Origin of the sequence: Luteolibacter sp. (assembly GCF_039920825.1) — a bacterium.
Classification (GTDB): domain Bacteria; phylum Verrucomicrobiota; class Verrucomicrobiia; order Verrucomicrobiales; family Akkermansiaceae; genus Luteolibacter.
In genome coordinates, this window is record NZ_JBDSCX010000070.1 from 114,535 (window position 1) to 205,907 (window position 91,373).

Here is a 91,373-nt window from a genome sequence, read left to right on the forward strand (position 1 = left end):
AGGAGATTGCCGATCAACAGGAGCTCGGCATGAAGATGATGGGGGCAACCCCGGAGGAACAGAAGACTCTGGCCGAAGAGCTGAAAAAACGCGGAGAGGATAACGAGGCCGAGATCAAGAAATTCCTCAACAGTGACGAGGACTTCAAATCGTTCACCGATTACAAGAACCACCTTCCGGAACGGCAGCAACTCGACGGGATTCGCGACGTAATGAGCACCAAGGGCGCGCCGCTCGATGCGGACACCGAAGCGAAACTGGTCGACGCCATGTATCGCGCGCGGACCGAATCCAAGGCACCGGATCTGTCAGGACCCAACGCGATGGATGAATTGGCCAAGGGCAATATCGTGGAAACCTACGAGAAAAGCTGGGAGGTCCAGCAGGAGGCCCTGCGTGCGGAAACCAGCAAGATTCTCAATCCTACCCAGATGGAAGCCTTCCAGGACTATCAGAAACAGGCGAAGGAGATGCAGTTGATGGGCCTCAAGATGGCGGAGCAGATGATGTCCGGGAAAAAGAAGGCGGCGAAGTGAGGCGCTGGAGACCTTGGACCCCTGGTGTTTGATTGTTTGTTAATTGGATGAGCTATGGGTGGCTCATATTTGAGACGCCGTTGATTGAGAAAGCTCATGCAGAGGATCTGAGGCCCGAAAAAGGGGGCAACACTGGCCGTGCAGCGTTCAATGCACTCGCAAATCGCCCCCGCTGGACGCCTAGGGACAGACGTTCCTGCCTGCTAAGGCACAACGTATCTCTTCAGGCTGGGATCTCAATATCGCCTCCACTTGCAGGCCTACCTCACGAACGGCGACGCTATTTTGATAGAGAATGGATTGACATTGCCGCATGCCTTAACCACATACCCACTTCGGTATCAAAATTTATCCATTTTACCATGAAATTGATTAGGCGTTCCTGGGAAAAATCCACCAGTCCAGAATACTCGCGGGTTTTCCTCGCTGCCATCGCAGCGTGTTGCGTGCTGTTGGTTCTTGCATCCAGACGTGAGATTCAGCGGGTGGATCACGCTGCCTCGGAACGAGATTCAGCCTCCAAGGTTGACGAATTTAAAACCTGTCCGAGGGCCGAGGCAGATCCCCTTATTGCGCTTCAGGCCCCATTGCAGAATGCCGAAGGCAATTCGCCATCCCGCACCGCTCCCCCAGCACCGGAAAAACGGCAGGGAGCACCATCTCAAGTGGAAATTTCCCAGCTCCTCCATCAGGCCAGGCACAAGGTCATGCCGGTCAATGGAGCTGCGACGGAACTTGAAATCAATCGTGGGGCCAGCCATTTCATGCAAAACAGCGAGCAGTCCCTTACCGCCAGATTTGGAGAAGGCGGTGTGCGGCTGGGCTCCTCGAGGGGGGAGTCCTGGCAGGTAGCGCTCCGCTATAGCGGTGCCAGCGCGTCCAGTACCATGCGCCCGGAAGCTTCCCGAATGAATATCCAGCACCCCGATGGAGTCGTGGAATGGTATGAAAACTCTGCAAAAGGCATCGAGCACGGCTTCATCCTCGGGACCCGCACCACGGACACGGGGACCCGCGATATCCGCGTCTTCATGGACGGCATGGTGCCGTCTCAATCTGGAAATGACCTGATCTGGAGTCTCCGCAATGGCGCGAATGCCCTCGCCTACAGCGGATTGCAGGTGAAGGACGCCACTGGCGCCAGGATTGAGGCGCAAATGCAGGCCGCAGGAGACAGCCTCGTCATTCAGCTTCAGGATTCCCACGCAGTCTATCCGGTGTATGTGGACCCACTCATCACGCGAGTCACGGCGAAACTCGTTCCTATCAATCTGGGCGATGGCAATGCGGGAGACTACTTCGGAAATGCCATCTCCACCGACGGCCAGACGCTTGTGGTGGGGGCAATGCAGGATAATGAAGCAAGAGGCAGCGTCTACATCTTCACCCGCAGCGCTGGCGAATGGATCTTCAAAAGCAAGCTGAACCCCTCCGACACTGCCTCGCGCTCGAAGTTCGGCACCTCTGTAGCCTTTCAGGGAAACATCCTCGTCGTGGGATCACCCGGAGATGGCTACTCCAGTGCAGGTTATATTTACGAAAAAGCAGCAGGGGAATGGACGCTCAGCGCAAAGGTTTCCCCGCCCCCGGGCCTTGAGGGCGTTTCTATCGGTTGCTCCGTGGCCGTGGATGATGGCGTCGTGATGGTGGGCGCGGATGGTTACACAGGCGGGTCGCCCGCCGTGATTGGAAAGGGTTACGTCTATGTCTTCGAGAAAGTAGCGGGCGTCTGGACCCTGCAGCTTCGCTTGGAAGATCCCGCCGGTACCACCAATGATGAATACGGTGCTGCTATCGCCATCAAAAGCGGTTACGCTTACATCGGGAAGCCTGGGAAAAAAGCCGGGGAAGTGATGATTTATAAAAAGGGCGGCTCGTCATGGACCTACGTCACCCGCGTCTACGGAGTCAGCAAAGGGGATCGCTTCGGGGAGTCTCTTGCCACGGATGGTAGCGCGCTCGCGGTGGGCGCTCCTTTTGATAACACCGCCGTGGGAGCTGACGCCGGCAGTGTGACGGTTTTCAGAAAGTCCGCGGAAGTATGGACTTCGGAAGCTACCCTTACCGCGACGGATGCCGTCTCGCACGACTATTTCGGCAGTTCCGTTGCCATTCAGGGCAACCGCCTCCTCATAGGTGCCCTTCTTGGCTACAACAGCTACGGATGTGCCTACATCTTTGAAAAAACCACCAAATGGAGTCAGAAGACGCGTCTCATCCCTTACAATACCTCGCCCGATGGCAGATCCGGCCACTGCGTCGCCCTGGTGGGAAATACCGTGTTGGTCGGCGCCTACCAATCAGACACCTACGCCCACTGGTATGCAGGCATCGTGAATGAGTACCGTCTGAAGTCCGGTGTCTGGAAAAATACGGACCTCATCACCGCTGGAGACAGTGGATTCTATATGAACTTCGGTTCCGCGCTGGATATGGATGGGCAGAGGATCGTGGTAGGGGTGCCACGAGATAGCAGTCCCTATGGAGAATCAACAGGCAGTGTCTACGTTTTCCTTAAAATCAATGGTGAGTGGCAGATCGAGACAGTCCTCATGGACGATTCCCCCACGACCGTTGAATACTTCGGCAGCGCAGTGGATATTGAGGGGGGCTGCCTGATGGTTGGCAATCCACAGGATGTGAAGATGTCCGCCACGCCGGGGGATGGCACACTTTACCGCTACGGCTCTGTTACCTGTTTCCGGAAGGGGGCCAAAGGCTGGGCTGCCGAGGCAAAAATGCGGCCCAAAATTTCTTCGGCATCTGATAATGATCGATTCGGCAGTTCCATCTCACTCAGAGGAAATACCATTTTAATTGGAGCGCCCGTGTATTCCACTACCCCCTTCAATAGTCCGGGAGCGGGTTTTCTGTTCAGCAAGGTCAACGGCACCTGGGTCCAGCAGGCCCGCCTGATCGTAGCGGGCTCCACCAGCTATTGGAAGGTCGGGGCCTCGGTCGCCCTCGGGGACGGGCAGCTGTTCCTGAGTGCGCCCGGGCACTCTGATGCCAGCTATCACTATGGCCGCGTCTTCGAATTCACGGGCAGTGGCACCAAGTGGAAGGCAGGAAGCGGCATCGGCCCCTCCGTCTGGGAAGGGTATGGAACCTTTGGCTCATCCATCGCTCTGGATGGAGACTCCCTGCTGGTGGGATCATGGGCCGATAACGCGGGTGCCGGCCAGAAAGCCCGCGTCTTCCGCCGATCCGGCAGCACTTGGCAAGAGGAAGCCGCCCTCGTATCCCCTGATGCAGGGGATACGAGGTCACACACATTTGGTGCCTACGTGGCTCTCAAGGGAGATCTCGCCCTCGTCTCGGATACCAGTGACTACATGCTCGGGCAGCCGTTGGCCGGCAGCGTCCATGTCTTCAGAAAGCAGGGCGGCACATGGTCGCGCACCCAGAAACTCATTGCTCCGGACGCCAGCTCATACGCCTATTTTGGCACCCCGATTGTTACCGATGGCATTTCCGTTCTTACCGCGGCAACCAATGAAACGATCGCCAATCCGCTCACCGGAGACATCACCGATTATCGTGGCAGCGTTTATCTCTTCGAGTTGGGAGAGGCCTACAGGACACTGGAAGTCATCGGGCAGGACAATTTCTCGGGTCAGTCCGCCCTCCTCCCACGCACCGGTCACTTGCTCAGTTTCCCATGGACTGTAGTGGGTGGGTCCAACCTTTCTGAACAACTCATCCTTAGAAACAATGGCGTCATTCCCATTTCCGGGATTTCCATCGCCATCGAGGGCAAGGATGCTAGCCAGTTCCGCCTTGCCCATCCTTATTCGGACAGTATACCGACCACCTTAGCGACCTCTCTGGCACCCGGTGCGGAAGTCAACGTCTACCTCTACTTCTCACCCATCGTCAGCGGGGTGAATAAATCCGCGAGCCTCCGCATCACCAGCGATGACGGGGCAGGGGATTATCAGATTGGCATTAGCGGCCTCGCCAATACCAAGCCTCAAAATACTGGCGGCACCTATATCTGTTTCGCTGGGCAACCCATCGTCATCTTCGCCAAGGATCTCGCCATGGACCCGGACGGACATTCCTTCGTCTTGAACTCTGGCAGCACCCCGTCGCCGGGAGGAACCATGACTGCCTCCGGAAATAAACTTACCTTTGTCCCGAATGCCGGCTTCACCGGAAATATCGTTTTCTGGTACTACATCACCGATGAATACGGAGCCTACAACCAAATCGTCAATACGATGACCGTAGTAGCGGCTCCCGCCGCGGGCGATGCGTTCGCCGCCGCCCAGCCCATCAAGCGCCTGGATGCAAATAGCCTCGAGGTTCTCCTAAAGGGCGAGAGCGGCGTCAGCTATCAGATCCAGCGTTCCTACGATCTCCAGGCTTGGGAAACCCTCGGCAGCGCAGCGCCCGTTTCGTCAGGAGATCTGAGGTTCATGGACTATCAGAACGCCAGTCCCAACGCCTACTATCGCCTCCTGAAATAATTCTGTAGCAGGGATCTCCGTTCAAGGGGCCGTTGGATGCGGCCCGTGATTCCACCCAATCCCGCCGACCCGTCTTTCTAGCATGTTCGGCGGTACCAGAAGGGTGCGACGTGCCTGCACTGTGTGGCGGTCGTTTTCAAACCAATCTCACCGCGTGCTTTTTCGAGAGCTTGAGGACATCGCCCGCTGCCGGTGAGATGGCGGAGTTGGGGTCAGTGAGCTTTTCGCCGTTGAGCTGGACGGAGCCGGTGGTGATGAATTGTTTTTTCAACTCGCCGTTGGATTTCTCCACACCGAAGGCGGTTTGAAATGCGAACGCGCTGAGGGAAAGCACGGTGAGCTCGGCGGGAAGATCCGCTAGGGAAATTTCCGGAAGCTCGGCGGCGGCGAGGTCTTTTTTCGAGAAACGCGTGTCCCAATCGGCGCGGGCGGCGGGGCCTGCCTCTTCGCCGTGGTAGCGGCTGGTGAGTTTCTCGGCGAGGGACTTCTTTGCATCCATCGGGTGGCCGGACGGATCGCGGGCTTCGCCTAGCAGGAGGAGGTAGTAGCGGTCCATCAGCTCGTCGGAGACGCTCATGAGCTTGCCGAACATTTCCTGAGGCGCGTCGGACACGCCGACGTAGTTGCCATAGGACTTGGACATTTTTCTAACGCCATCGAGGCCTTCGAGCAGCGGCATGACCATGACAACCTGCTGCGGCTGGCCTTCTTCCTTCTGGAGATCGCGGCCGACGAGGATATTGAAGAGCTGGTCGGTGCCGCCGATCTCGACATCGGCGCGGATTTCCACGGAGTCCCAGCCCTGCATGATCGGGTATTGGAGTTCGTGGAGGCGGATTTCCTGCCCGGCATCGAGACGGGTGCGGAAGTCCTCGCGCTGGAGCATCTGTTGGAGGGTGACGCGGGAGTTGAGCTTGAGGATTTCCTCGTAAGTCATTTTACGGAACCAGTCACCATTGTACACGATCTCGGTTTTCGACTTGTCGAGGATCTTAAACGCCTGGTCCGTGTAGGTCGCGGCGTTCACCAAGACCTCGTCGCGGGTGAGCGGCGGGCGGGTGGCGGAGCGGCCGGAAGGATCGCCGATGGTGGCGGTGAAGTCGCCGATGAGCAGGACGGCCTGATGCCCGAGAAGCTGGAACTGGCGGAGTTTTTCCAACGCGACGGTGTGTCCGAGGTGGATGTCCGGTGCGGTGGGATCGACGCCGAGCTTGATCCGCAGCGGACGGCCGAGGCGGAGTTTTTCCAGAAGTTCCTTTTCGGAAAGGACCTTGGCGGTGCCGGCGGTGAGTTGGGCAAGTTGTTGTTCGGGCGACATGGAAGAGAGGAAAACGGACAGGAAGGAATTTCCCGGAGGATGCCTTGGGAAACGGGCATGCCAAGTCTGGATTGAGGAACGCCTGCGGCACCGGGTTCCGGGCGGGAGGGTGTGTGGCAAACCGTTGACTTAGAATTCGTAGCCGAAACGGCGAATCTCGTCGGAGAAAAGTTCCTCGATCCTTGCCTTTTCGGTGTCCCCGTAAATTTCCTGATAACCGGCTTCGTTTTTCCTGAAGCGCGATTTTGCCCGCGGAAGTTCGAGCTTCTCGGGGAGGCTCAAACGAAGACGGATGGCCTCCAAATCTTCGGCGAGATTTTCAAATCGGCAGATGCTGTCCACAACGACGGCATCATCGATCGTATAAACGCCCCAACCGTTTTTCCTGAGAATCACCGGAGCGTTGGAATCGATGTATTCGGAAAACGGCGCACGCGGCTCCGCACGGTTTTTCCAATAGTAAAAGGAGACGGCCCGGTCCCACGGATTTCTCTCCACGCAGAATTTGAAGTAGCTCTCCCAGATCTCTTTCCCGATGCGCGCGCGGACTTCGGCGGCGGGGATATGATTGTAGTATAACGGCTTCTTGCGCTTTTTGCGGATCAAGGTGATGAAGTCTTTAATCCCATATTTCCACCATGGCGCGAGATAGTTCTGGGGACCCGGATAGCCGAGGTTGCGTCGTATTTTTTCATCCTCTTGGGTGATCGGCGTGATGATGTCATCGGGTCCGCAGAACTTCGACAGGGCGATCTCGATGGAGGTTCCGGCCGTCTTGGTCGTCTTGAGAAAGATGAATTTGTGCCGATGCGAGATGATCACGGACGAGGGAAGATGATGGTGTTCGCCGGGATGAGCGGAGTTCCCAGACGACGGCGAGGATCGTGAAATCCCACATGGTCTGGCAATCACTTTGTCGTGAAAACCCGTGACGCGGATAGCGCGAAATTCTCCGGATCATACATCGACTCGACCTTGGCGGGCGGAGCGGTGGCTTGGCCGGCGAGAGTGCAGCGGGCGAGGTAGGTCACGGTGTAGGTTCCTTTGCGCCAGACTTCATCGAGGAAAAACGAGGCCCGGTTGCTGCGGAGTTCGGAGTGGCTGACATTCCAATCGTTCTCACTAGTGCTGACTCCGATAGCGGCGCGCTGGGATTTGAAATCGGTGTTTACGGTTTCAAATACGCAGGGCAACGGGTCCTCAATGACGAGATAGCGGGTGTCGTCCTTCGGAAGGGTGACGCGGAGCGAAACGCGGATCAGATCGCCGATCTGTGGATCTGCTAGAATGGTGGTGGTGCCGTCTGCGTTGACGCGTTCGTAGATGCGGTCGATCGAAAGTCCGTTGGTGGCGACGGGTTGGGTCGGAGTGACCTTCGGTTTCGCCGCGACATTGATGCGGACGAACGCCTCGCGATCGGCGGATACGGAGAGCTTGAGATCGGGCGTCAATCTGAACGAACGCGATGCGGCGGGCTGGTCTTCCGTTAGGAGAATGGCTTGCTTGCCGCTGCTGGTCTCGAAGGCGAGGTTGATGCTCTCGCCGTTGACGTCATGCTTTTCGGCATACTGGGCCAGTGCCATCAGGCTCCAGCCGTTCACCCATGTCGTCCGCCAGTGGCCGTAGGGATTGCGATCGCGAAGCATGCGGTCAAGCACCTTGGTGGCTTCGGTTCCTTCCGGATCGACGAGCTGCCAGGCGATGAGATTGTAGGCTTCGTCGGCGGACCATGGCATCCAGTTGTCGTTGCGGGATTTGAATGGGGTTTTCGAAGTGAGAACGGATTTGGCTCTCGCCAGGTTTGCTTCGTTGCCTTCGTCCTCCATGGCGATGGCGGAGGCAAGCAGGCAGCGGGCACCCGGTGTGAGTTCGGCGATGCGATCGACCAGCACATTCTGATAGGCGGGCTGCGGCGATCCGGCCAAGGCCAGGACGAACAAGCTTCGGGCGTGGATTTCGAGGGCGGATGCGGATTTTTCCTGATCAAGGCCGTGCAGGCTTTCGATCAGGTTTTTCGTGAGCGATTCCAATGCGGATGGTGGGACGTTCGCACCCTTTTCCGCGGCCATCATCAATCCGAGTCCGGCATAGGAGGTGGCCCACGGCACGGATTCGGTGCCGCCGGGCCAGTAGGCGAAGGAGCCGTCGGGGAGCTGCATGGAAAGCAGGCGGTCCGCTCCGGCCTGGATGGCGGTGGTGACTTTCTCTTCTGAAATGCTGGCGAAACTCGGGATGACGGAGCTCAAGGATTCCACGGTCAGCCAGGGGATCAACGAAGACGTCGTCTGTTCGACGCAGCCGTAGGGATAGTGGAGCAGGAAATCGATCGAACCTGCGGCCTCGACGAGAGGCGAGCGGGCGAAAGCGAGATCGATGTCACCGCTGCCTTCTAACAATCGTGGGTCAAGCTGTCCGAGCAGGTTGAGTTTCGCGCCGCTTTTCCCGAGGCTGACGAGTTTCGTCTGGCGGAGGAGTGGCATCGGGTATTCCACTTGGAACCGGGTTTCCACGGCATCGGATAGAGCGCGGGTCAGTTCGGGAGTCAGGTTTTCGTTTTTGAGGGAAACGGGGGTGGCTTGGAATTGGAGCACGGCTTCACCGGTATTGTCGTCACGGCTTGGGAAAATCACGGTCGTGGATGCTCCCGCAGCGAGAGTGATCTTCTCGGTGGTGGAACCGACGGCGACCACGCACGGTGTTTCCTTGCTAGTGGTGGTGTTGTACTTGATCTCCCAGGTGCCGCTGTGAGTGGAGGCGTTCTGGACGAGGACTTGGGGAGTGAAGGTATCCATTTGGTTGGCAAAGCGCGGCGCCTTCGGTTCCAACATGAGATCCTTTTTCACGACGATCGCTGACTCCGCCTGGCCGAATCGAGCTGCGTCGTGGTGGGCGACGGCGATGAGACGGTAACGCGTGAGCGTGTCGGGAACTTTGAAGGTGTGGCTGAATTTCCCGGAAGCATCGGCGACAAGCGCGGGAGCCCACGTGGCGCAGGGATCGAAATTTTTCCGCATGAGATCGGCGAGTTTGCTCAGGTCACCACCGCCGCCGATGAAGAATCCCTTGTTGCTGAAGTCCTGCATTTCGGGGTCTTCGGAAATGAAGGTTTCGAACGAGGTTCCGGCCTTCACGTCGAGATTCCGCGGCTTGTAGAAGTAGTCCATCGGTCTTGGAGTTTCATAGCCCATGACGGCGAGCGTGCCTTCGTCTTCGGCATACAGGGTGACTTCGGCGCCGGCGGCGGGTTTGCCGTCGGCGAGAGTGACGGCTCCGATTAGGGTGATTTCATCGCCGGGGCGGCACGAAGAAGGTGTTTCGAGGCTAACAGCGAGTTGGTCACGGAGATTTTCAACGATGAGTTCGCAGTAACCGAGGCGGAGTTGCGGTTCCTTGTGATCGCGGGCGGATTCCTTCGCGCCTTTGATGATGAGAATGGAGACGTAGGCATTGGGCGCATCGTCGGCGGACAAGGGGATTTCGACGACCGGCTTGTCTGCCTTGAGCTGCACTTGGAACGAACGCAGGACTTTTTCGCGTTCGACGGTGACCAGCGCGGTGCCTTCGATGGGTGATAGAACCAGCACCCGCGCGGTTTCGCCGGGTTTATAGGATTTCTTCTCGGCGACGAGCTTCACGCGCATGCCGTCTTCATAGAGCCATGGATATTCATTGGTTCCGTAGGCGTTGAAATAAGTGACGGTGGCGAACGCGCGGCCGTCGGGATCGGTGCCGCGGACAGTTAGGAAATGACGGCCTGTGGATTTCGGCGTCACGATGAAGTCGTTGCCCTGGCCGGCGGATTTCGCGGGATCGAGGGTGAGTTCGGTCGTGCTAACGGTTTCTTCGGCGACATCGTTGCGGGTGGTGGTCGCACCCGAATCGGTGCGGGATTTCACGGTGGAATTCACCTCGCGGGTGAGAGTGGCGGTGACCTTGACGGCTCCTGGAAAAGGTTCTCCGTTGGTGTCCGTGGCGACGATTTTCAATGGCAACGCGTCACCGGCGCGGACGAGGCTATCGTTGCGGGAGATGCCGATGTAAACGGACGCGGGATGGACCGAAGTGGTGGAGGTGGACGTCAGGGTTTGGTTGTTGGCGTCGGTGACTTCCGAGGAAATGGCGACCTCGCGGGTGGTGGGGAATTTCGCCTGCGGGATTTCCACAGGGAGCGTGGCTTTGCCATCGGCGGACAACACGGCCTCGCCTTGGTTTTGCGAAACCTGGCTTCCTGAATCTTCTTCATCGTCCGAGCGGTAGCCGAAGTAGTGATACCAGTAAGTCCAATCGTCAGTGCGGTGGTTTCCGAAAAGATAGTCGCGGAAACGTTCCGGGTAGGGATTTCGCGCGGTGACGCGGCTGAAGTATTTCACCTTGCCGGCGGCGACGGGTTGGCCCTGATAATAGGTGGCTGATAGATCCGCCGAAAGCGTAGTGGCTCCCGTGGCGGGAGCGGCGACGGATTGTAAGACCTCGAATGAGTTGCGGCGGAATTCCTCAACGCGCAACGGGATTTCAAAGCGGCCGCTTTCATTGAGGGCTTCCTGTTTTTCCCAATCGTCTTCGAGTGCCTCTGCCTGAGCAAGTTCTTCGGGGTATTCGAGACGGATCATGTGGGTGCCGGTTTTTCCGGCAGGCAGGGTGAAGGTGAAATCGAACGAGCCGGACTCGGAAATCGTGACCGGACTGGAGTGGATTTCGTTTTCCGCAGGATCGATGATCACGATGCGGGCCGGGCTTGCTTTCGCTGCCTCGACGGTATTGCCGCGCAGGCTGCGGACGATGCCTTTCATTCTAACTTTTTCGCCGGGGCGATACAGCGAACGATCGGTGAAAAGGAATGCCTTGCGGCTCGATTCGACCGGTTCATTCCACGAATAGCGGATCGGGAAATGCCAGAGGCCGACAGTGTCCATGGTGGAATCGAAAGCAGTTAGATAGCTGTCTGCCCCGAGCGTGGCGTGAAGATGACGTGCTGTGTCCGGCCGAGGCACGGAGGCAAGGCCGGAGGCGTCGGTGGTGGCGGAATGAAGGGCGGCCGCGTCCTCGCCGAAGAGTTCGAGTTTCACTCCGGGAAGCGGCACCCCGGTATCACAGGAGAAAGCGTAGATGAAAGCATCCTTACTCGTGAGTTTCCAGGCCAGTCCGATGTCGGTGAGCTGGAGCAGGGCTTGGGCATTGCGGCGGCCCTCCTTGCCGCTGTCTTTGTTAGGTGTGCCGGTGATGTCGATGAAGAGAGCGGCGTTTTTGAGGTTCGCAGGCAGGATTTCATCCCAGCGAAGGGTGATTTCCTTTGAGGTGTCCACGGGATTTTCGAGCGCGATCTCCTTGTCGAAAATCGTTTCCCCGGCGACGAGCGAGTAGGGGAGTGGGGATGTCGGTTGGACGGTTTCTCCATCGTGGCCGCTGCCGGTGTATTGGCGGTAACCCTGATAGGCGCGGACGAGATCGGTGCCGGCGAGCTTCTTGATGCGGACGTGAAGGCTGGTGATATTGATGGTTTGCACCCGATAGATGCGGCTGCCGTTGGCAAGCTGGGCCTCGTTGTTCGATGGCAGGACGAGTTCCGGGTCGAGATGCTCGAAGGTGATTTCCTTGGTGGACGGCGAGGCGAGGTCGAGGCCCGCCTTGGAGGTGAACGGTGGTCGCATGGTGACCGTGTATTTTTCGGCATCGGCGAGGTTTCCTGATAGGTAAAGCTCGCGGCCTTCGAAGCGCGCGCTGAGGTTTTCAGGACGCGGGGTGATATCGAGGCATTTTGTTAGGAAATCCACCGGCAGGAACTCCGAAACGGGATGGTTGAATTCGATCACAATCTGGCGCGGCTCATCCGCTGTGACGTAGGCGTTGATATTGGCGACTTGGAACGGCTTGATGTCGCCGACGTCATAGCTGCCCAATTCGGAAACCTGCGCGGTCGTTGATCGGTTAGGAAGCCCTTTGAAAACCGAAAGCACCCAGCCATCGGCGGCGGGAAGCGGAGTCGCCGGGGTCACCGATAGAATGAACGGGACCGGGCTGTCAGGTGCCGGCTCGCCCGCCTTTGTCCCGGGAAATCGATCCGTCCATGGCTTGTAGTTGCTCGCATAGTATCCGGCTCGTTCGTAGGTGGGATGCTCGACGCGGGCGGCGACCCGCAGTCCTGATTTCGAACTGAAGGAAATGAAATTCGCCGCGACTGCCGGATCCACAGCATCATTGAAAACGATCAGCCACTCGCCGGTGGATGGTGAATAATCCGATGACCAGCGGTTCGGCGCATTCGACGCCATCACGCGGAACGGCTCGCTGGCGAGTGTGGCGAATTTTCCCGCAGGAACCGCGGACCCGTCGAGATACGCGTGATTTCCCGAAATGGAAAACGTGTAGTTCGCACCGATCACCGGGGCGGAATCCGGAATCAACTGGGCGATGTTCGGTGCCTTCCAAAACAGTTTGCCGGGCATCGCGGGTTGAACTTCCACCCACTTGTTTTCGACGGTTTTTCCCAATTCCGTCGCCGCGACGGCCGGAGAATCCAACACGATGTCGATCTGCGATTCGGGAACCAGCGAAGGAGTCGAAACGACCAACCGCGGAGCCGCGGAGGCGGAGATGGAAACAGCCAAAGTGGCAGTAATTGCAGACAGGAGATTCTTCATGGGGAGGTGAATTGACAATTCGCTATAACATACGAGTCGGCTCTGTTGGAAATTCATTTTCTCCGGGATGTTTCTTAAAATTCCTCTCAAGGCTCAGGCATTGCTCTTTTCTCAAATCCTGCGAACTTACCCGCGTGACCCAACCGTCAGTTTCAAGAATCATCCGCGGGTGTGCCTGCATCGCGGCACTTGTGCTGACCACGTGCGCGCCGAAATACACGCTGGTGAACCACGTCAATGAGGCGAGCGCCAAGTCGGACTCGTTCGGCTACCGCAAGTGGATTTCTGAAACTGTCGATCCGGACGTGGTCATCATAGGAATCCACGGTTTCTGTGGTGCATCCATCGATTACGCGAACCTTGGCAACCACCTGCTCCAATACCAGCCGAAAACCGGCCTTTACGCCTACGAAGTGCGCGGGCAAGGCAGCGACCCGATCCGCGAACGCCGCGGAGACATCGGTGATCCGAAGGACTGGTATCGCGATTTGTTCGCTTTCACCCAACTCGTGCGCGAGCAGCATCCGCATGCGAAAATCGTGTGGTTCGGCGAGAGCATGGGGGCCTTGATCTCGGTTCACGCGCTGCGCGAAGCCCCGGCGAAAGATCCGCTTCCCGATGGACTCATCCTTTCCTCACCGATCGTCCGTTTCCGTGACGACATTCCCGCTTGGACTCCCGGCTTGGTGCAAATCGCCGCAACCACCCTGCCGCTCGCCCGGATTTCCCTCGAAACCCTGTCCGGCGGTCAGGATATCCAAATGACCCAGACTTCCCATCACAACGAGCAGGTCCAGAAGAACTCCTACAACGTCGAGAAACACACCCTGCGCCTGATCGGCACGCTGGGCCGCCACATCGATACGATGAACGATTGCGCCGCCACTTTCCGCCAGCCGGTCCTCGTCCTTCATGGCGGAAAAGATTATTTCAACAACGATTCCGACGTCCGTGGCTTCGTCGCCCGCATCCCCTCCGGGGTCTCGAAAACGTATCACGATTACCCGCAAGCCTACCATCTGCTGATGTATGACGCGAAACGGGAAACCATTTTCCGGGACATCGAGCGTTGGGTGAATCTGCTGCGGAACGACCGATTGAAGAAACTTTAGGCGGAAATTGTCAGGATTCGTCTTGACGGGTTGGTTCTCATGGCCATTCTCCGCGTCCCGCAACCACCAATTTCTATTATGGCACGCATTTGCAGTATTCGAGGAACCCGCGTCCGCTCCGGCGGCAAAATCCACCGTTCAGGTTTGGCCAAGAAAAAGGGCGGTATCGGTCGTCACGTCACCAAGGTCGTGAAACGCACCATTTCCCCGAACCTCCAGACCAAGCGCATCTGGGTTCCTGAGCTGAGCAAGTTCGTGAAACTCAAGTTGAGCTGCCGCGCATTGAAGACCATCAATAAGAATGGTGCCTTCGTGACGCTCAAGAAGGCTGGTATCGTCTGATTCCCTTCTGAATCGATTTTCAAAAACAGCCCGGTGGAAACGCCGGGCTGTTTTTTCGTTTTCACCATGGACTGCGCTTTGCCACCGCAATCCATGATCAGCCGATCACGCACGGTACCAACACTCCGTCGCTCATGCCGTGGATCTTCTTTTTGTCCGCGGGAACGATGGTCGCCAGACAACCGCCGAATTTCGTCTGCCCGACGTCGTTCGTGAAGAAATACGGGCAAAGTCGCACCCGGCCCTGCATCATTTCGAGCGAGCCATCGTCGCGGAAAACCGGATGTTCGATCCGCCGGCCTTCGCGGAATTCCTGAAGGATCCATGGTTGTTCCGAAGATTGATCGAGTGCGGAGTGAAGCCGCTCGGACCATTCCGCCGCCGGCATGTCGTGGCCGATGAAAACTCCGCGCGAACCCCACGCGGTTTCATGGAAACCGCTGACCTTGAGCACGAGCTGGCGTTCCTTCTGGCTGAAATTCGCGACCTCTTCCCAGGAATGCGCGTTGATCCGTGGCAGCGCGGCATGCGGTGGCAGCGGCTCGGGATCGAGCACCCAGCCGAACGGCACCAGGGATCGCAAGCGTTTGAGGTGGCTGCCGCGCAGGGTTTGCTCCCAGACTTTTTTCAATGCGGGCGACCACAGCAGGGCCAGCCACAGCTTATCCTCCAGATGGGGTTTGAACGGCGGAGTGATCTTGATTTTCCCCACGGCCGCATCCTCGGCAAGATGCCTCACCGATGGCACGGATTCCCAATCGAACAGTTCGAAAAACCGATAGAGCGCCCGATCACCCGGTTGGTATTCCTCCGCGGATTTCACGTTCCAAGTCCCGCCGAGCTCAGCGGTCAACCATTCCATTTCGGGACGATAGTCCGCCGATTCCTCGGAAACCAACACCGTGCCGCCCTCGGGCATGAGTGATCGAAAACCATCGATCATCCCGTTCGGACCGCCGAGGACATCGAATCCGGCTTTCGAGTAAACCTGTGAAAGCCAAGCCGTCACTCCGATACCGCCTGGGACGCTGTCCAGTTCGGTCATGGAAAATCCTGTCTCCGTCAGAATCAAATCCGGCCGGATCACGCGGGGAAATTGCTCCGCCATGCCCGGTTCGCGTTGGAGCATGGCAAGCCAATCCGGTTTTCCCTCGTCGAGCAGTTCCGCCAGCCATTCCGGCAGTTTTCCTGCCGCGCTGCGTCGGTAGAGCGCGTCGCAGGCCTGCTGGAACCGGGCCAGCGGATGTCCCAGTGACATCATCTGCCGCGCTTCGGCCTGGGTCAGTTTCAGCGGCTCAGGCGACCAGCGCCACGCGCCGCCGCCAAACAACCCACCATCCGGCAATCCGTCGCGTAGTTCGGCTAGGCTCAATCCCATCTCGCGCCGAACTTCCACCCCATCCGTCCGAATGCCAAGAGATTCTTCTGGCTTGCACACCTTCGATTGCTCGGCCTCATTGGTAGCCGCCGACGATGCCTGAAGTTCTCAGCTACCTTTGCCCGTTTTGCGAACGCGAAGTCCGCGTCGGCGAACCGTGTCCGGGGTGTGCGAAAAAGGCGGTGAAGAAGGTTCGCAGCAAAAAATCCTGGGAGCAATCCACGTCGCTCGACGGTCTTGGTTTGCCCGACGACGATTTTGATTATGATGAATACTGCAAACGGGAATTCGGCAAAAGCCCGCACCGCCAGACCGGCCTCAAATGGTATTGGTGGGCGCTGGCCGTCGCGCTTCTCGCAGGAATGATCTGCGGCGCTTTAATGATCCGTTAGCTCTTCCCGATGGAGCGTGGACGCCTCGTCCACGAAGCCGATGCGCGAGCCAGCCAAGCGCGAAGCTCTTTGCTTCCGCTCGCCATCATCCGGGTTGGCCGGAGTCCAACCCTCCTTATTCGTTAGAACGGAACGTCGTCGAAATCATCCTCGTCCCGCAAATCGTTCATTGACGGCTCCGCGCTCGGTGACGCCGCAGCGCGTGGTGCTCCTTGAGCGGAACGGGATGGTCCGGCACCGGCATCGGAACCGCCGTCGGCGGGCTGGAGTTTCCAGCAGGAGAGATCCACGAAATATTTACCGTTATACTCGCGGCCACGGATGTCGAAGTTGACCTGCACGTCGTCGCCAGGCTTGAAGGAATCAAGCATGGCGCATTTTTCCTTCACCATATCGAACTTGATGTCCTGCGGATACTTGTCCGCAGCCGTGGTGACGACGAATTCACGTTTGGTGAAGCCGCTGGCGAAGGATTGCACTTCACCGATCATTTTGATTTTTCCGCTTGTCTCGTACATGCGCCCGAATGTTTCAGCCCGTGGCGGGATGTCAAACGTCCGGGTGGAAAAATTCAGCGGCTGGCGGACTCGGAAAGCACCGCCCCACGCGACCGGACCTTGCGCGGCTTGCTCTTGCTGCCACGTCCCGGAGTCATTCCGCGGCGCCCCATAAGGGACCTGCCCGCAATCCCTTCGTTTGGCCGGGACTCGGTGGATTTTCCGTCCACATCGTAATTTTCGTCCACTCGCTCGCCGTGGGCGGAGAAATCAGGCACAAGGATCGAATCCCGGATTTCACGGATCATCACCAGCACCCAAGCGATCACCGCGAACACCAACGCTCCCGCCACGATCCAGCCGGAGGAAATGGTCGTGCCGCTCAAAAGCACGTAGGCCAGCGAAAGTAAACCGACCCACACGAGGCACGCGGCCACAAGCAGTATCAGCACTTTGGAAGGCAGAAATGAGGTGATCAAGATCCATTAATTATCAACACTTTCGCTCTCTGCCAAGCATTCTTTGGATTACGCGATCGCGTAGGGGCACCCCCCCAATAGCGCGATTTGCTCACCCGGGCCGTGGACACCTTCGATGAGGATGCCTTCAACGTCTGCGGTTTTGGATGGGCCGGTGCACCAGATGATGTTCGGGCTGTCGCCGAATGCGGCGATGGCGTCCGGGATGGTGCGGTGGATTTCATTCCGCTCCACCACGGCGACATGGACCCACGGCGAAAGCGCGGCAAGACGGTGCGAGGTGCGGTCATCATCGAGGATGACGCTGCCGGACTCCGCGATGGCGCCGGTGGCTTGGGTGATGCCGAACTTATAGTCGTCGTAGCGGTTGCGGTCGTATTCGGTTTCCACCGTCAGCCCGGCGGCGGCGAGTTGGCTGCCGATGGAATCGTAGAGCGCGGGATCACAGTAGCCGTGAAGCTGGTTTCCCGTTTTGAGAAAATCGATCAGCTGGCCGATCGAAGTCATCGGCTTGCCGTTCACTGCGGAAAAGTTGCGGGCGAAAATTTCCCAGAGATCCGTGCCTTCGAGCTTCGGCGCGGAGTGGACGAGCGACATGTCGTATTTCGGATAGACAGCCTTGTCCTTGATGGCGGAGGTGGCGGACTCGATCTTGGCGAAAATGGCGGAGCGGGACATGGAGTGAATGCGAATTAAGATTTTACCACGGAGGGAAGGAGTGAAGAGGGAGGGAAGAGAGAGTTAGATCGGGTCTGGCTGGAAGCCGGGGCGGATGAGGCGGCGTTTGCCGAGTGGCCAAGTTTTAAAGTTGAGTAACAGACCGATATCGAGTCCAGTGATGGCGAGGTAGCCGATCATTTGGGCCTCATGGGCTGCGGTGAAACAAGCGACACATTTGGCATCCACGATGAGAGTATCTTCGACGACAAGGTCGGGGATGAGATTGCCGATGAGGCGGCCTTTGTATTTCGCCTGATAGATTGGCTGCTGTTTGAAGTGGATTTCCCGTTCGGTAAACTCGATGCAGAGCGCGCGTTCGTAGAGTTTTTCATCCAAGCCAGGGCGCAAATCCTGGTGTACCGCGATGGCTGCGGCAATGACTTTGCCGGTCAATTCCTGATGGGGCATTTCCATAAAAGTGATGGGATGGGATTCTTGACCACGGAGGGACGGAGTGAAGAGGGAGTGAAGAGAGGGTCTGATAAAATGAAATTCTCCGTGACCTCCTTCTCTTCTCCTTCCCTCCGTGGTCAATTCTTAGAGGTCTTGCGGTTTTTCAGCCATTTCCTGAAATCTCCCCCGTGCGATTCCGGCAGGGTGCGCTGGCCTAACCAGTCTTGGAGTGGCTTGATCGGCGCGACCTGGATGGGCAGGTGGTTCATGGCTTTCGACATGGTCATGGCGGTGCGCCAGAGCGAGGGCGAGGTGGCGAGGGTGGCGAAGGGCGACATCGGGATGGAGCCGGCGGAGGGGATTTCCTCGCGCTTCGCCTTGTCACGGAGGCGCAATAACAGATCGGGGATCGGGATGTCCACCGGGCAGACTTCATTGCACGCGCCGCAGAGGGACGAGGCTTTGGGAAGGTCCGCGAGTTCGGGGAAGCGGCTGCCGAAGAGGATGGGTGATAGAACCGCGCCGATTGGGCCGCCGTAAGTCGATCGGTAGGCGTGGCCGGATGCCTGCCGATAGACCGGACAGACGTTCTGACAGGCGCCGCAACGGATGCAGCGGAGGATTTCCTTGCAGTTCGATGCGAGCACATCGGTGCGGCCGTTGTCCATGAAGACGACGTGCATGTGCTCCGGTCCGTCCGGTTGATTGGCGGAGCGCGGTCCGTTGATGAACTCAGTGTAAACAGTGAGCTGCTGTCCGGTGGCCGAGCGGCCTAACAAATTCAGGAAAACCGCGAGATCCTTTTCCTCCGGGATGATTTTCTCGATGCCAACGAGCGCGATATGCACCGGCACCGGAGCCATGCCGAAGCGCGAGTTGCCCTCGTTCGTTGCGAGGATCAGGCGACCGGTGTCTGAACAGACGAAATTCGCGCCGGTGATGACGGCTTGCGCTTCCATGTATTTTTTCCGGAAATGGACCCGCGCGCGGCGGGTGATGGTTTCCGGGTCGTCGTTGTAATCGCCGGCGACTCCTTCACGGAGAAATGTCTTGGCGATTTCCCGGCGGTTCTTGTGGATGATCGGCTTGACGATGTGCGAAGGCTCGTCGCCGTCGAGCTGGATGATGAATTCGCCGAGGTCGGATTCCAGACATTCGACACCATTTTCTATCAGGAATGGGTTGAGGTGGATCTCCTCGGCCGCCATCGATTTCGATTTCGTCAGTTGCTTGACGCCGTGGCCGCGCAGGATGGAAAGGATTGTCTGGCGCGCATCCTCGTCGGTGGAGGCGTAGTGGACGTTGACGCCGCGGTCGGTTAGTGATTTCTCCGCCTTCGCGAGATAGTCACCGAGGTGATGGAGCGTGTGGTCCTTAATGGAAGCCGCGAGTTCCCGCAAGGCGTCGGGATCCGGATAGTCCTTGTGGAGGACGTAGTAGCGCTTGTCCGTGCCGGCGGAGGAGCCGTCGATGACCGAGTGCTGCTTCTCGTCGGAAATATCTCGAGCGTATTGATCGATGGGTTGGATGCCGATCATGATGGGAGTGAATTTCTGAGAATTTGGATCGCGTGAAGGTGCTCGATCGGACGGCCTTGGGTAATGGCGAGACCGGTGAGGTGCATCAGGCAGGACATGTCGCCGCTGACGAGGATGTCGGGGTTGGTTTCGAGAATGTGGTCGAGTTTCAGCGATCCCATCCGGCCGGAAATGTGCGGGAAGGTGACCGAAAACGTCCCGCCGAATCCGCAGCATTGCTCGGCTTGGCCGAAGGGGGAAACGACCGCATTTTCGATGGATTCGAGCAACTTAAGCGTGGCCTCCCCGCTGCCGGTGCCACGGCTGTGGCAGGAGCGATGGAAGGCGATCCGGGTCGGGTTTGCGAATTTTCCCGGCCATTTTTTGATGCCGAGACCGTTGAAAATGAAATCCATGACTTCCCACGTCCGACGGGCGAGCGAGTCAATGGACGCATCCGGGTTTTCCTCAAACTGTAGAGGATTTCCGTGGAAATTCATCGCCGCACACGAACCCGAAGGAACGATGACCGGAAGTTCTCTGGAGAAAACCGAAGCCGTGTGGCGGGCGACTTTGCGGGATGCCACCCAGTCGCCGGAGTTGAATGCGGGTTGCCCGCAGCAGGTCTGGTTGTCGGGGAATTCCACGGTGACGCCGAGGTGCTCGAGGACCTCGACGGTGGCTTTGGCGACATCGTCGTAGAAAGCATCGCAAAGGCAGGTGCCCATGAGGAGAACGCGTTTGTCAGTGGGGCGCTGGAGTTGGCTGGCCATGAAAAGATGGGTGTTTGATGCCTCCGAAGGCACGGCTTGAAACCTAGTAATCCCGCGGGAAAGGACAACCGGAATATGGCTCAAATCGACTTACCTCAATGAACAGGGAGGGCGTGCAAAGTGAGCCCTGTCGCGTGCAGATTCCGTTGAACTTGAATTGGGATTGTCACTAACAAAATAGGGTGGCGTGTTGGATTTCATTAAAAACCAGTGATTTAACGGGCGATGGACCGTGTTGGCCGGCTTCCTGCAAAGTTGAAAACGCAACAACCTCATTTTCTCATGCTCAACTGGACCCTCACATTTCTCGTCTTGGCGCTGATCGCCGGTTTGCTCGGTTTCACGAGTATCGCCGGAGCTGCCGCCAGTATTGCCCAAATTCTTTTCTTCGCTTTCGTGATTCTTTTATTGGTCTCTGCCTTGAGCAGCGCCCTTCGCGGAAGAACCCATTGAAAAATCATTATCCCCTTTCTTCACCTGATTTCAGGTGATCGCTAAATAGGGCAGGCGGACCGGGGGGCACGCCTGCCCTTGTTTTTTTCCCGAAATAGCGGACTATTACAAATTGCAAGTTGCACGGAGATGGTTGCGTGAAGCTCATGAAAATTTCCCGGCAGCCGTTGCCCGAATTCATCATCGAATTTGTAACCCATTCATAACGAATATGAAAAACCGCCAAAATCGATTTTGGCACTGCGTTTGCGACAGAACATCATCGTCAGGAATCCAGCCCATCCGAAACCATGAAGCCAAACCAACTCAATCGGAACCACCATCGATTGATCGTTTTCACGGTCACCACGCTGGGTGCGTCCACTTTGCTGTTCGCTTCCCCGCAGCTTGCTCCTAGAGGGGATTCGGAGATTGCGGAGTTCATTCAAATGGACGCCAACCAGGACAAGCAGCTGGATGGAGCCCGCATCCACGTCCGCATCAAGGACGGCATGGCTTTTCTCACCGGCACCGCCGATTCACTGGCACAGGCCGAACGCGCCACTGCCCGGGCTGTCGCAAGTGTCGGCGTGCGGGCGGTCGTGAATCAAATCCAGATCAACCCACAACCTCCGGCTGAAATTCTACGTGCCGCCAAGTCGGCCCTTGATGGGCAAAAAATGATCGTTGCGGACAAGATCAGGGTTTCCATCTCCGGTCACCGGCTGTCGCTGGTCGGCAGCGTGGGTAATTGGAGCGACCGGGACTTCGCCACGGAAATCGTTTCCAAAGTGCGGGGAGCCGTGGCGGTGGACAATGAACTAACCGTTACGAGCCAGGCAACGGCCGGTGATTCGCAAATCGCGGAACAGCTCCGCTTCATGATCCGCCGCGATCCGCTCTGCGAGGGACTGGACCTCACGGTTGAGGTGAAATCCGGAATTGTCAGGATCAGCGGCGAGGTGGGAAGTTTCGGTGAAATCGACCGTTTGGTGCGCCGGAGTCGTTTGCCGGGTGTTACCGAAGTCCGGGTTTCCCGCCTCAGCGTCAATCGCGATCTCGCCATGGAGGGAGTTGCGGACAAAAATTATTCAGAAGGTGAATCCATTGCCGCTCTCCGCGATGCCCTCGATGGGGACGCCAGAATCCATGCGGGATCGATCAATGTCGCCATGGACGGCAATACGGTCACTCTAACCGGAAGCGTCGCGCGGCTCGAGGAAAGTGATGCGGCGGGGTTCACTGCCCGCGGAATCCCCGGAGTATTACGCGTCGTGAATCAACTTGATGTTGTTAGGGGCGCGGATGCGTCTGGCAGTGCGGAGGAATTCAAAGTGGCTTCCCCACCGCTGGTGATGCCTCCCGTGAGAAACTGATTTCAACCCGCCGTCGGTGAATTGAACGCGAGAATAGATAGATTGATTCCAACCGATTTTTCCAGATGAAACGTGTCGTCCGCCGTATCCGCATCCCGGATCGATTTCAACAGGCTAAGCCAATGCGCGGCTTGTCTGCTGGGCGAGTCCTGGTTTTCAAGGAGGAGAATGGCCTCCGCGTAATTTCCACTTCTGGCCGCCTTCATCGCCTGCGGGAGCGGGCGGTTTTCCGGACGAATGACGAAATCGATTACTTGCCGGAGATCCACCGGGCGCACCGGCTTGAGCAGGAAATCAACCACGCCGCGACGGATGGCTCGCAACGCGGCACTTGGGTGAAGCGCGGCGCTGCACAGGATGATGGGCATCATATCGCCGTTGCTCCGCAGCGCCTCGATGACGCCGATCCCGTCGAGGTCGGGCATCCGAAGATCGAGAATCATGACGTCGAAAGTGGTGGCCGCGATTCGATCCAGCGCGATTCGCCCGGTGGCCGCGGTTTCCACCATCGTCGTCCTGCTGGAGAGGGCGTAGGCAAATCCCAGCCTCAGGGTCGGCTCGTCATCCACGACGAGGATCCTCAGCTTTCCGTCCTCCCGGACATCTCGGCTTTCATGCGACGGGCACATCGATGTAAAATTCCGTTAGATCATCCTTTCGTTCGAGCAGGCCGATGCGGCCTTCGTGGGCGCGCATGATTTCCCGGGAAATGAAGAGTCCGAGACCGACGCCGTCCACCTCCTGGCCGGGTGCCCGATAGAAGCGCTCGAAGATGCGGCTCTGGCTGCCTTCCGGTACGCCCGGCCCCTGGTCGATGACCGAGACGCGAAGGTAATCCACATCCGGCTGGGAGATCCGCAAGGTGACGGTTCCTCCATGGGGGCTGTGTTTGACGGCGTTCGAGACAAGGTTGTTGAGGACCTCGTCCAACCGGATAGGGTCGGCGAGGATTTCGGTCGAGACATGGGCCGGAATCTCAACTTTGATGGAGATTTCACGGTTGGATGCCGCACCCGAATAGAGTTGGGCCGCCCGTTTGATGGTGTCTTCCAAAGCGATGGGAACGCATTCGAGATGGGTGGCACCGGTTTCCGCGCGCGAGAGATCGAGCAAAGCGTTGAGGGTGACGAGCAGGCGCTCGCAGTCCTCGTTGGCGGAGGTGACCATCACACGCTGCATCTCGTCGAGTTTGTTGGACCTCTCTTCCAGCAATAGATGGAGGACCATGCGAATGCCGGTCAGCGGGGTCTTGATCTCGTGGCTGACCGTCGAAAGAAGATTGGTCTTCATGTCATCGAGCCAGCGGATCCGGCTCACGTTGTGAAGCAGGACGGCCCAGCCGGATTGCATGGAATTCTCGGAATCGTAGCGGAAAATGCGGGGCAGATAGTAATATTCCTGTTCCTCGATGCGGAAGAGAAGTGCCTCGCGCGGGTCTTCGGGTAGGAAATGGGCCGAGGTTTCGCGGCATTCCTCCAGGATACGCTGGATCTTCAACGGCAGGCGGCCGCTCACCCCGAGTTTTTCGGTTAGCGCCTCCGCCGCCGGGTTGATCTGGATGATGCCGGTGTCGTCGCCGAGTACGAAGACAGGAGACGGGATGGCGTGGAGGATGGCGCCGTTGACGAGGTTTGCCCGCTTCAGGTTTTCGTCGCTTTCACCGCGCCGGATTTTCAATTCGAGCGCCATGTCGTTGAATGCCGTAATGACTTTTGAAAATTCGCTGCCTTGGCTCGGTTGAGGCAGAGTGAGTTCGAAATTCCCCTTGCGGATCTCGTCGATGGATCGCTCCAGCGTGGAAACCGGATCCACCAGATGCCGGACGAGCTGGAAGTAGATGATGACGGCGATGGAGGTTCCTAACAAAACCAGCGTGCCGACGAAAAGGGTGTTCTTGCCGGAGTCCTCGCCGAGTTTGCCGGCTCCGGAAAACATTTTTTCCTCACCGAGGGTCATCACGTTTTCGGTGAGGTCGATGAGCCGCTGGGTCTGGATGCTGGCGGACTGGAGGAGTTTCTCGCGGTCTTCCCGGGTGACGGCGGATCCCTCGAAATAGTGGTCGTAGACCTCGAAATAGCTGGCGAAAACCTGGTCGAGGCGGTCGATCACGCTTTCCCACCGGGCGTCCTTGCTGATGCTCATGTGGATGACCTCCAGCTTGTCCTCGAGTTCCTTCCGGGTTTTGTCATACAAGGCCCGGTCCGGTGCTTGGGCGGGCGGGGGGCCGGCCAGTGACGGGAGATAGGTGGTGTTGATGGTGGTGTTCAGCGTGCGCACGGTTTGCGCGGCGTCGATGACCTGATAGTCCATCCTCAACTGGTGGTCGAAGCGTTTCACCGAGTCACGCATCAACAGCAACGCCGCGGCTCCGACACTCCAGAGAAGGAGGATGATCGTGAGCAATCCGTAAAATAGCCGCAGGCGGAGCATGGGGAGGTGGGGGATGGTCAGTTGATACCGAACCTCTTCCTTTTCCGATAGAGAGTCGCCTTGTCGATCCCCAGAACCGCCGCCGCGTCGTGAAGGGATGGAGCCCAGCCAAGGACTTTGGTAAGGTGGGCCTGTTCGATCTCGTCGAGACTGTGCTCGCCGCCGATTCCGGGGAGCCCCGATTTCTGGTCTTCCGCAGTTGCGGGAAGCGGCACCGGCCGTGGCAGGTCTTCAGCCTCCACCTTCATGCCTTGGCAGAGGATGGCGGCCCGCTCGATGGCGTTGCGGAGTTCGCGGAGATTTCCCGGCCAGGGATGACGCATCAAGGCGCTGCGTCCGCTGTCACTGAATCCTTCGATCTTGCGGCCGAGTTGCGCGGAAAAGAAATCCAGATAATCCTTCGCGAAGCGCGAGAGATCCGCGGGGCGGTCGCGCAACGGGGGAACCGTCACGCTGATGACATTGAGCCGATAATAAAGATCTTCCCGGAATTCGCCGGCCTGAATGCTGGTCCTGAGGTCTCTGTTAGTCGCGGCGATGACCCGGACGTTCACCTCGCGGACCTTGTTCTCGCCCAGTCGTTCGTATTCCCGTTCCTGAAGCAGCCGGAGGAGTTTCGGCTGGATTTCCATGGGGAGTTCGCCGATTTCATCGAGAAACAGCGTGCCGCCGTCGGCCGCGTAAACCTTTCCCCAGGTGTCTTTGACCGCCCCCGTGAAGGAGCCTTTCATGTGACCGAAGAGGGCGCTTTCCAGCAGTTCCTTGGAAAGGCTCGGGCAGCTCACCGTGACGAACGGCTTGTCCCGCAGGTGGCTGCGGTCGTGGATCTCCTTGGCGATGACGCTCTTGCCGGTGCCGCTTTCGCCGAGGATGAGCATTGAGGCCGAGGTTGCTGCAGCCCGGAACAAGATGTCGAATTGCTCCCGCGTTTTCTCGTCCTCCGAGGAAAAACGAAGCGGAGGTGATGAGTGCCGGACCTCGCTCTTAAGTTCCTGCACCACCTCCTTCAACTGGATCACCTCGCCTTGCGTCCGCAGGGCCTTCTGCGCCTTGATCAGAATCGTGCGCAATTGATCGGGGGTGAACGGCTTTTCCAGATAGTCGAACGCTCCGAGTTGGGTCGCCTTGACCGCCGTCGCGATGGAGGCGTGCGCCGTGAAAATGGTCACCAATTGCTGGGGCTTCATCGCCACAATTTTTTGGAGAATTTCCAGCCCATCCTCATCGCCAAGGCGGAGGTCCAGAAAAACGAGGTCGAAGTTTTCCTCCTTGATGCGTTTTAACGCCAAGGTGCCGTCCTCGGCAGTTTCCACGTAGTGGCCTTCCCCTTCCAACGCGAGCGAGGTGGTGAGGCGAATCGATTTTTCGTCGTCAACGATAAGAATGTCCATGCGGGTGATTTTCTAAGGTTTTGCCTACTTCATATCATTCCACGTGCCGCAACGCTTCCAATGGCTAATTGACTCAAAATGAGGGCCTTGAGCAATCACTTGCCCGCCACGGATGATTGCAAATCGTGCAAAGTGCCATTATATTGCTCCGTTTCGTGCAACATGCAACAAAACTCTCTAAAAAATCAGGCGGCTAACGATGATGAAATGGACTGAAAATGAATGGATTACGGCATTTTTCTAACTTGGCGTAAGGCTTGCGAATACAGTTTTGCCATGAATCCTATCCTTATATCCCAAACCAATTGTCAGACTTCCAAAAAGTCATCGCTCCGCCGCTTCGCCCTTACCGCCGGAGCCGCACTTTTCGTCATCGCGGGAGCATCCAGCTCGTGCAGCACGGCCAAGGGTTTCGGCCAAGATGTCGAGAAAACCGGAGATAAAATTCAGGACGCCGCGACCCGCTAACATCGGCTCCGTCAATCACGCCGTTGGAAAAGTGCTCAAGTGCTTTGCCAACGGCGTTTTTTTAGTCCATCCGCAGCGGTTGCTGGATCGCCACCGTGGTGGAGGCGACGTTGGTCCATTTGCGGCCCACCCGCTGCATGGCGCTAAGACTAAGGCGGCCGTTATCGCAATCCGGGCATTTGCGCTTGTCCAACTGGAGAGTGGCTTTCACGCCGAAACGCACCTGCTCGCCCATTCCAGCGAATGAATCGATGGCCTGTTGGTAATTTTGCTCACGGATCAATCCGGACAGTGACTCGAACGCCGCCTGCATCTGCGCCGGGTCTTTCCATTTCTTCTTACAGGACTTTTTCTCGCTCAGGTATTTCGCGCACGCATCGCAGTAGGGCACACTGACCAGCAGGCCATAAACAGCGAACCCGCCGAACGAGAAGCCTGCAATTTGCAACGCCGCGATGCCCCAGCCCCATTTGCCGAGTTCCATGCCGGGATCGCTGTCGCCGGAATGGGAACTCTTGTAGGTCATGTGCTCCGTGACCTGCACGAGGTAGTCCGGATAGGTCATCAGTCGGGAAACCGAAATGCCGTCCACCTTGTCGTTGCTGTAATGAAAATGATGGATTGCGAAGAAGGTGGTGAGTGAAACCAGAACGATGTTGAACAACAGCCAGCGGTTGGGGCGGTGGTTGAAGACCCGGGCTCCGATCCAGTAGCCGGTGGCCGCCACGAAACCACAGAGGATCGCTCCCACGGGAATGACAAAATTCGCCATCCAAGTATAAACCGCGAAGTCCCAGTGGGTGGACATCCACCAGGAAAGCCACGCCACTGCGGTGCTGGTGGCGAATCCGAAAGCCGTCACGACGGCATCCTCGACGAACGTCGGTTTGCCCGTGCGTTTCTTGTCGCCGGGATCAGGCGCGGCGCTGGAATTCTCTGGCGATGACGGGTCGGCAATCGGCTGGGACGGATCCATTTTGATAGGACAAACCATCGCCGGAAATCAGGGCGTGTGTCGAGTCGCAATTGCCCGCCCTATCAAGCCGTGGCAGTTAGGAGAAATACTTCAGCACTTTTTCCGCGGCGTTCTCCGCGGTCAGCCCGTGGAGCTCGCGAAGGGTCTCAGGCTTGCCGTGTTCGATAAACGCATCCGGCCAGCCGATCCGCTCGACGTGGGTGTGGATGCCGGCGTCATGAAGGTTTTCAATCACCGCCGCGCCAAAGCCGTTGAAGAGAACGTGATCCTCGAAGGTGCAGACGACCTTGCACTTCGCGCCGTAGGTTTGGATGACGTCGGCGTCGAGTGGCTTGATGAAACGGGGGTTGATCAGCGCCACGGAGAGGCCCTTGGCTTCAAGGATCAACTTGGTGCGCTCGGCCATTTCGAACATCGTGCCGAGACCGATGAGCGCGACATCCGTGCCGTCGGCAACGACTTCCGCCTTGCCGATTTCCAACCGCTCGGGAACCGCCTTGACCGGAGTGCCCTTGATCACGCCGCGCGGGTAGCGGATGGCGGACGGGCCTTCGTCGTAAAGCGCCATGGTGTGAAGCATGTCGACGAACTCGTCCTCATCCTTCGGCTGCATGTGGATGATGCCCGGGATGTGGCGCAGGTAGCCGATGTCGAACAGCCCGTGGTGCGTCGGGCCGTCGTCACCCGAAAGGCCGCCGCGGTCCATGCATAATCTAACTGGCAGGCCTTGGAGCGCCATGTCATGGATGATCATGTCGTAGGCGCGCTGCATGAACGTCGAGTAGATCGCGAGAAACGGGCGGAAGCCCTCGGTTGCCAGCCCGCAGGCGAACAACGCGGCATGTTCTTCGGCGATGCCCACGTCGAAATAACGGTCCGGCAGTTCCTTCTTGAAAATCTCCAGCTTCGTCCCGCCGGGCATGGCCGCGGTGATGGCGACGATCTTCGGGTCCTTCTTCGCAAAATCAGTAACCGCCCTGCCGAAGAGATCCGAGCAAGTCGGTGTCGCGGTGGCGTCGGTGGAACCATCCTCGATCTTGTAGGTGCCGAGCCCGTGGAATTTCCCGGGATTGTCGAGCGCTGGCTGATAGCCGCGGCCTTTTTCGGTGATGATGTGGAGTACGACCGGCTCGTGCAGCGTCTTCAGGTGCTCAAAGGTCCGCACTAACAGCGGGAGGTCGTGGCCGTCGATCGGGCCGAAATAACGCATGCCGAATTTCTCGAATAACACGTTTTGGAACAACAGGTTCTTCGCGCCTTCCTCGACCCGGTGGGCCAGCGTGCGCGCGGCTTTTCCAGCGATCTTCTCGACGAACTCGGCGGCCTGCCTGCGCACCGCGGCGTAGGTCGAGTGGGTCTGGAGCGCGTTGAAATAACGGGCGATGGCACCGACATTCTTGTCGATCGACCATTCGTTGTCGTTGAGAACGACGATGAATTTCTTGGTCGTTTCCGCGATGTTGTTGAGAGCTTCGAGAGTGGGGCCACAGGTGAATGCCGCATCGCCGGCGACCGCCACGATGTGGTTGTCACCCCCGGAGAGATCGCGGGCGGCGGCCATGCCGAGCGCGGCTGATAGAGCGGTGCCGGCGTGGCCCGCGCCATAGCTGTCGTGTTCGGATTCGGAGCGGAGGAGAAACCCATTGAGCCCCTTGTAAGTCCGGATCGTATCGATGCGGTCGGCGCGACCGGTAAGCATTTTGTGGACGTAGCCCTGATGGGAAACGTCGAAAACAAACTTGTCTTTCGGTGTGGAGAAGACGCGGTGCAGAGCCACGGTCAACTCGACGACGCCGAGGTTCGGGCCGAGATGTCCGCCGGTCTTTGATAGACAATCGATCAGCGTGTACCGGACTTCCGCCGCCAGTTTCGGCAGTTCTTCATCGGTGAGCTTCTTGACATCGCCGGGCGAATGAATCGTGGAAAGCAACGGGCCAAGGGTGGGTGGCTTAGAAGAGGCGGATGTCATTATCGTCGTCGTCAGGATCGTCCGGGGAGTCGTCCGGTGTGGGGAGTCCGGGACTTTCCGCCGATTTCGCGTCCGCATCCAGCGCAATTTCGTTCTGGTTGCGCAAGGTGATGAGTTCGATGCGCCCGCGGGCCGACTGGAGGATGGACTCGCAGCGTGTCAAATAGGTGGAACCTTTCTCGTAGTGCGCCACAAGTTCCTCAAGTGTGAGATGCTCGTGTTCCATGGCCTCGACGATGGCTTCGAGCCCGGCGAGGGCATCCTCGAAGGACGGTGGGGCGGTGTCTCCGCCTTCAACATCGGTTTTGCGGCGTGCCATGGTTATTTGCTCTGTTGCTTCTGCACCTTCGGGATCAAGTGATCGCTGTAGTAAACCATGTCCGGAGGAACCAGCCAGTTGATGTACGGGTAGCGTTTTGCGATACCCTCGATGTGCTGGTCCTTGTCATAAATGGTCACGCCTTCCTTCCAAACTCCGCCGGGTCTGAGAGGCCAGGTGGCGGCGACTACCCGGCCATTCAGCACCAGCGACGTGAAGTCCTGATAATTCGCGGCAACCTCCATCACTGGTCCGGATCCATGGGAAGACGGTGAAATCAGAATTCCCGCCACCGGCGTCTGGAGATCCGCGGCGATGGATTCGATTTTCTCAAAGCCTTCCCGTTTCGGCGGCAGCCAGACGCTCACCCGGTCCGCATACCAAGCGACGGCCCACGGCTGGTCCGAGATCACGATTTGCTTCTCCTTCACCCAGCCCTTGAGGCCGGATTCCATACTGTTGAGCACCGGTGCGAAATAAGGTGGCCAGTGGGGACTGCCGCCGTGGTCGCGATTGTCCAAGCCGGTCATGACTTTCCGAGGAAGCGAAAGGGCCAGCGGCAGCGCGCAGATCGCGATCACTACCATCAGATGCACATTTCTCAAAATTGGATTCGCCGCGACCACATCGAGTCGGCTCCAGAGGATCGAGATGAAGGCGATGCCGTAGGCCGTCATGATCGGCGCGAAGAGCAGGTGGAGCTGGTTAGGGTCCAGCGGGTCTTTGGAAATCCCGAAAAACGCCATCCCCAGCGCTGCGAAAATCCACATCAGCAAGATCGCCCAGCGGAAGTTGGCGATGGATGCCCGCTTGAACGGGTGCAGCAGCGAGATGAAAAACAACGGTGCCACCACAATGCCGCCAAGGAACGGAATGATGTCAGTGGCCTGCAGCAGCGTGGTCCGGAGGATTTTGGAAATGAGTCCGTTGAGGATCAGCGGCTGTGTTTCCAAATCGGTGGTTCTCATGACAGCGGCTTCCGAACCGTTGCCCAGACCATTGTAAAGCGTAAGGAAAGCCGTCCCGAAAGGTGATCCAGAGTGCGCGTTATTCCGCATCATCACGAAAATGGCGGGGACCATGATCAGCGCGAGAATGGAAATCCCCACGATGCCACGCGGACGGAACATGATCGCCGCGAAAATGATATAACCCAGCGCGATCCACACCGTCATCCAGTGGGTCAGCGCCAACAACGTGAAGAACACCCCGGCAATGATCGCCGGCGTCATCGCGATGCGCCCTTCGGTGGCGGCTTCGACCGCCCGGTAGACGAAATAAATCGCGCACGAAAATAGCAGCAACATCAGCATCTGCGGCAGTCCGCTCATGGAATAATTCCAGAACGTTTCGCAAAACAGCATCAGGATCGCGCATGCACCGGCGATCTTCGCGTCGAAAATCCGCGACACCAACAGGTAGTTCACGCCGATGGCCATCAGGAAAAACAACGTCGAAACCGTCGCGATCACCCGGTCGAGCGGGAACACCATTTCATTCGCGTTCATTTGCCAGACGTTGGAATCGTCCGCACCGATCAGCTTGAGAACCGCGGCATTAAGCAGCGGGTTGAGAGGGGAGTGATAGGTGTCCTCGAACAGGAAAAACGAAGGCGAGCTGTTCGCCGTCTTCTGCGCCTGATAGTAGGCGACAGGGCGGATCATCTTGGTGGTGAATCCATTCCCCCGGGCGATTTCCCGCGAAATCTGCGCCTGATCCATCGCTTGTGGCGAATTAAGCCCTTGGAAAAGGACGAACAGATTCCCGAGAGTCAGGATGATCAGGATGAGAAAAAACAAGCTGCGGCGGATGATGATACCGGTGTCGAGCTGTGAGGCGGTGATACTCATGAAAAATGGGGATGAAGGCAGGCGGAGAAATTCAAAGACCGAGATCCTTCAACTTGCGCTGGAGGGTTCTGCGGCTGACACCAAGAAGGTCCGCAGCGTGAGTTCGGTTTCCACCGGCGATGGAAAGGGCTGCCCGGATCGTATTGGTTTCGAGCGCATGCAAGTTGAATTCAGCCGGGGCATCAAGGGCGATTTTCCCGAGCACCGGGGAGTCGCCGCTGGCAATGGCTTGAAAATACAGGAATTGCGGGAGGTGGCGGGCTTCGATGACGGAATCGTTGCTCATCACCACGCCGTGTTCGATGGCGGTCCGCAGCTCGCGGACGTTGCCGGGCCAGTTGTATTTCACCAGCAACTCCATCGCCTCGTCGGTCAGCGGCTTCAGCGGACGGTCGTTTTCCTTGGCGAATTCCTGAAGAAAGCTGTTCGCCAGCAGCACGATGTCCTCCCGCCGCGTGCGCAAGGGAGGCATCTCGATTTTCACGACGTTGAGACGGAAATAGAGATCCTCGCGAAAGGTCCCCCTGGCCACCAGCTCCTTGAGATTCTTGTTGGTCGCCGCGACCACGCGCACATCGACCTTGATTGGCGAGTTCGAGCCGACGCGCTCCAAGGTCCGCTCCGACAAAACCCGCAACAGCTTCACTTGTGTCGCCGCGTCGATCTCGCCGATCTCATCCAGGAAAAGCGTCCCGCCGTCCGCCTGCTCGAAGCGGCCGATCCGCCGTTGCGCCGCTCCTGTGAAGGCACCCTTTTCATGCCCGAACAACTCGCTCTCCAACAACTGCGGGGAAAGCGCCGCGCAATGCACGATCACCATCTTCGCCGCCGGCCTGCCTGATAGGTGGTGCAGCGTGTGCGCCACCACTTCCTTGCCGGTTCCTGACTCGCCTTCGATCAGGATCGTCGCCCGCGTTGGCGCGACCTGTTGGATCAATTCGGAAACCTTGCGGATCGCCGGCGATTTACCGATTAGTTTGTCCAGTTTGTGGTTCTTTTTAACCTGTTGGACGAGCTCCTTGTTTTCGGTTTCCAGGTTGCGGTTGCGCAGCGCGCGCTTGAGCAACATTTCCACCTCGTCGATGTTCAACGGCTTCGTTACGAAATGCCACGCGCCCCGCCGCATCGCCTCCACCGCCGTGTCCACCGATCCATAAGCCGTCATCATGATCGCCACCGGCGGCTCGGGCATCGCCAGCGCGGCGTCCAACAGATCCATCCCCGAATCGCCGCCTAACCGAAGATCGGTGAGAAGAAGCTGGATGCGCTCTGTCTTCAAAATCGCCAGCGCCTCGCTTGTCCCCGCCGCGGTGTAGACCTCGAACTCGTCTTCCAGCGCGCTGCGGAGTCCCTCGCGGGTGGCGCGTTCGTCTTCCACGATGAGCAATGTCGGTAACATGATTTTGAAAATTATAAATCGATCACCGGATCGGTCTCCGGCGCGGCTAACAACCTCACCGGCCGGTCGGCGTGCGGCAGATGGATCAGCACCCGCGTCCCCTGGTTTTCCTCGCTCTCGATGGCGATCTCCCCGCCGTGTTCACGGATGATCCGCCGCACGATGAGCAGTCCGAGTCCGGAACCTGATGATTTAGTCGTGCGATACGGTTCGAAAATCGCACCCATGTGCTCGGGGGAAATGCCGGTGCCGTTGTCCTCGATGGAAATGATGTATTCGAAGTCGCTCACCCGTGTCCGGATCGTGATGCGTCCTTTTTCGCAGGGAATCGCCTGATAGGCATTGCGGATTAGGTTGTAGAAAACCTGTTGGAACTGCCCCGGATCGATCATCGCCAACGGCATCGATTCCGCGAGATCGAGCTGCACGGCGATCTGTCGCGATGCGAGCTCCGGTTCCAGCAGCTTCAGCGTTTCATTCAAAATCACATGCAGGTCCTTTCGTTCGCGGTGTGGCGTGGTCGGCCGGACGGCGTGCAGGAATTGTTTCAAAATCTGATCCAACCGCTGGATCTCCTCGCGCGCCGTCGAAAGATTTTCCTCAAGCGGCTTGCGATCACCCGGCGGCAGCTTCTTCAGCTTGCGGCCTAACAATTGAAGGTGGATATCGAGAGAGTTGAGCGGATTCCCGATCTCATGGGCGACTCCGGCGGCGAGCAGGGTCAGCGCGTTGAGGCGTTCCGACTCCAGCGTCTCCTCCGCCTCGGCCCGGGTCGTCGTCAGGTCGCGAACCAGCATCACATAACCAAGCGGCGCGCCCGGATCATCCGCATCATCGATGGGTGCCAGATAGAAATTCAGGAAGCGGTTTTCCGGATAGAAAACCTCCAGATCGCGGCTCACCGTCCGCCCCGGTTTGCCCAGCGATTCCCAATCCAGACCGCGGATCTGGGTGGAAATTTCCTCGCCGGGCGCCTGCTCCGGATCAAGCCCGAAAAACTGGCAGGCCGCGTGATTCAGGAAACCGATCACACCGTTGGGATCGAGAATGATCACGCCCTCATGCAGCGCTTCGAAGACTTTTTCCAGGAATCCCTTCTCGCGGATCAGCCGCGTCACGATCTGCTGCACGTCGCCCGGCACCACCCGGTCGAGCCGCGCCACCAGCTTTTCGAGAAAGCCGGATTTCACCTTATGTTTGCCAGATTTAGGTTTCCGGTGTTCAGGAAGAGCCATGAGCGACGTTTTAGTGATCCTATGCACCTTCCCCGATTCCGGTCAGGCGCGACAAATTGGCACGGTCCTCGTGGAAAAGCAACTCGCCGCGTGCGTGAATCTCATACCCGCCGTCGAATCGATCTATCGCTGGCAGGGAAACGTCGAAACCGCCAATGAAGTTCTCGCAATTTTCAAAACCACCTCCGCCGTCTTTCCCGCCTTCGAGAAAACCCTCACGGAACTCCACCCTTATGAAGTCCCGGAAATCATCGCCCTCACCCCCACCCAAGTCTCCGACCCGTATCGCGAGTGGATCCTCGGTAATTCGGGTTTGCGATAGTGGTTGCTGCGTCTCGCAGCAAACCGTCGTCGGAGTATCCGAAGTATCTCCGGTGAGCCGTCGGATGGTCCGAAAACGTTAGACAGAAATATGAAACCACATCTCGCTTTGTCAGTTCTTGCCCCAGCAGGGGAATTAATCCGATCCGGAAGAAAGACTCTTGAGATTCGCCAATGGTGCCCCGAGTCGATTCCTTTGCGCGATCTCGTCATCGTTCAGAATAAAAATCGATTGAGTCGCGATGGAGTCACGGATGACCCCGATGGCGAAGTCATGGCAATCGTCGATGTGGAGTCCGTGGAAGAATGGAACGAAAATGAAATGAATGAGGCTTGTGCCTCATGCTGGGAACCCGGTTGGATGGCTTGGCGATTGAGCAGTGTGCGTCCAGTCCATTTGGACGGCCGGTTCCCTGCCCGATTGAGGATTTACTCGATTGATTTGCCATCCTGGCCCTGATCAGTGAGAGTGGAAACCGGGCCGCTTAATACCGCGCCATCTCCGGATCGACCCGCTCCGCCCATTCTTCGATCCCGCCGCTCATCGAAAACGCGTTTTCCACGCCGATGGAGCGCAGGAAATTCGTCGCTCGCAATGAGCGCACGCCGTGGTGGCAGTAAACGACGACTCCGCGTTCGTTGCGGGCTAGCAGCTTCTCCCGGAGTGCTGAAAATAGTCCTAACGGATACCACTCGTTGCCGGCGATCTGGCAGATCGCCAGCTCGTCCTCTTCCCGGCAATCGATCAGCCGCGGGCGTTGGTCGGCTGGCAGTTTCACCCATTCAGCCACCGCTTCAGGACTGATTTCCAGGGTCGCCGAGGCGTCTGGTAATTGCGAACTCATGGGTGAACTGGAGGGCGGAATTTACTCCGCGCGGTTGGCTGCCGGATGATCGCGCGGAATAAATTCCGCGCTCCAATTTGGCCAGACGCACTCACTCGATGATGACGGGCGTGCCGACCTGGACGTTGTCAAAGAAATGCTCCGACATGTGATGCGGCATCCGGATGCAGCCGTGCGACGCCGCGTAGCCTGGAAGGTAGCCGGTGTGCATCCCGATTCCGGGCATGACCTGCATGAAATTCGGCATCGGTGCGTTGTAGAAAGTCTCGTTCGACTTCGGTTTGTCCACCCGGATGTCCACGTTGTCATTGGTGGTCATCCCGGTGCTGTTGTCCTTGAACACGCCGTAAACCGAGGATTTGTGATCCTTGTCTTTCGCGATGATCTTGTATTTCCCGGGAGGTGTCCCGTGGTCTTCCTTGCCGCTGGAGATTCGGGAAATCCCTACCAGCACGCCACCTTTGTAGAAAAACGCCTTCTGCTGCTCGCGGTTGATCTTGATCAACGGACTGCCCTGTGCGCTGTCGCCGTCCCAGTAAGACACGTCATCCGGGATTGCCGGGGCGGGATGTCCCGCACCGCTCGAAGTCTGCTGGTGGATGGAACCGCCGACACCCGTCAGGTAATCGGAATGCCCCGGACCACCCGTGCCGCAGGAACTCAGCACCATCGCTGCCAAGCCCGCCAGCGGCAGATTGTTAAGAAAAGTTGATTTCATTTGCGGCGCAGGCTGTACCAGATCGTCGGCCAGGTCAAGCCGACACCCGGAAATTGGAGATCTCCGGACCTTGGAAAGAGCGGACTGAAGTCCCCGACTCCGTTTTTGGCGTCACCCCAAGCCTGGCATGATCACCGCGTAGCCCAGTTCCCGTGCGGCTTTGGCTTGGCGGTCATCATGCGTCATCAGCCGCTTGATTCCCATTTCCGACATCGCGGCCAGATGAATGCGGTCGAGCGAGCGGCAGTGGATTTGAGACGAGTCGTTTTGGGCGAGGGCGACGCTGAAAACGGAAGCGGGCAAGTCTCTTTGTTGAAAGGGGATCTGGCCGATGATTTCCATCAGTTTGTCGCGAAGCCGCATGGCATGCGTCCGGCTCACTTTTCCTCCGAGCAGGAGGCCTCTGAGCTGCACGCGTGCCTCCATTTCGGTAAGCGTGGACACGATCACCGAGTTTTCCAGAGATATCGCCGTCCTCGTTGCCTCCGTCTGAAGGTCCTGCACGGCGAGTTTGAGCAAACTGCTGGTATCGATGTAAATCATAGCAGCTTGCGATCCTCTCGGTCCTCAAGCAACGGGGTCAGGCTGTCGAAATGGACACCTTCTCCCCACACTTCATTCATCCATCGGCGGTGCTCCTCCGGATCAAATCGCTTCCTCGGTGTCTCCTCCTCGACGATCGGCAGCAGCCGCGCCACCGGCTTGCCATCGCGGGTGATCAGGATTTCCGGCTCGGTCGCCAGCGCCTTTTCCGCATCCGGCCAATGTTGGCGGAGGTCACGGATGGTGATCGTTTTCATGACCCCTGTTTCACATGTTTCACGCCAGGTGTCAAGGTGGGGGCTTGACGCTTTGCCATCACCGGCTCCGTTCGATATGCACCGCGACGCATTCGGTGTTCGGCAGGATGTGTTTCTCGATGGAAATGGCGACGTGTTGCAGCGGGTGATTTCCTAGCAAATGACCGGCGATATCGGTGGCGAGGGTCTCGATTAGGCGGCGCGGCCGGGCGGCGGCGAGGGCTTCGATTTCGAGCGAAACCTGATAGTAGTCAATGGTGCGGGAGATTTCATCGGCGAGGCCGTCGAAGTTTTGGGAAGGGGTCATCCTGATGGAGACTAACAAAGTCTGGGGCACGGCGCGTTCTTCGTCAGGCACGCCGATGAGGGTGGTGACGCGGAGGCGGCGGATCTCGATGGTGTCAGGCATAAGGTTCCGGATCACCGCCATTTTTTCCCGGAGCGATGTTGCCCGGGGAAATGGCGGCGGCTGGTGTTTTGCACAAACATCAACCGCCCGCCAGCCCGGATTTTCAACCGGGCGCGAAGGATGCCGGATCAAGAACGGCGACCAGCGCGATTTGGCGAAGACGCGGGCGGCGTCATCCGGTGGATCGAGCACGGAAAGGTCGAGGCTGCCGGAGGTCCGCCTCAGAACCGGGCGGACCGCGACGGATCCCCCGGTGGATGATGCTGCGGGTGTTCACTCCGGGGTGACCACCAGACGGACGAAGGATTTTCCGTCACCCGAGAGCGTGTATTTCAGCGTGCTGTTGGTGTTAGTGGTGAGGTTGCCGATAGGAACGTCGGACCAGTTGGCGAGGTTGGTGGATGTCTGCACGACGAACTGGGTGCCGTAGGCGCTGGCGGGGATGTTGCCGCCATTGGGCCAGGTGATGCTGTAGCTGCCGCCGATGTTTACGAGTGCGGGAGAGGCCGTGAACGCGGAGATGGAGTTCATGAAATATTCGACGCCGTTTCTAACCCCATCGGAGTCGGAGTCGAGATTTGAAGCTTCTCCTCCCGCGTTGGTGGTGGCCCAGCCGTTATAGCCGGCAGGCGCGACGACGCTCACTACGCCCGATCCCGTGAAGTGTGTGTCATCGATGTGGGTTGCTCCCGATCCGGTGGCACCCCATGTTCCGGTGGCCTGCTGCACAGCGCCGAAGAAGAGGTAAGCCACCACTTCTGTTCCGGTGACTTCCACCACGCCGCCATTGATGACCAGCTTTCCTGCGTTTGGAAGGGCGTCGCCATCCACGGATAGAATTCCGCCCGCGACGGTTGTGTCACCTCCATAGGTGTTGGTTCCAGTTAGAATCTGGGTGCCGCCTCCATTCTTAACAATCGAAACGTTGGCACCTCCTCCGATGGTCCCCGAGTAAGTGTAGGGGCCGCTGAAGGATTCGAAGTTGATCGTGAGGACCGCAGCGCCTGGAGAGCTGATCACGCTGCCATTTCCAGAGAGACCGCCGAGCGACGATGCGATGCCATTGATATCCCAGATGGAGTTATCCTGAATGTCGAGATGTCCGGTGTTCGTGATGCCGGAAACGAGACTGTTTCCTCCCAGGAGTGTGAGGGTTGCCAAGGAGGTTCCATTGATCTTGGGCTGGTTGACCGTGGGGACATGAGCGTTTCCGGCACCGATCATATCCGCGTTGTTACCCACGGTGATTCCTCCCGCAGTGGTGTCGAACGTCGCGCCCGCTCCATTGACCTGAAGCAGATTGTTGTAATCGAACACGGTGATACCCATAAAGTTTCCGGACCGCAGGGTGCCGCCGTTGATGTTGATCGAGATGGCGAGGGTGTTAGCGAATATGTCCCCAGTACTTTCCAGAACCCCGCCATTCAGGTTCAGGGTTCTGAATTCGCTCAAGCCGTTAGCAGAAATGCCGCTGGTCAAATAGGTTCCTTTGTTGATCGTAAATGTGGTTCCGAAGCTGTTGTAGGTGATGGGGCCGCCGCCGGTGTTGGAGCCGTCGTCGATGGTCACGGTGGCAGGGGCGGTGAAGTTGAGCGGTCCGGTGAAGTCATTGGTGCCGGTTAGACTGAGGATGCCGCTTCCCGCGCTGATGGCGATGCCGGTGGGGCCGGTGATGTTGGCGGACACCCGCACGGTGCCGCTCGGGTTGGTGACGTTGAAGGCGGTGGGCATGATCGTGCCGTTCAGGAGTACGTCGAAGGTTGGGGCTCCCGCTCCGATGGTGATGGCGTTCGTAGTCTGGGTGGTGCCGCCGAGATCCAGTGCGCCGCCACCCAGGGTGATGCCGCTGCTGCCGCTCAAGGTGGCCGCGCCGCCGAGTACGAGGGTGCCTCCGTTGATAGCAGTGGTACCGGTGTAGGATGTGCTGCCGTTGATTGTCAGAAGCCCGTCGCCGGACTTGCTGAGGTTACCGGAGCCCAAGTCCAGAGCGGAGGAAATGGTTGCGTCGAGGCCGGTGTTGGTGGCGGTCAGTCCGGTCGCGTTGAGCGTGCCGTTGACGATGTTGGCGTCGCCGTTGATAGCCAGTGCGTTGACGGTGCTGCTGGTGCCTCCCAGATTCAAGGTGCCGCTGGTGATGGAAAGGGCGCTGCCTGCGGCACCTAAGGTTCCCGCGCCGCTCAAGGTGACGGTGCCGCCGGAGATGTTGGTCCCGCCGGTGTAGGTGTTGGTGGTGGAGATGGTGACATTCGCCGAGCCGTCCTTGTTGACAATAGTTCCCCCGGCGATGCCGAAGGCACCGTTGATAATGTAGTTCTTCGAGCTGTTGGCGAAGTTGACCACAGCCGGACTCACATTGGCTGCGGAGATGGTCACTGTTGTGTTCGTAGGACTGTCGTCGAAGCGGACAACGTCGCCTTGGATGTAATCGGTCTTGATGCCTCCTGTGAGGAGCTTCCAATTGCCGTTCGTGCCAGTGGTTCCCACCACCCAATTGCTGTTATCGAGCCCGGCCCACTTCGGACTGTCTCCGCCGATCAGGAGTCCGATGGTGGAGCCGTTGAGCACGAGCGAGGCACTCTGGCGGCTGGTCAGGCCGGTGATCGTGCCTTTGGTGAAATTGGAAATGGAACCGCCGAAACTTCCAGTGCTGACGAGATTGTAAGTGGAGCCGCCGTTCCAAAAGGCATTGGAGGCGTTGATGGTGACCGAACCATTGGCCGGGGTGGTGGAAAGCGCTCCAGAAACGATGATTCCGGAGGTGCTGGTGTCACCGTCGTCGGTGACGGTGATGGCGGCCGCGCCGTTGAAGGCAAGACTGCCAAGAGTGATCGCGGCGGAGTTTCCGTTGCCGTTGGCGATGATGCCGGTGCCGTTGCCCACCGTGACCGCGCCGAGCGTGCCGGTGCCGGCGACGGTGCCGTTGGTCAGCGTGATGTTGCGGGTCGAGGCTGTGGTGCTGGTGTGCAGATACTTGGCTCCCGAGCCGTTGACGTTGACGCTGCTGGAGGATTCGATCGAACCGGTGCCGCCGACGTTGAGCGTGCCTCCGTTGATGGTGGTGGCGGCTGTGTAGGTGTTGGCGCCGGAAAGGATCAGGGTGCCAGCGGTTTGCTGCATGACTCCAGCCCCGGAGATGACGCCCGAGATGGTCTGGTTGGCCGAACTCTCGTAAGAGAAAGTGGCGTTGTTGGCGATGGTGCCGGAATATGAACCGGCCGCACCGATGGATCCGGCTGCGGTGACACGCAGCGTTCCGCCGTTGAGAGTCAGGGCAGGGGTGGTTGCGAGGTTGTTGCTGGCGGTGAAATTCACCGTGCCCGCGCCATTCTTGATCACCGTGACGTTCGTTTGACCTTGGGTGGCATCAATCCGGAAGGGCGCGTTGAACAGCCAATTTCCCGAACCATCAAGGGTTACGGTTTTGGCCGCGCCGCCGCCCGCCCGCCAGAGAATGTCGGCGGCGAAGGTGGCGGTGTTGCTGCTGTTGTTGGTATAGGTCTGGGCATTCGAGGCACCGCGGTAGACGAGAATGGTGGATTCCAGCCCGTCGCCAAAGGAGAATGCGCCCGCGCCGCTGTTGATGGTGATGTTACCAACGCCCCATTGAAGGCCGGGGGCTCCGGTGATCCCGTCAAGAGTCAGATTGTTATTACCCGTATACAGGACGTGCAAACCGTCCGTGGCCCCGAAGCTGGGCCCGATATTGGTGTTCCAAGTCAGGGTTCCCAAGGCGGTCGTGTTATCAAAGGTGGCGACGTCTCCGCTTGCGAACGTGGCGGAGGCGGAGCTCCAGTTGGCACCAGAGCTCAGACTGGTGGCGGTTCCCCCGACTCCGCCGGTCCAAGTTGCGCTCGCCGCATGGGCGGATGGAAGTGCGAGGCCGATGAGGGCGGGAGCGAGGCAGACGGTCAGGAACTGGAGGTTGGATTGTCTAAGTTTCATGGGGTTTTTTGGGATGGGAATTTTTACAGGAGAGAGGCGGAACGATGGGATTTTTGGATTTTTGACGATTGAAACTGTGGAAAACTGATTTTTTGACCTGAGGATGACAAGGAGAAAATTAAACGATTAATTAAAATGATTAATTAGCGGTGAAAATCTTCGGTTGAGCGGGTCAGGCTTGGGTGGAAATCGGCAGCGGGATCCCGGATTGGACAAGCAGAGGCGCGGCGGCGTGGGCCTTGTCCTTGTTGACTCCGGCTTCCACCCGCGGGCCTTCTCGATAGACGAATTTCGGGAAATCGGCGTGCAAATGAAGTCCTGAAATGTCTTGGCAACAGAGACCCACAAACGCACCGGTGAAACCAAGGTGGGAGTGGTCATCCGACAGGACCGTTCCGTCGAGAATGGGGCCGATGATCTGCCAGTTTCCTCCGGGCAGCGAGTATTCGAACCGCAGGGCGGCGTTTTTCAGCGTGAGGCGCATGTTCACGGCTCCGGTGGCGGGTATGGCGATGTCCTTTTCGAGAATCTCGCAGCTCGCGGCTCCGTCCGTGGCGATGATGTTGAGGGCTCTGCCGAGCGTCTCGTCGTGGCTCAGCCGCAGGTAGTAGTGGTTTTCCGTGTCGTAATAAGCGATGAGTCCGGCCATTTGCTGGAAAGTGGTCGGTTGAAACTCGACGGTGGTTTCCACGCTGATGTCGAAGGACTGGACGCGGCGGGCGATGAGGCTTTGGCGGAAGAGGCTGACGGTGGGTTCGTTGCCCTTGAGCCGGAGGAAACCGGGGCGCTCGGCGAGGCTGAGCCAATCTTGGGTGATCGGCTGGCGCAGGCTCTGGAAATGGATGTCGAGCTCGGGCGAGTCGAAGTGGCCGTTCCATACCGGGGCGTTGAAAGGTGCCGGCAAAATGCCGGCGGGGCCTTTGGTTTGAACGACGGGGAGCATGCCGCCCTGTTCCAAATACAACCAGCCGTCATCGTCCCAAACGCACTTCTGGAGCGCCGTTTCCCGCCCGAGAGTGCAATGCTTGCCGTTGACCGGACGGCCGCAAAGGTGGGCCAGATACCACTCGCCGTGCTGGGTTTCCACCAACGATCCGTGGCCGGCCTTTTGCAGGAGAATTTCGGGATGACCCAATGAGCTAACAAGGTGCTTCTGAGGGTGGACTTCATAAGGGCCGTCGATCTGGCGGGAGCGGGCGAGCGTGGCGGCGTGGGCGTATTCGGTTCCGCCCTCGGCGGTTAGCAGATAGTACCAGCCATCGCGCTTGTAGAGGTGGGGGCCTTCCACCAGGGCGCGGTCCGTGCCTTTGAAGATCTGCTTCACCGGCCCGATCAAAGTTTGGGTTTTCGGGCAGAACTCCTGAAGCAGGATTCCGGCGAAGCGGTTGTTTTGCTTGCGGTGATCCCAGACCATGTTCACCAGCCACTTGCGGCCGTCGTCGTCATGAAAAAGCGAGGGATCGAATCCGCTGCTGTTCAGAAACACGGGCTCCGACCATGGTCCGGTGATGTCCGGGGCGGTGACCAGATAGTTGTAGGCGACCTTGTAGGGATCCCGTTTCCAGTATTTCACATCCGTGTAAATCAGATGGAACAACCCATCTGAATAAGTAAGACAGGGAGCCCAGATGCCGCCTGAGTCCGGATTTCCCACCATGTCGAGCTGGCTTTGCCGATCCAGGGGGCGGGTGAGCAGGCACCAGTTCACCAGATCCCGCGAGTGGTGGATCTGCACTCCGGGAAACCATTCAAAGGTCGAGGTGGCGATGTAGTAGTCCTCGCCGACCCGTAAGATCGATGGATCCGGATTGAAGCCCTTGAGCACGGGATTTTGGATCACCGGATTTGAAATGGATGATGAATTCATTAAATGAAACGTTTTATTCGCGGGGCAAAAAAATTCAAGTCAGGTTGTTTGGCCGAGAATCAATTGCGGCCGGTGGACCGACGACGGTAATACGGCATCGGCTCCGCTCGCGACGAGATCGAAAGTCATTTCCGCGGCTTTTCTTCCCATTTCATAGGAGGGAATTCTGACAGTGGTGAGCCTTCGCCACGCGCTGAGCGAGGCGTAATCGCCATTGAAACCCGCGATGGCGAGGGAATCGGGAATACGGACCCCGCGATCATATGCGGCGCGTCCGATGAGATTCGCGAGGTCGTCATCATAAGCGATCACCGCATCATAGGCGGCGATCACGTCCCAATCCTCCTGGCTCAGTTCGACATCAAGGCCGACGACGTCCTTGGTGTGCACGGTGTGACAGAAAGCCTGCCGCCCCGCATCGAGCATGGCCTTGCGGTAGCCGGTCTCGCGGTCCTCGGCGCTGTGGTGCATTCTCTCGATAGGAGGACCGCCCCCTGTTTGCCGATGGAGGAAGCAGATGCGTTGATAGCCCTTGTCGATCAGATGCCGCGTCAGTTCGATCGCCCCCCATTCGTCGTCCACGTAAACCGAGTTGGTCTCGTGGCGGTCATTGACGAAGATCACGGGAAGATTGCTGGCCTGGATGCGTTCGTAAATCTGGTCCGCCAGTTCGCTGTAACTTTCGATCACGAGCGCGTCGAGATTCCGCTCGCTGAATACACTTGGCATGGCGGTGCTGATGTCCTCGATCGCCCTCGGCAAACGAATCAGGGTCATGCGGAAACCGCGCTCTTCCGCGATATCGTGAACACCGGCCATGTAGCCATAGGGCGTGCTGGTGTAGGCTCCTGTCTTGGCGACGAAATAGCCGATCGTATTGAAGCTGTTGGAACGAATCGAGCGCGCGCCGGAATGGGGTTGGTAATTCAATTTCCGGGCCACCGCCCTCACCCGTTCCACCGTTTCCGGCTGAAGTTTGATGGTGGAATTCTGACGGGGACTGAGAGCCTGCGAGACGGATGCCGTGCTCAAGCCGGCGGAGCGCGCGATGTCCTTGATGGTTACTCGGCGGGAAACGCTCATGAACCGGAAAATGTGAGAGCGTTGGCCATACCACTTGGGATCTGATAAACCACCTGAGTTAGCAAGGAAAATTGAGGTTCGCGGACCCGCGGACCCGGTATGCCGGGGCGTCCGTATCCGCAGCGGGGCCGGGCCGGCATGGGGAAATTCACCTGACAGGCTTATCATATAATGTCCCTATTTTCAAGTTCGATGAAAGCCTTCCGCGTCCACGATCTGGTGATCGATTTTCCCAAGCTCACTTCTTCCATCCGGCTTCCGTTTCCGCTACGACCGTGAGTCCCGGTGCCGTTTGCCTCGTAAGCCGGGTCGTTGGAGTTCTTTTCCGATGCCCAGCTGCCAACTCCCACGTAGACAAGGTGCCACCCGTTTGTTGTTAGGCAATTGGCCGCGACAAGTTTCATCCACCCAAAACCAGCTGTCGAGAAGACCGCGAGGACGATGATGGTGACTAACAGCTCGGGGAGAGTGAATCCGGGGAGCCGGGATGAGACCGGCCGTTTCCCGGCGAGGTGTTTGTCGGTGATTCTCATCGGTAATTGGAATGGGATTTCAATTGCTCCATCCGAAGCGAACAGGCGTCTGGAGGAGAATGGAGAGGAGCCATCGCAAATGACAAGGAAAATTAAACGTTTAATTAAAAATGGGCCTCACCGAGATGATATTTCATAATTCATTGATTATAAGTTCAAACTTGTGGATTGAGTGGCCGAAAATGGTCGCGATGTGTCTCACGAATCGGCTGCGGTTTTCAATTCTGATCACCGGTGGGAGTGGCCGGACCATCCGTGCGGAATGGAACCGCTGGCAGACCCGCGCCGTTGAAGAGAGTGGCTTTCGGATTGGACTGCCACGCGTAGCGGACGACTTTGGGATTCGGAACCTCGGGTGAGGAAACCACGATGGAATCGCCCTCGATGCGGGCGTCGGCCCAAGTCCATTTCCCGTCGTCTCCGGCGATGGCGAATTCCTCCAATTTCCCACCCTGTGCGGTTAGGCCGCCGTCGGTGTGATCGAAGTTCAGTTTCAACGCGCCCGGCAGGGTTTCGGTCGATTTGAAAACCGGCCCGCTGAAGGGGACCTTTTTCCCATAATGTTTCGCCAGGGCGCAAAGTGCCAACCGCTCTCCCACCGGGCGCTTGTCCTTCGGGTGGATGTCACCGGCCTCTCCTACATCAATGGCGAGGGCCAGTCCGCAGTTAGGAACATTGCGGGAGGCGAAATCCTGCGACTCGCGGAGTTCTGCCCACGCGTCGTCACCCGGAGTGTCGCGATGCGGCATGAACGAGGCGAGGCTGACAATGTAGAACGGGAAATCGCCTTGGCCGAAGGTTTTGCGCCAGTCACCGATCATCGCAGGCAGCAGCGTGCGGTATTGCGCGGCGCGGCTTGCGTTGGCCTCGCCCTGATACCAGATCGCTCCGGTGATCGCGAGCGGCGCGATGGGAGCGACCATTCCGTTATAAAGAACGGCGGGCATGGTGGGCCAGTTTTCAAACCCCGCGGGCATTGGGTGCGGCGGTCGGGCGTCCACGCTGAGTTTGCCCTTCCACTCGCCCGCGAGCGGGACAACGGTTTTGTCGCCGAGGACGAGTTTCAGTTGGGCGGATTCCGATTTGAATCCGCCGTCGGTTAGAGTTTTGAAAACACGCACGGTGATGACGTTTTTACCGGGTTTCAAAATGCCGGGCGCGATCGGATAGGAGCGCGGATTCTCGACCCAGGCGCTCGCTCCCACCCAGCTGCCGTTGACATGCACGGTATCCATCCGCTCGATCACGCCGAGTTCGATCTTCGCTTCTCCCGCAGGCAGCGGATCGGGAAGGGTGACGGTTTTGCGGAAATAACAGACGGCCGGAGTTTCGGGCACGCCGAGGTCGGCGAAGCCGCCGGGAATGGTCACTGTTTTCCAATCCTGCTCGTCGATATCGGCGGCGAACCAAGCGTTGTTCTTATGGCCGGGGTCGAACTCGTCATACCAGTGGGAGATGAAATTGCCGTATTCCGGAGCGCCTTTCGCGCGAAGTCGCTCCACCTCGTCGAGCGGAACGTTGAAATCCTTGAGCGGGCGCAAGGCCGCGTCGCTGGTCCACGATTCGGCGGGAGTTCCACCTACAGCCATTTGTACCAAGCCGATCGGCACATCGAGATCCTGCCGCAGCCTGCGGCCGAAATAATAGCCTACCGCCGAAAAACCGCCCGAGCCGCCGGTCGCGACAGTCTCGGGCGAGCAGATTTTCCACGATCCGCCGGTGGCGGAAGACGGAGCGTAGCCGACCGCTGTCCTTGCCTGATAGAGCCGGAGCAGCGGCTGATCCGCCGCTTGGATTTCCGAGGCGGCGTCGCGCACGCGGCTCATGCCGAATTCCATGTTCGACTGGCCTCCACACAGCCAGACATCGCCCACGAGCACGTCGTGGAACTCGACTTTTTCCGGGCCGTCGATGGCCAGGGTGTAGGGGCCGCCTGCGGGCGGGGGCTGGATTTGCGCAGTCCATCCGCCGCTGCCGTTAGCAATGGTTTCGGCGGAGTTTCCGGCGATTGTCACGCGGACCTGCCGCCCCGGCGAAGTCCATCCCCAGATCGTGTTGGGCTTTTCCCGTTGGAGCACCATGTTGTCGCCGAACATCGGGCTCACGAAGGGAAGCTCCTCCGCGGATGAGACGGCGGCTGACGCTCCGATGAGGAAACCTGCGGCGGCGAGATGACGAAGGGGCGGCGGGAGTTGAATTTTCATGACTTTCTAGCAAAAAATTTCACGCGTTGGCGACCCCCGCCTCCGCCCTGCGACGGGCGAGTTCTTCGGACATCTCGATGGTCGCGTCTTTGTCTAACTTGTAGGCCGCGAGGAGGGCGGTGCAGACGGCGAACATCAGGCCCACGACGATGCTGACGGTGAAGCGGTAGCCATGCACGGCGTCCGGAGCGCCCGGCAGTTTCGTGTCGTAGTGGAATGCGAGGTCCATAATCCAGAGAAACGAAGCGGAGCCCAGAGCGAGACCGGCCTTGAGGCAGAACCCGATGGTCGCGAAGACCATACCTGTGAAACGCCGGCCGGTCTTAAGCTCGGAATAGTCGGCCACATCCGCGAACATCGCCCACACGAGCGGCACCGTCGGCGCATACACGATGGAGCCGATGATCGTGAGGGCGATCATGCCGGTCACGTTCGTGGGTTCCAACAGATAGAATCCGAGGGCGGACACGGTGGAGAGTCCGAAGCCGGCGACGGCGACAGCCTTTTTTCCGAACCTGCGGGCGAAGGACACCGACGCCATGATGACAATGATCGTGGTGAGGGTGCCGACCATGTTGGTAATGCTGTTGAAAACATCGGCCACGTTGGAAGTCGCGAGGTTGTCACTTGTGCTGTGAATCGTGTATCCGAGCCACTCCAGCAACCCGCCGGGTTTGGGAGCACCCGGAAGAAGCGGGGCTCGGGTGAGGCCGAGTTTCGCCACGAAATCAAACATCGAGGCCTTGTCCGCATATTGGTGATAGTAGTTGTAAAGCGCTCCGCCGCGGAACGAAAGGATGGCGAAGTGCACCAGTGTCATCAGCGCCATGATCTTCCACGGGCCGTTCTTCAGCAGATCCTTGAAATCCTGTTTCGGCGGGGTGTGGGTTTCAGCGACCGGCTTGATACGCTCGCGGGTGGTGAAAAAGGTGATGACGAACAAGACCAGACAGATGGCCGCCCAAATCGTCATCGTCATTTGCCAGCCGTGCTGGCGGTCATGGCCCTCGGAAAATTTGGCCACTAACGGAAGCGTGAAGCCGCCGACGATGAATTGGGCGATGTTCACCGCGATGAAACGGAACGAATTGAGGCGGGCGCGTTCGTTGAGATCCGCGGTCATCACCCCGCCAAGTGCCGAATACGGCATGTTGTTCATCGAGTAGAGCGTCATCAGCAGGGTGTTGGTGACGGCCGCGTAGGCGACGAGCGCTCCCATGCTCCAACCCTTCGGCGTCGTGTAGGCGAGCACCATCACGACCGCCCACGGCACGGCGGTCCAGATGATCCACGGGCGGAACTTGCCCCAGCGGGTGTTCGTGCGGTCCGCCAGCACGCCCATGATGGGATCGAAGAAGGCGTCCCAGAGTTTCGGCCAGAGCAGGATCGCCGCGGCGGCACCGGCTGATAGACCGAAAGTGTCGGTGTAGAAATTGGTCTGAAACAGGATCATCGTCATGAAGACGAAGTTCGCGGCGGCGTCCGCCATGCTGTAGCCGGTCTTTTCGATGAAGGACAGTCTGGGTGAATTCATGCGGGTGTTAGTGAGGGTTTTCGCTGGTCAGGGTGACGGACGCGCGTTGCAGGGATTCCGATTCGGCGGAGAGGCGGATGGGTCCCGTCCTACCTGCTATCGAACGCACGATCACCAGGCCGAGCCCGTTGAATGCCGGACGTTCGTGGGATGGGAACGAGATGAGGCAGGTTGGATCTCCGTTGTCTGTAGCGACGATTTCGCCCGGTCCTTCGATTTTGAAACGGATGGTGTTTTGGGCCCTTGGCGAAGTGAGTCCGTTGCCGTCGGTGACCCGGACGGTGATGAAGGATAGATCGCTTCCGTCGGCACGGATCGAGGCACGATCCGGAGCCAGTTCGAGGCGGGCCGCCGCGCTGGTGGTCCGAATTTCGCTCCCGGCCCACGGCTTCCCGTCCTTGTAGGCGACGAGCTTCAATTCACCCGGCTGATAGATCACGTCGTCCCAGCGCAGGCGGTATTCGAACGCGCCTTTCTTTTTCCGTCCGAGGGATTTTCCGTTAAGGAAGAGCTCCGCCTCGTCTCCGGAAGTGAAAACATGCACCGGCGTCACCTGGCCGACACGTTCCGGCCATGTCCAGTGCGGCAGGATGTGGGCCATGGGCAGGTCCGGCCGCCAGCGGGACTGATAGAGATAGAAGCGGTCCTTCCTGAATCCCGCGAGGTCGATGATACCGAAGTAGGAGCTGCGCGCCGAGTAATAGGGAGTTGGTTCGCCGAGGTAGTCCCAACCGGACCAGACGAATTCGCCAGCGACAAACGGATTCTTGTCCTGCATGGCGAAAACCTTGTCGGCGGACGAGCCGAAATCCGCCGTGTGGAGTTCGTAGGCGCTGACCTGCTGGATCGTGGAGTCGCCGCCCGATCCGTCGCGCGTCGGGTTGCTGCCGCCTTTCGTCACGGGAAACAGATAGACGCCCCGGCTGCTCAAGGCGGCGGCGCTCTCGCTGCTCACGATCATTTTGTCAGAAAATTTTTCGTGAAACACGGGATACTGCGGCTGCGTGCGGATGCCTTTGAAATTATCGAATTCGGGCGTGTCGCGGATGCCTTCGCCCTGATAGTTGAGGCTGATGACGTCCACGGCGGCGGCGAAGGGCGAGTCCGACTTGGCGAAATTCATCGAGGCGGTGGCGGGCCTTGATGGGTCGGCATCGTGCGACAGGGCGATCATTTTTCGGGTGACCTCCGCCCCTTCCGCGCCGGTGTATTGCTCGCCGACTTCGTTGCCCACGCTCCACAGGATCACCGAAGCATGATTGCGGTCGCGGCAAATCATCGACCGCAGATCCTGTTCATGCCAGTCGGCGAAAATCAGGTGGAAATCAAACGGCGTTTTCTGCCGGAGCCACGCGTCGAATACCTCGTCCACCACGAGGAAGCCCATTCGGTCGGTGAGTTCGAGCAGTTCGGGCGCGGGTGGATTGTGTGCCATGCGGATCGCGTTGCAGCCGAGTTCGCGGAGAATTTCCAACTGCCGCTCCGCCGCTCTTTCGTTGAATGCCGCGCCCAGCGCGCCGAGATCGTGGTGCTGGTTGACGCCTTGGATGGTGATGCGCTGGCCGTTCACGAAAAGCCCGTCCGGCTGGCATTCCACCGAGCGGATGCCGAAGCGTGTTTCGTAGCGATCCACTGCCTCACCATTTCGTGAGACAGTCGTCACTGCGACGTAGCGGTCGGGTTGTTGTTGTGGTGGCGGTCCCCACAGCTTCGGATTCGGCAGCACCACCGAGCCGTTGATCCTGGCGCTCGCTCCCGCAGTTACGGAGGTTTCCATCGACTTGATGGAGGCTACGGAATTGCCGGTCAAATTTCCATCCGCATCGAGCGCGAAAATTTCGGTTAGGATGCCGGCGTCCGCATCGGAGTTTGAGTCGTTGTCAACGGTGACCACGAGCTCGATGGTGGCGGAAGCGGCGGAGACTTGCGGTGTCGTCAGGAAGGTTCCCCATTGGCCGACATGCACCTGCCGGGTCTTTGTCAGCCAGACGTTCCGGTAGATGCCTGCTCCGGGATACCAGCGCGAGAAATCCGGCGGATTGTCCAAGCGGATCGCCAATTGGTTTTTTCCACCCGGAACCACGTGCTGTGTGAGGTCGAGCCGCCACGACGAATAGCCGTAAGGCCAGCCGCCTAACAATTGTCCGTTCAGCCACACCGCCGAGTAGGCCATCGCGCCGTCCACTTCGAGGAAGATGGATTTGCCCTTGTCGGCCACGGGGATGTCGAGCTGCCTGCGATACCACGCGATGCCCGGACTGGGCAGCCGTCCCATGCCGCCGCCGACGTTGGCGGAGTTGAACGGTCCCTCGATCGCCCAGTCGTGCGGCAGATTCAACCGGCGCCAGCCGCTGTCGTCGAAGTCACTCTTCACATAGGAAACATCGCCGCCGGGATTTCCGTCGGGCCGGACAAAGCGCTTCGCAGGATCCTTGATGAAGCGGTTTCCGGTGGGCAGGATCCACGGCTTGAGCACGCGATGGGTGGCGGCTGATAGTTTCGCGGCATCTTCGGTGGCTTCCGCCAGCCGCTCCTTTTGATCCCCGCCGGTGGCGACCGGGCGGACGTCGTAGAGCAGATCCGCCGGGTTGACATCCGGCGGGTCGCCTTTGGTGAAACGCCAGCCATCGTTGATCCTTTCGACTTCTCTCAATCCGGCCGCATCCGCGGAGAGAAGCGCGGCGGCAAGCAGGGCGGCGAGGAGAGCGATGCGCGGGATCATGTTGCTAGAAAAATGTTACAGAATGCGGCGGGCGTGCATGCCAACAACCGCTCCGGTGAAATGCATGCCACCTCCGGCGGCTTGGACACTGACCGGCCGGATGCCCGCGGGTGCGGAGAACGTATCCCAGGATTTGCCGTCGGTGGACCATTCGAAGGAGACTGCGTTGAGATCAGCGGCAATGCGAAGCGAGATTTTTTCGTTAGGCTGGACATTGACGTGATGGATGACGGCGGGCGCGCCGCTGTCGGCGAGTTCGACGAAGATCTCCACCGCGGATCCGTTGCGGCGCGCCCCGAGGAAATAATAGTTTTTCTCGGTCTGGAAGAGTGCGAGTCCGGCATCGATTCCCGGAGCTGTCGGAGTTTCCAAAGTGGTCGAGACCCGGAAACGGCCGTGCTGGACACGGCGTGACAAGAAGGCGGGGTGTTGGTCGCCCGCGAGGGTTTCCGATCCCGGCGTCAGCAGGAGCTTGCCGGAATCCACTTTCCATAACGATCCGGCGGTGGGCTGGCGGATCATCAACCACAGACCGTCGAGCGCCGGGCTGTCGAAATTTTCGCTCCACGTGAAGTCGCCGTTGAGCGCTGCGGTGCTAGCAGTTGGAGCGGTCACGGACGGACCGGGAGCGACGAGAGGCACGCGTTTTCCGGCGGCAAGAATGACCGGCCAACCGTCGTCGGTCCATGTCACCGGCAGCAGGAATGTCTCGCGGCCTGCGGTGTACAGCCCTCCATCAGGAAACGGCCGGCAGCCGAGGAATACCGACCACCACTTCCCATCGGGTGCTTCTATCAGATCCGCGTGGCCGGTGCAGGTGACGGCGCCCGGAACGGTGTCGTCGAGATCGCGCTGGGTGAGGATCGGGTTTCCGTTCCATGGATCGAAGGGGCCGGTGATGGCGCGGCTGCGGAGGATGACCTGCGAATGCTGCGGTCCGGTGCCGCCTTCGGCGCAGGTTAGGTAATACCAGCCGTCGCGCTTGAGCAGATGGGGGCCTTCGATCCACACCGGTTTTTTGGTGATGTCGACACCGCCGTTCACAAGCAGGACGGGCTCGCCGATGAGTTTTTTCACCTGCGGGTCCAACTGCCTGAGCCATACGGCGCGATGCCCCTGATAGAGAGGCTTGTTGTCCGGCGGCTCGCCATTATGGACCAGCCAGACGCGGCCGTCATCATCAAAGAACAGCGAGGGATCGATGCCGGGAAAATCGAGCCAGACGGGATCCGACCACGGGCCGGCGGGATCGATGGCGGTGATGACGAAGTTGCCCTTCCGATCGATCATCGTGCAGACGATGTAAAAGATGCCGTCGTGCCACTGGATGTCGGGAGCGAACAATCCGCGTGAGATACCACTGCCGTGGTAGTCGAGCTGCGTAGGGCGGCTGATCGCATTGCCGGCGAGTGTCCAGTTCACCAGATCGCGGCTTTTAAAAACGGGAAGGCCGGGGAAATAACTGAACGTGGAATTTACCAGATAGAAGTCCTGTCCCACGCGGCAGACGCTGGGGTCGGGGAAGAATCCGGTGAGGATCGGATTGCGATAGTGTCCCGGCGGTAGTTTTTCCGAAGGCTGGATGTCACTGCCGGTATATTCGAAACAGTCGAAGGCGACGGGAGTCGGTTCGTCCGCCAGAACGGAGGTGGCGAGAAGGGCGATGGTTGCAAGCGCGCGCGGCAGGTTCATGGAAATGGGATGAGTTGTCCGGATTTGCGGTAAAGATTCATATCAGGTCAGGGTGCTTCTCTCATTCGATAGAATCTTCCGGGTGAATTCAGGTTGGCCTCGCTGTATTGGAGGAAGCCGCCGGCATCGGTGGCTTGGGTGGTGATGTCCTGCCAACTTGCGGGCGATGATAGATTGTTGGTGGCCTGGATCCGGTAGTTGGAGTAGGGCGCGCCGAGGCCGGAGAGGGTGGCGTTCACGGTGCCATTGGGATTTCCAATGGCGTAAATCTCCGCGCTGAGGGGAATCGGGATGCGGAAGACCGTTCCGGAACCACCCGGACCACCGCCGAAGGCCGTGCCGAACAGGGCGTTGCCCACCCGCAGGAGAGGGGCGACCGGGAAAGCTCCGTAGGTATTCGTGCCATCTGCGGCGAGGGGCTGGAAACTGTGAAACGTGCGGAAGCGCGGCACGAAAGGGTCGAGCGCGAAGACGGTGCCCGCCGCACCCGATCCTCCGGCGGAAGTGGTTCCGTAGAGCACGTTTCCGGAGAGCGACAGAACGGCGGCGGGTGAAGCTCCGTCGGTGTTGGCGCGTGTCAGTGGATCGATGGCGGAAAATTGATAGATGGCCAGGAAATCCGAGCCGTTGGTGTTGATGGCGAACACGGTGCCTTTTCCTCCCGCGCCGCCGGCGAGGGTGGTGCCGTAGAGAATATCGTTAGAAAGCGCCAGTCCGCCGGAAGGCAAGGCACCATCCGCGTTGGCGGCGGTCACGGCGTCCATGGGAGTGAAGCTGTGCAGGACCGTGAAATTGGAGCCGCTGGCATCCATCGAGAACACGACGCCGGTGCCACCCGAGCCGCCGGCGGAGGTGGTGCCGTAAATTTTCCCACCGGAAACGATGACTCCGCCGCAAGGCAGCGCGCCATCGATATTGGTGCCGGTGCCCGAGTCGATCGCGCTGAAGTCGCGCAGCACGGTGAATGCTGAACCGCTGGTGGAAGCGGAGAAGACCGCGCCGTTTCCGTTAGCACCGCCGGCGCTTGCCGCGCCATAGAGCGTGCTGCCGGAAATGGCGAGGGGACCGGACGGACTCGCGCCTCCGAAATTGATCGCCGTGTGCGCGGCGACCGCGTTGAAACTGCGGATGATGGCGATGGTGCCATCCGCCCTGCGCTCGAAAACCGTGCCGGTGCCATAGGTCCCTCCCGCTTGGGAGAGGCCGAAAAATCCTGCGCCGGAAATCACCAGGCCGCCTTGGGGAAACGCCGCGTCCGATCCGCTGTAGAAGCTCTCCAGGGTTTCAAATCCCGAGCCGTCGGGGTTCATCCGGAATGCCGCGCCCTCACCCTGCAAGCCGCCGTTCTGAGTCGTCCCGCATAACAGCCCGTCTAACAATACCAACCCGGTCGCCGGGTTCGCGCCGTCGGGCGTGGCTCCCAGGTTGGGCTGGCTGAAACGATGGAACGCGATCCCATCCGGCCCATCGAAAGTGCCCGTGCCGGACGGTGGATCGGGGATGAAGCCCGTATCAAGCTGTGCCACCGTCGGCGTCACGCCGGCTGGAGCGAAGGCGAACTTGTCCATGGAAAACCCGTCCTCGCGTCCTCCGATCTGGAACGTCTTCGTCAGGCTGCCGCTGACAGTGAAGGAGGTTCCGAAGCGGATCCATTTCCAAACCTGGATGCCTGCTGCGCCGCCGTTGACCGTGACGGGGTCGGTTAGGTTGGTGAAGCCGGTCGTGTTCAATCCCGAGACGACGGCCACCCAGTCCGCGTCGGTCGTGGCCGACTTCGTTCCGAATCCGTTGCCATAGAAGAAGCTGTCGTCCGCGAAGTTCCCGGCACCGACGAGCACGCGGGCGTAGAGCTGATAGGTGTCCGCGGCGGGAAACGGCACGGAATAGGTTGCCACACGGTTGGCGCTGACCGGATTGTAAACGGTGCTGTTGGTCGAGATGGTAATGCAGGCCGCGCCGCTGACAGTGCTCGTTAGGAAATCCGAGCCGAGCGTGCCGGACTCTGCTTCGAAGGTCGGCAGCGAGGTTCCGGGCTGCGCTTGTTCCGAGACGCGGAGGCCGGTGACGAATACGTTGGGAAGGCCGGTCGATCCGCCGGATGCCGCGGCTCCGGTGAGCGTGATCACGCCCGAGCCGTTGGTTTTTGCCAGCACCGTGGCGACGCAATCGCCGAGCGACGCGGGAACCGGGGTGGTCGCTCCGTTGAAGGAGGATGCGCCGGTATTTCCGGAAACGGCGTCTGTCCATTGCATCGCCCGGTTTCCGGTGGAGGCGGTGTCGTAGGCCCAGATCTCGACGATGTGGGAGGTGTTAGGCGTGAGGCCGGTGATCGTGGCGGTGGCTGTCTGGCCACCGATCGTGCTGTTGGCGACAAACCAGAAATCGCGCCAGAAATTCGCATCCGCGGTGAAACCGGCGGTGCCGCGATCCCGGTCCTGGCCGTCGCCTGAGGTCGATAGCGTCAGCGTGTGGGTGCCGTCCGTGCCGGTGACGGAGTCCGCGTTGTCGGCGGAGCCGGTCACGGAGGTCCAGCCGGAAAGGGCGGGGGATGACGTGCCCTTGTCGGTGATGTCGAACTGCGCCACGGCCGCCAAGGCGGAGGATGTGCCCAACGCCATGGCTAACAGCATTGCCTGACGGCGGAGGTTTTTGATCATGCCGGGAAATTCGCTCATGGTGAAAGCGTTCCTGTCAGGGTGTGAACAGGCCGAGGTTCACCGCGTTGGCCATCACTTGATAACCGGACGGATTGAGGTGCAGGGTGTCGCTGCTGTAGGCGGGCAGCAGGTTCGCCGGGTTCGACGGATCGTGCACGGCGGCGTCGAAATCGATCACGCCGTCGAAGACCGCGTTCGTGCGGATCCAGTTGTTGATCGTCTGCCGGGCCGACTCGCGGGCGGAGGTGTAATAGCCGGTGCCGAGCGGAGTGATCGTCGCCGCGTAAGCCCGGATGTTCCTCGCATGCGCCTTGTTGGCGAACTGCGTGTAGGCGTTGATCAGGTTGGTTGCGAGCGCCGGAGCGCCGGCGTCGCTGACTCCTCCGAGGTCGTTGACGCCTTCAAACACGATCAGATAGCGAGCGCCGTTCTGATTGAGCACATCACGGTCGAAGCGATCCACCGCTGCCGGTCCAAGGCCACCGAAGATGGCGTTGCCGCCGATACCCATGTTCGCGACGGCCACGCCGGCGGTCGGCGGATTTGCGGCGAAACGTTTCGCGAGATTGTCCGGCCAGCGGTTGTTTCCGTCGGTGGTTGATCCGCGTCCGTCGGTGATCGAGTCGCCGAGGATGACGACGGTCCTGCCGCCGCTTTCGGCAAGCGTCTCGATGCCGGTGATGACATACCAGTGAGTAGTTAGAGATGGTGTCGGTAGGCTTATCGCCGAGACCGCGTTTCCATCAGAAATGAACGAGGTGGAGCGCGAACCCGGGTGGCCGTTGATCGTCGTGGCGGATAGATTTCCGAAATGGATGCTCAGCGCGACATCGGCGGTTGTCGGCAGATCGAAGTCGAGCGGATCGGACAAGACGGTTTCGCCTGCGGGAATCACCACGCCCGGTGCTCCGCGGAAGACCAGCGTCCGGTCGGTGGTGGGATTGATCTCACCGGTGCCCGCGCTGCCGGTGCCGGCGGCCAGGGCGATGTGTGCGGATTGAATGTTCACCGGACTGGTTCCGTAAGCGTTGGAAAACCGGACGCGCACATTCCTGCCGCCGATGGAGGTGCGCACGAATTGGCGCAAGGTGCGGTTGGCCAGTGGCACCGGCGGCAGATTCCCTGGCTCGGTGAGTTGGGGCGCGCAACCCCAGGTAGTCACCCAATGGCCGTCTCCGGCGGACGCCGCGCCCGCGCTCAGAAAGAGCGCCGCGCCGGTGGCCAGCACCACAAGTCTTGTCGGGATGGAGGAAAGGAATTTCATGAACGACTCTCGGGAGTGGGTATTTTTCGACCAAATCGGTCGTAACAAACGTGTCGTGGCTTCGTCAGATTATGGATTTTCGTGGGCTTCTGTCTGCAAGCTCATCGGGTTTTCAGATGGGGGTGGCAAGTCTAAAATTAAACGTTTAATTCATTTGGCGTTCAGCGGTCGTCTGTGTGCATCGGTGGATTTTTTCAGTCCCGTCCGGCGTCCATCATCCGGCTCTCAGGCGGGCCGAAATAGCTCGGTCGCAGGTCGCCGGTGTGGACGATGAGTTTTTCCAACACGACGCCGGGATCGACCATCCAGATTTTCAAAGTGTGGATTCCAGGGGCGGCGATCTTGTGGCTGGATTTCAACGTGCGGACGTTGTCCTTCACCCACGTGGCCCAATCCTTGATGGGAGGTGCCGAAAGGTCCGGCCGCTTGGCGGGATCGGCGAAGGATTGGCCTGCGAAGGCATCGATCACCAGGGGCGGCTGGTCATCGAAGGAAACGCCGATACGGACGCCCCGGCCCGGTTGGAAATTGAGCGAGGGGCCGGTGATGAGATCGACCCGGATGTCGCCCGCGTCGGAAAGGAAGACGGGATACTCCAGCCGCGGTGAATCCCGGGGCGGCTGGACGCTCGCAGCGGTGCTTGGAAAGATGGCCATGCCGGAAGACCCGCGGCCGTAATCCGGGATCCGTTCCCACCGCACGTCGCCTGCCGCGATGGTTTGCGGCGCGTCCGCGGCGGCGATGGCGGTGGGTCCTGTTAGTCCGCCGAAAGCTTGGTGATTTTCGCGGGTGTGTTGCGCGGAGCGGATGGCCGTGAGGCTGACGGGCACGCTCTCGCCTCCGGTCCGCGTCACGGTGATGACGGAGGATTGGGGGCCTTCCGGGATTTGATCCCAATCGATGCCGACCTCGATGCGCTGGTCATGATCGGTCGATCCGGAAGTGGCGCCGAGCTTCACCCATGGTTGGCTGGCGGTGACTTCGAAGGGGAAACTAACCGAACCACGTTTGAAGACCTCGATGTAGGAGCGCTGCCGGTCGATGGAATCAAATGGAGGCAGGATTGCTCCACTCTCATTGCCGGGCCAGGAGTTTTCGGAGCCGTCGACCGCCACGCCCATTGATGCGGTTGGAGCGCTTTTCACTTCGGCCAGTTCAGGCATGATGTTGGTGTCCGGATCCTTCCATCCTGTATAGCCGACATGGGTTTGCGACATCATGTGGTTCCACTTGCCGCCGTTGAGTTGGTGAAACGTGTCGGTGAGCTGTTGATCGAGCGCGAAGAGTCCGCGGACGCGTTCCGCATCGTCGTTGGCGCTGGTCCGTCCCTGGCTGGCATGGAGGCGGTTGAGGCCGGTGGCGATGTGCAGTTCCACGACCGCGGCCGACGCCTTTGTCGGATAGAGCACGAGTTGATAGAAGGCGTCGCGGGATTCTGTTGGCAGTTTTTCGTAAATGGCTTCGGCCCGGGCGGTGATGTCCTTCCATACGTCGAGGACCCGCTCCGCTTCGAGGTAGTTCACGAGGCTGTAGGTCGTTGGCTCCAACAGCTCGGGCTTCCGCCAGGCGTTGTATTTGGCGTATTTTGAAACAATGTCGGCGATGTCGTCCGCATGGGCGGGGCCGAATTCGCGTTCGGCCCAGCGGCGCGTGAACGCGGCGATTCCTTCCTTTGGCATGGCCTTGGGATTCCACGCCATGCGCAGGAAGAATTCGATCGGCAGCTCCATCGGTTTCAGGTCGCCAACGTTGACGATCCAGATGCGGTCGGCGCCGTAATCGAACGCCGTGTTCATCTGTTCCCAGATCCTGGGAAGCGGATTGGCATTGATCCACTTGTAGGAACGCGGGGAACCGACGTAGTCGAAGTGATAGTAAATGCCCGCGCCACCGGAGCGCTTGCGTTCTTCCGCGGTGGGAAGGCGGCGGACGTTGCCCCAGTTGTCGTCGCACCAAAGGAGGGTGACGTCGTCCGGGACTTTCATGCCGTGCTCGTAGTAGTCGGCGACTTCCTTGTAGAGCGCCCAGAGCTGGGGGACGCGGGTCACGTCGCGGTTTACGGCTTTGGCGATCATCTTGCGCTGGTCGGAAACAATTCGTTCCAACAGCGCGCTGTTTTCGGCCATGTCGCCGTCCTTGGCCATCGGTTCGTCGCCATCGCCGCGCATGCCGATGGTGATCAGGTTGTCGTAGTCCTTGTTGCGTTCCATGCCCTCGGCCCAGAATTTCGCCAGTCCTTCCTGATTGGTTAGGTAATTCCATTCACCGTTGCCGATGCCGGCCTTGCGCTTGGTCCATTCCTGTTGAGCGCGCATCATCGGCTCGTGATGGGACGTGCCCATGACGATGCCGTATTCGTCCGCGAGTTTCGGATCGAGCGGATCGTCCTCGCTGAAGGCTTTGCCCCACATCGCGGGCCACAGGTAGTTTCCCCTGAGCCGCAGGATGAGTTCGAACATGTGGGGGTACATCCGGGAATTCACGCCGCCGAATTTCTCGCGGGACCAGGGGCCGAGCGCGGGCTCCTCGTCATTGATGAAAATACCACGGTATTTCACCGCAGGCGGCCCCTGGACCCAGGTTCCCGATCTGATGGAAATGGCTTCGCTGTGTCTGATAGGAACGTCGGCCCACCAATGCCATGGCGAGATGCCGATCTGTTCGGAAATCTCGTAGATGCCATAGATCGTGCCGCGTTTGTCGCTGCCGGCGATGACGAGGGCCTGAGGGACGCCGGGCAGGGGATCACTAACCGTGGCGATGATGAATGACTCCCATTTGCCGACGATGGCATCGGTTGTGATTTTGCCGGATTTGATGAGTTGGTCGATCAGCGCGGATTTTCCAAGGGTGCCGATGATGACCGCTACGCTGCCGTTAGGGGCTTGCTCTTTTTCCAACGAAGGCTTGATGCCGGTGACGCGTCCGATGTCGGTTTGCAAATCCGCGGCGGCCCGGAGCACTCCCGGGAAGTCGGCTTGATCGACAATGAGCGGCGCGGCGTGCTTGTTCCGCACGAGGGGGAAATCACCGGACGCGTTGTTTTCCGCCACGATGGTTTCCGGAAATCCTGGGCCCGGAGCTGCCTGAATGTCGGCCGCCAGCATCGCAAAAACCGTTAGAAAGACGTATCTGAAGAATGGATTCATGGCTGAAGGAGCTCACCGGCTTGCGGCGTCGATCACGGCTCCGAAGGCGGGCTTCGGGTGGAGGGCGCGGTCAAACAACAGGGGATGATTGACGCGGCCGGGAATCGGGAAATTGTTCAGCCAGGATTCTCCGTCGTTGATTCCCCAAAGCGTGACGCGCGTGATTGTGCCGCGGTGTTTCAGATAGATCCCGAACAACTCCGCATAACGGCGGGCGAGCTTTTGTTGTTCTTCGGGAGGCAGCTCTTTCGGATAGGGATTGAACGCGGGGTCCGCGGCCTCGCGGCGGCTGATATCGGCGTCTCCGAATTTCTTGCTGCCGGGGAGCATGTCCACATCCAGTTCGGTGATCATCACCTTGAGCCCGAGTTGGCCGAAGGCGGTGATCGAGGCCTCGAGATCGTTGGAGGCCGGCCAGACGGGAGTGACATGTTCCTGGATGCCGATGCCGGTGACGGGCACGCCCGCCGCCTTGATTTTTTTGACGAGAGCGACCGCGCCATCGCGCTTGGCCGGGACTTCGAGTCGATAGTCGTTGTAGTAGAGTTCCGCCGTGGGATCGGCTTCGTGGGCGTATTCGAACGCCTTTTGAACGAAATCGTCGCCGATGATCTTCTTCCATGGCGAATCGCGGAGCGTGCCGTTCTCGTTCAACGCCTCGTTGACGACATCCCAGCCCTTGATCCGTCCCTTGTAACGTCCGACCAAGGTGTGGATGTGTTCGCGCATCCGCTCTAACAATCCATCGCGGGTCAGAGGGGCTCCCTTCTCATCTTCGAAAACCCATTTAGGCGTCTGCTGGTGCCAGACGAGCGTGTGGCCGACCACGAACATGCCGTTTTTCACTCCGAAATCCAAGAATCGGTCGGCTGCCTCGAACCTGTATTGCCCCGGCTTCGGATGGATCGGCTCCCATTTCATCACGTTTTCCGGAGTGATGCTGCTGAACTGGGTTTTGACGAGCTGGCTCCGGGGCGAGGTTTCGTTCGCGTAGTAGGAGGGATTCAGCGCCGCTCCGATGAGAAATTTGTCCTTGTAGGTGTCCTTCAGCGAGGGCTCGGCCGCGAGCGATCCGATGCACAGGAAAAGCGGAAGGGCGAGCGTCTTTGGACGAATGGATCTCATGGGTTCGGCAATGGGTATTGTCCATGGAAGGGCTTGGGCACGAAGGGTGACAAGGAGAAAATAAAACGTTTAATTTTGTGGGTTATTTTCGAGCCTCATCCGCCCCTCCGACCGGGCATTGATCTCCGCAATGAAATTCAGGAAGGAATTTTCCCTTGATTGACGGCATCCGCCAGAAGAACGCGGGTGGGGTGGTTGAGATTGAGTGAGAGCGCGTCGCATGGAGAGAGCCAGCGGAATTCTTCGGCTTCGTCGTTGAGGGTGACGGCGGTGGTGGTCGCGCGGGCGACGTAGTTGAGCAGGATGAAATGCTCGCGGCGCATGAACTCGGGTGAGTCGATGCAATCCTGGACAAGGGCGAACTCGATGTCGCGGATCTCAAGGCCGGTTTCCTCGCGGATCTCGCGGCGGAGGGCGGCGGTGGCCGGCTCGCCGCGTTCGATTTTTCCGCCGGGGATTCCCCAGCGGTTGCCCCACTTGTGGGTGCGGACCATGAGGACATGGCCGGCGCCGTCGTGGATCAACGCGCCGACGGTGGAAACGGGACGGGAAACGCTGCGGCGACGATCTAGCAGCGTGCGCAGGACGCCGAGGTCGGGCACGGTGATGTCCGGTCTAACGGCAGCGAGGATTTCCGCGTGGTTGTAGCCGGTGAGCACGGCGATCGAGGAAATGCCGCCATGGCGGGCGGTTTCGACATCGTGCGTCATGTCGCCGACGAAGGCGGTTTCGGCGGGATTGAGGCTGTGGGTTTCGAGGATTTTGTGGATGATTTCCCGCTTGTCCAATACGCCGGAGTAGGTGGCCTCGAAATGGTGGCGGAACCCGAAATCGTCCATCTGGCGCTCGAAGGCCAGCGTGTCCATGGACGTTAGAACGAAGGTGCGGATGCCGATGGCGGTGCACCATTCGAGTTTTTCGCGGGCGTGGGGGAGGACGGTGACGGGAGTGACCGCGTTGTCGAACGCCGGGCGGAAATGGGCCTCAAGTTCTTCCAGCGGAATGTTAGGCAGCAGCTCGGCGTAAAATTCCCGATAGGGCAGGCGGAAGCACCGGCGGAAGGCCTCGCGGTCGAGCTTGGCGATGGCGTATTTTTCCAACACCACGTTGGTCGCCTCGATGACCGGTCCGAGGTCGTCCACGAGTGTGCCGGACCAATCGAAGATGAGGTTTCTAAACATGGACAAAGAAATTTGGATTTACCGCAAAGGGGCGCGGAGAAAGAGAAGTGGGTGGCGGGAAACAAACAATCTCCAAAACTCTGCGTTCCTTCGCGACCTCTGCGCCTTTGCGGTAAGTCTTCACGGGTGGGTTAACCGAGTTGGAATTTGATGGTCTTGATGCGTCCTTCGCCGAGTTGTTCGCGGATGCGCTTGAGGAGCATGGGCTTCATCTGCTCGAGTTGGAAGCGCAGCGCTGGCTGGGTGACGCGCAGGACGAGATTTCCTCCTTTGACGGAAATCGGCTCGGTGTGGCGGGCGATGAAATCCCCGGCGAGGTCTTTCCACGTCGCGCGGACCTGGTCTTCGTGCAGGCCGTCTTCGGCTCCGGCGGCGCGGAGGATGGCGGAAATGAATTTTTCCGCGAGATGGATGCCGGCGTTGAGATCGGCCGGTTCGTCGGCACCGCGCCATTCCCGCAGGATTTCCTCTCGGATTTTTCCAGGGCGCGGCTGCTTTTTCATGACGGGAGGGCGCTTAAGCGTCGCCGTCCTCGCCGATGGCTTCTACCGGACAGCCTTCCATGGCTTCGCGGGATTGGGCGAGTTCCTCGGCGTTTTCCGGTTGTTTGAAAACAAAGGAATACCCCTCGTCGTCGGCGCGGGTGAAATTGTTCGGCGCGGTTTCCCGGCACAGGTCACAGTCGATGCACTGGCTGTCCACGTAGAACTTGCCGGTCACGTTTTCCACATTCTTGTCTTCGCGGTCAGCCATGGAGTATAAAAGGAATTACACCCCTTCGATGCCTTTCCGCAGGCTTCGATGCAACTGGATTTTTCCGGAACTTCGGATTCGCCTTTCGCACTGGTCAAGTCGGAGTCCCGGCTTTAATTACTCCCGGAGCGCCCCGCCATGACACCCCAGCCACCTTCATCCCCTGACGGATCCGCCCTTCCACCCCGGCACCGGCCGAATATGGGCAATCTCGCCAAGGACACGACGGAGATGGATTTATGGGCCTTCGATGACGTCGATCCTCAGGGCGAGCCTCCGCCACAGGTGGTCGCGAAACCCGCCAAGACGATTCCAGTTCCTCGGGAAACAGGGGAAACGCCCACTCCTTCGAATTCCGGAGCCGGTATTCCGCGTCAGGATGCTGGCAACGGCGACAGCGGAAATGTCAGCCTCAACCGGAAAGGCAAAAGCTCGCGTCCATTGAAATCCCCGCTCAATCAGGCTCCTGCGTCCGGTCACTCGAAACCCGGCACCGATTTTGATGATCTCGATGGCTGGGATGAAACGGAACCGGTCGAGGAACCCGTGAAGGTGACTCGTGAAAAAACTCCCGCTGCGAAAGTGGAGCCGGTAAAACCCGAGCCCGTTCCAGAACCGGAGTCCTTGGACGTCCCCGCACCAGCCTCGACCGCTCCCGCAGATGAGCGGGAAGAATTTTCCTCAAAGGCCAAAACGGATCAGGCGGAAATTTCAATCCGTCCGAAGTTGAATCTAACCAAAGTGGAGCAGATCGGTCTCGTCGCCCTGGTGGTGATCATCCTGATCGCCAGCGGAGTGTTTTATTTCAATACCATCAGCCGTCTCCCGACCGGCGCCGAACGGGTGGAGGCCAAGGATTTCCCGATTCAAGGCGGCAAAGTCAGTGTAACTTCCGCAGTCACCTTTTGGCGGACGCCGATCATCTCCGGGGCGAATGCCGACACTGTCCGCCGTGATGCCCTGCTGATTCCCGTGGTCAACCTCGTCACCAGCGGCGGCCCGGCGGCGATCCGCGTTTTCTTCCGCAACAGCGACGGCGAACTCGTCGGCGATGCCGTCAGCCGCACCGTCCGCGGTGAAGGGATGAAATTCCAACTCTCCGCCACCGACGGATTCTCGGACATGGGAATGCACGCCGCCTACCGCACCGGGCAAAGCAAGCCGTGGACCATCGAGGTCCTCGAAGCACCGTCGGAGGATTCCCCCACAACGGCGTTCAAGAAACTCTTCGAAATGAACATCGCCTCCGACCGGCGCTGAATCCCATCTCTCATGTCCAATCAAGAAGTCACTCCACTGGTGCCGCGCGAAGGCTGGCACGTCATGCACCTTTTCTATCATGTCGATCACGCGCAATGGGCGCTCTACAGCGACGAGGAAAAACGCCAGGCCAAGACCCGCCTCACCGAACTCGTTCAGGAAATCCGCGCCACGCCGGATACCCACCTGCTCATTTTCTCCATCGCCACACCCAAGGCGGATCTCGGATTCATGCTTCTAACACCCGATCTCCAGGTGGCGAATATTTTCGAGAAACAACTCAGCCTCTCACTCGGACCGGAAATCCTCAGCCCGACCTATTCCTATCTCTCCCAGACCGAGAGCTCGGAATACACCACCACCCGCGAACAATATTCCGCGGAGACTCTGATCGGCGAAAAGGGCCTTGCGGAAGGCACGCCCGAGTTCGAGGCCGGGCTCAAGGAATTCGACGAGCGCATGGCGCACTACCTCAAACACCGGCTCTATCCGGTCCTACCCGACTGGCCCGTCATCTGTTTCTATCCGATGTCCAAGCGCCGTAACGGCGGTGACAACTGGTATGCGCTCGATTACGAAGCCCGGAAAAAACTCATGGCCGGCCACGCCCGCGTCGGCCGCACCTACTCCGGCCGCATCCTCCAGCTCATCACCGGCTCCACCGGCCTTGATGAATACGAATGGGGCGTCACCCTGCTCGCCAAGGACACCATCGACGTGAAATCCATCGTCTATGAAATGCGCTTCGACGAAGTCACCGCCCGCTACGGCGAGTTCGGCGACTTCTATATCGGGATGCAGCTTCCGCTCGACGTGCTGTTCCGGCGGATTTGCTTGTGAGCTAACAAGTGGGGCGTTTCCGTTCCGATTTGGATGACCGCGCCCACCAAAAGCACTCCTGCCGGATGCTTCATCGGCACGCTTGCGATACTGCCCGGCGGTGTCATGGCGGCAGGCGGGTTCGGACTGGTCAAATGGTTCGTTCTGCCGGCGGACGCGCGGCATTTTGATCACGTCTTCTGGACGCTTCTCGGCGCAACCGCCGGTGGTTTGTTAGGTGTGGGGCTTTTGTTGGCGGTCGCCATCCGCGTGCTCCGCGCCACCGATTTCCGGAATTACGATCCGAACGACCCCGACCGCACAAGGCTGAAGTGGTGAGATTCCTTTTTCCCTATCCTTGATCCTGGAAAAGAAAATTGAACCACAGATAACGCAGATAAACACAGATAATGGATGGGTATGGGATTTGAGGTAATCAACCGGAGGATGAGTGCCGTGTCTTTCATAACTCGCTTTTTATCCGTGTCCTCTGTGTGATCTGTGGTTCTTATTTTCCTTTTAAGGTTGATGGAGGGGCTATGTGTCATGAGCTCTCCCATGAAGTGGATGCATTGCGTGGTTGGTTGCCGGAGGGGTCCGGGGTAATTTCCGGTTCCTTCGCTTTCGAGGAAGATCGCCCATGCCGGAAAGCCCGGATCGCGAAAACGGTCGTATCCAACGGCTTCGGAACTCTCGAAGATCGTCGGAATCTCTCGCAGCTTCTGCTCCACCCTCCGAGCTGCCATCGGCGGATTCCGTTGACGCCCATGGACTAAAGCGCTTGGCTCTAGCCAATGACAGCGGATCGGATATCGCACTCCTGCGATATGCTGACCCAGCTAATAAAGACTGTTAGCGAAGAATGAAAGAAGACTTCACCATCCAAGACGCGATCTACTTGGCGAGCGGTGGAGATGCTTTCGATCTGCACAACAACCACCAGTTCACCGAGATGGTCTATTTGCTTTCTGAGCGGAGGGCGACTCTCACTTGGAATCGGAGAAGTGACGATTGGGTTCCGGCCACCGAGCCTTCTCAAGTGCAGTTGGTCTTCATTGGAGTCTCAAGTTTTCGCTTCATGCCGCGCGATCCAGAGATGCCATTTACCGAAGACGACTGCCTTTCGAGCGCTGGTTACTGGACAGACGAAGACTGGTGTGATGGAGTGATGGTGTTCGAAGGGGAGCCGCAGAGTGACTGGCTGAGAGCATTCGCATTCCAATCTGGAGCTATCGTGGCTATCGCAGCGGACGAAGCCCAAGCAATCATAAGACGCTAACAAGAATAGATGAGAAGGCAGCAGGCGCGAGTTGCGCGTTGTGGTAAACTACCGCTGCCATGAAAAACACATCATCTACCAGAACCGTCGGACTCGACCTTGGTGACCGCAAGCACTCCGTTTGCGTGTTAGATTCCAAAGGCGAGGTTCTCAAGGAGGAAGCCATCACCAACACCCGCCCGAGCCTCACGGCGCTCAGCAAGCGCCATCCCGGAGCGTTGATGGTGATGGAGGTCGGGATGCAAAGCCCGTGGATCAGCCGTTTCCTGAGCGATCTCGGCCACCGGGTTCTCGTCGCCAACCCGCGCAAGGTCCGCGCCATCTATCAAAACGACCGCAAATCGGACAGGAAGGACGCCGAGATGCTGGCCCGCATCGCCCGCACCGACGAGAAACTGCTCCATCCCGTCGAGCACGGCACCGAAGACATGCAGCTCGACCTCCTCCAGATCAAGCTGCGCGACAACCTGGTGCGCCAGCGGGTGGACATCATCTCCTCGGTCCGCTTCACCCTCAAAAGCCTGGGCATCAGACTCAATTCTCCGAACACCGCCTGTTTCGCCCGGTATGCCCGCAAGGCCCTCCGTGCCGAAAACCCCACCGTCCTCGCGTTGATAGAGCCATCGCTCGTGGTGCTCGATTCCCTAACATTGCAAATCCGGGAGTTCGAAAAATCCATCGAAACCACGGCCAGCGAGAAGTATCCGGAAACCGAATACCTCACCCAGATCGCGGGCGTGGGCACGCTGACATCGCTGACTTTCGTGCTCACGATTGGCGATCCAACACGCTTCCGCCGCCGCCGCGACGTGGCCGCATACCTCGGTCTGGTGCCGAAACGCGACCAATCCGGCGACACCGACAAACAGCTCCGAATCAGCAAAGCCGGCGACTCCTACATGCGCAGGCTGCTGGTCAACGCCGCGCAATACATCCTCGGCCCCTTTGGTCCGGACTGTGCGTTGAAGCGCCAGGGACTCAAGCTCGCCGAGCGGGGCGGCGGAAGGGCGAAGAAGAAAGCCGTCATCGCCATCGCCCGCAAACTCGCGGTGCTGATGCTCGCCCTGTGGTATGACGAAGAACTCTATGAACCCGAACGCGGGATCGCCTGATTCCATCCAACCATTTTCCCGATGAAACAAGATCGAAACGATTTGGAACGATCACGACGCCACGCCAGCACCGGCCCCGTGCCGAGTGCGGGAACAAGAATGTGACGTTCCTTCCCTTTTTGGAAACACCGGATCAATACATGCACCACGCTAACATCATCGGCGCGAGCGCCGCAGCGAAGAGTGCGAATGGAAGCCTGAATCCAATGTTTCACCACCTCTATCAATCACGGGGCTGCCGCCCCGCACCCCGCCGAGCGGACGCCCGCTCGACCGCGATTCATTTCGCCCCCAAACCCCCTTCCGGGGGCTTCTCCCCTCCCGTCCCCCAGGGGAGGCGGGGGGAGATCCCTTGTCCCGCCTGTATCTCCAACCCAATGAACTCCAACGTCCCAAGAAACTCGTGTTGAAGTAAACTTCAATTTCTGTTTGACTGCCTTCTCATGGAGGCGCGTCACGTAACCGGCCATAAGCACTTCAATTTCATGATCCTTCACCTCCAATCGCGCCGGTTACGTGCGCTCTGACGTTCGGCAGAAAATATAATATGCTTCACACGATTGCATCACTCCTAGATATTGTAGCCAATCGGTCACGGGGGGCAGAGAAGATCCTGGATATGGGAAGAGCTAATCTTGAAGTTGCTCCTGTTGGCTTTCGTAAGTTGTCCGAGGGCAAAGAGATTTCCGGTTGTTTTCAACTACCGTTCATGGGAAGCGAACTACCGTTCATGGGAAGCGACATTGAGAGCAGATCTTGGCTATCGAAATTTCTACGAGGCTATAGTGTTAAGCATACTTGCTGGTTTGGGTATGGTCCACTAGGAATTATTCTCTACATTGACGAAGAGAGACAACGATTCGTCGAAAAACACGAAATTATGCGTATAGGCAGCAATTTGAAGGATGGATCGTTAATCGTGCTCAAATTCTATTCGCCAAAAATCCAAACGATACGCTTGAAATTTGGAGGAGACTCATCAGCACTCAAGTTCTGCGAGAACCTGAAGTCTTTACTTATCCCCAAAGCAACATTCCAATAAATCCATAATCCGAACAAACCAGTGGTGGCAACGGCGGCCAACGCCACTAGTTCGCTTCGCTCTGGACGCCTTTCATCCGCCGTGACACACTTCAAACGTTCGGCAAGAATTTCAGATCATGAAACTGGCTACATTTCTATTAACTACATTTATTGGCGTAATGACGGGCGGATGTGATTCTCCAGTTACGGCCCCTGTCGACAGATCACCGTTTCAATCTATCGTAGTCCGTGACGGCGCAATTATTGCCACACTGCCCGCAACCATTGCCTGGATGGTTACTGTAGGGACGTCTGAGCCGCGACGTTCGAAGCCGGAAGAAGCCTTCACTCTGCATGCGGGATCTGTGATCCGGCTGTCCGAGCATCATTCCAGCTATCTAGTAACAGCGCAGATCACCCCCAAAGCAGGACTGACGATAGACTCAACTTTTGATGCACGATCATTTGGTCACGGTGTTACCAAGAAGACGTTTTTCATCGCCGCCAAATGAACAAATCAAGAAGCCGAACAACCCGTCGAAGGGGTCAGTCGAAGGGGGCGGTCCCGACTAACACGCATTGAAGTCCTAACCAGAAGTGATTTCCGTGGTGGCATGGCAAGACCCTTGCGATACGAGGCTGCTGGCACGGTTGGCCATATGATGGCCCGTGGCGACGGGGGCAAGGCGGTGTTTGAGGACGACAAGGATCGATCGGGTTGGGTGGATTTGATGGAGGGCAGCGGCTACCCCGCGTTGACCCGCAACATCCCGCAAGGCCTGGCCATCGGGTAGAGGAACTCGGTGATGCTGCCGGTGGCGATTCGTTCGGCGATGGTGGTCCACGGCGGAGTGGTGTTCTCCTGCCATTTCTGGATCTGATAAATATTGCCCGGGACGCTCGGCCAAGTGATCCGGAAGATGCCCGGCTGGCTGGCGGCGATTTCACTGGTGAGCGTGACGCGGGCGGAGGGATCGACGGGTGATCTTCCGAATGCGACTTCCATGAAATCGCTCTGGCCGTCGCCGTCGCTATCCGTCTTGTAGATATCGGTGCCGAGTCCGGATTCGCGCAGGTCGTCCAGTCCGTCGCCATCGCTATCGAGCAAAGCGACACTGGCGACGATCTTGCGTTCGCTTCCGTCGTCGATGAAACGGATGAGCAGTTGATTGGCTTCCGCAGACCAGAACCATCCGAGGTTCATGGTGGCAAGGGCTGCTTCGGACGCGGCTTCCGGGATTTGGGCGCTGCCGATGAGAACCATTTTCGGCTTCCGGGTCCAGCGGTTCGCCCGCACGACGGTGGCGCGGGGAAGCGCCGGGGAATACACGGCGGAATTTCCGGATTGGATGGCTTCCTTGGTGAAACGTAACGAATTTTCCTGCGGCCAGCTGGTGTCGAATTTCGTGAGGCTGTATGCGCCCTGAAGCTGATAGTGGCGGGTGATGCCATCATCCTCGTAAAGGCTGTAGGAGGTGGGTGAAGCTCCGGGATAGACTTCGACCGTTAGGGGATCCAAGGCCTTTTCATCGGCATGCGAAATATCAGGACCGGTGGGAATGATCGCCCCTTCCTTCACGAAGACCGGGATCTGATCGAGCGTGGCCGTAACCGTGATGGTTTGTCCTCCATTGTAGCTAGCCGATGGATTGAAGAAGTCATACCATTTCCCCGCCGGCAGCCAGACCGAGACATTGGCGGTGCTGGTGGAAAGAGCGGGCGCGACGAGCAACCAATCGCCGAAATAATATTGTTTGTCCTGGGTCCACGCCGAGGGATCAGCCGGATGTTCGAGTGCCATCGCCCGCATCATCGGGATGCCTTGATCGGTGCCCTGCCAGGCGGTGGTGTAAATGTAGGGAAACAGCCGGTAGCGGATTTTTAAATAGCGGCGGAGGTTTTCCTGAGCCTGCGCGCCATACAACCATGGTTCGCGGCCATCGTGACCGTGCGCGCGCATGATGCCGCTGAACGCTCCGAACTGGGTGACCCAGCGGATGTAAAGATCGTCCGCTGGTTTCGCGAAGAAACCGCCCAGATCGTTCGATGACCAAGGATAACCGGAAAGCCCGAGGGCGAGTGTTCCGGAGATCTGCTCGCTCATTTCCGCAAGGTTGTTAGGAATGTCGCCCGACCAGGTGGCGGAGAAATGATGATTGGCGAATCCGCCGCGGGTGAAGAACATCGGGCGCTGCTCCGTGGTTTGCTGGAGCCATCGCTCGTGGACGGTTTTCGCCGCGCGGTTGGCCATCAGGTTGTCGCCCGAGACATCGAATTCGTCCGGCCAGAACCAATCGCCGTGGCCCGGCTGGATCACGTTCGTCCAATGCGCCTGCCACCAGTTTTCGGCGACGGTCGGGTTGGTGAAATTTCCATCGCCGGCTTCGGGCGTGCCTTTGTTGTTATGGAGACCGACGTGGAAACCGAGTTGCCTGGATTCAGCAAACATCGCTGATAGATCCGGGAAACGCGTCGTATCCCAGTGGTGTGCGTTGAATTTTCCACCACGCCAGCCGAAGTCGAAGACGTAGGCGTCGGTCGGATAATCTTCATCGCGCAGCCGGTGGATCCATTGGGAGAATTCGGCCTGTGTGGCGTTGTCGTTGCCATATTTGGAAAGCATGAATCCATAGGCCCATTTCGGGAAAAGATTCATCCTCCCGGTTAGCTCGCTATAAAGTCCGAGCACTTTTTTGAAATCCCCGGCCATGAACCAGTAATCGAGAAAGTTGTCCGTCTGAAATCCCCCCGCCGCATCGAACGCGGTGGCTTTCTCCACGGTGTTCAGGAACACGCCGTAACCCGCCGTGCTCATGAAGAACGGCACGCAGGTGCGGCCGTGCGTGACGGTGTATTGATCATAGCCCGCGCTTTTGTTCAGTGGCCGCGAGTGGCCATGGTCTCCGCTGCCGAAGCCGAAGCGTGCGTTGTTAGCGCCGTTTTCCACACGCGTCACACCGCGTTTGCCCAGCTCGGCATACATGCCTTCCCGATCAGCATCCTTGGCGATCAAAGTGGTGTTAGCCGCATCGTACATTTGCAATCGGAAGGGGCTCTTCTGCGCCCGGACCGTCATGGCGGCCGTATGAATGCCAATGTAGGTGCCGTGGTCCTGAATGGTGTAGGACACTGGAGCCCAATCGTATTTCTGGACCATGAACAAATCCGGCAGATTGTCTGCGCGGAATACTCCGTCCGGCGAATACTGCACACGCGCCATGCGATCGGTATTCAGCGTGAGCCGCACCTTCGCTCCGCCTGCCAGATCGAAATGAATGAGGTTTCCCTCCGCGCTGTGGCTGGTGTAGTCAGGCACGCCGATCCGGTTCTGTGCTTGTGCGGCGAAGCTCAGAAGCAGGTCCGGTTTGTTAGGTGCACTGCTCAGAACGTGAACGGAACCTTGGTAAGCGGGCTTTGCGGCAGTCGGATGAATTCCGGAGACGAACCGGAGCTGGTCGTTCGCTGCTTTTGATAGAGTGAGCGGGTAGCGGGTGGTGTCGGCAGGGTTGAATTCCACGTCGTTGAGAAAGGTGCGGAGAGTGAAGTCTCCCAGCGAGGCCGGATTGATTCCCGAAATAGTGATGTCCGTATCCGCTGCGCCAACGGCCGTAACCGTGACCGTGCGGCTTTGGGTGTCATTCAGCGCCACCGAGCCGAAATCAACCGACTCCTGCGAAGCCGCAATGCCGGAGCTGCCGGTGATCCATTTTTGCGTGAGGTAATCCTCGGTCTGCGTGCGGCTGGCGTTGGTGATGTCCTGGTTGTAGACAAGCACCTCGGCGATCTGGCCTTCATACGGATCGGTGGCGGTATTGTTGCGGCCGTTGTTTCCCATGTCGAACCGATTGAAAGCCGGCAGGGTGACCGGGGCGGTGGAAGTCGCCACCAGGACGCCGTCCACATAGAGCCGCGCCAAGGTGGAGCTGAAAAACCGTGCGGTGACAACGTGGAGTTGGTTGTCGTTGAAAGCGGTGGTCGAGGGAGCTTCGGTCCACGTGGGATTGCGGCGGAAGAGACTGATGTGGCCCGGACCGCCGGTGTCTTCCGAGACGAAGCGGATGCCCGCCGACTTTTCGTTGCTGGCGGAATCCACGAGCGAGAAGATCACCGCATTTCTCGTCGTGTTGGAGCGGACTACGGCAAACACCGTAAATGGATAGGCCGTGATGGGAGCGGCGGCCCTGCTCAGGTAGTCCGCACCATTGAAATCGCCCGGCTGGAATGCAACGACCGGCAAGCCTCCGAAACCGGGGCCGGGTTGGATGTATGTCGGCGTGCCCTTGAGGGTGTCGAAATGGAAGCCGCTGCCGGAAAGGTCTTTCCATGCAGTGACGGTTTGGCCGTCGAGCAGGGTGGTGTTGCCGAGCGAATCGAGGTTGGCGCTGTCGAATTGCAGCTTCAATCCCGACGTTACGGGAGGCGCGGCGAATGCCGAGGAGGCGAGGCCAAGCAAGGAAAGATGGAAGAAGAGGGTTTTCATCGAGTTTGTAATTCCAACAATCCGGTTAGAAATGAGTGCGGGAAACGGCTGGGGCAATCACAAGCAGTGCCGCCCGGTTGAAGGCGGAAGTGGAGCTGTTTTTGGATTTTATGGATGAGGGTTTTGGGTTCACGGACGGGAAGAGTTCAATGGGTGCTCCACCCAATTCGACAAACGGATTCCGCGGGCAAATGCCGACAAGAAATTTTCACCCATTGAAATCAGTTCTTCTCCGCTTCCGGCATCTGTTCCGCTTCTTCGACAAGGAGCCGGACGATTCCCCAGTTCGACCAAAGATAGCCCTCGGAATCGTTGATGCGAAAAGGTTCAGCCTCCCAGCGGTCGATCTGTCTCCGCAAGTCCGCCAACTCGGTGCGGCCTTCGGGAATCCTGCCCTGTTTCAGGTCCGCCATGGCGAGGACAGCCCAATTGGAGGCGGCTCGCGCCGGACTGTTTGTGGCCGCGGACAAGCTGCGTCGTGCCCAATCTTCAGCCGCCTTCAGGTTGCCTTGGCGGTATGACATCAGCGCGAGGGAAAACTGCCTCCAAGCCACCATGTGCGGATCCTTTTCCTTTTGGGGCCCGGCGAGCGAGGCCTCGATCACCTGGGCCAGCGGCAGTGTTTCCTTCAGCGTGTTAGAGTCAGCGGGTTCCAACAGCAAGGCTTTGATCACCTGCTCGGCCACGATCGGGTTGGCCGAGTTGGCGAAACGCTTGATCGCCAGCTTGCGGAGCTGGTCGTATTGCCCGGGTTCGCCCCACGTGCTGACGGCCGTGATGGCGGGCAGCAATTCAAAGGAAACCCGGTCCGAGTCCTTCATATCCACGCTGGTGACCACATGGGCCAGCAGATTGAAGCGTTCCGCCGCTTTCTTCCACCGCTGTTGTGTTAGGTTCCAGTTCGCCAGCGTGGTGAAGGTATTGGCGGATTCCAGCGAGCGCGGCACCCTTTCCGCGGGCAATCCGTCCAACAGTTTGTCCGCCTGCTCTTTCTCGTTATATTTCAGGAAGACCGCCGCCTGCGTCGCGAGATTCGCATCTTCCAACAAGCGCACTTCGTTAGCTCTGGCCTGTTCCGCCACGACATGCAACCGCGCCTGCTCCTGGCGGGCGTACCGTTCCCGAAAAAACAACCATGTCGAAACTCCGAAGCCGCCGAGCAGTCCGAACAACGCAATGCTTCCCGCGGCAAAGGTGATCCGGTTGCGACGGACCAGCTTCGTAAAGCGATACCTGTTGCTCGGCGGTCGGGCCAGCACCGGCTCTTCGGATAGATAACGACTCACATCCATCGCCAGACCGTTGGCCGTCTCATAGCGGCGCTGGCGGTCTTTCTCGATCGCCTTCATCACGATCCAATCAAGATCACCGGCAAGCAATGAAGGCAGCTTCTGCGGATCGACCCCACGTTGGCCGGCGATCATTCCGATTTCGTCCGTCGGGATTTGCCGCAGCCGCGCCGAGGGCCTGCCGGTTTCCTGATCCCGCAGGATGCTCCGGATTTCTTCCGGGCCCAGGTCTTTGAATTGCTCGAATCTAAAAGGAGGGCTTCCTGTTAGCAACTCGCAGAGCAGGGCCCCCAGACTGTAAATGTCGCTGCGGGTGTCGATGTCCACACCGCCCTCCGCTTGTTCCGGACTCATGTAAGCGGGGGTGCCGATGAACTGGCCGAACTTGGTCACTGTCGCGTCCGCGTCGAGATTGCCGGCGGTTGCCTTGGCGATTCCGAAGTCGATCACCTTGGGTTCCGCCCTGCCGTCGTGCTCCCGGACGAGCACGTTGGAGGGCTTGATATCGCGGTGGATCACCCCTTTCTGGTGCGCGTGCTGGATGGCCTCGCAGACGAGGATGAAAAGCTCCAGACGCTGGCGCAATCCAAGGGAGTTGCGGTCGCAGAAATCCGTGATCTTTTCTCCGTCCACCAACTCCATCACGAAATACGGCCGACCCGAAACAGTGGCGCCGGCATCCAACACCCGCGCGATGTTCGGATGGTCCATTAGCGCCAGCGCCTCGCGTTCCAATGCGAAGCGGGAGATCACATTTTCCGTATCCATCCCGAGGCGGATGATTTTCAACGCGACCTTGCGTTTCACGGGTGACGACTGCTCTGCCAGATAGACCACTCCACAGCCGCCGGAACCGAGACGATCCATCAAACGATAGGGCCCGATGCGCGCGCCGACACCTCCTTCCTCCCCCTGCTCCTCCGAGGACTCGGTGACCTCCGCCACTTCCGGCTGGAGGTCGAAAAACTCGTCCGCATCCTGCTGGATTTCCAACATCTCCTCCAGCCGCTTGAGCCGGGCCTCGTCTCCGCGGCAGGCAAACTCGAGAAAAACCCGCCGATCCTCCCTCGCGGCAAAGTTCAACGCGGCCGCGAAGAGCAGCTTGTCAATCGCCGGCGTCATCTCCCGTTTCCTTTCGGATCATTTGGTATAGCCTCGTTTTCGCATAGGCCCAGTGACGTTCGACCGTGCGCTCCGCCACCCCGTCCATCGCCGCAATCTCCTTGTTAGTGAGGCCGCCGAAAAACTTGAGGGAAATCACCCGCACGCTTTCCGGGTCTTCCTGCTCCAGGCGATTCATCATTTCATCGACCAGCAACACCCGTTCGTCGAGTGTGGTGTCCGCCACTTCAAGGCCGTGGACATGGATGTCGAGAACTTCGGGATTTTCCCCTCGTTTCAGGCTTGCCTTGGCCCGAGCCCTGTCCACCAGGATGTGCCGCATCGCCTGCGCTGCGGCACGGAAAAAATGGGCGCGGTCGCTCCACGAGCGCTCGTCGTCGCCCGAGAGCTTGATCCACGCCTCGTGGACCAGCGCCGTCGCCTGCAGCGTCTGGCCGGGCTCCGCTTTTGAGATCCGTTTCTTGGCCAGATTCCGCAGTTCGTCGTATACCAGCGGTAGAAGTTCCGCCGAAACGAGACTTCCACTCCCGTTGGCCGCTTGCAAAATTCTGGTGAGCTCGCTCAAGTCAAAAAGGTATCTAAGATCGGCCCGGAGACTTGTCCATGGAGAAATCGGCCGACCCGGGGCCAGAACCGCCGTTGGTCCCAACGACCCGCGGGAAACCTATGAGGAACTCCGCCAGTCCGGCTGTGAAGGCGTCGTATTCAAATGAAGTCGATGCGGTTTTCAGTCCTGGCACCGAACTTCGGCAGCCAGCTGAAGTTCAATTTCGTGGAAAGCGCCTTGGTCATCGTTACCGCCCGCGACGTCAGAATTCCTCACAACCTCGCCGTCCCGGCAAAGGGGGAGATGGTGGAGTGTCGATATCCATGCGCCTTCCTGGAAAGCGGCTCGATACACCAACCGGTCTATCAGGCCAGGCGTTGCGACATCGCCGCGAGGTATTGTGGCTAAATTGTCATCAAAATCGTTAGGCGGCCTACGCGGAGATCAATGTATCGTGCTGAGCATCGGAGGATTTCATCAGAAATTCACGAAATAGTGCCGAATTGGTACATTGACCTCGACCTCCCTAATCATTCAGATTGCGACCAACGGTCTATTTCATCGGCCATGAATTCATTGCCCGATGAGAATTGGCTCAAGTCCCCCTCAATTTCATGACAATTTCAAGAGACGCATTCGTTGAACGCACCGGAATTCAGGCAGTTGCATGCCCGGATTCTCCTTCTGTTGTAAAACTCCGTAACCGCTTCTATTCGCGTGGATTGTTGGGGTTTGTCGGGATGATGGCGGCTCTATCTGTTTCGCAGGCGGCGGTTACGGATGCGGTGGTGTCAAAGAACGGGCCGCAGCTCAATCAGGGACGGGTGAAGGGAAGCGTCCGCGTGATGACGGGCGAGAATATGAACCTGAACTCGGGCCTGACAATTGATGGCTCCTTGATCGTTCCTGGCACGCCGCTGCTTACCTTGAACGGCGGAGCCGCATCCCCGCCGATTCAGAACGGCAGCGGATCGGCGCAGCCCTCCAACTATCGAATTACCATCAACGGCGGAGTTTCGTTAGGCAGTATCACCCGCAAGGAAGACGCTGTTTCCCTGCCCGTGGCAACCGCTCCGGTGGCGGGAACCGGAACCCGTGCCGTCAATCTCAATCAGGCTGCGGACAGTCCGGGAAATTTTGCAACGATTCGCACGCTGACGGTGAACGCCCAGGGAATGACGGTGAACCTGCCACCGGGACGTTACGAGCGGATCACCTTGAACGGAGCAAGCACGCTCAATTTCCAAGCGGGAACCGCCGCGGCCCCGGCATTGTATGAGATCCAGCAGATCGATATCAACGGCGGCTCGCACCTCATGGTGAGTGGCCCGGTCGCTTTGCGACTGAAGAATTCGCTCAACATCAACGGCTATGTGGGCAACGCGTCCCACCCCGAGTGGTTGGAAATGAGCGTGTCTGGCGGGAGTCTGACATTGAACAGCCAGAGCGCGTTCCATGGCAAGGCGGTGGTATCTGCCGGAGCCTTGACGGTGAATGGGAATTCTCTCTTGCACGGCCTGGCTTTCACCGACCGGCTGACACTCAATGGCGGAGGAGTGATCGAATGCGAGGCCAGCGGCGGAACTCCGAATCTGGCTCCTGTCGCCACGGCGGGCGAGATTTCCACTTCCATCGACGCACCGGTTTCCATCCCGCTCCAGGCATCCGATCCCGAGAACTCGCCTCTCACCTATCAGGTGACGGTTCCCCCCGCCCACGGCACGTTGTCAGCGGCTGGGGCGGTGGTGATTTACACGCCCGCTTCCGGCTTTGTAGGGAATGATGGTTTCAGTTTCAAGGTTTCCGACGGAACCGCGGATTCCAACACGGTCGCGGTGGTGATCCATGTTTTCCAACCCAATCGGGCTCCGGTTGCGGGGAATCCGATTTTTGTGATCAACCAGGGGGAGGGGAACGCACCTGTGGTCCTGAGCGCCACGGATCCGGACGGTGATGCCGTTACCTATCAGATCGTCGGGCAGCCCCAGCTTGGAACCTTGTCCGGCACTCCGCCGTTGCTGACGTATTCCCATACCGGCGTTCGTTCGAACTCCGTGGTGACGGACAGCTTTACCTACAAGGCAACCGATTCACACGGGGCGGTATCCGCGGTTGGGGCGGTGAGCCTCCAGCTCCAACCGGTGAACCGCGCGCCTTCGTCCGGGAGCCTGGCAGTCACTGGAAATGAGGACTCGGTGATTCCTGTCACGCTCACCGGCATCGATCCCGACGGAGATGTGCTGGTCTATCAAATCGTGGTGGATCCCGGCAACCCGCAGGCGGTTTCCGGACCATCGCATGGAGTGCTTTCGGGGACCGCGCCGCAGTTGAGCTACCAGCCCGCACCTAATTTCAACGGTACGGACCGGTTTTACTACAAGGTAACGGACGGCACGCTCTCCTCTCAGATTGCGGAAGTGGTCGTCACCGTTCTGCCGGCGAATGATGCACCGGTGGCCGTTTCGAAAACGGTCGTGACCAATGAGGATCAGGGTATTTCCATTGCGCTGGATGCTTCGGACGTGGACGGGGATTCGCTGGTATTCACGATTTCCTCGGGCAACGATTTTCCTGGGACGCTTGTGAAGTCGGGTTTCAACGTGCTGTTCACCCCGCGTGCGGATTTCAATGGGGTGGCATCGTTTTCGTTCACTGCTACCGATGGTTCGGGAACTTCGGCCACGGGGCAGATCAGTCTAACGGTGAATCCGGTCAATGACGCGCCCGTTGCCGTTTCCAAAACCGTTGAAACCAATGAGGATCAGAGTGTTTCCTTTCCGCTTGATGCTTCAGACGCGGACGGGGATGCGTTGGGCTACGCGATTTCGACGGCAGTTGATTTTCCTGGAACGCTTGTGAGGTCGGGTTCGAATGTGTTGTTCACCCCGCGCGCGGATTTCAATGGAGCGGCATCATTTTCCTTCACCGCCACCGATGGTGCGGGTGCGATATCGACAGGGCAGATCACTCTGACGGTTCATCCGGTGAATGACGCGCCTGTCGCATTGGCAGCCAGCGTTTCCACCGATGAGAGCGTAGCGGTGCCGATCATTCTGGCAGGAACGGATGTTGAAAACGATCCTCTCGTTTACGAAGCGGTCGCCCAGCCTCAACATGGAAGTCTCAGCGGCAGTTCGCCTCATTTCACCTACATTCCACAGCCGGGCTATCACGGACCGGACAGTTTCACTTTCATTGCCAAGGATGGCGGATTGTCGTCTTCTCCGGCGACAATTTCAATTCTGGTTCGCGCCTTGAATCGCCCGCCTGTGGTCCATGATAGTATGGTCACCAGCCTCGAAGACACCGCGGTGGAGGTGGCTCTGGCAGCGACCGATGCGGATGATGATGTCCTCTCATTCTCGATTGTTTCGCCTCCATCCAAGGGAACTCTCACAGGCACCGCCCCGCATTTCACTTACACTCCGAATCCAAATAGCAACGGCACGGACACGTTCACCTACACGGCGGCCGACGGATCAATTTCCTCCGGCCTTGCCACGGTGACCCTCAATGTTACGCCGGTCAACGACCTGCCGACCGCGATTTCGGCGACTTACACCCTCAACGAGGATTCGTCGGTGACGATCACGCTAACAGGATCGGATCCGGACGGAGATCCACTCACCTACGCGATCGAACCTTTCAGCGATGGGAGCCACTGGGAGGAAACCTACGTGTATGGGGATTTCGATATGGACCACCTGCCTCAGGTGACTTTCACTCCCTATCCGGATTCCACGGATGAAAGCCGGCTTAAGTTCACCGTCAGCGACGGGACGGGATCGTCCCAACCTGCGACGATTCGTTTCCTCATCACGCCGGTTCCGGATCCTCCGCAGGTGTTCGACTATCAGCTCTACTGTCGGGAAGATCGGCCGGAGGAATTCTATCTCTACGGCTACGACCCTGACTACGATTTCCTGGATTATACCATCCTCACCCAGCCCCAGCACGGAACACTCAGCGGCGAAGGGGCGTTCCGCAGCTATGCGCCTGCGGAAAATTACACAGGATGGGACAGCTTTACCTATCAGATCAATGACGGAACCTTTGATTCCGACGTTGTCACGGTCAGTGTCTATGTCGCCCCACAGAACGATCCTCCGCATGCTGATTCCGTCTCTTACACTCTGCGCCAGCGTACGATCAGGAGTTTCACGCTCACCGGCTCGAGCGTCGATGGCGATGACCTGCGGTTTGTCGCCACTCGATATCCCGCCCACGGGACTCTGAGTGGGGCGGGGGGCAATCTCGTTTACAAGCCCTATCAGGATTTTTCTGGCACGGACACGATCGAATTCATCGCGGTGTCGAATCGCACCAATGAGGTGTCGAATACCGCGACCGTCACCTTCGAGGTGACCGAGAGCAATCTGCCGCCGCTGGCTCCGGATCTGTACGTCACCCTCGCCGGTTATACGGCTGACATCGTCTTGCCCGGTGCGGATACCGAAGGTTTGCCCGTTACCTACACCGTCGGCACGGAAGCGTCGGATTTTCTGGCGATTTCTGGCACCGCCCCGAATCTCACCATTGCCCGATACTATGACTGGGGAGGTCATTTCTCATTCACCTACTCGGTCACGGATGACATGGGGCGCACGGAAACGGGAGCTGTGTGGGTGAACATTCTGCCGGGAAACAGTAAACCTTACATAGAGAATTATGGCGCGATTTATGTCGATGAGGACACAGCGACCGTTTTCCGGATCCGTGCCGTCGATCCGGAGAATGATCCGATCACATACAGTATCGAAGTGCCCCCAGGGTCGCCATACACTATCGAAGGCTCTGGTCCGGAATTTCTCCTGAGGCCCGCACTGAATTTCAGTGGATCGACTTCACTGACGGCCCGTGTTTCCGATGATCACGGAGGGGTGACTTCCCAAGTGATCAACGTCGAGGTCCAGCCTCAGGACGACGCGCCGGTCTTCACCGTGGGCTCAGCCACGACGACTGCGGAAAACACTCCTCTCGATCTAATCATCTCTGCCAGCGATCTCGAAGGTTCCGCTGTCACCTACGCGCTCGGCAGCAACCCGCTTCACGGGACCTTGGAAGGCACTCTTCCGAACCTCCACTATATTCCTAACTCGGGCTTCAACGGAGCCGACAGCTTTGTAGTCACGGCGAGTGACGGACGTCTAACATCATCCATCACTGTGCCGCTCACCGTGACTCCGGTGAATGATCCGCCCGTTGCGGAACAGGTCGCGGGGAAATTCCAGGGATTGACCACAGCCGTCATCTTAAACGGCACCGATGTCGATGGGGATGTCCTGAGCTACCGGCTCGTCAACCCGCCGTCGGTCGGCACCGCCTCTGTGACGGGAAACCTGCTTACCGTCACCACCAGCCAGCCCATCTTCGGGACGCTTGTTTTTAGCTATGTGGTGAATGACGGAACTGTCGATTCGACCCCCGCTTCCATCGTGCTGAGCGGCGGTGTTTCGCCGGAAGCCCGGATCATTTCCCCGCTTGCGGGTGCCCGCATGCCCGCCGGGGAAGCCTTGGTCGTCCGCATCGACGCGCATGATCCCGACGGCACGATCGTTCGTTATGAGTTGTTAGCCAATGGTGCGCCGGTCGCCACGTCCGGGACGCCTGTCCTGTCATGGATACCATCGCAAACCGGTGCGGCAGCGCTGAGCGTCAGGGTTACGGATAACGACGCCCTCGTGTTCACTTCGGCACCGCTCCATCTAACCATCACCGGTGTGAACCAGGCACCGGTGGTTTTCGCGGGTTCGGATCGCAACGTGTTTTCGCTCGGCCTGGGCGCGAACCTGATCAAAAACGGCAGTTGCGACCTCCCGCTGGACGGAAATGGCAACGTGCCATTCTGGGAAAATGTCGCGGGCTTTGATGAACTGACCCAGGCGGATGCCGGGTCTTTCAACCCGACCACTCTGGGCCAGTTCCGCCGGTTCCCGACTGCGGCGGATGGCGCGTTTTATTTTGGTCCGAAAAATGCCGAGAGTTTCAGCCCCGAGCACAAGACTGCTGAAACCTCTCAAGTGGTGGCACTCGGGCAGGAGGAGACTTCACCAAGCCGGTATCTCTTCAGGGCGAAGATTCACGCCCACACTCATGACAATGACGGCCAAATCGGGTCAGATGCGAATCTACGGGAGGCGAGGATCGATTTACAGTTTCTTGACGCGGCAGGCGAAGTGCTTTCCTCGCAGATTCTCCAGGGGGGGATTCCCAACAATGTTTGGTATCCGGTGGTGAGAGAGCTTGTCCGACCACAGGGCGCGGTTTCCCTGAAGGTGGAGCTTATTGCTTTCCGTGATGTTGGAAACAGCGCGTTCCATTACTCGTTGTTCGATGATGTCGCGCTCTATCCATTGATTTCACCCGCACCGGCCACACTTGCGGCAACGGTCTCCGACGATGGACTGCCGACTAACGGATCGCTGAAAACGACGTGGACCCAGATCGGAGGCCCGCCCGCGCGCATCATTGATCCGGCGGCGCTGAATGCCTCGGTGGAATTCACCGGTGCCGGCGAACATATTTTCACACTGACCGCAACCGATGGCGAGACCTCGGCTTCCGACACCGTGGCGATCAATGTGGGGGCTTCCGTTGGCGAAAACGCACCTCCGCGAATCAGCCTGGCCTCCGAAATGACCGTGACCGTGGGCGAGACCGATTATCCGCTCGTCGCCACCGTCACGGATGACGGCAATCCGGGAAGCACGCTCTATCATTCCTGGGAACAGGTGTCAGGTCCGGGCAAGGTGGCATTCGCAGATCCCCGCTCGGCATCCACGACCTTCAATGTCGCCGTTCCGGGAGCCTACACCCTCCGGCTCCATTCCCACGACGGCAGTCTCGCCGCCTATCAGGACATCGCCGTTCAGGCGAATTGCGAGCTCACGCGCCAGCCGATCGACCTTTACATCATCACCGACCACTCCGGCTCGATGTTCGGCCCGGAACCCCGCGTCATCACCGACCAGGACCCCCGCACGCCGATCTATCAGGCTCGTCGGTTGATCGGCTCGGTTCTCGATTCACTGGATCCGTCTTTGGACCGGGTTTCGATCAACAAGAACGACAGCGCTTCTTACAACCAGGCGATGGCCTTCTCCTCCGACTTTGTGGCGGCGCGACAGTCGATCATTAAGCCGCAAGGCGAGATGATCTTTGAGGGCTACGATTCCTACGTCATTCCCGCGATCTGGCGGGCGGTGGATTTCGTGAAAACGAACTCCCGTCCGGAAGCGAGGAAGATCATTCTTCATCTCAACGATGGTGTCTCGGGACCTCAGGAAGGCTCTCCCGCTTTGATCGCCGAAAACGGAATCACCACGATTTCCATTTCGATGGCGAACATGAAGAACGATCCGATCAATCGTTATGAAATATCGAATTATGTCTCGACTCCGGCCCATGCGTTTTTCGTGGACTCGTTGTCGGATCCCGCCGTCCTCGACCGCTTCTTCAGGATCGCTCTCTCGCCGCTGTGCCGCGGCATCAACCGCGCTCCCGTGGTTTTTGCAGGCGGGGCGAAATTCCTGCCTTCCATCAGTTCGGTATTCCAACCGGATGCCACGGTGAATGACGACCAGGACACCTCCACGCTTTCGTTCAGTTGGGAGCAGGTGTCGGGCCCTGTGGCGGCGCAATTCAGCGACCCGACGCAGCTCCGGCCTTCGATCCGTTTCACCCAACAGGGTTCCTATCTGTTCAAGCTAACTGCATGGGATGGTCATTTTTCCGCTCCTGACACCGTTTGGGTCAAAGTCGGAGCGGCCGACTCCAGCCCGACACCTCAGGGGTTGATCGCCTACTGGCCGTTCGACGGATCGATGCGCGACATCATCGGGAACCGGACGCTCGCGTCGCAATTTCCCAACATGCCTCCGGTGTTCGTGAATGATTCGAAATCGGGTCAGGCGCTGGATCTCTCCGCACGGACCTATCCGTTCCGCCAGGTCGATGGCGAGCTGTTCAATCTCAAGGGCGCCGACAATGGTGTGGCGGTGAGCTTCTGGTGCAAGACTCCGGCGGCAGCCAACTATGGAACGATCCTCCAGTTCTCCGGTTACAGCACCAGCGCGGACGGGCGTCCTTACTGGTCCTCACCCGGATTGGGTGCCTCGTATGATTCCGGGGCGAAGCTTTTCAGGTTCAGCTACGAGCTTCAGAACGGGAACAGCGCCACGCTTGATTCGCATCCGACCAGCGGTGCGATCGATCCGGGCAAGTGGAAACACATGGTCATCAATTATGATAAAAGCACCGGCCTGCTTTCCACCTACACCGACGGTGTTCTGACAAACACGCGGTTCTTCAGCGTGGATGCCGCTCCGGTATTCGCAAGAAATGGGCAAGAACTGTCGATCGGAGCGGCACCATACTATTCGGGAAAAATCGATTGGTCGCTTGCTTCGGAACAGCCGATTTTCAGCGGGATCGTGGACGAGGTAGCAGTTTTCGACCGGACTCTCAGTGCCAGTGATATCGCTGATCTGGCCAACCGGAATTCGGGACTGACTCCGCCCGGCCTGAATCCTCCTCCCATTGTTAGCGCCGGCATGGATCGGGTGGTGTCTCTCTCGCAGCCCGTGCTACCAATGGACGGCTTGGTCACGGATGACAGCGCGACCGTGCAAAGCGGCTGGAGTCTGTTATCCGGTCCTGCGGATGGTTTCGAGCTGAGCAGCCCAGAGCTTCCGAACAGCTTGGTGACATTCTCCAAACCGGGAATTTACACCTTCGAACTCAGGGCAAACGACGGCTATCATTCGGTGGCGGACACCGTTGAATTTCGGGTGGATCAACCGTGCCAGAGCCCTCTGCCTGCCAACGCGTTGTTGTGGCTGAAGGCGGACGGCCATCCGGGGGATTCTTTCGGAACCAATGATTTGAAATGGCTCAACCAGCCAGCTTATGTCGCAGGCAAGGTGGGAAAAGCTTTCGAATTCACCGGCTCCAACGGCATGCTGGAAAGCGGCCTGCTAGACCTTGCCGGCACATCGGAATACACGTTTGAAGGCTGGTTCAAGGACAACTCGAACCGACAGATGTCGGAATCCCTGTTTGAAGTTTCCACGGCCGGAAAGCTTTCCGACCCGCTGACCATTCGGGCGGGCACCCGGATCAACGGCGGCGGCGAGAACTACATCGAGTTTACCTGTACGTATCTGGATACGGCGGGGATCACACGGCAGAATACGTTCATCACCATTAGACCGCTCGGCGCGGATATCTATCCGCAGGGACAGTTCTTCCATCTGGCAATTTCGATTTCCCGCACGGGTGGGATCTCCTTTTATGTGAATGGGGTTCTGACCTCGAACCAGACGGTTCCGTCCAATCTCACGAGCTTGTCCTTTCCCACGAACCCGGTGTTGCGGCTGGGCGGAAGAAACAACAGCCAGATTTATCCCAAGCTCACGGTGGACGAACTTACGATGTATTCGCGCAAGCTCGATTCGTCGGAAGTCCTGTCGATCTATCAGGCCGGATCCGCTGGGAAATGTCCACCATGGGCGCAGGCTCCGGCGAACTCCGGTTTCGTCGATGCCGGCGAGTCCGCTGTGCTGCCGCAGGCGGGAAGCCATGCGTTCTCGGGCAGTTATGAACCGAATGATTTCGCGGCGAATCCGACCTTCGGCTGGTCGCTCGTCCAGAGCCCGGTTTCCGTTAGCCTGGCGGGATCGAACACGCTGACGCCCACCGGTTCGTTCAGTGTTCCCGGCCGCTATGTCTTCAAATTGACGGTCACCGATGGCGTGAAAACCGGCACGGACACGGTCATTGTCGATTTGTCCCAGACCCCCAATACCGCGCCGGTGGTGGATTGGACACCACCCGCATTCCTGCAACTGCCCGCCGATACGCTTGTGCTCGCTCCGATGGTTACCGACGACGGATTGCCGACAAGTACGCTCCATAGCAGTTGGCGGATGGTGAGCGGTCCGTCCTCCGTTTTCCTTACTTCGAACACGGAAACCGCGAATCCTCACGATGTCACTGCTCGCTTCACCGCGTCCGGCAGCTACGAGGTGGAGCTTCTGGTTTCGGATGATTTGTTGACCACCAGCCGACTCGTGACGATCCAAGTGCTTCCCCAAATAGCGCCTCCAGCGCCGAATGAGGCTCCTTCATTTTCGCTGGGAGCGGACATTACAGCCGTCGCGCTTTCCGTACATCTCTTTCCAACCGTTTTCGACGACGGCAAGCCGGATCATCACCTGACCGCCACTTGGGATTACGACCAAGGGCCTGGGGCTCCGCACTTTGATATTCCGGCTGCGACTGCCGGTCCGGAAGCCAATATCAGTTTCCCGCTTCCAGGTATCTATATCATCCGCCTGACGGTTTCGGATGGAGAGCTCTCCGGAACTGATACGATTGCCATCACGGTTCCTGAATCACTGTTCGGCCCCGGAAATGTCCCGAACGCGGCACCCGTGCTGGCAGGGATTGCGCCCACCGTCGTTTCCCGTCCGAATACGGAACTCACGCTGGAACCGGTATTCACCGATCCGGATGGCCCCGCCACCGCTTACGTCTATGCTTGGGAGCAGGTGAACGGTCCCGCACCGCTGGTGTTCTCCGATACAGCCAGCCACGCCACCACCATGACCTTCTCGGCCTTGGGAACCTATGTCGTGAAATTCACACTCACCGATGGCATCTACATCCGCAGCAGCTACGCGACCATCCACCATCTCGCGGCACCGAACACACCACCGACACTGGCTCTAACACCCGATGGCGGCTCGGCATCTCCCATGGCCACCGTCGCTCTGACGGCAACCGCCACCGACGATGGCGGCGCGGGCGCGCTGACCTACGAATGGAATTGGCTTGAGGCACCTTCCGCCGGTGATCCCGTTTTCTCCTCTCCGACGCTGGCCGAGACGCAGGTCACTTTCCCCGCCGCTGGCGATTATCTTCTCACCTGCCGGGTGAGCGACGGACAACTATCGACGCGGAGGACGATCTCCTACCGTGTCACGGGCACCGCCAATCTCGCCATCCTCACTCCGCAATCGGGCGGCACCATCAGTGACCAAACCGTCCAAGAGGCACACATCCGCGCCTCCCAGGACGGCGGCTCCGTCACCTCGGTGCGGCTGTCGCTCGACGGACTTGATCTCGGCCAGGCTCATCTCGAACCGGACAGCGTGGATTATTTCCTACAACTGCCTCCCATGATCCACGGCGGTCATACTCTAACCGCAACCGCCGCTTTCTCGGATGGCGGCGTTCTCAGCCAGACCTCCTCTTTCCAATACGCGGACTTTGCCGAGGAAGCTCTCGTTCTTGAAATCGATTCGCCGTATTCCGATTCCGAGGCCGTCACCGCCCCAACGCCTGTTATCGGCACCGTGAAAAGCCCGGTGCTCAAGGACTACACCTTGGACATCGCCTCCATCGATGCTCCGACGATCAGGAAAGTCATCGCCAGCGGCACCAGCCAGGCTACTTCCGCTTCCTTGGGCACGTTGGATCCTACCTTGTTGGAAAACGGCGTTTATACCCTGACTCTCAGTGGCAACACGATCAACGGACTTTATGCCTCCGTCAGCGAAACCATCCTGATCGACGGCAATATGAAGCTCGGCCAGTTCTCCCTCGCCTTCGAGGACCTCAGCATCAACCTGCCCGGCACGCCTCTAACGGTAACTCGGGTTTATGATTCCCGTGATGCCAAGGGCGGGGATTTCGGTCCCGGATGGACGTTGGCGACGCGGTCGGTGAAGGTCCGCAAGACCCGTCCGCTTGATGTCGGTTGGGAACAATCGGTCCAAGCGACGGGTTTTGTGTCGAACTGGATCTATCTGGTGCAGCCGACGAACCGCAAGCGGGTGGTGATCACGTTCCCGGGAGGTCGAACGGAAACTTTCGAGACCCGCATTCGTGCGCGGATTCCGTTTTCGCAGGATCAGCCTTTCGCACAGCGCTACGCCCCGCTCAACAGCGCGAGCTATGACTTCACTCCGGTCGGCTCCACGCAGGGCAGGCTGGAAGTGGACGGCGACAAGGAGGTGGTTTGGGCGTCCTATGGCGGAAACCTGCAGGAAGGCCCCGTCGAGGGCCGGTTCGCAGGTGCGAGTGGGGAAAGCACCGATCCCACGCGTTTCCGCTACACCGAGCCGGGCGGCGCTTCCTATGTGGTCGATGAAGCCTTGGGCTTGTTGTCCATTTCCGAACCTAACGGAAACTCCGTCACCATCAACCGCGATGGTGTCCATCACTCCGCCGGGGAGTCACTGATGTTCACCCGCGACGGCGAAGGACGCATCACTCAGATCACCGACCCCACGGGGAAAAAGGTCACCTACGGCTATGATGAATGGGGACGCCTGACTGGTTTCACGAACCGCTCCAATCAAACCAACCGTTTCCGATACACCAACTGGAATTTTCCTCATTATCTGACCGACATCATCGATGCTGAAAACCGTCCCGCCATCCGCACCGACTATGATGATGCGGGCCGCATGGTCTCCCAGACGGATGCCGCCGGCAAGTCCATCACCTTCACCCATGCAGTTGAGGATCGCACCGAGACCATCACGGATCGCCTCGGGTACCATACCACGCACGAGTTTGATGAAAATGGCAACGTCACCCGCACCACCGATGCCCTCGGCGGGATCACCTCGCATACCTACGACGCCAACGACAACGAACTCAGTGTCACCACTCCGTTAGGAAATGCCACCGGGCGGAGCTTCGATGCGAGGAACAATCTCCTCAGCGAGACCGATCCGCTGGGGAACGTTTCCCGCTACACCTACGATGCGGAAAAACGTCCGCTCTCCATCGAGGATGCGCTCAACCACGCTACGGTCATCGCCTATAACAGCATTGGCAATCTCACCTCCATGACCGATCCCGCCGGGACTTCCACAGGTTTCAGCTACGGTGCGGGTGGCAATATCGCCTCCATCACGGACGCCAATGGCACCACCACGTCCTACACCCACGATGCGAAGGGTCATGAACAAACCATGAAGGTCACCGCCGCGAATGGAGCGGTCCTGACTTCAGAAAACTATAACTACGATGCCTCGGGGAATCGTATCGATACCATCGCCTGGGACGGAAATCACTTTCTGACGACGCGCTATAGCTACGACAACGAAAACCGCCTCGTGAACACGCGCTATCCGGATGGCCGTGATTCCTCGACCGGATATGATTCCAACGGCAAAAAGACCTTTGAAACGCTTGGTAACCGATATTCCCTCTACACCTATGATTCGCGGGGGCATCTCATCCAGACGCAGAGTCCCGGCAATCGCGTGAGCCGCTCGGGTTACGATGCCGAGGGCCGCATGACCTCCTCCACGGACCCGGCCGGGACCACCACCTACACGATCTATGACCCCTTGGGCCGTGCCACCGCCACCATCCTGCCGGACGACACCATGCCCGCGGAGGTTCTCACCGAGGTGGCCGAAATCGCCGCATCACCCGAGCTTGCGGACAATCCGCGCACCACCACCAACTATGATGCGGATGGCCGCGTGGCTGCTTCCACCGATCCGCTAGGAAATACCACCGCCTTCGAGTACGATGCCTCCGGTCGCCGCACCGCTGTCGTTGACGCCTTGGGCCATCGCACGACCTATGCATACGACGCCGCAGGCCACCAGAGCTCCGTCACCGATGCCAGGGGAGGGACCACCTCCTTCACCTACGATGCCGCCGGACGACCGATACGCACCGATCTGCCGGATGGAAACTTCACCCTCGCTGGCTACGACACGCTGGGCCACCGGATTTCCGCCACCGATGCGGAAGGAAACACCACCCTCTTCGCCTACGATCCGCAGGGCCGCGTGCTCGTCGTGACCGATGCGATGAACGGCATCACCCGCTACACCTACGATCAGCGCGGTCTCCAGACCAGCCAGACCGACGCGCTGGGCAGGACCACCACTTACGAATACGACGTCATGGGCCGCCGCACCGCCCGCATCCTGCCGGAAGGGCAGCGCGAGGTCACGACCTATGACTACAACGGCAATCTGGACACCCACACCGATTTCAACGGCCAGACCACCCGCCGGGAGTATGACTGGCAGACCAATGAACTCCTCGCCATCTCCGCAGCCTACGACCATCCGTCGCTCGCCCTCGGCCATGCCCCCGCGAAATACGATTTCAGCTACGACATCCTGGGACGACGCACCCAGGCGATTGTGAGAAACAGGCTCGGCGGCATCCTCCATCAGGAAAACTTCACCTATGACCGGCGTTCCCAGCTCACCGGCTATTCGGGCGGCACCGGCACCATCGGCTACGGCTATGATGCCGCCGGAAATCTAGCAGGCACGAAATCCGGCACCGCAGGCGGCTACGACGTCTCCTACGACTACGATGCCCTCAACCGCCTCAGCATGGTCCACCGCGGCCAGGAAGGGATCGATCCCACCGCCACGGAACTCGCCGCTTACAACTACGATGCCAACGGCAATCTCAACGGCAGCGGCTACGCGAACGGCGTCCAACACGCCTACACCTACAACGCCCTCAACCGCCTCACCCACCTCGCGGTCTCCTCCTCTTCCAATCAACCATCCACTCTCAACTCTCAACTTTCTTCCTACAGCTACGCCCTCAACAAAAACGGCCACCGCACCACCATCAGCGAACTCGGCGGGCGCACCATCACCAACACCTTCGATCAGCTCTACCGGCTCACGCAGGAAAGCATCACGCAAAGTGGCTTGGGCGTCCCGCCCCAGACCTCCACCCCCGCAGGCACTCTCTCCTATTCTTACGATGCCGTCGGAAACCGCCTGACTCGCACCACCAGCGGTCCGGTTTCCCAAATCATCCCCAGCCAGTCCCAATCCTTCACGGACAACGACCACCTCGGAAGCGACACCTACGACGCCAACGGCAACACCACCGAAAGTGTTCCCGCTGTCCCAGCGGGTTCTTCCTCATCCGTCACCGACGTTTACAGCTTCGACAACAAGCTCATCCGCCGCACCAATCCTGACGGAACCGTCATCGACCTCCTCTACAACACCGATGGCCACCGCGTCAGCAAGCTGGTCTCGCAAAACGGCCTCACCCAACGCCTAACGACCTACCTGACCGACGCGAACAACCCAACCGGCTACGCCCAGGTCATCGAAGAAAAAGACCCCTTGGATGCCACAAATCCGCTGAGAAAAGTCAACCTCTACGGCCACGATCTCATCTGCACGGATTCTTCCTCTTCCAATCAACCATCAACTC

61 protein-coding genes (1 of these 61 running past the window's edge) are annotated in these 91,373 nt (G+C 58.8%); 19 read left to right on the forward strand and 42 right to left on the reverse strand.

Annotated features, from left to right (window positions below; genetic code table 11):
• A protein-coding gene (locus ABIQ96_RS20670) for a hypothetical protein (protein WP_348216536.1) crosses the window boundary here: on the forward strand, positions 1-536 show its 3' portion. The gene continues 403 nt to the left of window position 1, outside the view; the window shows 536 of its 939 coding nt (coding positions 404-939); the start codon falls outside the window, past its left edge; its stop codon occupies positions 534-536.
• 908 nt (positions 537-1,444) lie between these two features.
• Entirely contained in the window at positions 1,445-5,008 is a 3,564-nt protein-coding gene (locus ABIQ96_RS20675; protein ID WP_348216537.1) for an Ig-like domain-containing protein, read from the forward strand.
• Between the two features lie 136 nt (positions 5,009-5,144).
• Here ABIQ96_RS20675 and tyrS read toward each other — a convergent pair whose 3' ends face one another.
• The 3 genes from tyrS to ABIQ96_RS20690 form a co-directional block, all read right to left on the reverse strand.
• Positions 5,145-6,326 carry a tyrosine--tRNA ligase gene (tyrS, locus tag ABIQ96_RS20680; RefSeq protein WP_348216538.1) on the reverse strand — a complete coding sequence of 394 codons (1,182 nt, stop codon included), beginning with the start codon at positions 6,324-6,326 and terminating at the stop codon, positions 5,145-5,147.
• A gap of 129 nt (positions 6,327-6,455) precedes the next feature.
• Positions 6,456-7,148 carry a sulfotransferase family 2 domain-containing protein gene (locus ABIQ96_RS20685; RefSeq protein WP_348216539.1) on the reverse strand — a complete coding sequence of 231 codons (693 nt, stop codon included), beginning with the start codon at positions 7,146-7,148 and terminating at the stop codon, positions 6,456-6,458.
• 86 nt (positions 7,149-7,234) lie between these two features.
• On the reverse strand, positions 7,235-12,964 hold the full coding sequence (locus ABIQ96_RS20690; protein WP_348216540.1) for an MG2 domain-containing protein: 5,730 nt from the start codon (positions 12,962-12,964) through the stop codon (positions 7,235-7,237).
• A gap of 134 nt (positions 12,965-13,098) precedes the next feature.
• Here ABIQ96_RS20690 and ABIQ96_RS20695 point away from each other — a divergent pair, with 134 nt between their 5' ends.
• Together ABIQ96_RS20695 and rpmB are read left to right on the forward strand one after the other, a co-directional pair.
• Entirely contained in the window at positions 13,099-14,076 is a 978-nt protein-coding gene (locus ABIQ96_RS20695; protein WP_348216541.1) for an alpha/beta fold hydrolase, read from the forward strand.
• Between the two features lie 78 nt (positions 14,077-14,154).
• Positions 14,155-14,418 (forward strand): 50S ribosomal protein L28, encoded by a 264-nt coding sequence (gene rpmB, locus ABIQ96_RS20700; protein WP_348216542.1) that lies wholly within the window; start codon positions 14,155-14,157, stop codon positions 14,416-14,418.
• Between the two features lie 97 nt (positions 14,419-14,515).
• Here the strand turns inward: rpmB and ABIQ96_RS20705 are convergent, their stop codons facing one another.
• A complete protein-coding gene (locus tag ABIQ96_RS20705; protein ID WP_348216543.1) occupies positions 14,516-15,796 on the reverse strand; it encodes a hypothetical protein in 1,281 nt (426 codons plus the stop codon).
• A gap of 95 nt (positions 15,797-15,891) precedes the next feature.
• On the opposite strand from ABIQ96_RS20705, the gene ABIQ96_RS20710 reads away from it, so the two are divergent.
• Entirely contained in the window at positions 15,892-16,188 is a 297-nt protein-coding gene (locus ABIQ96_RS20710; RefSeq protein ID WP_348216544.1) for a hypothetical protein, read from the forward strand.
• Positions 16,189-16,310: 122 nt separating this feature from the next.
• Here ABIQ96_RS20710 and ABIQ96_RS20715 read toward each other — a convergent pair whose 3' ends face one another.
• The 6 genes from ABIQ96_RS20715 to ABIQ96_RS20740 form a co-directional block, all read right to left on the reverse strand.
• Positions 16,311-16,706, reverse strand: coding sequence for a DUF3127 domain-containing protein (locus ABIQ96_RS20715; protein WP_348216545.1), 396 nt, complete (start codon positions 16,704-16,706; stop codon positions 16,311-16,313).
• Positions 16,707-16,759: 53 nt separating this feature from the next.
• On the reverse strand, positions 16,760-17,137 hold the full coding sequence (locus tag ABIQ96_RS20720; RefSeq protein ID WP_348216546.1) for a hypothetical protein: 378 nt from the start codon (positions 17,135-17,137) through the stop codon (positions 16,760-16,762).
• 75 nt (positions 17,138-17,212) lie between these two features.
• A complete protein-coding gene (locus ABIQ96_RS20725) occupies positions 17,213-17,842 on the reverse strand; it encodes an LUD domain-containing protein (RefSeq protein ID WP_348216547.1) in 630 nt (209 codons plus the stop codon).
• 63 nt (positions 17,843-17,905) lie between these two features.
• Positions 17,906-18,298 carry a GxxExxY protein gene (locus ABIQ96_RS20730; protein WP_348216548.1) on the reverse strand — a complete coding sequence of 131 codons (393 nt, stop codon included), beginning with the start codon at positions 18,296-18,298 and terminating at the stop codon, positions 17,906-17,908.
• A 116-nt stretch (positions 18,299-18,414) separates the two neighbouring features.
• Positions 18,415-19,815 carry a lactate utilization protein B gene (locus ABIQ96_RS20735; protein WP_348216549.1) on the reverse strand — a complete coding sequence of 467 codons (1,401 nt, stop codon included), beginning with the start codon at positions 19,813-19,815 and terminating at the stop codon, positions 18,415-18,417.
• A complete protein-coding gene (locus tag ABIQ96_RS20740) occupies positions 19,812-20,567 on the reverse strand; it encodes a (Fe-S)-binding protein (RefSeq protein WP_348216550.1) in 756 nt (251 codons plus the stop codon). Before ABIQ96_RS20740 ends, ABIQ96_RS20735 begins: the two co-directional genes overlap by 4 nt.
• Before the next feature lie 282 nt (positions 20,568-20,849).
• On the opposite strand from ABIQ96_RS20740, the gene ABIQ96_RS20745 reads away from it, so the two are divergent.
• Together ABIQ96_RS20745 and ABIQ96_RS20750 are read left to right on the forward strand one after the other, a co-directional pair.
• Positions 20,850-21,020 (forward strand): DUF1328 domain-containing protein, encoded by a 171-nt coding sequence (locus ABIQ96_RS20745; RefSeq protein WP_348216551.1) that lies wholly within the window; start codon positions 20,850-20,852, stop codon positions 21,018-21,020.
• Positions 21,021-21,310: 290 nt separating this feature from the next.
• A complete protein-coding gene (locus tag ABIQ96_RS20750; protein WP_348216552.1) occupies positions 21,311-22,375 on the forward strand; it encodes a BON domain-containing protein in 1,065 nt (354 codons plus the stop codon).
• A 2-nt stretch (positions 22,376-22,377) separates the two neighbouring features.
• Here ABIQ96_RS20750 and ABIQ96_RS20755 read toward each other — a convergent pair whose 3' ends face one another.
• The 3 genes from ABIQ96_RS20755 to ABIQ96_RS20765 are packed head-to-tail and all read right to left on the reverse strand — an operon-like array spanning position 22,378 to position 26,196.
• Positions 22,378-22,944: a response regulator gene (locus ABIQ96_RS20755; protein WP_348216553.1), complete on the reverse strand. Its 567-nt coding sequence runs from the start codon at positions 22,942-22,944 to the stop codon at positions 22,378-22,380.
• 43 nt (positions 22,945-22,987) lie between these two features.
• Positions 22,988-24,805, reverse strand: coding sequence for an ATP-binding protein (locus tag ABIQ96_RS20760; RefSeq protein WP_348216554.1), 1,818 nt, complete (start codon positions 24,803-24,805; stop codon positions 22,988-22,990).
• Between the two features lie 17 nt (positions 24,806-24,822).
• Positions 24,823-26,196 (reverse strand): sigma-54 dependent transcriptional regulator, encoded by a 1,374-nt coding sequence (locus tag ABIQ96_RS20765; RefSeq protein WP_348216555.1) that lies wholly within the window; start codon positions 26,194-26,196, stop codon positions 24,823-24,825.
• 276 nt (positions 26,197-26,472) lie between these two features.
• Here ABIQ96_RS20765 and ABIQ96_RS20770 point away from each other — a divergent pair, with 276 nt between their 5' ends.
• The gene (locus ABIQ96_RS20770; RefSeq protein WP_348216556.1) at positions 26,473-26,664 is read left to right on the forward strand and encodes an entericidin A/B family lipoprotein; all 192 of its coding nucleotides are present in this window, start codon (positions 26,473-26,475) and stop codon (positions 26,662-26,664) included.
• Between the two features lie 61 nt (positions 26,665-26,725).
• Here the strand turns inward: ABIQ96_RS20770 and ABIQ96_RS20775 are convergent, their stop codons facing one another.
• The 6 genes from ABIQ96_RS20775 to ABIQ96_RS20800 all read right to left on the reverse strand — a co-directional run bounded on the left by ABIQ96_RS20775 (position 26,726) and on the right by ABIQ96_RS20800 (position 34,367).
• Positions 26,726-27,640: a hypothetical protein gene (locus tag ABIQ96_RS20775; RefSeq protein WP_348216557.1), complete on the reverse strand. Its 915-nt coding sequence runs from the start codon at positions 27,638-27,640 to the stop codon at positions 26,726-26,728.
• Between the two features lie 76 nt (positions 27,641-27,716).
• The gene (gene dxs, locus ABIQ96_RS20780) at positions 27,717-29,609 is read right to left on the reverse strand and encodes a 1-deoxy-D-xylulose-5-phosphate synthase (protein ID WP_348216558.1); all 1,893 of its coding nucleotides are present in this window, start codon (positions 29,607-29,609) and stop codon (positions 27,717-27,719) included.
• Positions 29,590-29,928, reverse strand: coding sequence for an exodeoxyribonuclease VII small subunit (gene xseB / locus ABIQ96_RS20785; RefSeq protein ID WP_348216559.1), 339 nt, complete (start codon positions 29,926-29,928; stop codon positions 29,590-29,592). Before xseB ends, dxs begins: the two co-directional genes overlap by 20 nt.
• Before the next feature lie 2 nt (positions 29,929-29,930).
• Positions 29,931-31,778, reverse strand: a complete 1,848-nt coding sequence (locus tag ABIQ96_RS20790) for a hypothetical protein (protein ID WP_348216560.1) — start codon at positions 31,776-31,778, stop codon at positions 29,931-29,933.
• A gap of 31 nt (positions 31,779-31,809) precedes the next feature.
• Positions 31,810-33,177 (reverse strand): sigma-54 dependent transcriptional regulator, encoded by a 1,368-nt coding sequence (locus ABIQ96_RS20795; protein ID WP_348216561.1) that lies wholly within the window; start codon positions 33,175-33,177, stop codon positions 31,810-31,812.
• Between the two features lie 11 nt (positions 33,178-33,188).
• Positions 33,189-34,367, reverse strand: a complete 1,179-nt coding sequence (locus ABIQ96_RS20800; RefSeq protein WP_348216562.1) for an ATP-binding protein — start codon at positions 34,365-34,367, stop codon at positions 33,189-33,191.
• 43 nt (positions 34,368-34,410) lie between these two features.
• Between ABIQ96_RS20800 and cutA the strand changes: the two genes are divergently transcribed.
• Positions 34,411-34,734 carry a divalent-cation tolerance protein CutA gene (cutA, locus tag ABIQ96_RS20805; protein WP_348216563.1) on the forward strand — a complete coding sequence of 108 codons (324 nt, stop codon included), beginning with the start codon at positions 34,411-34,413 and terminating at the stop codon, positions 34,732-34,734.
• A 90-nt stretch (positions 34,735-34,824) separates the two neighbouring features.
• The gene (locus ABIQ96_RS20810) at positions 34,825-35,193 is read left to right on the forward strand and encodes an ASCH domain-containing protein (RefSeq protein WP_348216564.1); all 369 of its coding nucleotides are present in this window, start codon (positions 34,825-34,827) and stop codon (positions 35,191-35,193) included.
• Between the two features lie 25 nt (positions 35,194-35,218).
• Here the strand turns inward: ABIQ96_RS20810 and ABIQ96_RS20815 are convergent, their stop codons facing one another.
• From ABIQ96_RS20815 to ABIQ96_RS20910, 20 genes are all read right to left on the reverse strand, one after another.
• The gene (locus tag ABIQ96_RS20815) at positions 35,219-35,578 is read right to left on the reverse strand and encodes a rhodanese-like domain-containing protein (RefSeq protein WP_348216565.1); all 360 of its coding nucleotides are present in this window, start codon (positions 35,576-35,578) and stop codon (positions 35,219-35,221) included.
• Between the two features lie 91 nt (positions 35,579-35,669).
• The gene (locus ABIQ96_RS20820; protein ID WP_348216566.1) at positions 35,670-36,296 is read right to left on the reverse strand and encodes a L,D-transpeptidase family protein; all 627 of its coding nucleotides are present in this window, start codon (positions 36,294-36,296) and stop codon (positions 35,670-35,672) included.
• Between the two features lie 111 nt (positions 36,297-36,407).
• Positions 36,408-36,839 carry a type II toxin-antitoxin system VapC family toxin gene (locus ABIQ96_RS20825; protein WP_348216567.1) on the reverse strand — a complete coding sequence of 144 codons (432 nt, stop codon included), beginning with the start codon at positions 36,837-36,839 and terminating at the stop codon, positions 36,408-36,410.
• Complete coding sequence (locus ABIQ96_RS20830; protein ID WP_348216568.1) at positions 36,836-37,096, reverse strand: type II toxin-antitoxin system Phd/YefM family antitoxin; 261 nt, start codon at positions 37,094-37,096, stop codon at positions 36,836-36,838. Before ABIQ96_RS20830 ends, ABIQ96_RS20825 begins: the two co-directional genes overlap by 4 nt.
• Positions 37,097-37,154: 58 nt before the next feature.
• A complete protein-coding gene (locus tag ABIQ96_RS20835) occupies positions 37,155-37,505 on the reverse strand; it encodes a dihydroneopterin aldolase (RefSeq protein ID WP_348216569.1) in 351 nt (116 codons plus the stop codon).
• Positions 37,506-37,778: 273 nt separating this feature from the next.
• Entirely contained in the window at positions 37,779-41,447 is a 3,669-nt protein-coding gene (locus ABIQ96_RS20840; RefSeq protein ID WP_348216570.1) for an autotransporter-associated beta strand repeat-containing protein, read from the reverse strand.
• Between the two features lie 172 nt (positions 41,448-41,619).
• On the reverse strand, positions 41,620-43,314 hold the full coding sequence (locus tag ABIQ96_RS20845; RefSeq protein ID WP_348216571.1) for a glycoside hydrolase family 43 protein: 1,695 nt from the start codon (positions 43,312-43,314) through the stop codon (positions 41,620-41,622).
• Between the two features lie 39 nt (positions 43,315-43,353).
• Positions 43,354-44,397 (reverse strand): LacI family DNA-binding transcriptional regulator, encoded by a 1,044-nt coding sequence (locus ABIQ96_RS20850; protein WP_348216572.1) that lies wholly within the window; start codon positions 44,395-44,397, stop codon positions 43,354-43,356.
• Positions 44,398-44,561: 164 nt separating this feature from the next.
• The gene (locus ABIQ96_RS20855; RefSeq protein WP_348216573.1) at positions 44,562-44,930 is read right to left on the reverse strand and encodes a prepilin-type N-terminal cleavage/methylation domain-containing protein; all 369 of its coding nucleotides are present in this window, start codon (positions 44,928-44,930) and stop codon (positions 44,562-44,564) included.
• Positions 44,931-45,148: 218 nt separating this feature from the next.
• On the reverse strand, positions 45,149-47,134 hold the full coding sequence (locus tag ABIQ96_RS20860; protein WP_348216574.1) for a sialate O-acetylesterase: 1,986 nt from the start codon (positions 47,132-47,134) through the stop codon (positions 45,149-45,151).
• Between the two features lie 19 nt (positions 47,135-47,153).
• Positions 47,154-48,668: an MFS transporter gene (locus tag ABIQ96_RS20865; RefSeq protein WP_348216575.1), complete on the reverse strand. Its 1,515-nt coding sequence runs from the start codon at positions 48,666-48,668 to the stop codon at positions 47,154-47,156.
• 7 nt (positions 48,669-48,675) lie between these two features.
• Positions 48,676-51,390 (reverse strand): beta-galactosidase GalB, encoded by a 2,715-nt coding sequence (gene galB, locus ABIQ96_RS20870; RefSeq protein ID WP_348216576.1) that lies wholly within the window; start codon positions 51,388-51,390, stop codon positions 48,676-48,678.
• A 15-nt stretch (positions 51,391-51,405) separates the two neighbouring features.
• Complete coding sequence (locus tag ABIQ96_RS20875) at positions 51,406-53,082, reverse strand: glycoside hydrolase family 43 protein (RefSeq protein ID WP_348216577.1); 1,677 nt, start codon at positions 53,080-53,082, stop codon at positions 51,406-51,408.
• 47 nt (positions 53,083-53,129) lie between these two features.
• Positions 53,130-55,757: a choice-of-anchor tandem repeat GloVer-containing protein gene (locus ABIQ96_RS20880; RefSeq protein WP_348216578.1), complete on the reverse strand. Its 2,628-nt coding sequence runs from the start codon at positions 55,755-55,757 to the stop codon at positions 53,130-53,132.
• A gap of 16 nt (positions 55,758-55,773) precedes the next feature.
• Positions 55,774-57,003: an SGNH/GDSL hydrolase family protein gene (locus ABIQ96_RS20885; protein WP_348216579.1), complete on the reverse strand. Its 1,230-nt coding sequence runs from the start codon at positions 57,001-57,003 to the stop codon at positions 55,774-55,776.
• 194 nt (positions 57,004-57,197) lie between these two features.
• Positions 57,198-60,152, reverse strand: a complete 2,955-nt coding sequence (locus tag ABIQ96_RS20890) for a glycosyl hydrolase 115 family protein (RefSeq protein ID WP_348216580.1) — start codon at positions 60,150-60,152, stop codon at positions 57,198-57,200.
• 12 nt (positions 60,153-60,164) lie between these two features.
• Complete coding sequence (locus ABIQ96_RS20895) at positions 60,165-61,277, reverse strand: endo-1,4-beta-xylanase (RefSeq protein WP_348216581.1); 1,113 nt, start codon at positions 61,275-61,277, stop codon at positions 60,165-60,167.
• A 137-nt stretch (positions 61,278-61,414) separates the two neighbouring features.
• Positions 61,415-62,458 (reverse strand): HAD hydrolase-like protein, encoded by a 1,044-nt coding sequence (locus ABIQ96_RS20900; protein WP_348216582.1) that lies wholly within the window; start codon positions 62,456-62,458, stop codon positions 61,415-61,417.
• 131 nt (positions 62,459-62,589) lie between these two features.
• A complete protein-coding gene (locus tag ABIQ96_RS20905; RefSeq protein WP_348216583.1) occupies positions 62,590-62,961 on the reverse strand; it encodes a DUF721 domain-containing protein in 372 nt (123 codons plus the stop codon).
• Between the two features lie 13 nt (positions 62,962-62,974).
• A complete protein-coding gene (locus ABIQ96_RS20910; protein WP_348216584.1) occupies positions 62,975-63,211 on the reverse strand; it encodes a ferredoxin in 237 nt (78 codons plus the stop codon).
• Between the two features lie 138 nt (positions 63,212-63,349).
• Here ABIQ96_RS20910 and ABIQ96_RS20915 point away from each other — a divergent pair, with 138 nt between their 5' ends.
• From ABIQ96_RS20915 to ABIQ96_RS20945, 7 genes are all read left to right on the forward strand, one after another.
• A complete protein-coding gene (locus ABIQ96_RS20915; RefSeq protein ID WP_348216585.1) occupies positions 63,350-64,471 on the forward strand; it encodes a hypothetical protein in 1,122 nt (373 codons plus the stop codon).
• Between the two features lie 12 nt (positions 64,472-64,483).
• Positions 64,484-65,311 (forward strand): hydrogen peroxide-dependent heme synthase, encoded by an 828-nt coding sequence (gene hemQ, locus ABIQ96_RS20920; protein WP_348216586.1) that lies wholly within the window; start codon positions 64,484-64,486, stop codon positions 65,309-65,311.
• Between the two features lie 33 nt (positions 65,312-65,344).
• Positions 65,345-65,629 carry a hypothetical protein gene (locus tag ABIQ96_RS20925; protein ID WP_348216587.1) on the forward strand — a complete coding sequence of 95 codons (285 nt, stop codon included), beginning with the start codon at positions 65,345-65,347 and terminating at the stop codon, positions 65,627-65,629.
• 523 nt (positions 65,630-66,152) lie between these two features.
• Positions 66,153-66,569, forward strand: coding sequence for a hypothetical protein (locus ABIQ96_RS20930; protein WP_348216588.1), 417 nt, complete (start codon positions 66,153-66,155; stop codon positions 66,567-66,569).
• A 59-nt stretch (positions 66,570-66,628) separates the two neighbouring features.
• The gene (locus tag ABIQ96_RS20935; protein WP_348216589.1) at positions 66,629-67,681 is read left to right on the forward strand and encodes an IS110 family transposase; all 1,053 of its coding nucleotides are present in this window, start codon (positions 66,629-66,631) and stop codon (positions 67,679-67,681) included.
• Positions 67,682-68,841: 1,160 nt separating this feature from the next.
• Positions 68,842-69,216 carry a hypothetical protein gene (locus tag ABIQ96_RS20940; protein ID WP_348216590.1) on the forward strand — a complete coding sequence of 125 codons (375 nt, stop codon included), beginning with the start codon at positions 68,842-68,844 and terminating at the stop codon, positions 69,214-69,216.
• A gap of 102 nt (positions 69,217-69,318) precedes the next feature.
• Positions 69,319-69,498: a hypothetical protein gene (locus ABIQ96_RS20945; protein ID WP_348216591.1), complete on the forward strand. Its 180-nt coding sequence runs from the start codon at positions 69,319-69,321 to the stop codon at positions 69,496-69,498.
• Here the strand turns inward: ABIQ96_RS20945 and ABIQ96_RS20950 are convergent.
• The 3 genes from ABIQ96_RS20950 to ABIQ96_RS20960 form a co-directional block, all read right to left on the reverse strand.
• Complete coding sequence (locus ABIQ96_RS20950; RefSeq protein ID WP_348216592.1) at positions 69,450-73,184, reverse strand: TIM-barrel domain-containing protein; 3,735 nt, start codon at positions 73,182-73,184, stop codon at positions 69,450-69,452. The two genes, ABIQ96_RS20945 and ABIQ96_RS20950, sit on opposite strands and share 49 nt — an antisense overlap.
• A 221-nt stretch (positions 73,185-73,405) precedes the next feature.
• On the reverse strand, positions 73,406-75,595 hold the full coding sequence (locus tag ABIQ96_RS20955) for a serine/threonine-protein kinase (RefSeq protein WP_348216593.1): 2,190 nt from the start codon (positions 75,593-75,595) through the stop codon (positions 73,406-73,408).
• Positions 75,579-76,160 (reverse strand): ECF-type sigma factor, encoded by a 582-nt coding sequence (locus ABIQ96_RS20960; RefSeq protein ID WP_348216594.1) that lies wholly within the window; start codon positions 76,158-76,160, stop codon positions 75,579-75,581. Before ABIQ96_RS20960 ends, ABIQ96_RS20955 begins: the two co-directional genes overlap by 17 nt.
• 153 nt (positions 76,161-76,313) lie before the next feature.
• Here ABIQ96_RS20960 and ABIQ96_RS20965 point away from each other — a divergent pair, with 153 nt between their 5' ends.
• A complete protein-coding gene (locus ABIQ96_RS20965) occupies positions 76,314-76,550 on the forward strand; it encodes a hypothetical protein (protein WP_348216595.1) in 237 nt (78 codons plus the stop codon).
• A 206-nt stretch (positions 76,551-76,756) separates the two neighbouring features.
• Positions 76,757-91,373 (forward strand): Ig-like domain-containing protein (locus tag ABIQ96_RS20970; protein ID WP_348216596.1); only part of this gene is annotated, 14,617 nt, incomplete at its 3' end.

Excerpts from the sequence above, each read along its gene's own strand:
- ABIQ96_RS20675 (WP_348216537.1), top strand. The coding sequence starts at position 1,445 with ATGAATATCCAGCACCCCGATGGAGTCGTGGAATGGTATGAAAACTCT.
- tyrS (WP_348216538.1), bottom strand. The coding sequence starts at position 6,326 with ATGTCGCCCGAACAACAACTTGCCCAACTCACCGCCGGCACCGCCAAG.
- ABIQ96_RS20690 (WP_348216540.1), bottom strand. The coding sequence starts at position 12,964 with ATGAAGAATCTCCTGTCTGCAATTACTGCCACTTTGGCTGTTTCCATC.
- rpmB (WP_348216542.1), top strand. The coding sequence starts at position 14,155 with ATGGCACGCATTTGCAGTATTCGAGGAACCCGCGTCCGCTCCGGCGGC.
- ABIQ96_RS20705 (WP_348216543.1), bottom strand. The coding sequence starts at position 15,796 with ATGGGATTGAGCCTAGCCGAACTACGCGACGGATTGCCGGATGGTGGG.
- ABIQ96_RS20710 (WP_348216544.1), top strand. The coding sequence starts at position 15,892 with ATGCCTGAAGTTCTCAGCTACCTTTGCCCGTTTTGCGAACGCGAAGTC.
- ABIQ96_RS20715 (WP_348216545.1), bottom strand. The coding sequence starts at position 16,706 with ATGTACGAGACAAGCGGAAAAATCAAAATGATCGGTGAAGTGCAATCC.
- ABIQ96_RS20725 (WP_348216547.1), bottom strand. The coding sequence starts at position 17,842 with ATGTCCCGCTCCGCCATTTTCGCCAAGATCGAGTCCGCCACCTCCGCC.
- ABIQ96_RS20730 (WP_348216548.1), bottom strand. The coding sequence starts at position 18,298 with ATGGAAATGCCCCATCAGGAATTGACCGGCAAAGTCATTGCCGCAGCC.
- ABIQ96_RS20735 (WP_348216549.1), bottom strand. The coding sequence starts at position 19,815 with ATGATCGGCATCCAACCCATCGATCAATACGCTCGAGATATTTCCGAC.
- ABIQ96_RS20740 (WP_348216550.1), bottom strand. The coding sequence starts at position 20,567 with ATGGCCAGCCAACTCCAGCGCCCCACTGACAAACGCGTTCTCCTCATG.
- ABIQ96_RS20745 (WP_348216551.1), top strand. The coding sequence starts at position 20,850 with ATGCTCAACTGGACCCTCACATTTCTCGTCTTGGCGCTGATCGCCGGT.
- ABIQ96_RS20750 (WP_348216552.1), top strand. The coding sequence starts at position 21,311 with ATGAAGCCAAACCAACTCAATCGGAACCACCATCGATTGATCGTTTTC.
- ABIQ96_RS20760 (WP_348216554.1), bottom strand. The coding sequence starts at position 24,805 with ATGCTCCGCCTGCGGCTATTTTACGGATTGCTCACGATCATCCTCCTT.
- ABIQ96_RS20765 (WP_348216555.1), bottom strand. The coding sequence starts at position 26,196 with ATGGACATTCTTATCGTTGACGACGAAAAATCGATTCGCCTCACCACC.
- ABIQ96_RS20770 (WP_348216556.1), top strand. The coding sequence starts at position 26,473 with ATGAATCCTATCCTTATATCCCAAACCAATTGTCAGACTTCCAAAAAG.
- ABIQ96_RS20775 (WP_348216557.1), bottom strand. The coding sequence starts at position 27,640 with ATGGATCCGTCCCAGCCGATTGCCGACCCGTCATCGCCAGAGAATTCC.
- dxs (WP_348216558.1), bottom strand. The coding sequence starts at position 29,609 with ATGACATCCGCCTCTTCTAAGCCACCCACCCTTGGCCCGTTGCTTTCC.
- xseB (WP_348216559.1), bottom strand. The coding sequence starts at position 29,928 with ATGGCACGCCGCAAAACCGATGTTGAAGGCGGAGACACCGCCCCACCG.
- ABIQ96_RS20790 (WP_348216560.1), bottom strand. The coding sequence starts at position 31,778 with ATGAGTATCACCGCCTCACAGCTCGACACCGGTATCATCATCCGCCGC.
- ABIQ96_RS20795 (WP_348216561.1), bottom strand. The coding sequence starts at position 33,177 with ATGTTACCGACATTGCTCATCGTGGAAGACGAACGCGCCACCCGCGAG.
- cutA (WP_348216563.1), top strand. The coding sequence starts at position 34,411 with ATGAGCGACGTTTTAGTGATCCTATGCACCTTCCCCGATTCCGGTCAG.
- ABIQ96_RS20810 (WP_348216564.1), top strand. The coding sequence starts at position 34,825 with ATGAAACCACATCTCGCTTTGTCAGTTCTTGCCCCAGCAGGGGAATTA.
- ABIQ96_RS20815 (WP_348216565.1), bottom strand. The coding sequence starts at position 35,578 with ATGAGTTCGCAATTACCAGACGCCTCGGCGACCCTGGAAATCAGTCCT.
- ABIQ96_RS20820 (WP_348216566.1), bottom strand. The coding sequence starts at position 36,296 with ATGAAATCAACTTTTCTTAACAATCTGCCGCTGGCGGGCTTGGCAGCG.
- ABIQ96_RS20825 (WP_348216567.1), bottom strand. The coding sequence starts at position 36,839 with ATGATTTACATCGATACCAGCAGTTTGCTCAAACTCGCCGTGCAGGAC.
- ABIQ96_RS20830 (WP_348216568.1), bottom strand. The coding sequence starts at position 37,096 with ATGAAAACGATCACCATCCGTGACCTCCGCCAACATTGGCCGGATGCG.
- ABIQ96_RS20835 (WP_348216569.1), bottom strand. The coding sequence starts at position 37,505 with ATGCCTGACACCATCGAGATCCGCCGCCTCCGCGTCACCACCCTCATC.
- ABIQ96_RS20840 (WP_348216570.1), bottom strand. The coding sequence starts at position 41,447 with ATGAAACTTAGACAATCCAACCTCCAGTTCCTGACCGTCTGCCTCGCT.
- ABIQ96_RS20845 (WP_348216571.1), bottom strand. The coding sequence starts at position 43,314 with ATGAATTCATCATCCATTTCAAATCCGGTGATCCAAAATCCCGTGCTC.
- ABIQ96_RS20850 (WP_348216572.1), bottom strand. The coding sequence starts at position 44,397 with ATGAGCGTTTCCCGCCGAGTAACCATCAAGGACATCGCGCGCTCCGCC.
- ABIQ96_RS20855 (WP_348216573.1), bottom strand. The coding sequence starts at position 44,930 with ATGAGAATCACCGACAAACACCTCGCCGGGAAACGGCCGGTCTCATCC.
- ABIQ96_RS20860 (WP_348216574.1), bottom strand. The coding sequence starts at position 47,134 with ATGAAAATTCAACTCCCGCCGCCCCTTCGTCATCTCGCCGCCGCAGGT.
- ABIQ96_RS20865 (WP_348216575.1), bottom strand. The coding sequence starts at position 48,668 with ATGAATTCACCCAGACTGTCCTTCATCGAAAAGACCGGCTACAGCATG.
- galB (WP_348216576.1), bottom strand. The coding sequence starts at position 51,390 with ATGATCCCGCGCATCGCTCTCCTCGCCGCCCTGCTTGCCGCCGCGCTT.
- ABIQ96_RS20875 (WP_348216577.1), bottom strand. The coding sequence starts at position 53,082 with ATGAACCTGCCGCGCGCGCTTGCAACCATCGCCCTTCTCGCCACCTCC.
- ABIQ96_RS20880 (WP_348216578.1), bottom strand. The coding sequence starts at position 55,757 with ATGAGCGAATTTCCCGGCATGATCAAAAACCTCCGCCGTCAGGCAATG.
- ABIQ96_RS20885 (WP_348216579.1), bottom strand. The coding sequence starts at position 57,003 with ATGAAATTCCTTTCCTCCATCCCGACAAGACTTGTGGTGCTGGCCACC.
- ABIQ96_RS20890 (WP_348216580.1), bottom strand. The coding sequence starts at position 60,152 with ATGAATCCATTCTTCAGATACGTCTTTCTAACGGTTTTTGCGATGCTG.
- ABIQ96_RS20895 (WP_348216581.1), bottom strand. The coding sequence starts at position 61,277 with ATGAGATCCATTCGTCCAAAGACGCTCGCCCTTCCGCTTTTCCTGTGC.
- ABIQ96_RS20900 (WP_348216582.1), bottom strand. The coding sequence starts at position 62,458 with ATGTTTAGAAACCTCATCTTCGATTGGTCCGGCACACTCGTGGACGAC.
- ABIQ96_RS20905 (WP_348216583.1), bottom strand. The coding sequence starts at position 62,961 with ATGAAAAAGCAGCCGCGCCCTGGAAAAATCCGAGAGGAAATCCTGCGG.
- ABIQ96_RS20910 (WP_348216584.1), bottom strand. The coding sequence starts at position 63,211 with ATGGCTGACCGCGAAGACAAGAATGTGGAAAACGTGACCGGCAAGTTC.
- ABIQ96_RS20915 (WP_348216585.1), top strand. The coding sequence starts at position 63,350 with ATGACACCCCAGCCACCTTCATCCCCTGACGGATCCGCCCTTCCACCC.
- hemQ (WP_348216586.1), top strand. The coding sequence starts at position 64,484 with ATGTCCAATCAAGAAGTCACTCCACTGGTGCCGCGCGAAGGCTGGCAC.
- ABIQ96_RS20925 (WP_348216587.1), top strand. The coding sequence starts at position 65,345 with ATGACCGCGCCCACCAAAAGCACTCCTGCCGGATGCTTCATCGGCACG.
- ABIQ96_RS20930 (WP_348216588.1), top strand. The coding sequence starts at position 66,153 with ATGAAAGAAGACTTCACCATCCAAGACGCGATCTACTTGGCGAGCGGT.
- ABIQ96_RS20935 (WP_348216589.1), top strand. The coding sequence starts at position 66,629 with ATGAAAAACACATCATCTACCAGAACCGTCGGACTCGACCTTGGTGAC.
- ABIQ96_RS20940 (WP_348216590.1), top strand. The coding sequence starts at position 68,842 with ATGAAACTGGCTACATTTCTATTAACTACATTTATTGGCGTAATGACG.
- ABIQ96_RS20945 (WP_348216591.1), top strand. The coding sequence starts at position 69,319 with ATGGCAAGACCCTTGCGATACGAGGCTGCTGGCACGGTTGGCCATATG.
- ABIQ96_RS20950 (WP_348216592.1), bottom strand. The coding sequence starts at position 73,184 with ATGAAAACCCTCTTCTTCCATCTTTCCTTGCTTGGCCTCGCCTCCTCG.
- ABIQ96_RS20955 (WP_348216593.1), bottom strand. The coding sequence starts at position 75,595 with ATGACGCCGGCGATTGACAAGCTGCTCTTCGCGGCCGCGTTGAACTTT.
- ABIQ96_RS20965 (WP_348216595.1), top strand. The coding sequence starts at position 76,314 with ATGCGGTTTTCAGTCCTGGCACCGAACTTCGGCAGCCAGCTGAAGTTC.